Annotated in this window: 90 protein-coding genes, 2 tRNA genes and 1 pseudogene (2 of these 93 cut by a window edge); 45 read left to right on the forward strand and 48 right to left on the reverse strand. The window is 61.5% G+C overall.

The annotated features are described in order from the left end of the window. The 3 genes and pseudogenes from TU79_RS26950 to TU79_RS14020 form a co-directional block, all read left to right on the forward strand. A pseudogene (locus TU79_RS26950) lies at nt 1–961 on the forward strand (methyl-accepting chemotaxis protein) (its annotated part extends 8 nt beyond the left edge of the window); the annotation flags it as partial. A gap of 144 nt (nt 962–1,105) precedes the next feature. Next, nucleotides 1,106–1,819, forward strand: coding sequence for a methyl-accepting chemotaxis protein (locus tag TU79_RS26955; protein ID WP_428839036.1), 714 nt, complete (start codon nt 1,106–1,108; stop codon nt 1,817–1,819). A 138-nt stretch (nt 1,820–1,957) separates the two neighbouring features. Continuing rightward, a complete protein-coding gene (locus tag TU79_RS14020; RefSeq protein ID WP_057008533.1) occupies nt 1,958–3,865 on the forward strand; it encodes a methyl-accepting chemotaxis protein in 1,908 nt (635 codons plus the stop codon). 3 nt (nt 3,866–3,868) lie between these two features. Here TU79_RS14020 and TU79_RS14025 read toward each other — a convergent pair whose 3' ends face one another. From TU79_RS14025 to hutC, 19 genes are all read right to left on the reverse strand, one after another. Next, nucleotides 3,869–4,603, reverse strand: a complete 735-nt coding sequence (locus TU79_RS14025; RefSeq protein WP_057008534.1) for an amino acid ABC transporter ATP-binding protein — start codon at nt 4,601–4,603, stop codon at nt 3,869–3,871. After that, nucleotides 4,596–5,555 carry an amino acid ABC transporter permease gene (locus TU79_RS14030; protein WP_057008535.1) on the reverse strand — a complete coding sequence of 320 codons (960 nt, stop codon included), beginning with the start codon at nt 5,553–5,555 and terminating at the stop codon, nt 4,596–4,598. Before TU79_RS14030 ends, TU79_RS14025 begins: the two co-directional genes overlap by 8 nt. Before the next feature lie 64 nt (nt 5,556–5,619). Then, on the reverse strand, nt 5,620–6,417 hold the full coding sequence (locus TU79_RS14035; RefSeq protein WP_057008623.1) for a transporter substrate-binding domain-containing protein: 798 nt from the start codon (nt 6,415–6,417) through the stop codon (nt 5,620–5,622). Between the two features lie 130 nt (nt 6,418–6,547). Next, a complete protein-coding gene (locus tag TU79_RS14040; protein ID WP_057008536.1) occupies nt 6,548–7,348 on the reverse strand; it encodes a transporter substrate-binding domain-containing protein in 801 nt (266 codons plus the stop codon). Nucleotides 7,349–7,534: 186 nt separating this feature from the next. Next, nucleotides 7,535–10,105, reverse strand: a complete 2,571-nt coding sequence (gene mdoH, locus TU79_RS14045; protein ID WP_057008537.1) for a glucans biosynthesis glucosyltransferase MdoH — start codon at nt 10,103–10,105, stop codon at nt 7,535–7,537. Beyond that, nucleotides 10,098–11,843, reverse strand: a complete 1,746-nt coding sequence (locus TU79_RS14050; protein WP_057008624.1) for a glucan biosynthesis protein G — start codon at nt 11,841–11,843, stop codon at nt 10,098–10,100. The genes mdoH and TU79_RS14050 overlap by 8 nt, the downstream gene beginning before the upstream one ends. 267 nt (nt 11,844–12,110) lie before the next feature. Continuing rightward, entirely contained in the window at nt 12,111–12,548 is a 438-nt protein-coding gene (gene dtd / locus TU79_RS14055) for a D-aminoacyl-tRNA deacylase (RefSeq protein ID WP_057008538.1), read from the reverse strand. Continuing rightward, nucleotides 12,545–13,516 (reverse strand): prolyl aminopeptidase, encoded by a 972-nt coding sequence (gene pip / locus TU79_RS14060; RefSeq protein ID WP_003237417.1) that lies wholly within the window; start codon nt 13,514–13,516, stop codon nt 12,545–12,547. The genes dtd and pip overlap by 4 nt, the downstream gene beginning before the upstream one ends. A 213-nt stretch (nt 13,517–13,729) precedes the next feature. Further along, on the reverse strand, nt 13,730–14,530 hold the full coding sequence (gene hutG / locus TU79_RS14065; RefSeq protein WP_057008625.1) for an N-formylglutamate deformylase: 801 nt from the start codon (nt 14,528–14,530) through the stop codon (nt 13,730–13,732). Between the two features lie 11 nt (nt 14,531–14,541). Then, nucleotides 14,542–15,747, reverse strand: a complete 1,206-nt coding sequence (gene hutI / locus TU79_RS14070; protein WP_057008539.1) for an imidazolonepropionase — start codon at nt 15,745–15,747, stop codon at nt 14,542–14,544. Nucleotides 15,748–15,759: 12 nt separating this feature from the next. Further along, entirely contained in the window at nt 15,760–17,298 is a 1,539-nt protein-coding gene (gene hutH / locus TU79_RS14075) for a histidine ammonia-lyase (RefSeq protein WP_139136832.1), read from the reverse strand. A 25-nt stretch (nt 17,299–17,323) separates the two neighbouring features. Beyond that, nucleotides 17,324–18,832, reverse strand: coding sequence for an HAL/PAL/TAL family ammonia-lyase (locus TU79_RS14080; RefSeq protein ID WP_057008540.1), 1,509 nt, complete (start codon nt 18,830–18,832; stop codon nt 17,324–17,326). A 59-nt stretch (nt 18,833–18,891) separates the two neighbouring features. Beyond that, nucleotides 18,892–19,716 carry a quaternary amine ABC transporter ATP-binding protein gene (locus tag TU79_RS14085; protein ID WP_057008541.1) on the reverse strand — a complete coding sequence of 275 codons (825 nt, stop codon included), beginning with the start codon at nt 19,714–19,716 and terminating at the stop codon, nt 18,892–18,894. Beyond that, on the reverse strand, nt 19,713–20,564 hold the full coding sequence (locus TU79_RS14090) for an ABC transporter permease (protein WP_057008542.1): 852 nt from the start codon (nt 20,562–20,564) through the stop codon (nt 19,713–19,715). The genes TU79_RS14085 and TU79_RS14090 overlap by 4 nt, the downstream gene beginning before the upstream one ends. A gap of 72 nt (nt 20,565–20,636) precedes the next feature. Then, nucleotides 20,637–21,590, reverse strand: a complete 954-nt coding sequence (locus TU79_RS14095; RefSeq protein WP_057008543.1) for an ABC transporter substrate-binding protein — start codon at nt 21,588–21,590, stop codon at nt 20,637–20,639. A 69-nt stretch (nt 21,591–21,659) separates the two neighbouring features. Next, nucleotides 21,660–23,117, reverse strand: coding sequence for a purine-cytosine permease family protein (locus TU79_RS14100; protein WP_057008544.1), 1,458 nt, complete (start codon nt 23,115–23,117; stop codon nt 21,660–21,662). Nucleotides 23,118–23,267: 150 nt separating this feature from the next. Then, entirely contained in the window at nt 23,268–24,938 is a 1,671-nt protein-coding gene (gene hutU, locus TU79_RS14105; RefSeq protein WP_057008545.1) for a urocanate hydratase, read from the reverse strand. 381 nt (nt 24,939–25,319) lie between these two features. Beyond that, a complete protein-coding gene (locus TU79_RS14110) occupies nt 25,320–25,880 on the reverse strand; it encodes a HutD/Ves family protein (RefSeq protein ID WP_057008546.1) in 561 nt (186 codons plus the stop codon). Then, complete coding sequence (hutC, locus tag TU79_RS14115) at nt 25,877–26,587, reverse strand: histidine utilization transcriptional repressor HutC (RefSeq protein WP_169895309.1); 711 nt, start codon at nt 26,585–26,587, stop codon at nt 25,877–25,879. Before hutC ends, TU79_RS14110 begins: the two co-directional genes overlap by 4 nt. Before the next feature lie 147 nt (nt 26,588–26,734). Here hutC and TU79_RS14120 point away from each other — a divergent pair, with 147 nt between their 5' ends. Continuing rightward, nucleotides 26,735–28,099, forward strand: a complete 1,365-nt coding sequence (locus TU79_RS14120; protein ID WP_057008548.1) for a formimidoylglutamate deiminase — start codon at nt 26,735–26,737, stop codon at nt 28,097–28,099. A gap of 55 nt (nt 28,100–28,154) precedes the next feature. On the opposite strand, the gene TU79_RS14125 is transcribed toward TU79_RS14120, so the two are convergent. From TU79_RS14125 to TU79_RS14140, 4 genes are all read right to left on the reverse strand, one after another. Further along, complete coding sequence (locus tag TU79_RS14125) at nt 28,155–28,724, reverse strand: lipocalin family protein (protein WP_057008549.1); 570 nt, start codon at nt 28,722–28,724, stop codon at nt 28,155–28,157. Between the two features lie 30 nt (nt 28,725–28,754). After that, a complete protein-coding gene (locus TU79_RS14130) occupies nt 28,755–29,009 on the reverse strand; it encodes a hypothetical protein (protein ID WP_057008550.1) in 255 nt (84 codons plus the stop codon). Between the two features lie 175 nt (nt 29,010–29,184). After that, nucleotides 29,185–30,195, reverse strand: coding sequence for a class 1 fructose-bisphosphatase (locus TU79_RS14135; protein WP_057008551.1), 1,011 nt, complete (start codon nt 30,193–30,195; stop codon nt 29,185–29,187). 157 nt (nt 30,196–30,352) lie between these two features. Beyond that, the gene (locus tag TU79_RS14140; protein WP_057008552.1) at nt 30,353–32,803 is read right to left on the reverse strand and encodes a glycogen/starch/alpha-glucan phosphorylase; all 2,451 of its coding nucleotides are present in this window, start codon (nt 32,801–32,803) and stop codon (nt 30,353–30,355) included. Nucleotides 32,804–33,041: 238 nt separating this feature from the next. Here TU79_RS14140 and TU79_RS14145 point away from each other — a divergent pair, with 238 nt between their 5' ends. Then, nucleotides 33,042–33,476, forward strand: a complete 435-nt coding sequence (locus TU79_RS14145; RefSeq protein WP_057008553.1) for a YkgJ family cysteine cluster protein — start codon at nt 33,042–33,044, stop codon at nt 33,474–33,476. A 193-nt stretch (nt 33,477–33,669) separates the two neighbouring features. Here TU79_RS14145 and typA read toward each other — a convergent pair whose 3' ends face one another. Both typA and thiI read right to left on the reverse strand, forming a co-directional pair. Continuing rightward, entirely contained in the window at nt 33,670–35,490 is a 1,821-nt protein-coding gene (typA, locus tag TU79_RS14150) for a translational GTPase TypA (RefSeq protein ID WP_057008554.1), read from the reverse strand. 139 nt (nt 35,491–35,629) lie between these two features. Continuing rightward, nucleotides 35,630–37,084 (reverse strand): tRNA uracil 4-sulfurtransferase ThiI, encoded by a 1,455-nt coding sequence (gene thiI / locus TU79_RS14155; RefSeq protein ID WP_057008555.1) that lies wholly within the window; start codon nt 37,082–37,084, stop codon nt 35,630–35,632. Between the two features lie 335 nt (nt 37,085–37,419). Between thiI and glnA the strand changes: the two genes are divergently transcribed. The 4 genes from glnA (at nt 37,420) to ntrC (ending at nt 42,381) form a co-directional block, all read left to right on the forward strand. Further along, nucleotides 37,420–38,826: a type I glutamate--ammonia ligase gene (gene glnA / locus TU79_RS14160; protein ID WP_057008556.1), complete on the forward strand. Its 1,407-nt coding sequence runs from the start codon at nt 37,420–37,422 to the stop codon at nt 38,824–38,826. A gap of 178 nt (nt 38,827–39,004) precedes the next feature. Next, nucleotides 39,005–39,541, forward strand: coding sequence for a chorismate mutase (locus tag TU79_RS14165; RefSeq protein ID WP_057008557.1), 537 nt, complete (start codon nt 39,005–39,007; stop codon nt 39,539–39,541). A 321-nt stretch (nt 39,542–39,862) separates the two neighbouring features. After that, entirely contained in the window at nt 39,863–40,948 is a 1,086-nt protein-coding gene (gene glnL / locus TU79_RS14170) for a nitrogen regulation protein NR(II) (RefSeq protein WP_003237475.1), read from the forward strand. Further along, the gene (gene ntrC / locus TU79_RS14175; RefSeq protein WP_057008558.1) at nt 40,945–42,381 is read left to right on the forward strand and encodes a nitrogen regulation protein NR(I); all 1,437 of its coding nucleotides are present in this window, start codon (nt 40,945–40,947) and stop codon (nt 42,379–42,381) included. The genes glnL and ntrC overlap by 4 nt, the downstream gene beginning before the upstream one ends. 386 nt (nt 42,382–42,767) lie before the next feature. Here ntrC and TU79_RS14180 read toward each other — a convergent pair whose 3' ends face one another. Then, nucleotides 42,768–43,208: a hypothetical protein gene (locus TU79_RS14180; RefSeq protein WP_057008559.1), complete on the reverse strand. Its 441-nt coding sequence runs from the start codon at nt 43,206–43,208 to the stop codon at nt 42,768–42,770. Here TU79_RS14180 and TU79_RS14185 point away from each other — a divergent pair. Next, a complete protein-coding gene (locus TU79_RS14185; RefSeq protein ID WP_057008560.1) occupies nt 43,207–43,662 on the forward strand; it encodes a tRNA (cytidine(34)-2'-O)-methyltransferase in 456 nt (151 codons plus the stop codon). The genes TU79_RS14180 and TU79_RS14185 overlap by 2 nt on opposite strands. Before the next feature lie 118 nt (nt 43,663–43,780). Here the strand turns inward: TU79_RS14185 and secB are convergent, their stop codons facing one another. From secB to TU79_RS14200, 3 genes are read right to left on the reverse strand one after another with little or no spacing between them, the layout of a single operon-like run. Further along, nucleotides 43,781–44,260, reverse strand: a complete 480-nt coding sequence (gene secB, locus TU79_RS14190) for a protein-export chaperone SecB (RefSeq protein WP_057008561.1) — start codon at nt 44,258–44,260, stop codon at nt 43,781–43,783. A gap of 39 nt (nt 44,261–44,299) precedes the next feature. After that, nucleotides 44,300–44,551, reverse strand: a complete 252-nt coding sequence (grxC, locus tag TU79_RS14195; RefSeq protein ID WP_057008562.1) for a glutaredoxin 3 — start codon at nt 44,549–44,551, stop codon at nt 44,300–44,302. Between the two features lies 1 nt (nt 44,552). Next, entirely contained in the window at nt 44,553–44,966 is a 414-nt protein-coding gene (locus TU79_RS14200) for a rhodanese-like domain-containing protein (RefSeq protein WP_003237494.1), read from the reverse strand. A gap of 151 nt (nt 44,967–45,117) precedes the next feature. On the opposite strand from TU79_RS14200, the gene gpmI reads away from it, so the two are divergent. The 5 genes from gpmI (at nt 45,118) to TU79_RS14225 (ending at nt 51,941) form a co-directional block, all read left to right on the forward strand. Then, nucleotides 45,118–46,644 (forward strand): 2,3-bisphosphoglycerate-independent phosphoglycerate mutase, encoded by a 1,527-nt coding sequence (gene gpmI, locus TU79_RS14205; protein ID WP_057008563.1) that lies wholly within the window; start codon nt 45,118–45,120, stop codon nt 46,642–46,644. Nucleotides 46,645–46,840: 196 nt separating this feature from the next. Next, complete coding sequence (locus TU79_RS14210; protein ID WP_057008564.1) at nt 46,841–48,136, forward strand: murein hydrolase activator EnvC family protein; 1,296 nt, start codon at nt 46,841–46,843, stop codon at nt 48,134–48,136. Between the two features lie 30 nt (nt 48,137–48,166). Further along, on the forward strand, nt 48,167–49,492 hold the full coding sequence (locus TU79_RS14215; RefSeq protein ID WP_057008565.1) for a S41 family peptidase: 1,326 nt from the start codon (nt 48,167–48,169) through the stop codon (nt 49,490–49,492). Nucleotide 49,493: 1 nt separating this feature from the next. Then, nucleotides 49,494–50,279, forward strand: coding sequence for a divergent polysaccharide deacetylase family protein (locus TU79_RS14220; RefSeq protein WP_057008566.1), 786 nt, complete (start codon nt 49,494–49,496; stop codon nt 50,277–50,279). A gap of 66 nt (nt 50,280–50,345) precedes the next feature. After that, entirely contained in the window at nt 50,346–51,941 is a 1,596-nt protein-coding gene (locus TU79_RS14225) for a S1 family serine peptidase (protein ID WP_057008567.1), read from the forward strand. Nucleotides 51,942–51,944: 3 nt separating this feature from the next. On the opposite strand, the gene TU79_RS14230 is transcribed toward TU79_RS14225, so the two are convergent. The 7 genes from TU79_RS14230 to TU79_RS14260 all read right to left on the reverse strand — a co-directional run bounded on the left by TU79_RS14230 (nt 51,945) and on the right by TU79_RS14260 (nt 57,634). Continuing rightward, nucleotides 51,945–52,691, reverse strand: a complete 747-nt coding sequence (locus tag TU79_RS14230) for a substrate-binding periplasmic protein (protein WP_057008568.1) — start codon at nt 52,689–52,691, stop codon at nt 51,945–51,947. A 66-nt stretch (nt 52,692–52,757) separates the two neighbouring features. Then, nucleotides 52,758–53,528 (reverse strand): imidazole glycerol phosphate synthase subunit HisF, encoded by a 771-nt coding sequence (gene hisF / locus TU79_RS14235; RefSeq protein WP_057008569.1) that lies wholly within the window; start codon nt 53,526–53,528, stop codon nt 52,758–52,760. Nucleotides 53,529–53,537: 9 nt separating this feature from the next. Beyond that, the gene (gene hisA, locus TU79_RS14240; RefSeq protein ID WP_057008570.1) at nt 53,538–54,275 is read right to left on the reverse strand and encodes a 1-(5-phosphoribosyl)-5-[(5-phosphoribosylamino)methylideneamino]imidazole-4-carboxamide isomerase; all 738 of its coding nucleotides are present in this window, start codon (nt 54,273–54,275) and stop codon (nt 53,538–53,540) included. A gap of 39 nt (nt 54,276–54,314) precedes the next feature. After that, complete coding sequence (locus tag TU79_RS14245; protein WP_057008571.1) at nt 54,315–54,572, reverse strand: DUF2164 domain-containing protein; 258 nt, start codon at nt 54,570–54,572, stop codon at nt 54,315–54,317. Further along, nucleotides 54,572–55,210, reverse strand: coding sequence for an imidazole glycerol phosphate synthase subunit HisH (hisH, locus tag TU79_RS14250; RefSeq protein ID WP_057008572.1), 639 nt, complete (start codon nt 55,208–55,210; stop codon nt 54,572–54,574). The genes TU79_RS14245 and hisH overlap by 1 nt, the downstream gene beginning before the upstream one ends. Further along, a complete protein-coding gene (gene hisB / locus TU79_RS14255) occupies nt 55,210–55,803 on the reverse strand; it encodes an imidazoleglycerol-phosphate dehydratase HisB (RefSeq protein ID WP_003237513.1) in 594 nt (197 codons plus the stop codon). The genes hisH and hisB overlap by 1 nt, the downstream gene beginning before the upstream one ends. Nucleotides 55,804–55,999: 196 nt before the next feature. Then, complete coding sequence (locus tag TU79_RS14260; RefSeq protein ID WP_057008573.1) at nt 56,000–57,634, reverse strand: OFA family MFS transporter; 1,635 nt, start codon at nt 57,632–57,634, stop codon at nt 56,000–56,002. A gap of 325 nt (nt 57,635–57,959) precedes the next feature. Here TU79_RS14260 and TU79_RS14265 point away from each other — a divergent pair, with 325 nt between their 5' ends. The 5 genes from TU79_RS14265 to TU79_RS14285 all read left to right on the forward strand — a co-directional run bounded on the left by TU79_RS14265 (nt 57,960) and on the right by TU79_RS14285 (nt 63,137). After that, nucleotides 57,960–60,173, forward strand: a complete 2,214-nt coding sequence (locus tag TU79_RS14265) for an AsmA family protein (RefSeq protein WP_057008574.1) — start codon at nt 57,960–57,962, stop codon at nt 60,171–60,173. After that, nucleotides 60,170–61,237 carry an A/G-specific adenine glycosylase gene (gene mutY / locus TU79_RS14270; RefSeq protein WP_057008575.1) on the forward strand — a complete coding sequence of 356 codons (1,068 nt, stop codon included), beginning with the start codon at nt 60,170–60,172 and terminating at the stop codon, nt 61,235–61,237. Before TU79_RS14265 ends, mutY begins: the two co-directional genes overlap by 4 nt. Then, nucleotides 61,234–61,506 (forward strand): oxidative damage protection protein, encoded by a 273-nt coding sequence (locus tag TU79_RS14275; protein WP_057008576.1) that lies wholly within the window; start codon nt 61,234–61,236, stop codon nt 61,504–61,506. Before mutY ends, TU79_RS14275 begins: the two co-directional genes overlap by 4 nt. Nucleotides 61,507–61,609: 103 nt before the next feature. Then, nucleotides 61,610–61,685, forward strand: a tRNA-Phe gene (locus tag TU79_RS14280). Nucleotides 61,686–61,976: 291 nt separating this feature from the next. After that, the gene (locus tag TU79_RS14285) at nt 61,977–63,137 is read left to right on the forward strand and encodes a Fic family protein (RefSeq protein WP_057008577.1); all 1,161 of its coding nucleotides are present in this window, start codon (nt 61,977–61,979) and stop codon (nt 63,135–63,137) included. 24 nt (nt 63,138–63,161) lie between these two features. Here the strand turns inward: TU79_RS14285 and TU79_RS14290 are convergent, their stop codons facing one another. Next, a complete protein-coding gene (locus tag TU79_RS14290) occupies nt 63,162–64,769 on the reverse strand; it encodes an ArnT family glycosyltransferase (RefSeq protein WP_057008578.1) in 1,608 nt (535 codons plus the stop codon). An 86-nt stretch (nt 64,770–64,855) separates the two neighbouring features. Beyond that, entirely contained in the window at nt 64,856–65,821 is a 966-nt protein-coding gene (locus TU79_RS14295; RefSeq protein WP_057008579.1) for an arsenic resistance protein, read from the reverse strand. 154 nt (nt 65,822–65,975) lie between these two features. Between TU79_RS14295 and TU79_RS14300 the strand changes: the two genes are divergently transcribed. Beyond that, nucleotides 65,976–66,389 (forward strand): hypothetical protein, encoded by a 414-nt coding sequence (locus TU79_RS14300; RefSeq protein WP_057008580.1) that lies wholly within the window; start codon nt 65,976–65,978, stop codon nt 66,387–66,389. A gap of 62 nt (nt 66,390–66,451) precedes the next feature. Here TU79_RS14300 and gabP read toward each other — a convergent pair whose 3' ends face one another. Next, nucleotides 66,452–67,843 (reverse strand): GABA permease, encoded by a 1,392-nt coding sequence (gene gabP, locus TU79_RS14305; protein ID WP_057008581.1) that lies wholly within the window; start codon nt 67,841–67,843, stop codon nt 66,452–66,454. Between the two features lie 555 nt (nt 67,844–68,398). Between gabP and TU79_RS14310 the strand changes: the two genes are divergently transcribed. From TU79_RS14310 to TU79_RS14330, 5 genes are all read left to right on the forward strand, one after another. Then, entirely contained in the window at nt 68,399–69,172 is a 774-nt protein-coding gene (locus tag TU79_RS14310) for an ABC transporter ATP-binding protein (protein WP_057008582.1), read from the forward strand. Between the two features lie 13 nt (nt 69,173–69,185). Continuing rightward, nucleotides 69,186–69,938, forward strand: coding sequence for an ABC transporter substrate-binding protein (locus TU79_RS14315; RefSeq protein ID WP_057008583.1), 753 nt, complete (start codon nt 69,186–69,188; stop codon nt 69,936–69,938). A 73-nt stretch (nt 69,939–70,011) separates the two neighbouring features. Further along, on the forward strand, nt 70,012–70,707 hold the full coding sequence (locus TU79_RS14320) for an ABC transporter permease (protein WP_057008584.1): 696 nt from the start codon (nt 70,012–70,014) through the stop codon (nt 70,705–70,707). Between the two features lie 38 nt (nt 70,708–70,745). Continuing rightward, entirely contained in the window at nt 70,746–71,435 is a 690-nt protein-coding gene (locus TU79_RS14325) for an ABC transporter permease (protein WP_057008627.1), read from the forward strand. Then, nucleotides 71,416–72,603, forward strand: a complete 1,188-nt coding sequence (locus TU79_RS14330; RefSeq protein ID WP_057008585.1) for a methyltransferase — start codon at nt 71,416–71,418, stop codon at nt 72,601–72,603. Before TU79_RS14325 ends, TU79_RS14330 begins: the two co-directional genes overlap by 20 nt. A 239-nt stretch (nt 72,604–72,842) precedes the next feature. Here the strand turns inward: TU79_RS14330 and bcsQ are convergent, their stop codons facing one another. Next, nucleotides 72,843–73,787: a cellulose biosynthesis protein BcsQ gene (gene bcsQ / locus TU79_RS14335; protein ID WP_057008586.1), complete on the reverse strand. Its 945-nt coding sequence runs from the start codon at nt 73,785–73,787 to the stop codon at nt 72,843–72,845. A 291-nt stretch (nt 73,788–74,078) separates the two neighbouring features. Between bcsQ and lapG the strand changes: the two genes are divergently transcribed. Together lapG and lapD are read left to right on the forward strand one after the other, a co-directional pair. Further along, the gene (gene lapG, locus TU79_RS14340; protein WP_057008628.1) at nt 74,079–74,771 is read left to right on the forward strand and encodes a cysteine protease LapG; all 693 of its coding nucleotides are present in this window, start codon (nt 74,079–74,081) and stop codon (nt 74,769–74,771) included. Nucleotides 74,772–74,782: 11 nt separating this feature from the next. Beyond that, nucleotides 74,783–76,729 carry a cyclic di-GMP receptor LapD gene (gene lapD, locus TU79_RS14345; protein WP_057008587.1) on the forward strand — a complete coding sequence of 649 codons (1,947 nt, stop codon included), beginning with the start codon at nt 74,783–74,785 and terminating at the stop codon, nt 76,727–76,729. Between the two features lie 55 nt (nt 76,730–76,784). Here the strand turns inward: lapD and TU79_RS14350 are convergent, their stop codons facing one another. Together TU79_RS14350 and TU79_RS14355 are read right to left on the reverse strand one after the other, a co-directional pair. Then, the gene (locus TU79_RS14350) at nt 76,785–77,123 is read right to left on the reverse strand and encodes a hypothetical protein (RefSeq protein ID WP_057008588.1); all 339 of its coding nucleotides are present in this window, start codon (nt 77,121–77,123) and stop codon (nt 76,785–76,787) included. A gap of 122 nt (nt 77,124–77,245) precedes the next feature. Beyond that, nucleotides 77,246–90,538, reverse strand: coding sequence for a retention module-containing protein (locus TU79_RS14355; RefSeq protein WP_057008589.1), 13,293 nt, complete (start codon nt 90,536–90,538; stop codon nt 77,246–77,248). Between the two features lie 347 nt (nt 90,539–90,885). On the opposite strand from TU79_RS14355, the gene TU79_RS14360 reads away from it, so the two are divergent. The 7 genes from TU79_RS14360 to TU79_RS14390 all read left to right on the forward strand — a co-directional run bounded on the left by TU79_RS14360 (nt 90,886) and on the right by TU79_RS14390 (nt 99,957). Then, complete coding sequence (locus TU79_RS14360) at nt 90,886–92,238, forward strand: TolC family outer membrane protein (RefSeq protein ID WP_057008590.1); 1,353 nt, start codon at nt 90,886–90,888, stop codon at nt 92,236–92,238. Between the two features lie 45 nt (nt 92,239–92,283). Further along, nucleotides 92,284–94,437: a type I secretion system permease/ATPase gene (locus TU79_RS14365; RefSeq protein ID WP_057008591.1), complete on the forward strand. Its 2,154-nt coding sequence runs from the start codon at nt 92,284–92,286 to the stop codon at nt 94,435–94,437. Further along, nucleotides 94,427–95,803 carry an HlyD family type I secretion periplasmic adaptor subunit gene (locus tag TU79_RS14370; protein WP_057008592.1) on the forward strand — a complete coding sequence of 459 codons (1,377 nt, stop codon included), beginning with the start codon at nt 94,427–94,429 and terminating at the stop codon, nt 95,801–95,803. The genes TU79_RS14365 and TU79_RS14370 overlap by 11 nt, the downstream gene beginning before the upstream one ends. Before the next feature lie 119 nt (nt 95,804–95,922). Next, nucleotides 95,923–95,998 (forward strand) — tRNA-Thr (locus tag TU79_RS14375). 617 nt (nt 95,999–96,615) lie between these two features. Next, entirely contained in the window at nt 96,616–97,977 is a 1,362-nt protein-coding gene (locus tag TU79_RS14380; protein ID WP_057008593.1) for a CHASE2 domain-containing protein, read from the forward strand. Between the two features lie 21 nt (nt 97,978–97,998). Next, nucleotides 97,999–98,364, forward strand: coding sequence for a hypothetical protein (locus TU79_RS14385; protein WP_057008594.1), 366 nt, complete (start codon nt 97,999–98,001; stop codon nt 98,362–98,364). Between the two features lie 15 nt (nt 98,365–98,379). Next, the gene (locus tag TU79_RS14390; protein WP_057008595.1) at nt 98,380–99,957 is read left to right on the forward strand and encodes a M48 family metallopeptidase; all 1,578 of its coding nucleotides are present in this window, start codon (nt 98,380–98,382) and stop codon (nt 99,955–99,957) included. An 80-nt stretch (nt 99,958–100,037) separates the two neighbouring features. On the opposite strand, the gene TU79_RS14395 is transcribed toward TU79_RS14390, so the two are convergent. From TU79_RS14395 to aguA, 3 genes are all read right to left on the reverse strand, one after another. Then, entirely contained in the window at nt 100,038–101,339 is a 1,302-nt protein-coding gene (locus TU79_RS14395; RefSeq protein ID WP_057008596.1) for an OprD family porin, read from the reverse strand. 382 nt (nt 101,340–101,721) lie between these two features. Continuing rightward, the gene (locus TU79_RS14400; protein WP_057008597.1) at nt 101,722–101,925 is read right to left on the reverse strand and encodes a hypothetical protein; all 204 of its coding nucleotides are present in this window, start codon (nt 101,923–101,925) and stop codon (nt 101,722–101,724) included. A gap of 234 nt (nt 101,926–102,159) precedes the next feature. Continuing rightward, nucleotides 102,160–103,266 (reverse strand): agmatine deiminase, encoded by a 1,107-nt coding sequence (gene aguA / locus TU79_RS14405; protein ID WP_057008598.1) that lies wholly within the window; start codon nt 103,264–103,266, stop codon nt 102,160–102,162. 317 nt (nt 103,267–103,583) lie between these two features. Between aguA and rfbB the strand changes: the two genes are divergently transcribed. From rfbB to TU79_RS14440, 7 genes are read left to right on the forward strand one after another with little or no spacing between them, the layout of a single operon-like run. Beyond that, nucleotides 103,584–104,666, forward strand: coding sequence for a dTDP-glucose 4,6-dehydratase (rfbB, locus tag TU79_RS14410; RefSeq protein WP_057008599.1), 1,083 nt, complete (start codon nt 103,584–103,586; stop codon nt 104,664–104,666). Beyond that, nucleotides 104,663–105,538 carry a glucose-1-phosphate thymidylyltransferase RfbA gene (rfbA, locus tag TU79_RS14415; RefSeq protein WP_057008600.1) on the forward strand — a complete coding sequence of 292 codons (876 nt, stop codon included), beginning with the start codon at nt 104,663–104,665 and terminating at the stop codon, nt 105,536–105,538. The genes rfbB and rfbA overlap by 4 nt, the downstream gene beginning before the upstream one ends. Next, nucleotides 105,535–106,080, forward strand: a complete 546-nt coding sequence (gene rfbC, locus TU79_RS14420; RefSeq protein ID WP_057008601.1) for a dTDP-4-dehydrorhamnose 3,5-epimerase — start codon at nt 105,535–105,537, stop codon at nt 106,078–106,080. Before rfbA ends, rfbC begins: the two co-directional genes overlap by 4 nt. After that, nucleotides 106,077–106,958, forward strand: a complete 882-nt coding sequence (rfbD, locus tag TU79_RS14425) for a dTDP-4-dehydrorhamnose reductase (RefSeq protein WP_057008602.1) — start codon at nt 106,077–106,079, stop codon at nt 106,956–106,958. Before rfbC ends, rfbD begins: the two co-directional genes overlap by 4 nt. A 36-nt stretch (nt 106,959–106,994) precedes the next feature. Beyond that, entirely contained in the window at nt 106,995–108,803 is a 1,809-nt protein-coding gene (locus tag TU79_RS14430; protein WP_057008603.1) for a sensor histidine kinase, read from the forward strand. Continuing rightward, nucleotides 108,800–110,185 (forward strand): sigma-54-dependent transcriptional regulator, encoded by a 1,386-nt coding sequence (locus TU79_RS14435; RefSeq protein WP_057008604.1) that lies wholly within the window; start codon nt 108,800–108,802, stop codon nt 110,183–110,185. Before TU79_RS14430 ends, TU79_RS14435 begins: the two co-directional genes overlap by 4 nt. A gap of 26 nt (nt 110,186–110,211) precedes the next feature. Further along, entirely contained in the window at nt 110,212–110,667 is a 456-nt protein-coding gene (locus TU79_RS14440) for a thioesterase domain-containing protein (protein ID WP_057008605.1), read from the forward strand. A 66-nt stretch (nt 110,668–110,733) separates the two neighbouring features. Here the strand turns inward: TU79_RS14440 and cysQ are convergent, their stop codons facing one another. Next, entirely contained in the window at nt 110,734–111,570 is an 837-nt protein-coding gene (gene cysQ, locus TU79_RS14445; RefSeq protein ID WP_057008606.1) for a 3'(2'),5'-bisphosphate nucleotidase CysQ, read from the reverse strand. Continuing rightward, on the reverse strand, nt 111,567–112,133 hold the full coding sequence (gene nudE, locus TU79_RS14450) for an ADP compounds hydrolase NudE (RefSeq protein WP_057008607.1): 567 nt from the start codon (nt 112,131–112,133) through the stop codon (nt 111,567–111,569). Before nudE ends, cysQ begins: the two co-directional genes overlap by 4 nt. A gap of 87 nt (nt 112,134–112,220) precedes the next feature. Between nudE and yrfG the strand changes: the two genes are divergently transcribed. Further along, the gene (yrfG, locus tag TU79_RS14455) at nt 112,221–112,883 is read left to right on the forward strand and encodes a GMP/IMP nucleotidase (protein ID WP_057008608.1); all 663 of its coding nucleotides are present in this window, start codon (nt 112,221–112,223) and stop codon (nt 112,881–112,883) included. 108 nt (nt 112,884–112,991) lie between these two features. On the opposite strand, the gene lysM is transcribed toward yrfG, so the two are convergent. Next, nucleotides 112,992–113,432 (reverse strand): peptidoglycan-binding protein LysM, encoded by a 441-nt coding sequence (gene lysM / locus TU79_RS14460; RefSeq protein WP_057008609.1) that lies wholly within the window; start codon nt 113,430–113,432, stop codon nt 112,992–112,994. Between the two features lie 139 nt (nt 113,433–113,571). Here lysM and TU79_RS14465 point away from each other — a divergent pair, with 139 nt between their 5' ends. Together TU79_RS14465 and fdhD are read left to right on the forward strand one after the other, a co-directional pair. Continuing rightward, entirely contained in the window at nt 113,572–114,459 is an 888-nt protein-coding gene (locus tag TU79_RS14465) for a LysR family transcriptional regulator (protein ID WP_057008610.1), read from the forward strand. 97 nt (nt 114,460–114,556) lie between these two features. Beyond that, nucleotides 114,557–115,343: the 5' portion of a formate dehydrogenase accessory sulfurtransferase FdhD gene (fdhD, locus tag TU79_RS14470; RefSeq protein WP_057008611.1), read on the forward strand. It continues 53 nt past the right edge of the window; only the first 787 of its 840 coding nucleotides appear in the window; its start codon is at nt 114,557–114,559; the stop codon falls past the right edge of the window.

Raw genomic sequence — 115,343 nt, forward strand, 5'->3', positions numbered from 1 at the left:
CTTCACCGGCTGGACCAGCCTGGGCGATGTGATTGGTCGGGGTGACAAGCTGGGTTATATCTCCAGCCTCAACGGCGTGACCAAGGACCTGCGCCTGGCGCGCCTGGACTTCGACATGCGGCGCGGCGAGCAAGGCACCGGCGCGGTCGACAGCCTGATCGCGCAATTGGACGACGGCCTGAAAAAAGCCGCGCAGTTGATCGAGCAACCCGACGACAAGGCCCTGGTCGAACAGCAGCAGGAAGCCTTGGGGCAATACAAAAAAGCCTTCGCCGCGATGGTCCAGGCCGGGCTCAAGCGTGAAGGCGCGCGCAGCAAGCTGGGCGACACTGCCGACAACGCCGTGGCCAGGATCAACGAGATCGAAGCCGCGCTGCTGCAAGGCGACAGCGTTACCCAGTTCAACAGCGTGGTGAGCCTGAGCAAACTGATCCAGCAGGCACGCTTCCAGGTACGCGGCTACACCTACAGCGGCAAGGTCGAGGCCGAGCAGCCGGCGCTGGACGCCATCGACAACGCCCTCAAAAAAGCCAGCGAGCTCGAAGGCCAACTGCCGGCGCAGTACGTGACCAACCTGCAACAGGCGGGCGTGTCGCTGCAAGCCTACCGCGCCGCCGTCAGCCAGTACCGTGACTCCCAGACGGCCGCCGCTGCTGCGCTGAAGACCATCAACGCCCAGGGCGAGATCCTGATGGGGCACAGCGAAAAACTCACGGTTTCGCAGACCGCCGTGCGCGACCGCGATGCCGCGCAAGCCAAATACCTGCTGCTGCTGGCCGCCGCCCTGGCATTGATCGTCGGCCTGTTCGCCGCCTGGGCGATCACGCGCCAGATCATCATCCCGCTCAACCAGACCCTGCAGGTCGCCGAACGCGTGGCCTCTGGCGACTTGAGCCACAACCTGGAGTCCGCCCGCAAGGACGAACTGGGCCAACTGCAGCGGGCCATGCAAAGCATGACCCTGGGCCTGCGTGAGTTGATCGGTGGCATCAGCGACGGCGTCACCCAAATCGCCAGCGCCGCCGAGCAGCTGTCGGCGGTCACCGAACAGACCAGCGCCGGGGTCAACAGCCAGAAGGTCGAGACCGACCAGGTGGCCACCGCCATGAATGAAATGGCCGCCACCGTGCAGGAAGTGGCGCGCAACGCCGAAGAGGCTTCGGAAGCCGCCGTGGCTGCCGACCAGCAGGCCCGTGAAGGCGACAAGGTGGTGGCGCAAGCCATCGCCCAGATCGAACGCCTGGCCACCGAGGTGGGCAGCTCCACCGAAGCCATGGGCCATCTGCAGCGCGAAAGCGACAAGATCGGCAGCGTGCTCGATGTGATCAAATCCGTGGCCCAGCAGACCAACCTGCTCGCGCTCAACGCCGCCATCGAGGCCGCACGCGCGGGCGAGGCCGGACGGGGTTTCGCCGTGGTGGCCGACGAAGTGCGCAGCCTGGCCCAGCGTACCCAGAAGTCCACCGAGGAGATCGCCGAGCTGATCGTCGGCCTGCAGAGTGGCACCCAGCAGGTGGCAACGATCATGGACAACAGCCGGGGTCTCACCGACAGCAGCGTCGAGCTGACCCGTCGCGCCGGCACTGCCTTGTCCAGCATCACCCTGACGGTGTCGACTATCCAGGCGATGAACTCGCAGATCGCTACCGCCGCCGAGCAACAGAGCGCCGTGGCTGAGGAGATCAACCGCAGCGTGCTGAACGTGCGCGATATCTCGGAGCAGACCGCTGCGGCCAGTGAGGAAACCGCCGCCTCGAGTACCGAGCTGGCGCGCCTGGGCACCCATCTGCAAGCACTGGTCAGCCGCTTCCGGGTCTGACGCACTTGCCTGTGCGGCGACCGGTTCTCGGTCGCCGCTGGCCACCTCTGAAATTTCCTACACGTTTATCAGGCCCGACTGACCATCGATGGGGCTAGCGTTTAACCACGCCGGTTACGTTCCCGTTGGAGGTCGATCATGCTTCGTCGAATGACTCATCTGCTGGGTGACCTGAGTGTCACCCTCAAACTGATCCTGGGGTTTTCCCTGGTACTCGCCCTGAGCCTTGTGATTGCCACGACGGGCTGGCAAGCCCTGGAAGCGTCTCTCTACCGCTCGCAAACACTTACGCAACTGTCGCAACTGGCGGTGGCCGGTGAAGAGTTGCGCGCGGACCGCATTGTTTACCGAACCCTGAACAATGCCGACAGCCTCAACAAGCTGGGCACCGGCATGCAGAAAATCGATGACCTGCTGATGCAGCTTCCCAACCGACTCAAGACGCCCACAGCCGCCGAGTACCAGCAGGAGATGACCCGTCTTTCCAGCGCCTTCAAAACCCGACTCAAGGCAGTGCCGACGCTGGTTGAACAGCGCGAGGCCGCCCGCGCGAAGCTCAAGGAAAATGCCGCGCAGACCGGCGACGTGCTGACGCAACTGGCCAGCGACCTGCCCGATCAGGACGATCAAAAAGCTCTGGATGCCGTGGAAGACCTGCGTCAGGCCATCGAACAGGCCGACGACCGTGCGCAAAGCCCGGCCTGGGCCGCCAGTTCACTGGAGGCCTACGCGCAATCGGTCAGCGATGCCGAGCGCGATCTGGAACAGGCTCAGGCCGCGGTGGCGAAGTTGCCGGTCAACAGCCACCTGTTGAACACCACCGTGCTGGGCATCCGCAACCACCTCACACGACTCAAGGACACGCAACTGAGCACCGAGGCCGGGCAAAACCAGTTGGAGCAGTTGCTGGACCAATTGCTCGCGCAAAGCGACCTGTTAAGCCAGGACCAGACCCAGCGCCGCGACCGCGAGGCTGAGCAGGCACGCACCCATACCCTGCTCATCACCGCTGCTGCCGTGCTGTTCGGCGCACTGGCGGCGTGGCTGATTGCCGGGCAAATCGTCAAACCGTTGCGCAAGGCGCTTTCGGTGGCCAACCGCATTGCCCAGGGCGACCTCAGCGACGACATGCAAACCCGGCGCAAGGATGAGCTGGGCCAGTTGCAACGCAGCATGAACCAGATGACGGCGAATTTGCGCGGGCTGATCGGCAACATCAGCGACAACGCGCGACAAGTTGCCAGCGCGGCCGAGGAGCTGTCCACGGTTACCGAGCAAACGCGCGCCGGGGTGAATCATCAGCGCGCGGAAACCGAGCAGGTGGCGACCGCCATGAACCAGATGCTGGCCACCGCCCAAGAGGTCGCACGGCATGCCGAGCAGGCGTCGATTGCTGCAGGCGCAGCCAATCAACAGACCGAAATCGGCGATCAAGTGGTGACCGATGCCGTGGCGCAAATCGAACACCTGGCCCATGAAATGGCACGCTCAAGCCAGGCCATGATCGCGCTGCAACGGGAAAGCCAGAAGATCGGCAGCGTGCTGGACGTGATCAAGTCCGTCTCGCAGCAGACCAACCTGCTGGCGCTCAACGCCGCCATTGAAGCCGCGCGCGCCGGCGAAGCCGGTCAGGGGTTCGCGGTGGTCGCCGACGAAGTGCGCACACTGGCCCAGCGCACCCAGCAGTCGGCCGAGGAAATCGAAGGGCTGATCAGTGGCCTGCACAACGGCACACAGCAAGTGGCCGACATCATGGACCACAGCCGCACGCTCACCGACAGCAGCGTCGGTCTGGCGCGCAACGCCGGCGATGCGCTGATGGAGATCGCGCGCACCGTGGCGGTCATCCAGGACATGAACCCGCAGATTGCGGCGGCGGCCGAACAGCAGAGCGCGGTGGCCGAAGAGATCAATCGCAGTGTGTTGAAAGTGCGCGACGCCTCGGAGCAGGCCGCCACCGCCAGTGAGCAAACGGCAGCGGCGAGTGTTGAGTTGGCGCGGTTGGGCGTAAGCCTGCAGCAGTGCGTCGAGCGGTTCAAAGTGTGACGGCTACAGCACCTGACGCAGAAACGCCTGGGCGCGCGGGTCCCTGGGCGCTGCGAAGAACTCGGCCGGGGCGGCGTCTTCGAGCAACTTGCCGTGGTCGAAGAACAACACCCGGTCCGCCACTTCGCGGGCAAAACCCATTTCGTGGGTGACGCAGACCATGGTCATGCCTTCCAGGGCCAGGGTCTTCATCACGTCCAGCACTTCGCCGACCATTTCCGGGTCCAGCGCCGAGGTGGGCTCGTCGAACAGCATCACCTTGGGCTCCATGGCCAGGGCGCGGGCAATCGCCACCCGCTGTTGCTGCCCGCCGGAGAGGCGTGAGGGAAACTCGTTGGCTTTCTGCGCAATGCCGACCTTTTCCAGCAGCGCCAGGGCCTTGGCTTCACGCTCCTTTTTACCGCGCTTGCGCACCACTTTTTGCGCCAGGCAGAGGTTTTCCAGCACGGTCATGTGGGGGAACAGGTTGAAGTGCTGGAACACCATGCCGACCTCGCGGCGGTAGGCGTTTACATCGGTCCTGGGGTCGGCCAGTTGCAGGCCGTCGATGCTCACCGAGCCCGAGTCGAAGGCTTCCAGGCCGTTAAGGCAGCGCAGGAAGGTGGACTTGCCGGAACCGGACGGGCCGATCACCACCAGCACTTCGCCCCTGGCCACCTGGGTAGTGACGTGGTCGACCGCGCGCACCACTTGCCCACGGGTATCAAAGACTTTTACCAGGTCGTGGACTTCAATCACTTTGCGCGAGCCTCCGCTCAAGCCGGCTGGCCATTTTCGACAGCGGCAGGTTGATCAGCAGGTACAGGCCTGCGACGCAGAACAGGATTTCAAACGGCGAGAACGAGGTGGTGATCACCTCGCGGCCGCTTTTGAGCAGTTCGGTGATGGCGATGACCGAGACCAGCGACGTGTCTTTGACCAGGCTGATAAATTGCCCGGCCAGGGGCGGCAGCACGCGCTTGAAGGCCTGCGGCAGTACCACGTGACGCATCGACTGGCTGGCACTCAGGCCCAGGGAACGCGCGGCCTCGTCCTGGCCACGGGTGATGGACTGCACGCCGGCCCGCACGATTTCCGCCACATAGGCGCCGGTGAACAACGACAGCGCGGCGATCCCGGCGAACTCCCGGGACAGGTTGAGCACCGTGCCGATGAAGAAATAGAAGATGAAAATCTGCACCAGCAGCGGCGTGCCACGCACCAGCTCGACATAGAGCGTCGACAGGTCGCGCAAGGTGGGGTTGCTGGACAGTCGGCACAGCCCGGTCGCCAGGCCAATCGCCAACCCGAGGATCCCGGAAACCACCGACAGCCACAAGGTGGTCCACAGGCCCCACATCAGCGGGCCCAGTGCCCAATGACGGTTCACCCCGATCACGTCGCCTTCAGCCACATCATCGCCGCGCGCCACTTGCAGGCTGTTGTCGGCCACGCTCACGCGCTGCTCGGCGCCGGCGTCATTGCGCAGGGTCACTTCGGCGATGTCGCCCTTGCGCACGAGGTCGATGACCGTGGAGATGTCGGCGGCGCGCTGGGCGTCTTCGGCCTGATAGGCGAAGTACTGCGGCACGCGGTTCCAGCGCCACTCGTAGGCCATCAGCGAGGTGGCGTAGTACAACGCGCCGGCCAGGCCGACCAGCACGACCACGGTCAGCAGGTGCCAGGGCCATTGGGCTTTTTTCTGTTTCATTTCACTTTCCGCGGGAGGTATGTCGCCTGGCAGGCCGCCATCGCGGGCAACCCGGTCTTAAGGCTTATTCCATGTCCTTGAGCCACTCGGCGCTCTTGAACCACTTGTCATGGATGCGATCGTAGGTGCCGTCGTTGCGGATCTGGTGCAGGAAATTATTGATGTAGTTGAGACTGTCGTAGTCGCCCTTCTTCAGGCCGAACGCCAGAGGTTCGAAGGTGAAGGGTTCGTCGAGGAACACCAGCTTGCCGTTGCCGACCTTTTTCTCGGCGACCACGTTGTACGGAGCATCGTAGACAAACGCGTCGGCCTTGCCGTTGACCACGTCCAGCACACCTTCCTGTTCGTTGTCGTAGCCGTGGTACCTGGCTTTGGCGATCAGCTTTTTGGCCACCATTTCACCGGTGGTGCCGAGCTTGGAGGTCAGGCGGTACTTCTCGTCGTTGAGGTCTTTGTAGGACTTGATGGTGCCTTCCAGCTCCTTGCGGATCAGCAGGGTCTGGCCGACCACGATGAAGGGTTCGCTGAAGTTCAGGCGCAGATTGCGCTCCTGGGTCAGGGTCATGCCGCTGCCGATCATGTCGAACTTGCCGGTGAGGAAAGCCGGGATGATGCCGTCATAGCCGGTGGACACCAGCTCCAGCTTGACGCCCATGGACTTGGCCATGGCCTTGAGGATATCGACTTCGAAACCGATGATTTCACCGCGTTTGTCGGTCATTTCGAACGGCATGTAGGTCGGGTCCATGCCGACCTTGAACGTGCCGCGCTTGACCGCATCATCGATGGCGCCGGCCTGGGCCGCAGTGGCGGCAACCAGCGCGGTGACGCCGAGCATCAGCATCGACAGATACTTTTTCATCATCAAGTCCCCTGAACCATTCTTGTAAGACCGGCGCGCAAAAGGGCTGCACCATTTCGGGGTGCGATCCTAACTCACTCGCTGCCTGTCACAAAGGTTTCACGGGTAAATCTTGTCGGCGTCATGACCGTCACTCAACGTCCGCCATCCAGTCAGTGTCCTTGAACCACTTGTCGTGCAACTGATCGTAGGTGCCGTCCTGGGCCACCTGGTTGAGAAAGTGGTTGATCCAGTTGACGCTGTCGTAGTCGCCCTTTTTGAGGCCGAAGGCCAGCGGTTCAAAGGTGAAGGGCTGCTCCAGTGACAGCAACGTGGCGTTTTCCGGCCGCGCCATGGCGATCAGGTTGTAGGGCGCGTCGTGAATGAACGCATCGGCCTTGCCCTCCACCACCTGCCGCACGCCTTCTTCGGGGGTGACGAAACTGCTGAACCGGGGCGTGCGCAGAAAGCGTCGCGCGGCAGCCTCGCCGGTGGTGCCCTGATTGACCGCAATGTGATAGCCCGCCTCGTCGAGGTCTTCGATGCTGGACACCTTGCCGGCCAGGCGCGGATGCAGCAGCACGGTCTGGCCCACCACGATGAAGGAGTCGCTGAAGTTGAGCGCGAGGTTGCGCTCCTGGGTGACGGTCATGCCGCTGCCGATGAGGTCGAATTTCTTCGCCATCAGCCCCGGCACCAACTCTGTATACGGCACCACGACCAGCTCCAGCTCGACACCCAGGGCACGGCTCATGGTGCGCAGCAGGTCGACCTCGAAGCCGACAATGCGGCCCTGCTTGTCCTTCATTTCGAAAGGGGTGTAAGTGGGCGTGGTGCCCACTTTGAGCACGCCACGACGCACGGCGTCGTCCAGCGCACCGGCCGCCGACACGCCGGCGTGAATCAATGCGACTGCGCCGATCAGCAATGCCGAACAAAACCTTTTGATCATGAGTGCCCCCGTGGCCCATTGAATGTGGGGGGCGATGCTACCCCAGCCACAGGCACGGCAATACGTCTCGAACAAAGGTCTTTTGTTTCGAAATAACAAGGGGTTAGCGTTTAAAGGAAGAAGCCGGAAACGCTGTAGGACCAGCGCTGGAAACGCCCCCGGGAAGAACCCTCGGGGGCGTCTGAATCAGGCCGGTTGGGCCCGCGACGCTTGCGGCTGCAGTGGCAGCAACGGCGCGTGGGGATCAGCCTTGATCGAGGCACGCCAGGCACCAAGCCACTCGGCATGCCCTTCGCTCCACACCTGCTCGTGCAGGCGAGCCAGGGCAACCGGGTCGCTGAGCAGGGCCACACGCTCGGCGTTGGTCAGGCCGGCAGGGCCGACTTTCAACGCATGGCGAACACGTTCGAGGCGCAGGTACTCAATCGGCTCCGCTTCACGGTGCCGCGAAGTCGCCAAGGCACAGGCCAGGGCGTTCTGCTGCGGGTCGACCACCGAACGCACGAACCCGTCATTGAGGGCGTGCCAACGGTTTTCGTGGGTGTACTTCTCGGTCGACAGCAGCGCCTGCGGCGGGTTGTACTCCTCGGGGATGAGGAACAGGCTCTCGTCGCGGGACTTGAGACCCAGGTTGACCCGGCTGGAAATCACCGACACCGGAATCGACAGCATCAGCGAACCGACAATCGGCACCAGCCACCACAGGAAGCTAGGGTTCAACCACACCACCAGCAGTGCCCAGAGGAAGCCCAGCACGGTTTGCGGACCGTGGCGCTTGACCGCTTCGCTCCAGGGTGTGGAGTCGTCGTCGCGCTGCGGCGAGTTCCAGGTCGCGGCCCAGCCGAGGAACGCGGCGAGCACAAAGCGGGTGTGGAAAATCATCCGCACCGGCGCCAGCAGCATGGAGAAGAGCATCTCCAGCAGCATCGACAGGGTCACCTTGAACTTGCCACCGAACTCTTTCGCGCCCTTGGCCCAGATCAGGATGATGCTCAGCAGTTTAGGCAGGAACAGCAGCACGATGGTGGTGGAGAACAGCGCCACCGCCTTGTCCGGGTGCCATTGCGGCCACAGCGGATACAACTGGCGCGGCGCCATGAAGTATTGCGGCTCCATCAACGTGTTTACCGCCAGCAACGCGGTGGACAGCACCAGGAACAGGAACCACAGCGGCGCCGACAGGTAGGACATCACGCCGGTCAGGAACACCGCGCGGTGCACCGGGTGCATGCCCTTGACCAAAAACAGGCGGAAGTTCATCAGGTTGCCGTGGCACCAGCGACGGTCACGCTTGAGTTCGTCCAGCAGGTTCGGCGGCAGTTCTTCGTAGCTGCCCGGCAGGTCGTAGGCAATCCACACGCCCCAGCCGGCACGGCGCATCAGCGCGGCTTCAACGAAGTCGTGGGACAGAATGGAGCCGGCGAACGCGCCCTTGCCCGGCAACGGCGCCAGGGCGCAATGCTCGATGAACGGCTTCATGCGGATGATCGCGTTGTGACCCCAGTAGTGGGATTCACCCAACTGCCAGAAGTGCAGGCCAGCGGTGAACAACGGGCCGTAAACACGGGTGGCGAACTGCTGCATGCGCGCATACAGGGTGTCCATGCCCGACGCACGCGGCGCGGTCTGGATAATCCCGGCATCCGGCGTGGCTTCCATCAAGCGCACCAGGCTGGTCAGGCATTCGCCGCTCATCACGCTGTCGGCGTCGAGCACCACCATGTACTTGTATTCACCGCCCCAGCGACGGCAGAAGTCGTCGAGGTTGCCGCTCTTGCGTTTGACGCGACGGCGACGGCGGCGATAAAAGATTTTGCCGAAACCGCCGGCTTCGCGGCACACGTCGAGCCAGGCTTGCTGTTCGGCGATGCAGATGTCGGCTTCGTTACTGTCGCTGAGCACGAAGAAGTCGAAGCGGTCCAGATCACCGGTGGCGGCCACCGATTCGAACGTGGCGCGCAAACCCGCGAACACGCGCGGCACGTCTTCGTTGCAGATCGGCATGACCAGCGCGGTGCGGGCGTCTTTGGGAATCGGCTCGTCACCGGCGCTTTTACCGGAGATCCGGTATTTGTCGTGGCCGGTCAGCAACTCCAGAAAGCCCATCAGCGCGGTCCAGAAACCCGCCGACACCCAGCAGAACAGAATCCCGAACATGATCAGGATGCTGGTTTGCAGGGCGTAAGGCAGAACCTGGGTGGCGGTTTGCAGCAGGGTCTGGTTGCGGATTTCGTCGAAGTCGACCAGCGACCAGCCCTGGTACGGCATGATGCCTTTCATGTACCAGCCGGCCACGATGGTCTGGCCGAGCATCAACACCAGCAGGATATAGCGACGGATCGAACCCACGGTACGCCAGCGCGCGGCCGGCAATACGCGCTCGTCCTTGGGCGGCGCGGGCGGGTTGGAGCGCCCGGTGATACGGCGCCAGCCGCGCACCAGAATATTGGTGCGCCATGGCTCAGGCACGACCTTGGTGCGCCGGATCGGCGGCGTGGCCTTGAGGCACACGCGACCACTGGCGTCAAGCGCGAGCATTTCCGCGTCCTGCAGTTCTTCGGCACTGTTGAGCGTCAGGCGCCGGCCAACCGACGCCTGGGCGGCGTCGACCGGTGCGTCGAAGGTGGCGGACGACAAGCGCTCGTGCAGCTCGCTGAAGGATGAGCAACCGGCCAGTTCGGCGCGTTGCTCAGCGGTCATCGGCAGATGCGCCAGGTACTCGGACAACGTCTCTGGCTTGGCTTGAGAATTACTCATCGGCTGGCAACTGGTAGCTCCAGGTCTCGGTCAGGACTTGTTCGGTCTTGATCGGCTCTGGTGTGGCGGGGGCGGCGGCAGGCTGTTTGGCTTCCTTGTCTTTCGCTTCCTTGGCGTCCTTTTTAGCCTGTTTCTCGTGTTGCCTGGCCAGTACTTTGTCAGCCTTGAGCACGTGGCTGGTGTCCTGCTCGGGCGCAGGCGGGGCAACATCCTGGACCAGCGCGGCACGCATTTCGGTCGGCTTGCTGGCGTCCTTGATCTTCATGCGCAGGGTCAAACGCCAGCCCTTGGTGTGCTCGTTGTAGCGCACGCTGTTTTCAACCAGTTCGGCGTTGTCGCCAACGCTCACCTGGCTGCGTACCGGGGCATCGGCCGGCAGGTTCTTCAGGGACGGGCCCTCGAAGTCCACCAGGTAAGCCACGGTACCGTCAGGCTGACGGATCAGGTTGGATTGCTTGACGTCGCCGGTCGAACGCAGGGTCTGCTTGACCCAGGCGCTGTCGGTCGGGTGCAGGGCTTTTTCGTCCATGGTCCAGTGCAGGCGATAGGAAACGTCCAGCGGCTCGCCGACTTTCGGCAGCTCGGCCGGGCTCCAGAACGCAACGATGTTGTCGTTGGTTTCGTCAGCGGTCGGAATCTCTACCAGGTCGACGGTGCCTTTGCCCCAATCGCCTTCAGGCTCGATCCAGGCGCTTGGGCGCTTGTCGTAGTTGTCGTCGAGGTCTTCATAGTGGCTGAAGTCACGACCCCGTTGCAGCAGGCCGAAACCACGCGGGTTCTCGACGCCGAAGTTGCTGACCGACAGGTGTTTTGGGTTGTTCAGTGGGCGCCAGATCCACTCGCCGTTGCCGGCATGGATCGACAGACCGCTGGAATCGTGCAGCTCGCGACGGTAGTTGAGCACTTTGGACGGCTGATTGGCGCCGAACAGGAACATGCTGGTCAACGGCGCAACGCCGAGCTTGCTGACCTTGTCACGCAGGAACATCTGCGATTTGACGTCGACGATGGTGTCGCTGCCGGGGCGCAGGGTCAGGCGGTAGGCACCGGTGGCGCGTGGCGAATCCAGCAGGGCAAAGATCACCAGCTGTTTTTCACCCGGCTTGGGGCGTTCGATCCAGAACTCGGTGAAGCGAGGGAATTCTTCACCGGACGGCAAGGCAGTGTCGATCGCCATGCCACGCGCGGACAGACCGTAGGTCTGACCCTTGCCGACGACGCGGAAGTAGCTCGCGCCGAGCATGGTCATGATTTCGTCTTGCTTGTCGTTCTGGTTGATCGGGTACAGCACACGGAAACCGGCGTAACCCAGTTGTTCGGTGGCCTTGGGATCAAATTTGACGTCGCCGAAATCGAAGCGCGTCGGGTCGTATTTGATTTCCTGAACGCTGTCGGCGGTCACTTCGTTGATTTTCACCGGCGTATCGAAATGCATACCCTGGTGATAGAAGGACAGCTTGAACGGGGTGTTTTGATCGGCCCATTCGGCCTTTTCGTTGCGGAAACGAATTTTCTGGTAGTCCGCAAACTTCATTTCGCGGAATTCGTTCGGCAGATTGCTGCGCGGAGCTTCGTATTTCTGCCCAGCCAGCTCTTTAGCCTTGGCCGACACGTCATCCAGACTGAATGCCCACAGTTGACCCGCGCCGAACAGGCAAAACAGGGCGGAGCCCGTTACCAGTGCGTTTCGTAACCGTTTGGCAGACAATTTTGGTGCATTACAGGGACTAACAATCACGAGCAACCCTCGCCGAAAACAAATCAAAAAACCAACGGCCAGCTATCTAAATGCCAGGTTGGCGAGCATTGTTCCGACTCCCATGGGACAAAATGATTCCCCGCTGGTCGTCAGACAAGTCTCTACCTAAGTCAAAATTGGACCAAACCACGCTGATCCCCGTAGCGCGCGATTATCTAGCAGCCCGCGAGACAACGCATCAGGGACAACGAAGTATTTATAGCGAAACCCCACGTTTTTTAGGCATTGAAGTCGTTTTTAATGCATTCACGTCTGTAACAGGAAGGTCACAGGGCCATCATTGACCAGATGCACCTGCATATCGGCGCCGAAACGCCCTGAAGCCACCTTGCCATGCAATTGTTGCGCTTGTAACAACAAGTGATCAAAAAGCGCCGCGCCCAGGGCCGGCGGTGCCGCCGTGGTGAAGCTTGGGCGCAACCCGCTTTTGGTATCCGCCGCCAGGGTGAACTGCGACACCAGCAGCAAGCCACCGCCAACGTCCTTCAACGACAGGTTCATCTTGCCCTCGTCGTCGCTGAACACCCTGTAGTTAAGCAGCTTGTGCAGCAATTTGTCGGCGCTTTGCGGCGTATCTGAAGGCTCGACCGCCACCAGCACCAGCAACCCCTGATCAATGGCTCCCACAACTTCACCGGCCACTTCGACCCGGGCGCCACGCACCCGTTGCAGCAGGCCCTTCATGCTTCTTCTGGCGGCAGATCAAGCAGGCGCCGTGCCATCTCGCCGGTCGCGCGCACCAGGGCATCGGTGATGCCGGGCTCGGACGCCGCATGCCCGGCTTCGCGGATCACTTGCAGCTCGCTGTTGGGCCAGGCCTGATGCAGTTCCCAGGCGTTATCCAACGGGCAGATCATGTCGTAGCGCCCGTGGATGATGACGCCAGGCAGATGGGCGATCTTGTGCATGTCGCGAATCAGCTGGTTGGGTTCAAGGAAGGAGTTATTGGTGAAGTAGTGGCACTCGATACGCGCGATGGACAGCGCGCGCTGCGGCTCGGAAAACCGCTCTACGTGCTGCGGGCTCGGGCACAGGCCGAGCATGCGCCCTTCCCAGCCGGACCAGGCTTTGGCCGCGTGCATCTGGGCAATCTGGTCGTTGCCGGTGAGGCGCTTGTGATAGGCCGCAATCATGTCGTGGCGCTCGTCCGCCGGGATCGGCGCGAGGTAGTCCTGCCAGTAGTCGGGGAACAGGCGGCTGGCGCCTTCCTGGTAAAACCAGTGAATATCCTGCGGGCGCGCCAGGAAAATGCCGCGAACGATCAGCCCATGCACGCGCTCGGGGTGGGTCTGGGCGTAGGCCAGGGACAACGTCGAGCCCCAGGAACCGCCGAACAGCACCCATTTGTCGATGCCCAGGTGCTCGCGGATACGCTCAAGGTCGGCGACCAGGTCCCAGGTGGTGTTGTTTTCCAGACTCGCACGGGGGGTGGAGCGCCCGCAGCCGCGCTGGTCGAAGGTGACGATGCGGTACAGGTTCGGATCAAAATAGCAGCGGCTCTGCGCATCGCAACCGGAACCAGGACCACCGTGGATGAAGACGACAGGCAAGCCTTCGGGTGAGCCACTTTCATCGACATACAGGGTGTGGGTGTCATCGACAGCCAGATCGTGCCGGGCGTAGGGTTTGATCTGCGGGTACCAAGTCTGCATTGCGCGCTCCGTAGGGTGTCGGGTTCATCCCTGGGGGGACTTCTATTATTGTGCCGTCTGGCATCATAAACCCGAATTGTGCAATGAGCATGTCCTTGAGCAGGCAAGGCTGTGAATACCCTCCAATGTGGGGCACTTAGCGCTGCCACGGCGCAAACGGGAGCCCCTGTGGCGAGCGGGCTTGCTCCCTTCCACAGGCGTTCTGTGTTGTGTCTATGAATAGCGCGCCCGGCCCCAGGCCAGCATCTGCTCAAGTAACTGCCTGAGCACCACCCGCGTCGGTTCCGCCAGGTCAGGGCGATAGCGGAACGGTTCAACCTCTTCCATGTAGGCGCTCTGGCACAGCTCCAGTTGCACCGCGTGGATATCCTGTGCCGGGTTGCCGTAATGCCGGGTGATATGGCCGCCCTTGAAGCGTCCGTTGAGCACATGGGTGTACTGCGGGTGACCGGCGCAAACGGCTTCCAGCCGGCCGGCCAATGCCGGGTCGCAGGCGGCGCCGTTGAAGGTACCCAGGTTGAAGTCCGCAAGCTTGCCGTCGAACAGGTGCGGGATCACCGAGCGGATCGAATGGGCGTCGAACAGCAACGCATAGCCGAATTCGGCCTTGAGGCGGGCCAGCTCTTCCTGCAGTTGACGGTGATAAGGGCCCCAGATCTTTTGCAGGTAGGTCACGCGCTCCTCGTCGGACGGCACCTGCCCTTCCAGGAACAATGGCACGCCATCGAACAATGTCGCCGGATACAGGCCGGTGGTGGCGCCGGCGTAGAGCGGCTTGTCGTCCGACGGCCGATTAAGGTCGATGACAAACCGTGAGTATTCTGCCGACAGCGTGCTGGCGCCCAGTTCCTCGGCAAAGTCATACAGCGTCGGGATGTGCCAGTCGGTGTCCGGCAGGCTTTGCGCCTCGGGGATCAACCCGGCCTCGACCGCAGGCGTCAAGCGCAGACCCGCGTGGGGCATGCTGATCAGCAGCGGTGTGCGGCCTTGTTTGAAGTTCAGAACCTTATCCACAGCCATGCTCCTTACACAGTGACGTCGACGCCGTGGCGCACCACGCGTTTGTCCAGTTCGCCACCCAGCCAGTAGGCCAGGTCGGCGGGGCGATCAATCTGCCAGGCGACAAAATCGGCGACCTTGCCCACTTCCAGCGAACCATGGCTGTCGCCCATGCCCAGCGCGGTGGCCGCATGCCGCGTGGCGCCGGCCAGGGCTTCTTCCGGGGTCATGCGGAACAGCGTGCACGCCATATTGAGCATCAGACGTAGCGACAGTGCCGGCGAGGTGCCGGGGTTGAGGTCGCTGGCGATGGCGATTTTCACGCCGTGTTTGCGCAGGGCGTCCATCGGCGGCAGCCGGGTTTCGCGCAGGAAGTAGAACGCGCCCGGCAGCAATACCGCCACAGTGCCGGAGGCGGCCATGGCGATGGCGTCTTCTTCGGTCATGAACTCCAGATGATCGGCCGACAGCGCGTGGTAGCGCGCCGCCAGGCTGGAGCCGTGCAGCGACGACAATTGCTCGGCGTGCAGCTTCACCGGCACGCCGAGCTGCCGGGCAACCTTGAACACGCGCTCCACTTGCTCGGTGGAAAACGCCAGGTACTCGCAGAACGCGTCGACGGCATCCACCAGCCCCTCTGCCGCCAGGGCCGGCAGCATCTCGTTGCAGATATGCTCGATGTAGTCGTCGGCACGGTCCTTGTATTCCGGTGGCAGTGCGTGTGCGGCCAGGCAGGTGGCGCGCACGCTCACCGGCAGCGCATTACCGAGGCGACGGGCCACGCGCAGCATCTTGCGTTCGTTGGCAAGGTCCAGGCCATAGCCGGACTTGATCTCCACCGTGGTCACGCCGTCGTGCAACAGGCTGCGCAGGCGCTTTTCGGCGCTGGCGAACAGCTCGTCTTCGCTGGCGGCACGCGTGGCACGCACGGTGCTGGCAATGCCGCCGCCCTGGGCGGCGATCTCGGCGTAGCTCACGCCCTGAAGGCGTTGCTCGAATTCGCCGCTGCGGTTGCCGCCGAACACGGCATGGGTATGGCAGTCGATCAGCCCGGGGGTGACCCAGGCGCCCTGCAGGTCATGCACTTGAGCGTAGTCCGCCACCGGCAACTGGCTGCGCGGGCCGATCCATTCGATCAGCGAGTGGGCGGTGACCAGGGCGGCATCCTCGATGATCGAGTACTTGCCGTCAGCCATGGTTGCGACGTGACAGTGTTGCCAAAGGGTTTTCATCCAACCTCCTCGTTACAGACTCGGCAGCAACGGCGCCGGCACCAGCTCGTTCAGGCAGCGACCGGCAAGCAGTTCGCTGGCGGCGATGATGTCCGGGGCGAAGAAGCGGTCCTTGTCGTAGAACGCCACTTTATCGCGCAGCAAGCCTCGGGCCTGTTCAAGTACCGGCGAGGTCTTGAGGCCGTCGCGCAGGTCCAGGCCCTGGCAGGCTGCCAGCCATTCCACGGCGAGGATGCCTCGGGTGTTCTCGGCCATTTCCCACAGACGCTTGCCGGCGGCCGGGGCCATTGACACGTGGTCTTCCTGATTGGCAGAGGTAGGCAGGCTGTCGACGCTGTGGGGATGGGCCAGGGCCTTGTTCTCGCTGGCCAACGCGGCGGCCGTGACCTGGGCGATCATGAAACCGGAGTTGACCCCGCCATTGCCCACCAGAAACGGCGGCAATTGCGACATGTGCTTGTCCATCATCAACGAGATGCGCCGCTCGCTCAGCGCACCGATTTCAGCCAGCGCCAGCGCCATGTTGTCGGCGGCCATCGCCACCGGCTCGGCGTGGAAGTTGCCGCCGGAGATCACATCACCTTCGGCGGCGAACACCAGCGGGTTGTCCGACACCGCGTTGGCTTCGACCCCCAGCACCTCGGCCGCCTGGCGCAACTGGGTCAGGCAGGCGCCCATGACTTGCGGTTGGCAGCGCAGGGAGTAAGGGTCCTGCACCTTGTCGCAGTTCTGGTGCGACTGCGACACCTGGCTGCTGTCGCCGAGCAGCGTTCGGTAGGCCGCCGCCGCATCGATCTGCCCACGCTGGCCGCGCGCGGCGTGGATTCGCGCGTCGAACGGTGAGCGCGAGCCCAGTACCGCTTCAACCGTGAGGGCGCCGCAGACAAGCGCGCCGGCAAACAGGTCTTCGCCTTCAAACAGCCCGCGCAAGGCGTAGGCGGTGGACACCTGGGTGCCGTTGAGCAGCGCCAGGCCTTCCTTGGCGGCGAGGGTCAGCGGCGTGAGGCCGGCGATTTTCAGCGCGTCCACGGCCGTCAGCCATTCACCCTTGTAGCGCGCCTTGCCCTCGCCCAGCAGCACCAGGGACATGTGCGCCAGGGGGGCGAGGTCACCGGAGGCCCCCACCGAACCCTTGAGCGGAATGTGCGGGTAGACCTCGGCGTTGATCAGCGCGATCAGCGCGTCGATCACCTGACGACGGATCCCGGAAAACCCACGGCTCAGGCTGTTGACCTTGAGCACCATGACCAGCCGCACCAACGCGTCGCTGATGGGTTCGCCGACGCCGGCGGCGTGGGACAGCACCAGCGAGCGCTGCAGGTTTTCCAGGTCTTCGCTGGCGATGCGGGTCGAGGCCAGCAGGCCGAATCCGGTATTGATGCCGTAGGCGGTGCGGTTCTCGGCAAGAATCTGTTCCACGCAGGCCACACTGGCTTCGATCTGGCTCGATGCACTGTCATCCAGGCTGAGGGTGACCGGCTGCTGGTAGACGGTGCGCAGCTGGGCAAGGCTCAGTTGCCCTGGAATCAGGTTGAGTGCAGTCACGTTCATGCTCCTTGTGAATTATTTTTTGATTTCAATGCAAATTCGGTAAAGCAGTGTTGGTGAGCACCCTGGCGGCGGCTTCAATGTCCGGCGCCAGCCAGCGGTCCTGCTCATACGCGGGGACCACCTCGCGCAGCAGACGCCAGGCGCGGTCGGTGCCTGCGCCGAAGCGCTGGTCCTTGAGAAACTCGAAGGCCTGCGCGGCCAGCAGGTATTCGATGGCCAGAATCCGCGTCACGTTGGCCAGCAACTGGTGCAGCTTGAGCGCGGCGTTGGTGCCCATGCTCAGGTGGTCTTCCTGCAGGCCCGAGGTGACAAAGTTATCGAGCACCGCCGGTTGCGCCAGCTGGCGGTTCTGCCCGCACAGTGAGGCGGCGACGTATTGCACGATCATCATTCCCGAATTTACCCCGGGATTGCTCACCAGAAAGGCCGGCAGACCGCTGACGTGCGGGTTGATCAAGCGATCCAGCCGACGCTCGGCCACCGCGCCGATTTCGGCCATGGCGATGGCGAGCAGGTCGGCGGCCATGGCCACGGACTGACCGTGGGGGTTGGCCTGGGACACCACGCGGTAATGGTCCGGCGTGCCAAGCAGCAGCGGGTTGTCGGTGGCGCCGTTGAGCTCGGTTTCGATCTGGCGGGTCGCGTGCTCCACCTGATCGCGCGAGGCGCCGTGGATCTGCGGGATCGAGCGCAGGCTCAGGGCGTCCTGGGTGCGGATGCCCCTGCTGCCGGCGATCACTTCACTGCCGTCGAGCAGCGCGCGCAGGTTGCTGCCGACGCGCTGCATGCCGGGGTGGCGCTTGAGGGCGAGGATCTCTTCGTCAAACGCATCGAGCTGGCCGCGCTGGGCCTCGAAGCTCATGGCGCCGATTACATCGGCCCATTGCAGCAGGTGATGTGCATCGGCCAGGGCCAGGCAGCTCAGGCCGGTCATGCACGGCGTGCCGTTGACCAGGCACAAACCGTCCTTGGCGCCGAGCATCACAGGCTGCAGCCCTTCGGCCTGCAATGCGTCCTGCGCCGGGACGATCCGGCCGCGATAGCTCACGTCGCCAATTCCCAGCAAGGCCACGCCGACATGGGCCATATGGGTCAGATACCCCACCGATCCCTGGGACGGCACTTGCGGAGTTATGCCGTGGTTGAGCAACCCCAGCAGTGCCTGCACCACCTGTCGATGCAGGCCGGAGTGGCCGTGGCAGTAGTTGATGATGGCGGCGCAGATGATCGCACGGGTCTGCTCGTCACTCAGTGCCGGGCCGACGCCGCAGGCGTGGCTCAGCAAGGTATTGCGCGACAGCTGGCTGAGCTGCTCGCCCTCCAGCGACACATTGCACAGCGCCCCCAACCCGGTGTTGACGCCATAGGCACGCTCGCCGCTGGCGACAATGCGCTGCACGATGGCCTGGGCATTGTCGATGCGCGCCCAGGCCTGGCCCGACAGTTCGAGCACGGCGCCGTGGCGGGCGACGGCGACCACGTCCTGCCAGCGCAGGGGGGCGTCGGCGATGAGCATTGTTGCTGGCTGGGGCATCTTTGTACCTTCTTCAATTGCTTTGCAGCTTCACTGGCCGGCTCACCACAAAACCCTGATCAGACCACCGCCGCCCGCCGCTGAACAAACCGGTCCACATACTCATCCGCCGGCGAGTGCAGAATCTCGCGCGGCGTGCCGACCTGGATCAGCTTGCCGTCCTTGAGGATCGCAATGCGGTTGCCGATGCGCACGGCCTCGTCCAGATCGTGGGTGATGAACACGATGGTCTTGTGCAGGGTCTTTTGCAGCTCGAGCAACTGGTCCTGCATCTCGGCGCGGATCAGCGGGTCGAGGGCGCTGAAGGCTTCGTCCATCAGGATGATGTCGGTGTCGGCCGCCAGCGCGCGGGCCAGGCCGACGCGCTGACGCATGCCGCCGGAAAGCTGGTGCGGGTATTTGTTTTCGTAGCCCTTGAGGCCCACGGTGTCGATCCAGTGCGTCGCGCGTTCGCTGCACACCTGCTTGCTTTCGCCGCGCACCTTGAGGCCGTAGGCAACGTTGTCGAGCACGCTCTTGTGCGGCAGCAGGCCGAAGCTCTGGAACACCATGCTGATTTTGTGCCGACGGAAGTGGCGCAGGGCATCCATGTCCAGTTGCAGGATGTCTTCACCGTCCACCAGGATCGCGCCGCTGGTGGGGTCGATCAGGCGGTTGAAGTGGCGCACCAGGGTCGACTTGCCGGAACCCGACAGCCCCATGATCACAAAGATCTCGCCGGTGGCGATGCTCAGGGACAGGTCATTCACGCCGACCACGCAACCGGTTTCGGCCAGAACCTCATCCTTGGTCTTGCCCTGGCCGATCATGGCCAGCGCGTCTTTGGATCGATTGCCGAAAATCTTGAACACGTTCCTGACTTCAATTTTGCTGACGGTACTCATTTGCTCGCCTCATGCCGTGGACGACCATAGGCCTGGGTGATGCGGTCGATGACCACCGCGAGAATCACGATCGCAAGGCCGGCTTCAAGGCCACGGCCAACGTTGAGGGTCTGAATGCCGACCAGCACGTCTTCACCCAGGCCACGGGCGCCGATCATCGAGGCGATCACCACCATCGACAACGCCATCATGGTGGTCTGGTTGATGCCCGCCATGATGCTCGGCAGCGCCAGCGGCAATTGCACGCCGAACAGTTGCTGCCAACGGTTGGCACCAAAGGCGTTGATCGCTTCCATCACTTCGCGATCAACCTGGCGAATGCCAAGGTCTGTGAGGCGAATCAGCGGCGGCGCGGCGTAGATCACCGTGGCGAAGATCGCCGGCACCTTGCCCAGGCCGAACAGCATCAGTACCGGGATCAGGTACACGAAGCTGGGCATGGTTTGCATGATGTCGAGCAGCGGCATCAGCACCGCACGCAGGCGATTGCTGCGCGCCGACAGGATGCCCAGCGGAATGCCAATCAGCACCGAGATCACCGTGGCGACCATCATCAGCGCCAGGGTTTGCATCAGCTTGTCCCACAGGCCGACCGCGCCCACCAGAAACAGCAAACCGACGATCACGGCGGTGGTCACCACCTTGCGCGTGGCGTGCCAGGCAACGGCGCCGACAATCGCCAGCATCAGCCACCAGGGCGCGGCGCGCAGCAGACCTTCCAGGTTGACGATGGCCCATAGCAAGGTGTCGGAGATGTGCCGGAACACATCGCCATAGTTGGTGACCAATGCGTCCACCCACTCGTTGACCCAGTCGGCGATTGAAAACGTAAAACTCTCGGGAAACATAGCGTGCTCTCGATCCAATGGGGTGTGGCCGGGCGCCCGGCCAGCCCTTCAGGGTAGCCGGACGCGCTTGACCTACAAGGCCGCGTCGATTTTTTTGGCGGCCTCGTCGCTGACCCAGGCGTGCCAGACCTCAGGATGTTCCTTGAGGAATATTTTCGCCAGTTTCGGCGATTCGATACGTTCCTTGGCCATGCGACCCAGGTTCTGGTTGAGCAGGTCGATCGGCAGGTTGACCTTTTCCAGCACGGCCACCAGTTCCGGCGCCTGTTCATGGAATGCCTTGGACAGGCCGACCTTGATGCTCACGCTTTTATCCACGCCGGGTTTTTCCTGCAGCTTGACCAGGTCGACCTGACCCATCAGCGGCGTGGGCGACCAGTAGTAGAACAGGATCGGCTCGCCACGCTTGTAGCTCGACAGCACTGCCGCATCCAGCGCAGGGCCGGTGCCCGGGCGGAAGTTGGTGTAGGTGTTCTCCAGGCCGTAGCTTTTCAGCATTTCGCTGTTGTCCAGCTCACAGGTCCAGCCGGCCGGGCAGTTGTAGAAGCGGCCCTTGGACGGTTCTTCCGGGTCCTTGAATACCGCTGCGTATTTGCCCAGGTCCGCAATGCTCTTGAGGTCCGGCGCCTTGGCTTCGAGCTTGCGCTTGGCGTCGCCTTCGATCACGTAACGTGGCACATACCAGCCCTCGATCGCACCGACGATAGGTGCGCCGACGCCCACGACCTTGCCGGCCTTCTCGGCCTTGTTCCAGACTTCGCTGCGGCCCACCCACTCTTCAGCGAACACCTGAATGTCGTTACTGCCCAGGGCATTTTCCATGGTGATGGAGTTGCCCGGCAGGCTGTCGGTTTTGCAGTCGTAGCCTTTTTCCAGCACGGTTTGCAGGATGTCGGTCAGCAGCATGCCGCTTTCCCAATTGAGGCCTGCGAACTTCACCGGCTTGCCGGATTCGCACCAACCGGCCGCCTGGGCGCCGGCGCTTGCCAGAAACAGCGTGGCCAGCAGGGTCTTATGTATTTTCATTGTGGTGACGCTCCCAATCTTGAAATGGATTACGGCAGTCAGTAGGCATCCTGCCCTGTCCACGTCCCATCAGGCCTGTGCAACCGGCCTGGTTTTTATTGGCGCAGCGCCCTGCTCTGGCGGCAGGATCAGGTGGTCAGGTACAGCGCTGTGCCATTTTTTTGCGCACAGGTAATACAGGCCGGCGGGCAGCACCAGGCCGATGATCCAGGAGATATCCACGTCACCGAGGCCGGCCACCAGCGGGCCGGTGTAGAACTGGGTGGAGATGAACGGCAACTGCACCAGCACGCCAAACACATAGACGCTGATGCCCAGCAGGTTCCAGCGCCCGTAGCGTCCGTTCGGATCGGCCAGGGCCGGCACGTCATAGCGCTCGCGGGTGATGCAGTAATAGTCGACCAGGTTGATCGCGCTCCACGGCGTGAAGAACGCCAGCAGAAACAGGATGAACGACTTGAACGCACCGAGGAACGAGTGCTGGCCGAGCAGCGCGATCAGGGTTGCCGCGCCGACGATGACCAGCACGAACCCCAGCCGTTGCCAGCGCGTGACCTCCAGGCGACCGCGAAAGCCGCTGATGATGGTGGCGATGCACATGAAGCTGCCGTAGGAGTTCAGGGTGGAAATCGTGACCTTGCCGAACGCAATGCTGAAATACAGCAACGCAGCGGTGGCCCCCGTGCCGCCCAGGCCGACGATGTAGGCCACTTCGTGACCGGCGAATTGCCCGTTGGACAACGCGGCGGCGAACACACCGAGGATCATCGCCACCTGCGCGCCGATCACCGAACCGGCACCGGCGGCGAGGAAGGTTTTCAGTGAGGACGTGCGGCTTGGCAGGTAGCGTGAGTAGTCCGCCACGTACGGGCCGAATGCGATCTGCCAGGAGGCCGCGAGCGACACCGCCAGCAGGAAACTGCTCCAGCTGAAGTGACGGATTTGCAGGAGCGCGCCGATGTCGGCCTGGCTCATCAGACGGCTGAACAGATAGACAAACGCCACCACCCCAATGACGCTGGCGACGCGGCCGATGAAATGGATCACCCGATAGCCAAGCACCGTGACAAGCACGATGACACTGGCGAACATCAGGATACCGGTGTTGTCGCTGACGCCGAACAGCTGGCCCAGCGCCTGGCCCGACAGCACAGTGCCAGTGGCGGTGAAGCCCAGGTACATCAGGCACACCAGCACAATCGGGATGGCCGCGCCGTACACGCCGAACTGTACACGACTGGAGATCATCTGCGGCAGGCCGAGTTTGGGCCCTTGCGCCGCATGCAGGGCCATGACGCCACCGCCGATCAGTTGGCCGATCAACAGACCGATCAACGACCAGAACACATCACCGCCCAACACCACGGCCAGGGCCCCGGTGACGATGGCGGTGATCTGCAGGTTGGCACCGAGCCACAGGGTGAACTGGCTCAAGAGACGACCGTGTCTTTCCGCTTCCGGGATGTAATCGATCGAACGTTTTTCGATCAGCGCGGTGCTGCTTGCACGAGCGTCATTTACAGCCATTGTTGTTCAACCTCTGATGGATTGTTCTGCATGCGCATTGCTCTTCTGTGGGAGCTGGCTTGCCCGCGATGGCATCACCTCGGTCTTACTGACAAACCGAGTCGCCTGCATCGCGGGCAAGCCCGGCTCCCACAACAACCGAGCCGGTCTTTATTTGATCATCGGCAGGTTCAGGCCCTGCTCTTTGGCGCAGTCGATCGCGATCTGGTAGCCGGCGTCCGCATGCCGCATCACCCCGGTGGCCGGGTCGTTGTGCAATACCCGCGCGATGCGTTCGGCCGCTTCATCGGTGCCGTCGCAGACGATGACCATGCCCGAATGCTGGGAGAAGCCCATGCCCACGCCACCGCCGTGGTGCAGCGAGACCCAGGTCGCGCCGCTCGCGGTGTTGAGCAAGGCATTGAGCAGCGGCCAGTCGGACACGGCGTCGGAACCGTCCTGCATGGATTCGGTTTCGCGGTTGGGGCTGGCCACCGAGCCGGAGTCCAGGTGATCGCGACCGATTACCACCGGTGCCGACAGCTCGCCGCTGCGTACCATTTCGTTGAAGGCCAGGCCCAGCTTGGCGCGCTGGCCCAGGCCGACCCAGCAGATACGCGCCGGCAGGCCCTGGAAGCTGATGCGTTCACGCGCCATGTCCAGCCAGTTGTGCAGGTGGGCGTCGTCCGGAATCAACTCTTTGACTTTGGCGTCGGTCTTGTAGATGTCCTGCGGGTCGCCCGACAGCGCGGCCCAGCGGAACGGGCCGATGCCACGGCAGAACAGCGGGCGGATATAGGCCGGCACGAAGCCCGGAAAATCGAAGGCGTTTTCCACGCCGACTTCCTGGGCCATCTGGCGGATGTTATTGCCGTAGTCGAAGGTCGGGATGCCCTGCTTCTGGAATTCGAGCATGGCCCTGACGTGCACGGCCATCGACTGCTTGGCGGCCTGGATCACGACGGCCGGCTCGGTTTTGGCGCGGGCGCGGTATTCGTCCCAGGTCCAGCCGGCCGGCAGGTAGCCGTTGAGCGGGTCGTGGGCGCTGGTCTGGTCGGTGACCATGTCCGGGCGCACGCCGCGCTCGACCAGCTCCGGCAGGATTTCGGCGGCGTTACCCAGCAGGGCGATGGAAATGGCTTTGCCTTCCTGGGTGTACTTGGCGATGCGGGCCAGGGCGTCGTCGAGGTCGGTGGCCTGCTCGTCGACATAGCGGCTGGCCAGACGGAAATCGATGCTGACCTGCTGGCATTCGATGTTCAGCGAGCACGCACCGGCCAGCGTCGCCGCGAGTGGCTGCGCGCCGCCCATGCCACCGAGGCCGGCGGTGAGCACCCAGCGGCCCTTGAGGTTGCTGTCGTAATGTTGGCGACCGGCTTCGACGAAGGTTTCGTAGGTGCCCTGGACGATGCCCTGGCTGCCGATGTAGATCCAGCTGCCGGCGGTCATCTGGCCGTACATGGCCAAGCCCTTGGCATCCAGTTCGTTGAAGTGTTCCCAACTGGCCCAGTGCGGCACCAGGTTGGAGTTGGCGATGAGCACGCGCGGCGCGTTGCTGTGGGTTTTGAACACGCCGACCGGCTTGCCCGATTGCACCAGCAGGGTTTCGTCGTCGTTCAGATGGGTAAGGCTCTCGACGATCTGGTCGTAGCACTCCCAGTTGCGCGCCGCACGGCCAATGCCGCCGTACACCACCAGTTCTTTCGGGTTCTCGGCCACTTGCGGGTCGAGGTTGTTCATCAACATGCGCAGCGGCGCTTCGGTCAGCCAGCTTTTGGCGGTGAGCGTGTTACCGCGGGCGGCACGGATTTCGACATCACGGTACTGGGTAGGCTTGGTCACAACGCTGACTCCTCGGCGATCGATGCGCGAACAGGTGCGTGGAAAGAAGAGTCTTACGCACACACCTTTACTTGTATGTACAAGCATATGCAATCGAGCGGCCAACTTGTTGAATCCGTCCGAAGGTATTTTTATTCAGTGCGCGGAAGCCTTGTGAATTAAGGCTTTGGGGGCTTTCTGACATTTCTTGGGTGGGTGTTTTCAATGAGGGCGAAATGCTGGAGCTGCATCACGCTGGGGCATTCGGTAACAAATTGGTGCGCCGATTTGTAAACACCGCAGAGAAAATGTGGGAGGGGGCTTGCTCCCGATGGCGGTGTGTCAGTCAGCCCATTTGGCAATGACCCACTGCTATCGGGAGCAAGCCCCCTCCCACATTTTTTAACCGCGCGCGGTCAGTTCGATCAGGCAGCAGCGGCCGCTGACCGCGATGTCCAGCAAGCCGGTATTACCCTGCACTTGCAGGCAATCGTGATGACCCAGCTTCTGGTCCAGCACCTTCACTTCATCCGCCACGCTGAACACCAGCACCGTCTGCGCGGTGCTGAAAAAGCGCTGCACGCCGTCCACCCATTGCAAACGCGCGTGGTAACGCCGGGGCGAATAGATCAGGTTGAAATCGCGAATCGGCCCGGTGATCAGCCGGCAGGACACCTGGCTGTCGCCGCTGAAAGCGAAGGGTTGCAGCGGCAGCAGGCCGCGCTGCTCTTCGCCGTCCACGGTCAGCACCATGCCAGCGCCCTTGATCACGGTGATCACGCGCTGGTAGCCGGCGAAGGTGGAGAACCCGCCCGACTCGGCAATATCGGCAATCGACAAACGCCAGCCAAACCCCTCCAGGCCTTCGCCTGCATCGCGGGTGATTTCTTCGGTGCTGCCGCCGCCATTTTTCCAGGGCATGCGCACGTAATCGGTGGCGCGCCACACGCTGATTTCACTCATTTGCTGAAACGCCCTTCGAGGCTGTGACGGGAACCGGGGTGGATCAAGCGCGCGGCCGTTACCGGCTGGCGACCCGACCAGGTACGCCGGCGAATCAACAGGCAGGGTTCGCTCGGCTCGATCTGCAGCAGTTTGCATTCGGCGGCGTCAGCGAGAATTGCCTCTACCACGTGCTCGCCTTCGGTGAGCGGTGCTACCTGGTTGAGGTACGCATAGGGCGTTTGCTGGGTGAAGTCCTGCTGCAGGTAGTCGGGCGCGACTGCGGCGTTGACGAAGCGGTCTTCGATCTGCACGGGGATATCGTTTTCGTAGTGCACGATCAGCGAGTGGAACACCCGCCCGCCTTCACGCATTTCCAGCGCAACGGCGCGCTCGGAACCGGCAGCCTCTTCGCACAGGTGGATGACCTGGCAGGTGTGACGATGGCCGCGCGAGGCAATCTCATCGGCAATGTTGTGCACTTCGAACAGCGCCGACTGGCTCTTGGGTTCGGCGACGAATGTGCCCACGCCCTGCATGCGCACCAGCAACCCTTCGGCGGTGAGTTCGCGCAGGGCACGGTTGATGGTCATGCGGCTGAAGCCCAACTGGCTGACCAGTTCGCTTTCCGACGGCACGCGGTAATGGGGCGGCCAGTTGCCGGTGAGAATCTGCTGGCTGATCATCTGTTTGACGCGGGCATACAAGGGCGCCGGACTTTCGTCCATGTGGGCAGCCAGCGGAGACTTGGCAGGCGGAGTCGGCACGGGGAATCCTTGCAGGGAAAAAAGAAGCATAGATTGCCGGAGTTTACCGAGCAGGCAAACGTCTGTATATGTATATACAAATAAACACACGACCGGAGTCTTCTGATCATGTCCGCATTCTTTGCCGAACGCGCGCTGCTGCCTGATGGATGGGCCAATGATGTACGCCTTGAGGTGGGCGCTGACGGCCTGTTGACTCGGGTCGAGGCCAATGCCGACGCAGAGGGCGCCGAGCGACTCAGAGGCCCGCTGTTGGCCGGCATGCCGAACCTGCATTCCCATGCCTTCCAGCGCGCCATGGCCGGCCTGGCGGAAGTGGCGGGCAACCCGAACGACAGTTTCTGGACCTGGCGCGAGCTGATGTACCGCATGGTCGGCAAGATCAGCCCGGACCAGTTGCAGGTGATCGCGCGCCAGCTGTACATCGAAATGCTCAAGGCCGGCTACACCTCGGTGGCCGAGTTTCATTACGTGCATCACGAGGTCAGCGGTCAGCCTTACGCCGACCGCGCCGAGCTGTCGCGGCAGATCAGCCAGGCGGCCGCCGCCAGCGGTATCGGCCTGACGTTGTTGCCGGTGCTCTATACCCACGCAGGCTTTGGTGGCCAGGCGCCGAACGAGGGCCAGCGGCGTTTTATCAACAGCACGGACAGCTACCTGGAGTTGCAGGCCCGCTTGCGACCGATCCTGGCAACGCAACCGGCGCAGCACCTGGGGCTGTGCGTCCACTCGTTGCGTGCGGTCACCCCGCAGCAGATCCACGACGTGCTGGCAGCCAGCGACAAGGCGTGCCCCGTGCATATCCACATCGCCGAGCAGCAGAAAGAAGTCGACGATTGCCTGGCCTGGAGCGGCAAGCGCCCGCTGCAATGGCTGTATGACAACGTTGAGGTCGATGAGCGCTGGTGCCTGGTGCACGCCACCCACGCCGATGCGGACGAAGTCGCGCGCATGGCCAGAAGCCGAGCGATTGCAGGATTGTGTCTGACCACCGAGGCAAACCTGGGTGACGGGATTTTCCCGGCGGTGGATTTTCTCGCCCAAGGCGGGCGCATGGGGATCGGCTCCGACAGTCATGTGTCGCTGAGCGTGGTGGAGGAACTGCGCTGGCTGGAATATGGCCAGCGGTTGCGGGATCAGCGGCGCAATCGTCTGTATCGCTCCGCTCAGCCGATGGTCGGCCGCACGCTGTTTGATGCCGCGCTGGACGGTGGGGCCCAGGCGCTGGGTCAGCCTATTGGTCGATTGGAGGTGGGCAAGCGGGCGGACTGGATCGTGCTGGACGGTAATGATCCGTACCTGGCCACGGCGAGCGAGGATGGGATTCTCAATCGCTGGCTGTTCGCCGGGGGTGATCGGCAGGTGCGCGACGTGCTGGTGAACGGCAAGTGGGTGGTGCGGGACGGGCATCATGCCGATGAAGAGGAAAGCGCGAGGGTGTTCACGCAGGTGTTGAGGACTCTACTCGGATAAACAATGCGGGAGGGGGCTTGCTCCCTCCCACATTGGGTTCAGGGTGTTGTCGAGGTTATTGCGAAGTCTTGGCCATCTGCTTGTCCGAGGTGCGGAAGATCAGACGCGTGGTGTCATAGCCCTGCTGCCTCGCCCTGCTGAGCAGGTCTTCACGGGTGTCGGCGCTCACCGTTGGTGTACGCGACAGGATCCACATATAGCGACGGCTCGGGCTGCCGACAATGGCGGTCTTGTAGTCATCGCTGACGTACAATACCCAGTAGTCGCCCTTGGCAACGCCCGGCAGCAGCGCGGTAAACCAGTTATTGAATTCCACCCAGAGCTTGTCGGTCTTGCCCGGCACTTGCGGCGTGGCGGTGCCCTTGGCTTCTTCCCACTTCCACTCGGTGGTCAGGCAGCGGTTGAACACCGACATGTCGCCATCGGGCAGCAGGCTGTAGCGAGCTTCCGACTGCGCGCAGTTGCGCTGGAAGTACATCGGCAATCGCGCCAACTCGTACCAGGTGCCCTGGTAACGCTTGAGGTTGACGTTGCTCGCGGTCTTGGGTTGCAGATCATCGCCAGAATGGCTGGCGCAGCCCGCCAAAAACAGGCTGGCGCAAAGAAACAAAACAAAACGCATCATTCTTCTTCTCCCGCAGGCTTGCGCCCCGGTTTACTTCAGGCCTTGCCCGGAAAACAACACAACCCTGTCACCGGCATATTGAACGCTGATAAAGCTGTTTTTATCGCCCCAGGTGCAACTGGACATGCCCAGTGCGCCGGAACAGTCAGTCGGCTTCCCCAGCAGTGACTCCACCTCGGCCCTGGGCATCCCGGCCGACAACTTCGCGAAATTCTCTTGATTGACTTTGCTGCAAGCGGCCAGCAGCACGCAAAAAGTCAGCAAGGCGAGACGACGTAACGACATGGATGAACTCCTGAGGGACGAAGCAGCATGGGTATCTGCCAGAAGCTTAGAAGGGAAAAGGGGGGTCTGGTTCCCGACGCGCAAAAACAAAAAAACCCCGAAAACGCTGAAACGTTTCGGGGCTTCTTCAAGGGTGATCCGCCTCACAACCTGGCGGATTGTTCATCGCACTCGCTTACTGCTTGTGATACGCCGTCACACGCTCAACTTCTTCCTTCGAACCCAAAAACACCGCCACACGCTGGTGCAGCCCTTCAGGCTGGATGTCGAGGATGCGCTGGTGGCCGTCGGTGGACGCGCCGCCGGCCTGCTCAACCAGGAACGACATCGGGTTGGCTTCGTACATCAGGCGCAGCTTGCCCGGCTTGGACGGCTCGCGGCTGTCGCGCGGGTACATGAACAAGCCACCACGGGTGAGGATACGGTGCACGTCGGCCACCATCGCAGCCACCCAGCGCATGTTGAAGTTTTTCTTCAGCGGGCCTTCTTCGCCAGCCATCAGCTCGCCAACATAGCGGGTCACCGGCTCTTCCCAGTGACGCTGGTTGGACATGTTGATCGCAAATTCCTGGGTGGACGCAGGAATGGTGATGTCTTCGTGGGTGAGTACGAAGCTGCCCATTTCGCGGTCCAGAGTGAAGCCTTTTACGCCGTCGCCCAGGGTCAGCACCAGCATGGTCTGCGGACCGTAGATCGCATAACCGGCAGCAACCTGCTCGGTGCCTGGCTGCAGGAAGGCCTTTTCGTTCAGCGCTTCGTTCTGGCTCAGGTATTCATTCGGGCAACGCAGTACCGAAAAGATGGTGCCGACCGGGGCATTGATGTCGATGTTGGACGAGCCGTCCAACGGGTCGAATACCAACAGGTAGGCGCCCTTCGGGTATTTGCCCGGGATCTGGTAGGCATTGTCCATTTCCTCGGACGCCATGCCGGCCAGGTGACCGCCCCATTCGTTGGCTTCGAGCAGGATCTCGTTGGAGATCACGTCGAGCTTCTTCTGCACTTCGCCCTGCACGTTTTCAGTGCCCATGCTGCCCAGGACACCGCCCAACGCGCCTTTGGAAACGGCGTGGCTGATTTCCTTGCAGGCACGCGCCACCACTTCGATAAGGAAGCGCAGATCGGCAGGCGTGTTATTGCTGCGGGTCTGCTCGATCAAATAGCGACTCAAGGTAACGCGGGACATGTAAGGCTCCGGACAATGGGGGGCTGAAAACCCGCGCAGTTTAGCGCGAGTCGGGGCTTAAATCCTCTCATCAGAGGATTTAAGCGCAATAGAGTTCATGGTCTGGCAACAGATCCAATGCGTGAGGGAGCACGCCCCCTCACACACATTGCATCGTCTAGTCGAGCGCTTTCCAGATTTCGGTGGCGTACTCGCGGATCGTGCGGTCCGAGCTGAACCAGCCCATGCGCGCGGTATTGAGCACCGCCGAACGCCACCACGCCTTGGCGTCGTGCCAGTGCGCTTCGACCCGTGCCTGGGCGTCCCAGTAGGAATCGAAGTCGGCGCACACCAGGAACCGGTCGTAGTCGATCAGCCCGTCGACCAGGCCCACATAGCGGCCCGGGTCATCCGGCGAAAACACGCCGCCACGAATCGCCTGCAGCACGTCGTTGAGACGATGGGACGCAGCGATGTCCGGCCCGGCGCTGAATTCACCGGCGTGCTTGCGGGCTTCAACCTGCTGCGCGCTGAGACCGAAGATGAACATGTGCTCGGCGCCGACCTGCTCGTGCATCTCCACATTCGCGCCATCCATGGTGCCGATGGTAAGCGCGCCATTGAGGCCGAACTTCATGTTGCTGGTGCCCGAGGCCTCGAAGCCGGCGGTGGAAATCTGCTCCGACAAGTCCGCCGCCGGAATGATGCTTTCCGCCAGGCTCACGTTGTAGTTGGGCAGGAACACCACTTTGAGCAGACCACGCACGGTCGGGTCGTTGTTCACAGTGCGCGCGATGTCGTTGGTCAGCTTGATAATCAGCTTGGCCTGGTGATAACTCGCCGCCGCCTTGCCCGCGAAGATCTTCACGCGTGGCACCCAGTCGGTGCCCGGCTCGGCACGGATCGCCTGGTACAGCGCCACGGTGTGCAGCAGGTTCAGCAGTTGGCGCTTGTACTCGTGGATACGCTTGACCTGTACGTCGAACATCGCCGCCGGGTTGACCGAAATGCCCAGGCGCTCATGGATGATCTCGGCCAGCGCACGCTTGCTGTGCAGACGCTGGTCGGCGAAGGCTTTGCGGAAGGCCTGTTTCTCGGCGAAGGTTTCAAGCTCCGTCAGGCGGGTTTCCATGGTGTCGAGAATGTCCGGCCCGAGCGCGTCCACCAGCATCTGCGTGAGCTTGGGGTTGGCCTGGTAAAGCCAGCGGCGGAAGGTGATGCCGTTGGTTTTGTTGTTGATGCGCTCCGGGTAGAGCTTGTGCAGTTCAGAGAACACGGTGCTGCGCATCAACTGAGTGTGCAGGCCCGACACGCCATTGATGCTGTGGGAACCGAGGAACGCCAGGTTACCCATGCGCACGCGGCGGCCGTTGTCTTCCTCGATCAGCGAAACGGCGCGCAGCACGTCGAAATCGTGGATGCCTTTGGCGCGCAGCGAGTCGATGTGCTGGGCATTGATCAGGTAGATGATCTGCATGTGCCGGGGCAGCATGCGCTCCATCAAGCCGACCGGCCAGGTTTCCAGAGCCTCTGGCAACAGGGTGTGATTGGTGTAGGACAGCGTTTCGACGGTCACGTCCCACGCGGCTTCCCAGGGAATGTCGTGCAGGTCCACCAACTGACGCATCAGCTCGGCCACGGCAATGGACGGGTGAGTGTCGTTGAGCTGGATCGCGGCGTGTTCGCCCAGGCTCAGTACCGAGCCGTGCATGTTCTTGTGGCGGCGCAGCAGATCCTGCAGCGAGGCGGAGACGAAGAAGTATTCCTGGCGCAGGCGCAGTTCCTGCCCGGCTTCGGTGCTGTCGGCCGGGTAAAGCACGCGGGAAATACTTTCGGCACGGGCCACTTCGGCGACGGCGCCCAGGTGATCACCGGCGTTGAAGCGCTCCAGGTGCAAGTCCTCCACGGCCCGCGCGCGCCAAAGGCGCAGGGTGTTGACGCTGGCGCCGCGCCAGCCGACCACGGGCGTGTCGTAGGCCACCGCGCGCACGGTTTCGCCCGGCGACCACACCTGGATCATCTTGCCCGAGGCGTCCGCCAGGGTTTCGACGCTGCCGCCAAAGCCGATCGGGTAAATCACCTCGGCCCGTTCGAATTCCCACGGGTTGCCGAAATCCAGCCAGCGCTCGGTCTGCTCCTGTTGCCAGCCATCGACAATCGCCTGGCGGAACAAACCGTGCTCGTAACGAATGCCGTAACCGTGCCCGGCAATACCGAGGGTCGACATGCTTTCCATGAAGCAAGCCGCCAGACGCCCCAGGCCACCGTTGCCGAGCGCCGCATCGGGCTCCAGCAGACGAATGCGCTCAAGGTCGACGCCCAACTCAGCCAGCGCTTCGCGCGCGATCTCCAGCACGCCCAGGTTGCTCAGGCTGTCGAACAGCAAGCGGCCAATCAGAAATTCCAGAGAGAGGTAATACACCCGCTTCTGGCCGTTGCGGTAGATACGCCGCGTGTGGCCCATCCAGTGGTCAACCATCTGGTCGCGGGCGGCCAGGGCAATGGCTTCGAACCAGTCGTGGTCGAAGGCGTGATCCGGATCCTTGCCCACGGCGTAGGTGAGTTTGGTCAAGACGGCATCGCGAAATGCGGCTACCTCTGCTTCTCGTGCAAGTGGTTCCTGAGACATCAATTGCGACCTCGGGCGAGATAGAAGGAGTTGCTAGAGCCTAGACCGTCTGACAGACGGTAGCGGCTGCGGTTCGTCAGTTTTTTAACTCATTAACGGTTTGGTGAATTTGATGCAGGCGCCGTGCCCGCTTTTGGCTCAACCGTGCCTTTTGGCCGAAACCCGCAAAATATTGTTCAAAAAAACACCAATCCCGGTATGATCGCGCGCCCTGCTACCGCCCCACCCTGGAACCCTGATGAAGCCTCAACTGATCGCCGCCGCGGAACTCGACCGTCTGGAAACCTGGCAGAAATATTCCGCCCACATGTGCGGCGGCTGCGTGTCCAGCTGCTGCACGCTGCCGGTCGAGGTGAAGATCAAGGACCTGATCCGCATTGGCATCGTCGACGAATTCGAGCGCGGTGACCCGCCGAAGAACATCGCCAAGCGGTTGCAGAAGGAAGGCATCGTCGAGCGCTACAACAACAAATCCGAGATCTTCACCCTGCAGCGCATGAGCAACAACGATTGCCTGTACCTGGATCGTAAGACGCGCTTCTGCACTATTTATGACAAGCGCCCGGATACCTGCCGCAACCACCCGAAAATCGGCCCGCGGCCGGGGTACTGCGCGTACAAGCCGAAGGAAGTGGTGCGCGAGACCAGGCTCAAGACGCTCGATAAGTTCTGATTCGGGGTTTGCGGGGCTCTCAAGGGCCTCATCGGGGGCAAGCCCCCTCCCACACTTCGAATGCGTTCACAGAACAAAATGTGGGAGGGGGCTTGCCCCCGATGAGGCCGGTACAGTCAGCACAAAACCAACAGGCACAAAAAAACGCCCCCGGCCTTTCGACCGGGGGCGTTTTTATTCAGCCTGAGTTAACTCAGTTCTTGGATTTCTTGGCAGCGCGGGTACGCTCGCCTTCGTCCAGGATCTTTTTACGCAGGCGGATCGACTTCGGCGTAACTTCGCACAGCTCGTCGTCCTGGATGAATTCCAGGGCCTGCTCCAGGGTGAAGCGAACAGGTGGAACCAGCGCGATGGTTTCGTCTTTGCCCGAAGCACGCATGTTGTCGAGCTTCTTGCCTTTGGTTGGGTTGACGCCCATGTCGTTGTCACGGCTGTTCAGACCAACGATCTGACCGTTGTAGATCTCTTGACCGTGTTCAACGAACAGCTTGCCACGCGCCTGGAGGGTTTCCAGGGAGTAGGTCAGCGCCTTGCCGGTTTCTACCGATACCAGTACACCGTTCTGACGGCCGGACATGTCGCCGGACTTCATGGTGTCGTAGCGATCGAAGATCGAGGTCAGGATGCCAGCGCCGTTGGTCAGGGTCAGGAACTGGTTACGGAAACCGATCAGACCACGAGCAGGGATGTTGTATTCCAGACGTACACGGCCTTTGCCATCCGGCACCATGTTGGTCAGGTCGCCCTTACGCAGGCCCATCTCTTCCATGACCTTGCCCTGGGATTCTTCAGGGGTGTCGATGGTGACGTTTTCGAACGGTTCCTGCTTCACGCCGTCAACCTGACGGATGATCACTTCCGGACGACCCACACCCATTTCGAAGCCTTCGCGACGCATGGTTTCGATCAGTACCGAGAGGTGCAGCTCACCACGGCCGGAGACTTTGAACTTGTCAGCCGAGTCGCCTTCTTCAACGCGCAGAGCAACGTTGTACAGCAGCTCTTTGTCCAGACGCTCCTTGATGTTACGGGAGGTCACGAACTTGCCTTCCTTGCCGCAGAACGGCGAGTCGTTCACCTGGAAGGTCATCGAAACGGTTGGCTCGTCAACGGTCAGAGGCTTCATCGCCTCGACGGTGTCCGGCTGGCACAGGGTGTCGGAGATGAACAGCGAGTCCATGCCGCTGACGCAGACGATGTCGCCGGCAAACGCTTCTTCAACGTCGATACGGTGCAGACCGTGGTGACCCATCAACTTCAGGATACGACCGTTACGCTTCTTGCCGTCCGCGCCGATTGCCACAACCGGGGTGTTCGGCTTGACGCTGCCACGGGCAATACGGCCAACGCCGATAACACCCAGGAAGCTGTTGTAGTCCAGTGCCGAGATTTGCATCTGGAACGGGCCTTCACGGTCAACTTTCGGCGGCGGTACGTTGTCGACGATCGACTGGTATAGCGGGGTCATGTCTTCAGCCATGTCGGTGTGGTCAAGACCAGCAATACCGTTCAGGGCCGAGGCGTAGATCACCTGGAAATCGAGCTGTTCTTCGGTGGCGCCCAGGTTGTCGAACAGGTCGAAGATCTGGTCCAGAACCCAGTCCGGACGCGCGCCTGGACGGTCAACCTTGTTGATGCACACGATCGGACGCAGGCCGGCTTCGAACGCCTTCTTGGTCACGAAGCGGGTTTGCGGCATAGGGCCGTCTTGAGCGTCAACCAGCAGCAGCACGGAGTCGACCATCGACATTACGCGTTCTACTTCGCCGCCGAAGTCGGCGTGGCCCGGGGTGTCCACGATGTTGATGTGGTAGCCGTTCCAGTTGATGGCGGTGTTTTTCGCCAGGATGGTAATACCGCGCTCTTTTTCCTGGTCGTTGGAGTCCATCACGCGCTCGTCGTTGAGCTCGTTGCGCTCCAGGGTGCCGGATTGACGCAGGAGTTTGTCTACCAGGGTGGTTTTACCGTGGTCAACGTGAGCAATGATGGCGATGTTACGTAGATTTTCGATCACTTGTGTATCTCGATCAGAGGATTCGGTGTGCTGACAGGTCGTGGCAGCGATTAACAGTAGAGTCAGGCCTTGCCGTTACAGCTTGACGGCAGAGTCGGGGGGCCGGTGACGCAGGCCACAGGCAAACAGCCCCGGGCTCTTAGCTCGGTCGATAAACGCGCACATTGGCATGCCCCTCACTGAGCAAATGGTGGGCATGCAGGCGACTCATCACGCCTTTGTCGCAATACAGCAGGTACTGACGGCTGTTATCCAGTTCCTTGAAACGCGCGTTCAATGCATAGAACGGCAGCGTTTGTACGTCGATGCCGGCGATTTCCAGCGGCTCATCCTCGGCGGCATCCGGGTGACGGATATCGACGACGATCTGACCGGCCAGGGCTTCGCTGACTTCTTCGATCTGCACATCCTGGCCCAACTCGTCGATGACTCGATCGATCGGGACCAGTTTGGCGTTCTCGAGCGCACGCTCCAGAACCGCCATATCAAATTGTTGTTCTTCGTACTCCACGCGGTTGCGCTTGGCGTGGGTCTTGGGGTTCACCGAGATGACCCCGCAGTATTCCGGCATATGTTTGGCAAAATCGGCGGTGCCGATTTCTTCGGCCAGGTCGATGATGTCCTGCTTGTGGCTGGCGATCAGCGGGCGCAAGACCAGCTTCTCGGTCACGCAGTCGATCAGCGACAGGTTGGGCAGCGTCTGGCTGGCCACCTGGGAGATCGCTTCGCCGGTCACCAGCGCGTCGATCTGCAACTGATCGGCAATGCGGGACGCAGCGCGCAACATCATACGCTTCAAAACCACACCCATATGACTGTTATCGACTTTAGCGAGAATTTCGCCCAGCACTTCCTCGAACGGCACGCTCACAAACAGCACGCGCTGGGAGCTGCCGTACTTCTTCCAGATAAAGTGCGCGACTTCCATCACGCCCAATTCGTGTGCACGCCCGCCCAGGTTAAAGAAGCAGAAATGACTCATCAGGCCGCGGCGCATGATCTGGTAGGCCGCCACCGTGGAGTCGAAACCACCGGACATGAGCACCAGGGTCTGCTCCAGGGCGCCCAGCGGGTAGCCGCCGATGCTGTTGTGCTGGCTGTGGATCACAAACAACCGTTGGTCGCGAATTTCCATGCGCACTTCAATTTGCGGCGCCTTGAGGGAAATTCCGGCGGCGCCGCATTCGCGACGCAGCTTGCTGCCGACGTATTTCTCTACATCCATGGAGCTGAACGGGTGCTTGCCGGCGCGCTTGCAGCGCACCGAAAAAATCTTGCCGGTGAGCTCACCGCCAAAGTGCAGCTTGCACTTCTCGGTGATGTCATCGAAGTCGCCCAGCGGGTACTCGTCCACCTGCAGGAAATGCGCGATACCCGGCATGCAGCTCAGGCGCTCGGTCATGTCCTTCAGGGCTTTGGCGTCGGTCAGGCGGGTTTCCAGCTCGAGGTTGTCCCACACACCATTGACCACCACAGCCGGGTCCAGATCGCGGAGCACGGCACGGATGTTCTTGGCCAACTGACGGATGAAACGCATCCGTACCGGTCGGCTCTTGATGGTGATTTCGGGGAAGACTTTTACGATTAATTTCATGGAAACAGCGCGTGCCGGGCCTGCTGAAAAAGGGGGGCGCGGATTATAGCGGAAATCGCTCAAGGTTTAACCAGTTAATATGCACTGCACTCACCGCGCACCAAATACGTGCATCTCCGCCGCAAAACGCTACATTGCAGTGCGCCGCTTTTTGGCATTTGTCGCTATGCACCTTTATAGGGTCGCATTTGGAACACAAAACCCATGTTGGCGCACTGGCATGCAATTTGCTCTCTTGTGAGGCAGGTTGCCATGGCGGACTATCCGCGCCGGCATCACCCACATTCCAAGGGCTAACTCCACTACCCCAGCCCGAAGCCACCCCGGAGGACACCATGTCGAAGTCGGTTCAACTCATCAAAGATCATGACGTTAAATGGATTGATCTGCGCTTCACGGACACAAAAGGCACTCAGCACCACGTGACCATGCCGGCTCGCGATGCGCTGGATGATGCGTTCTTCGAAGAAGGCAAAATGTTCGACGGTTCCTCCATTGCCGGCTGGAAGGGCATCGAAGCTTCCGACATGATCCTGATGCCGGACGACAGCACTGCCGTCCTCGACCCGTTCACCGAAGAGCCTACCCTGATCCTGGTATGCGACGTGATCGAGCCTTCGACCATGCAAGGCTACGACCGCGACCCACGTGCGATCGCCAAGCGTGCCGAGGAATACCTGAAGTCGACCGGTATCGGTGACACCGTATTCGTGGGCCCGGAGCCAGAGTTCTTCATCTTCGATCAAGTGAAGTTCAAGTCCGACATCTCCGGCTCGATGTTCAAGATCTACTCCGAACAAGGCTCCTGGATGTCCGACCAGGACGTGGAAGGCGGCAACCACGGCCACCGTCCAGGCATCAAAGGCGGCTACTTCCCGGTGCCACCGTTCGACCACGACCACGAAATCCGTACCTCCATGTGCAACGCCATGGAAGACATGGGCCTGGTCATCGAAGTGCATCACCACGAAGTGGCCACTGCCGGCCAGAACGAAATCGGTGTGAAGTTCAACACCCTGGTAGCCAAGGCTGACGAAGTTCAGACCCTGAAGTACTGCGTACACAACACCGCCGTTGCCTACGGCCGTACCGCGACCTTCATGCCAAAGCCTCTGTATGGCGATAACGGTTCGGGCATGCACGTTCACCTGTCCATCGCCAAAGATGGCAAGAACACCTTCGCCGGCGAAGGCTATGCCGGCCTGTCCGACACCGCCCTGTACTTCATCGGCGGCATCATCAAGCACGGCAAGGCCCTGAACGGCTTCACCAACCCGTCGACCAACTCCTACAAGCGTCTGGTCCCAGGTTTCGAAGCACCGGTCATGCTGGCCTACTCGGCGCGCAACCGTTCCGCTTCGATCCGTATTCCTTACGTGTCCAGCCCGCGCGCTCGCCGTATCGAAGCCCGCTTCCCGGACCCGGCTGCCAACCCATACCTGGCCTTCGCTGCGCTGGTCATGGCTGGCCTGGACGGCATCCAGAACAAGATCCACCCTGGCGACGCCGCCGACAAGAACCTGTACGACCTGCCGCCTGAAGAAGCCAAGGAAATCCCGCAGGTGTGCGGCAGCCTGAAAGAGGCGCTGGAAGAGCTGGACAAGGGCCGTTCGTTCCTGACCAAAGGCGGCGTGTTCAGCGACGACTTCATCGATGCCTACATCGAGCTCAAGAGCGCTGAAGAAATCAAGGTGCGCACCTTCGTACACCCACTGGAATACGAGCTGTACTACAGCTGCTGATCCGGTAGCGCCGCTTAAGGTGGCGTGATGAAAAAAGACCTCCTTCGGAGGTCTTTTTTTTGCCTGAGCATGAAGAATACGGGAGGGGGATTGCCCCGATGGCAGAGCGTCAGGCAATACCTGTATAACCTGACCCACCGCCATCGGGAGCAAGCCCCCTCCCACAAGGAGATCACCTTTGAAAGTACGATTTTTGTTTGCCTTGATGTTTGCCAGCGCCACCGCCAGTGCCGCGCCGCCCACCCTTGAGCCGTTGCTCAACAGCATCGCCGAGCGCCTGGAGATTGCCGACCAGGTGGCCCTGAGCAAGTGGGACAGCCACAAGCCTGTGGAAGACAAGAAGCGCGAGCAGGAAGTGATCGCCAGCGTTGTCGCCCAGGCACCGAGCTACAAGCTCGACCCTGCCGCCGCCGAGCAGTTCTTCTCGGCACAGATCGAAGCGAACAAACTGGTGCAGTACACCCACTTGTCCGACTGGCAGTTCCAGGGCAAGGCGCCTGACGATCCGCGCCCGGACCTGGTCAAGCAAATCCGCCCGCAACTGGACGAGCTGCAAAAGAGTCTGCTCAAGCAACTGGCTGACTTCACCCCTCAGCGCACGGACCCGCAATGCCCGCAATGGCTGGCCGAAGCCGTGCACGAACCGCTCAATGATCCGCTGCGCCAACTGGCGATGATCCGCGCCACGGCCGAGTTGTGCATGTACAAAGGCTAGGCCTGTAACCCGATTAAAAATGTGGGAGGGGCTTGCTCCCTCCTACATTGGACTGTATGCATTCAGGACCCTCTCTGACACCTTCCTGAACAACCTTCACAAAATCGCACTATATTAGTGCGACAGTTTGCACCCTACCCATTCTCCGACCCCATTTTGGTTCGAAACTTCCCGCTCAAGCTGGCAGAACGCCACACTTTCGCGCCTGAACCCCCTATTTCAGGGCCTGCGCGCTTCTTTTCGGAGCCTTGGTTTGGTTTTTGCATTTTCCTTGTATCAGCGTGTGCCTCAAGCCTGCGCCTTGCTCCAAAAGAGGTCCCGATGACCATCAGCGATGCACTGCACCGTTTGTTACTCGACAACCTGACCACCGCGACCATCCTGCTCAATGCCGACCTGCGTCTTGAGTACATGAACCCCGCGGCGGAGATGCTCCTGGCCATCAGCGGCCAGCGCAGCCATGGGCAGTTCATCAGCGAATTGTTCACCGAGTCGGCCGAAGCCCTGAGCTCGTTGCGCCAGGCGGTCGAGCAGGCACACCCGTTTACCAAGCGCGAAGCGATGCTCACCGCCCTCACCGGCCAGACGCTGACCGTCGACTACGCCGTAACCCCCATCCTGAGCAACGGCGCCACCCTGCTGCTGCTGGAAGTGCACCCGCGTGATCGCTTGCTGCGTATCACCAAGGAAGAAGCCCAGCTGTCCAAGCAGGAAACCAGCAAGATGCTGGTGCGCGGCCTGGCCCATGAGATCAAGAACCCCCTCGGCGGCATTCGCGGCGCGGCGCAGCTGCTGGCACGCGAGCTGCCCGAGGAGCATCTCAAGGACTACACCAACGTCATCATTGAAGAGGCCGACCGCCTGCGCAATCTGGTGGACCGTATGCTCGGCTCCAACAAGCTGCCGTCCCTGGCGATGACCAACGTGCACGAAGTGCTCGAGCGCGTCTGCCAACTGGTCGAGGCCGAAAGCCAGGGCTGCATCACGCTGGTGCGCGACTACGACCCGAGCATTCCCGACGTATTGATCGACCGTGAACAGATGATCCAGGCGGTACTCAATATCGTGCGCAACGCCATGCAGGCCATCAGCAGCCAGAACGAGCTGCGCCTGGGCCGTATCAGCCTGCGCACCCGCGCCCTGCGTCAGTTCACCATCGGCCACATACGCCATCGCCTGGTCACCAAGGTCGAGATCATAGACAACGGCCCGGGCATTCCTGCAGACCTGCAGGACACCATTTTCTTTCCCATGGTCAGCGGCCGCCCGGACGGTACCGGGCTGGGCCTGGCCATTACCCAGAACATCATCAGCCAGCATCAGGGCCTGATCGAATGTGAGAGCCATCCCGGCCACACCACGTTCTCGATCTTTCTGCCACTGGAACAAGGAGCCCCATCGACATGAGCCGTAGTGAAACTGTCTGGATCGTCGATGACGACCGTTCTATCCGCTGGGTCCTGGAGAAAGCCTTGCAACAGGAAGGCATGACCACCCAGAGCTTCGACAGCGCCGACGGCGTCATGAGCCGCCTGGCGCGTCAGCAGCCCGACGTGATCATCTCCGACATCCGCATGCCCGGCGCCAGCGGCCTGGACCTGCTGGCGCGGATTCGCGAACAGCACCCGCGCCTGCCGGTGATCATCATGACCGCGCATTCGGACCTGGACAGCGCCGTCGCCTCCTACCAGGGCGGCGCGTTTGAATACCTGCCCAAGCCGTTCGACGTGGATGAGGCGGTGGCGCTGGTCAAGCGCGCCAACCAGCACGCCCAGGAACAGCAGAATCAGGAAGCACCACCGGCCCTGACCCGCACCCCGGAAATCATCGGCGAAGCGCCGGCGATGCAGGAAGTGTTTCGCGCCATCGGCCGCTTGAGCCACTCCAACATCACCGTGCTGATCAACGGTGAGTCGGGCACGGGCAAGGAACTGGTGGCCCACGCCCTGCACCGTCACAGCCCACGGGCAGCGTCGCCGTTCATTGCGTTGAACATGGCCGCCATCCCCAAGGACTTGATGGAATCCGAACTGTTCGGCCACGAGAAAGGCGCGTTCACCGGCGCGGCCAACTTGCGTCGCGGACGCTTCGAACAGGCTGACGGCGGTACGCTGTTCCTCGATGAGATCGGCGACATGCCGGCCGATACCCAGACCCGCCTGCTGCGCGTACTGGCGGACGGCGAGTTCTACCGGGTTGGCGGGCACACGCCGGTCAAGGTGGATGTGCGCATCATCGCTGCGACCCACCAGAACCTGGAAACCCTGGTGCATGCGGGCAAATTCCGTGAGGACTTGTTCCACCGCCTCAATGTGATCCGCATCCATATTCCGCGCATGTCGGACCGTCGCGAAGACATCCCCACCCTCGCGCGCCACTTCCTCAGCCGCGCCGCCCTTGAGCTGGCGGTTGAGCCGAAGTTGCTGAAAACCGAGACCGAGGAATACCTCAAGAACCTGCCGTGGCCGGGTAACGTGCGTCAGTTGGAGAACACCTGCCGCTGGATCACGGTAATGGCGTCCGGGCGCGAAGTGCATATCAGCGACCTGCCGCCGGAACTGCTGAGCCTGCCGCAGGATTCGGCCCCGGTGACCAACTGGGAACAGGCCCTGCGCCAATGGGCCGACCAGGCCCTGGCGCGTGGCCAGTCGAACCTGTTGGACAGTGCCGTGCCGGCGTTTGAGCGGATCATGATCGAGACCGCGCTGAAGCACACCGCCGGTCGCCGCCGCGACGCCGCCGTGTTGCTGGGTTGGGGGCGCAATACCCTGACGCGCAAGATCAAGGAGCTGGGCATGAAGGTGGACGGTGGGGACGACGACGAGGGCGATGACGCCTGATACTTGTCAGCATCCATCACCGTTCAACGGTGGGAGGGGGCTTGCTCCCTCCCACAATTGGATCTTCATGGAGTTCGGGATAGTGCACCGCTTCAATGCACCATGAACCGGCATCGGGCATGAACACTGCGCCCAAAAACCAGAGCCATTGAAAAACAGTTTAAAGCTGAAGACACCAAAGCCCCGTAATCCGGGGCTTTGCGCTTTTTGGCAAACGCTTTTAGCAAACTATGCAAACTCTGGCACGCGCCCTGCAATAACCCTTGTACAACCCAGTTTCGGGGACCTTGGTACAGGCAGGCCGAGAATCCCCTCTTTAACACCGAAGCCTATGGCTTCACCCCGTTTTGGGAGCCCTGGTACAGGCAGGCCGGGAACTCCCTCTTTTATTGCTCCTGGAGATGGACCTCCAACCGCCAGCGGTCGTCGAACGGCTCGCCCCTCCACTCCCCGCGCAACGGCCGAGCCGACACCAGGTTCAGCAGCAGGCCACCATCGGTCTTGCGCACGCGCCAGTTCACCAGACTTTCATTGACCTGCAACTGCCCTCCGGCAGACTTGCCCTGCGCGCCGAACAGCAGTGCCACAGTGCCGTCGATGTGTTCGCCATGCAGCTTGGGCTCGCGGTTGAACCACACCACGACGCCGTCAGCGACAGTCTCCACCCGCAGCAACTCCACCGGGTCCGGAATGGTCAGGCGACCAATCATCAACCCCACCATCAGGCCAACAATGGCCAAAGAGCCCATCACACGCGGCAATAGCTTCGGCCTCGGATCGTCTTCAGGGGTAGAATGCAGCGCATCTTTGCCTTCGGAGCCGTGCATGTTTCACGTCATCCTTTTTCAACCAGAAATTCCGCCGAATACCGGCAACGTTATCAGGCTGTGCGCCAACAGTGGCTGCCACCTGCATTTGATCGAGCCTCTGGGCTTCGACATGGACGACAAGCGCCTGCGCCGCGCCGGGCTGGACTACCACGAGTACGCCACGCTCAAGCGCCATGCCGACCTTGCCAGTTGCCTGGACAGCTTGGGCCATCCACGGCTGTTCGCGTTCACCACCAAGGGTTCACGCCCCTTCCATGATGCCAGCTTTGCCGACGGCGACGCGTTCCTGTTCGGCCCGGAAAGCCGTGGTCTGCCGACCGAGGTGCTCGACGCGCTGCCCGAGGGTCATCGCCTGCGCCTGCCAATGCGCGAAGGGTGCCGCAGTTTGAACCTGTCCAATACCGTAGCCGTTGCCGTGTACGAAGGCTGGCGCCAACTCGATTTCAAATAACACACATAACAAATGTGGGAGGGGGCTTGCCCCCGATAGCGGTGGATCAGCCAGCTTATCTGTAGCTGACCCACTGCAATCGGGGGCAAGCCCCCTCCCACATTTTTACAGCATCGACTTATTGAACGGTCGACGTGCCTTCCTGTTGCATGCGTTGCAGCTCTTGCGCGTACAGCGCATCGAAGTTCACCGGAGCCAGCATCAGTGCCGGGAACGAGCCACGGGTAACCAGGCTGTCCAGGGTCTCACGGGCATACGGGAACAGGATGTTCGGGCAGAACGCGCCCAGGGTGTGGCTCATGGACGCTTCGTCCAGGCCCTGGATCAGGAAGATACCGGCCTGTTGCACTTCGGCGATGAAGGCCACTTCTTCACCGTTCTTGACGGTAACCGACAGGGTCAGCACAACTTCATGGAAGTCGCCTTCCAGCGCTTTTTGACGGGTGTTCAGGTCCAGCGCAACGCTTGGGGTCCATTCCTGACGGAAGATGGCAGGGCTTTTCGGCGCTTCGAACGACAGGTCACGCACGTAGATGCGCTGCAGCGAAAATTGTGGGCCTTGGGCTTCTGCTGCTTCGGTGTTCTGTTGGTCAGTCATCGCAGGTCCTTGATCTTGGGGGCTGTTAGGGGTTGGGAGTCAGGCGAGCAGCGCATCAAGCTTGCCGCCGCGCTCAAGGGCAAACAGGTCGTCGCAACCACCGATATGTGTGTCGCCGATCCAGATCTGCGGGACCGACGTGCGGCCAGCCTTCCTGGCCATTTCGGCGCGCAGTTGAGGTTTGCCATCGACCTTGATCTCGTCGAAGGCCACCTTCTTGCTCTGAAGCAATTGCTTGGCTCGAATGCAAAAAGGGCAATAATCGCTGGAATACACGACAACCTGGCTCATATCACTTCACCAGCGGCAGGTTATCGGCCTTCCAGCTGCCGATACCGCCAGACAGCTTGGCGGCGGTGAAACCGAGCTTGAGCATTTCGCGAGCGTGGGTGCCGGCGTGCTGGCCCTGGGCATCGACCAGGATGATGGTCTTGGCCTTGTGCTTCTCAAGCTCCGGCAGGCGCGCAATCAGCTTGTCCTGGGGAATGTTCAGGGCACCGACGATGTGGCCGGCGGCGAAATCCTTGGCCGGGCGAATGTCCACCACAACGGCCTCGTCCTTGTTGACTAGCGAGGTCAGCTCCGACGTGCTCAGGCTGCGGCCACCACGGCTCATTTCGTGAGCGATCAGCAGCGCCAGCAGGATGACGAAGGCACCCACGAGCAGATAGTGGGCAGTGGCAAATGCAATCAGGTGATCAACCATCAAGGAGGTTCCAGGGCGTTAAAATGGCGGTAAGTATACACAGCCGTCAGGGGGGGCCAACCCCTGTAAAGCGGTGACTCAGTCTGAACTTCGCTTTAAACTGCCACTCACTTTTCAAACGCCTTCCTTTATTACCGCCGCGAGAGGATCTATGACTACCACGCCTAAACCTTTGGTCCTGATAATTCTCGATGGCTTCGGACACAGTGAAAGCCACCACGACAACGCGGTATACGCGGCGCGCAAGCCGGTGCTGGACCGCCTGACCGCCACCGTGCCCAACGGCCTGATCTCCGGATCGGGCATGGACGTGGGCCTGCCGGACGGCCAGATGGGCAACTCGGAAGTCGGCCACATGAACCTCGGCGCCGGACGAGTGGTATACCAGGACTTCACCCGTGTCACCAAAGCGATCCGCGACGGCGAGTTTTTCGAGAACCCGACCATCTGCGCGGCGGTCGATAAAGCAGTGGCCGCCGGCAAGGCTGTGCACTTCATGGGCCTCTTGTCCGACGGCGGTGTACACAGCCATCAGGACCACCTGGTCGCCATGGCCGAACTGGCCTTCAAACGCGGCGCCGACAAGATCTACCTGCACGCCTTCCTCGACGGCCGCGACACACCGCCAAAAAGCGCGCAGTCGTCCATCGAACTGCTGGACGCCACCTTCGCTGCCCTGGGCAAAGGCCGCATTGCCAGCCTGGTCGGACGTTACTTCGCCATGGACCGCGACAACCGCTGGGACCGCGTCGCCCAGGCCTACAACCTGATCGTCGACGGCCAGGCTGAATTCAACGCCGCCACCGCCCAGCAAGGCCTTGAAGCCGCCTATGCGCGTGGCGAGAGCGACGAGTTCGTCAAGGCCACCACCATCGGCGAACCGGTGAAGGTCGAAGACGGCGACGCCGTGGTGTTCATGAACTTCCGCGCCGACCGTGCCCGCGAGCTGAGCCGCGTGTTTGTCGAAGATGGCTTCAAGGAGTTCGAGCGCGCGCGTCAGCCGAAAGTCCAGTACGTGGGCCTGACCCAATACGCCGCCAGCATCCCGGCCCCCGCCGCCTTTGCCGCGAGCAGCCTGGACAACGTGCTGGGCGATTACCTGGCCAAAAACGGCAAGACCCAGCTGCGCATCGCCGAGACCGAGAAGTACGCCCACGTGACGTTCTTCTTCTCCGGCGGGCGCGAAGAACCGTTCCCGGGCGAAGAACGCATCCTGATCCCATCGCCAAAAGTGGCCACCTACGACTTGCAGCCGGAAATGAGCGCGCCTGAGGTGACCGACAAAATCGTCGATGCCATCGAGCACCAGCGTTATGACGTAATCGTGGTCAACTACGCCAACGGCGACATGGTCGGCCACAGCGGCAACCTGGAGGCTGCGACCAAGGCCGTGGAATGCCTGGACCTGTGCGTCGGTCGCATTGTGGATGCGCTGGAAAAAGTCGGCGGCGAAGCCCTGATCACCGCCGACCACGGCAATTGCGAGCAGATGTCCGACGAATCCACCGGTCAAGCCCACACCGCCCACACCACCGAGCCGGTGCCGTTCATCTACGTCGGCAAGCGCGATTTCAAGGTGCGTCATGGCGGCGTGCTGGCAGATGTGGCGCCGACCATGCTGATGCTGATGGGGATGGAGAAGCCCAAAGAGATGACCGGGACCTCGATCCTGGTCTAAGTCTATAAGACACCAAAGGACAGTGTGGGAGAGGGCTTGCTCCCTCCCACCTGTACTTTCAGTGTTTAGTCGATATCTTTTCGCCACACTCGCGCCACTCAGCGCCTAACTTGCTCGCGAGCCCCAATTGGGCGTTTTTTTTGCCGCGCTTGGCGGGCATACTAGGCCGTCCATTTCCCTGGTGTCGCCCGCCTCTATGCTTCGCGCCTTGATTACCCTTGCTCTTGTCTGCCTGCTCCAACCGGCGTTTGCCGATGAGCGTGCACAAACCCAACAACAGTTGGACGCTACGCGTCAGGACATTACCGAGCTGAAAAAGCTGCTCGGCAAGCTCCAGGAAGAAAAATCCGGCGTGCAGAAAGACCTGCGCGGTACGGAAACCGAGATGGGCAAGCTGGAGAAGCAGGTCCAGGAGCTGCAAAAAGAACTAAAGAAGAGCGAGTCGGAACTGGAGCGACTCGACGCTGAGAAAAAAAAACTCCAGAGCGCACGCGTTGAACAGCAACGCCTGATCGCGATCCAGGCCCGCGCCGCTTACCAGAGCGGCCGCCAGGAATACCTCAAGCTGCTGCTCAACCAGCAGAACCCCGAGAAATTCGCACGCACCCTCACCTATTACGATTACCTGAGCAAAGCGCGGCTGGAGCAATTGAAAGGGTTCAACGAAACCCTGCGCCAGTTGGCCAATGTCGAACAGGAAATCGCCGACCAGCAATCGCAGCTGCTCGACCAGAAAACCGTCCTCGATACCCAGCGCGACCAGCTCGACAAGGTACGCAAGGAGCGCCAACTGGCCCTTGCCAAGCTCAACGACGACGTCAAGGCCCGCGACGCCAAGCTGCAGGCCCGCGTGCAGGACCAGGCCGACCTGGCCAAGGTGCTCAAGACCATCGAGGAAACCCTGGCCCGCCAGGCTCGCGAGGCTGAAGAGGCGCGGCAAAAAGCGCTGATCGCCCAGCAGGAAGCCGAAAAAAAGCGCCAGCGTGAGGCCGAACAGGCGGCTACCAGCGACGCTCCGGCGCCGCGTAAACCGGCGCGTGCAGCGCCCGGCCCGATGGTTTCCAGCACCGGCGAGTCGTTCGGCGGCCCTTTTGCTTCAGCGCGCGGCAAACTTCCATGGCCGGTCGATGGTCGATTACTGGCACGCTTTGGTGAAACCCGTGGCGATGACACCCGTGCCAAGTGGGATGGCGTGATGATCAGCGCCGCCGCCGGCAGCCAGGTCCACGCCGTTCACGGTGGGCGCGTGGTGTTCGCCGATTGGCTGCGCGGCGCTGGCCTGCTGGTGATTCTTGACCACGGCAATGGCTATTTGAGCCTTTACGGCCACAATCAGACATTACTCAAGTCGGCAGGTGATGTTGTAAAAGCCGGTGAATCCATCTCCACTGTGGGTAACAGTGGTGGCCAGGACACCCCGGCGCTGTACTTCGCTATTCGTCAGCAGGGCCGCCCGAGCGACCCTGCACAATGGTGCCGTTCCCAAGGATAGGGCCGTACCTACATTAGGAGTTCGTTCGACATGCTGCATTTGTCCCGCCTCACTTCGCTGGCCCTGACGATCGCCCTGGTGACCGGCGCGCCGCTGGCTTTCGCCGATCAGGCCGCACCGACAGCGCCCGCCACCGCCGCGAGCTCTGCCGCGACCACCAAGGCGCCGTTGCCGCTGGACGAGCTGCGCACCTTTGCCGAGGTCATGGACCGCATCAAGGCAGCCTATGTCGAGCCGGTAGACGACAAGACCCTGCTGGAAAACGCCATCAAGGGCATGCTCAGCAACCTCGACCCGCACTCCGCCTACCTGGGCCCGGAAGATTTCGCCGAGCTGCAGGAAAGCACCAGCGGTGAGTTCGGTGGCCTGGGCATTGAAGTAGGTGCCGAAGACGGCCAGATCAAAGTGGTCTCGCCGATTGACGACACGCCGGCGTCCAAGGCCGGCATCCAGGCCGGCGATTTGATCGTCAAGATCAATGGCCAGCCCACCCGTGGCCAGACCATGACCGAAGCCGTCGACAAGATGCGCGGCAAGCTTGGCCAGAAAATCACCCTGACCCTGGTGCGCGACGGCGGCAACCCGTTTGACGTGACCCTGGCCCGCGCGACCATCACGGTCAAGAGCGTGAAGAGCCAGTTGCTGGAGTCGGGTTACGGCTACATCCGCATCACCCAGTTCCAGGTCAAGACCGGCGACGAAGTGGCCAAGGCCCTGGCCAAGCTGCGCAAGGACAACGGCAAGAAACTCAACGGCATCGTGCTCGACCTGCGTAACAACCCGGGCGGCGTGCTGCAATCGGCGGTGGAAGTGGTCGATCACTTCATCACCAAGGGCCTGATCGTCTACACCAAGGGCCGCATCGCCAACTCCGAGCTGCGCTTCTCGGCCACCGGTAACGACCTCAGCGAAAACGTGCCACTGGCCGTGCTGATCAACGGCGGCAGCGCCTCGGCCTCGGAAATCGTCGCCGGTGCCCTGCAGGATCAGAAGCGCGGCGTGCTGATGGGCACCACCAGCTTCGGCAAGGGCTCGGTGCAAACCGTGTTGCCGCTGAACAACGAGCGCGCGCTGAAAATCACCACCGCGCTGTATTACACGCCCAACGGTCGCTCGATCCAGGCCCAGGGCATCGTCCCGGACATCGAAGTGCGCAAGGCCAAGATCACCAACGAGATCGACAGCGAGTACTACAAGGAGGCCGATCTGCAAGGTCATCTGGGCAATGGCAACGGCGGCGCCGACCAGCCGACCGGCAGTGGCGCCAAAGCCAAACCGATGCCGCAGGACGACGACTACCAGTTGGCCCAGGCGTTGAGCCTGCTCAAGGGCCTGAGCATCACGCGCAACCGTTGATATGCGCCTTGTCCTGATCATCGCCGTGCTGTGCAGCCTGGCAGGCGTCGCCCACGCGACGCCCGTCGGCGAACCGCACAAAGCCTACCTGACCCTGATCATCGACGACCTGGGGCAAAACCTGCCCCGGGATCGGCGCGTGCTGGCCCTGCCTGGGCCGGTCACCACCGCGATCATGCCCGACACACCCCACGCCGCCGAATTCGCCCGCGAGGCCCACAAGGCCGGCAAGATCGTGATCCTGCACATGCCCATGGACCCGGCCACCGGCCCGTTCGCCTGGCACCCTGAATTGCCCATCGAAGAACTCGGCAAGCGTCTGGACGCCGCCTTCGAAGCCGTGCCCTTCACCGCCGGCATCAATAATCACATGGGCAGCCGCATGACCGCCCAGCCGCAGGCGATGGCCTGGCTGATGGGCGAGTTGCAGCGGCGGCACAAGTTCTTTGTCGACAGCCGCACCAGCGCGCAGACCGTCGCCGCCGCCGAGGCGCAGAAGATCGGCCTGGCCAGTGTCTCGCGGGATGTGTTTCTGGATGACGAACGCACCGAAGCGGCCATCACCACCCAACTGCAAACCGCGATCAAGCTGGCGCACAAGCAGGGCTCTGCGGTGATGATCGGCCACCCGTACCCACAGACCCTGGCAGTGCTCGAGCGCGAGTTGCCCAGGCTCAAGGCCCAAGGGGTCGAGTGGATCGATATCAAGTCGATGATCGGCCTGCGCAGCAATCAGGCCATGGGCGGCCATGGCCGTGACGGCACCTACCGCCCGAGCCCTAGATAACTAACGCCCGCCCCGCACGCCGGCCCTGAATAGTGAGCGCTCGACTCACTCTTTTCAGGACACTCCATGAACATCACACACGTTATTGCTTCCGGGCTGCTGCTCGTCGGCCTCTGCGGCGCACTGCACGCCGCCGACAAGGATTTCGGCGAAGGCCTGGCCAATACAGGCCCCGCGCAGGTTCTGCGTAACGCCAGGCATCAACACGATCACTGGAATGGCGTTGGCCGTATCCGTAATGAAGGTCAGACGCTGTGCACCGCCAGCCTGCTGGACACCCGTGACGAGAGCGGCAAGTCCGGTCCCGCCTATGTGGTCACCAGCAGTCATTGCCTGCATCGTCTCAACGGCGCGGTGCAAAGGGATATGCCGATCAAGGGCAGCATCAGCTTTAACTATTTCGACGACACCCTCGAAACCCTCAAGACCTACCCGCTGAAAACTCTGAGATGGGGCAGCAGCCACGGGGTCGATCTGGCGGTGATCGAATTGCAGGCGACCCTGGCGAGCCTGATCACAGCGGGCATCACGCCGTTGAAGCTGGCCGAAGAAGTACCTGCTGACGGGGTGAATATCCTCGCCCTCGCCGCCCCCGAATGGGACACGCTGCACCTGTCGGCCTGCACTCAACAGGCCTCGCGGGAACTGGTGGAACAGCCGTTCGTGTGGCGAGTCACGCTGAAGAACCAGTGCCAGGGCGTCTCCCTCGGCGGCTTTGGCGGGCCGCTGCTCGACCGCGCCAGCAACCGGCTCTTCGGCATACTCAGCACCAGCACGCGCGGGCAGCCCGCCGAACGTAAATGCCAGCGCGACGCGCCGTGCGAGGTCAACAACGGTATACCCACCTGGCAGCCCGAGACCAACTACGGCAGCCCGATAACGTTCCTCAGCCAGTGTTTTATCGGCGGCGTGCTACAGGCCGATGACGAGTACTGCGCGCTGTATCCGACCACCTCCATCACGTTCGAAAAACCGGCCCCCGTTCAGCAGTATTTCCTCAAGAAAGCCGACGGCAACGGCAAGGATATCGTGCCGCGCTGGAACCTGGCCTTCAGCATCAACACGCCGTTTTATCGCTACAAAACCACACGCCGGGCCATCGACTGCGAAAACCCGGCGCTCTACAGCGCGCCGATCAAGGCTGAGCACGCCTACGTCAATGACCCCATCGGCCCGCAAACCGGCATGCACATGCTGTGTATCGTCGGCGTGGAGTCCGCCGAGCAGCGCGTTACCTCGGGCATGATGAAAAATGCGCTGAGCCTGGCCGTCGAACTGGCCGAACCGGGCCCTGCGCGTACGCCGAACCTGAGCATCAGCCTGGATAAACAGGGCCTTGCCGCCTATACACTGATCTGGCACCTCGCACCGCCCTTCATGCAGCGCTACACCTACAAGTACGGCCCGGCCGCCACCACCGATTGCCTGCGCCCGGTGGACTACCTGCCCATACCGCCGACAGCGGTGAAAGACGTGGAAGAGGGGGAAGACGAAGATATCATTGCCCTGGTGCATCCACTCAATGATGACCCGGTCACGCCGCCGGAAAAGTACGCGCAATTGATCAGCGTTCAGGGCACGCCCTACAAGATCTGCACTTACGCCTACGACCAGGCGGATCAGCCATCCACCTTGCGTGTGGACCTGCTTAAACCACGTTGAGAACTAAAGGTAGCGGGCCATGATTGCGTCGACCACGCCTTCCTTGCGCAACTGGTCCAGAGCCGTTTGCAGCCTGGCCACCAGCTCGTCCGGCACATCCTTGTTCAGCGCCAGGAACAACTCGGCGCTGTTGAAGCGCAACACCGTTTTGAGCCCGGTCACGCCGACCTGACGTGCCAGGTAGCGCCCGGCGGGATCGCCGGTGGCCCAGAGGTCGATCTGGCCTTCCATGAGTCGTTGCGCATTATCCTGATCGCGCAACACAACCAGCGGCTTGAGGCCTTGCTTGTCCAGGGTCTGGGCAATGGCATCACCCTTGTAGGCACCGATTCTATAGCGGCGCGCCTGCTCGAGGCTGCCGAGCTGGATCTTGCTGTCGGCCTTGGCCAGCAGCACCCAATCGTCCGGGCCGATGGGGCCGACCCATTTGAACAACGCTTCACGATCAGGCAGGCGCGCCATCACAAAGACGCCGTAGCCGGGTTTTTCCAGGGTGAGTTTGTAAATACGTTCCCAGGGAAAGCGCAGGGTGAGGTTGTAGGCAATGCCGGCGCGCTTGAAGGTCTCGCGCACGATGTCGGCGGCGATACCTTCGATGTTCTCGTCCCTGGCGAAATTCTTGCCGTTTTTTGCCATGTTGTAGGGCGGAAAATTTTCCGTCAGCAACACCATCGCGGTGTCGGAGGGATCGTCGGCGTGGGCCGTCCCTGCCAACAGCAGGGACGTGGCAAGCAGGAGTTGTTTGAACATGTAGGCTACCGGAATCCATGGCAAGCGCAGAGAGTGCCGCGCGCCTGCCATGCTGTCCAGCGGCGTTTAGCGTACGACGATACCGCGCGCTGCCATGTAGGCCTTGGCCTCGGGAACGGTGTATTCACCAAAGTGGAAAATGCTCGCCGCCAGCACCGCGCTGGCGTGGCCTTCGATCACGCCGTCAGCCAGGTGCTGCAGGTTGCCGACGCCGCCGGAGGCGATCACCGGGATGCCCAGGGCATCGCTGATGGCACGGGTCACGCCCAGGTCGAAACCATTTTTCATACCGTCCTGGTCCATGCTGGTCAGCAGGATTTCGCCGGCGCCCAGGCCTTCCATCTTCATCGCCCACGCCACCGCGTCCAGGCCGGTAGGCTTGCGCCCGCCGTGGGTGAAGATCTCCCAGCGCGGGGTTTCGCCGGGGCCCGAGACTTTCTTGGCGTCGATGGCGACTACGATGCATTGCGAACCGAAGTGCTGCGCAGCCTCGCCAACGAACTCCGGATTGAACACCGCAGCGGTGTTGATCGAGACCTTGTCGGCACCGGCGTTGAGCAGGTTGCGAATATCCTGCACGGTGCGTACGCCACCGCCCACGGTCAGCGGGATGAACACCTGGCTGGCCATGCGCTCGACGGTATGCAGCGTGGTGTCGCGGCCGTCGACGCTGGCGGTGATGTCGAGAAAGGTAATTTCGTCGGCACCCTGCTCATCGTAGCGACGGGCGATTTCCACCGGATCGCCGGCATCACGGATGTTCTCGAACTTGACGCCCTTGACCACGCGACCGTTGTCGACGTCCAGGCAAGGGATGATGCGTTTGGCCAGCGCCATGGTCAGTCCTCAGCCGTTATAGGCGTCGCAGTAAGCCTGAGCTTCGGCGACGTCCAGGGTGCCTTCGTAGATCGCGCGGCCGGTGATGGCGCCGATGATGCCGGGCGCACGGGCGTCCAGCAGCGACTTGATATCGCCCAGGTTGTGAATACCGCCGGAAGCAATCACCGGAATCTTCGTCGCGGCGGCCAGTGCCGCGGTGAACGGCACGTTGCAGCCCTGCATCATGCCGTCTTTGGCGATGTCGGTATAAACGATGGCGGACACGCCGTCGGCTTCGAACTGTTTGGCGAGGTCAATCACCTGCACGGTGCTGATTTCAGCCCAGCCGTCGGTGGCGACGAAACCGTCCTTGGCATCCAGGCCCACGATCACCTTGCCGGGGAACGCGCGGCAGGCCTCGGCGACGAAGGCCGGGTCTTTCACCGCCTTGGTGCCGATGATCACGTAGCTCACGCCTGCCTTGACGTAGTGCTCGATGGTTTCCAGGGAACGGATACCGCCACCGATCTGGATCGGCAGGTTGGGGTAGCGTTTGGCGATGGCGGTGACCACCTCACCATTGACCGGCTGGCCTTCGAAGGCGCCGTTCAGGTCCACCAGATGCAGGCGACGGCAGCCCCCTTCCACCCACTTGGCGGCCATGCTCACCGGGTCATCGGAGAACACGGTGGAGTCTTCCATGCGGCCCTGGCGCAGACGTACGCAAGCGCCGTCCTTGAGATCGATAGCGGGGATAATCAGCATCTGGCAAACCTTATTCGATATTCAGCAATGCTTGGGAAATCAGGGTTTCTCAAGCGACCACAAGTCGCTTTCGAGGCTTTCGAACCTTTCTTTAAGGAGCGTCTGCGTGTCGAAAATCGCCCTGTTGTAATAGTGCGGCGCCACCTCAAGGGTGAACAGCTCAAGAATCTCGGCCACTTCGAACGAACCCAGCGTGAGCTCGAAACGGTCCTGCATGAAGCGCTTGATCTTGTCGGTGGCCTCACGCTCCTGCTCGGGCGTGAGGGTCAAGATCGGTGCTTTGGCCTTCCTGACCATTACCAGCGGCCATCCCACGCGGCGAAGTTCTGCAGCAATTGCAGGCCATGGGTATGGCTTTTTTCCGGATGGAACTGCACGGCAAAACGCGAGCCTTCGGCCAGCGCGGCGGCGAAGTCGACGCCGTAATGCCCGCCACCCGCCACTTGGCCCGCTTTACCGGCGGCGATGTAGTAGCTGTGCACGAAATAAAAGCGCGCCATGTCCGGCACCTCGTGCCACAACGGGTGATCCAGCGTCTGGCGCACTTCGTTCCAGCCCATGTGCGGGACTTTCAAGTGGGCGCCGTCTTCGTGCAGGTCTTTGCCGAAGAACTTCACATCGCCGGGGAACAGGCCAATGCAGTCGACACCATTGTTCTCTTCGCTGCGATCCAGCAGGGCTTGCATGCCCACGCAGATGCCGAGGAACGGCCGGTCCTGGCTGACTTCGCGCACCAGGCTGTCAAAGCCCAGGCGACGAATCTCGGCCATGCAGTCGCGAATCGCGCCCACACCGGGGAACACCACGCGGTCGGCTTCGCGAATCACATCGGCATCGCTGGTGATCAGCACCTTGCCGGCGCCCACGTGCTCGAGGGCCTTGGCCACCGAATGCAGGTTGCCCATGCCGTAGTCGATAACCGCGACCGTCTGCATTACAGGACGCCCTTGGTCGATGGCATTTGCCCGGCCATGCGGTCGTCCAGTTCCACGGCCATGCGCAGCGCGCGGCCGAAGGCCTTGAACACGGTTTCGATCTGGTGGTGGGTGTTGGTGCCGCGCAGGTTGTCGATGTGCAGGCTGACGAGAGCGTGGTTGACGAACCCCTGGAAGAATTCCTGGAACAGGTCGACGTCGAAGCCGCCTACGGTGGCGCGGGTGTAGGGCACGTGCATCTGCAGGCCCGGGCGACCGGAGAAGTCGATAACCACGCGCGACAGCGCTTCGTCCAGCGGGACATAGGCGTGGCCGTAGCGGCGGATGCCTTTTTTGTCGCCGATAGCCTTGGCAAAGGCCTGGCCGAGGGTGATGCCCACGTCTTCCACCGTGTGGTGGTCGTCGATGTGCAGGTCGCCCTTGCTGACGATATCCAGGTCGATCAGCCCGTGACGGGCGATCTGGTCCAGCATGTGCTCAAGGAAGGGGACACCGATATCAAATCGGGCCTTTCCGGTGCCATCCAGGTTGATCGAGGCTTTGATCTGGGTTTCCAGAGTGTCGCGCTCGACGGACGCCATACGTTCGACCATCACCAGCTCCGCAAATCATTGGGCGAAAAAGGTGGCCATTATAGGGGTGCGGGCGGCAAACAGAAACATCGAAGGGGAGAAGACTGATGGAGTGTCGGGGATAGACATGTGCATACAACTCAAACCCACTGATGAGAACCCGGCACACCTAATGTGGGAGGGGGCTAGCTCCCTCCCACAAGGTATTGCGGTGTTATCAGTGGAACAGTACCGCCGTCTTCTGCAGGGTCACCCACACACCCCACGCCAACGGAATACCCACCACCAGCCAGGCGGCAATCGCCAGCGGCTTGCTGCCTGGGGAGGCTTTCCACTCCAGCACGGTGGAGGCATCAGCGCCTTTGTCATGGCCCAGCGCCTGTTCGGCAGCCAGCTCCGCGTCGCTCATGAAGTACTTGTCGGCCACCGGACGCACCAGCAGGTTGCAGATGAAACCCAGCACCAGCAGGCCGGCGAGGATGTACAGGGTGATGTCATAGGCCGCAGCGCGTTCAACGCCGATGCTCAATTGATATTCACGCAGGTAGTTCACCAGCACCGGGCCCAGCACGCCGGCCGCAGCCCAGGCGGTCAGCAGTCGACCGTGGATCGCGCCGACCATTTGCGTACCGAACAGGTCGGCCAGGTAGGCCGGCACGGTGGCGAAACCGCCGCCGTACATCGACAGGATCACGCAGAACGCCGCCACGAACAGCGCCACGTTGCCCAGGTGCCCCAGGTTCGGAATCAGCGCGTACAGGGCAAAGCCCAGGGCGAAGAACACGAAGTAAGTGTTTTTGCGGCCCAGGTAGTCGGAGAACGATGCCCAGAAAAACCGGCCACCGATGTTGAACAGGCTCAACAGACCGGTAAAGCCCGCCGCAATCGCGGCAATCGATGCCAATTGCCCGGCATCCAACTGGCCGAACGGCACATCCACACCCAGCAGCTTGCCGCCGAACACTTCCTGCAGCAGCGGCGAAGCCATGCCCAGAATGCCGATACCGGCGGAAACGTTCAGGCACAGCACCAGCCACACCAGACGGAATTGCGGGGTTTTCCAGGCCACGTTCACGTGCACGTGACGGTGAGTGATCATCGCGTTGCTGGCTTTTTTCGCCGGTGCCGTCCAGCCCTCAGGCTTCCAGCCGGTCGGCGGTACGCGGTAGGACAGTGCGCCGCCGATCATGAACACGAAGTAGATCGCAGCCATCACCAGGAAGCTCTGCCAAACGCCCACGCTGGTGGGCGAAGCGAAGTGCCCCATCAGCGCCGCGGCCAGGGGCGCACCCACCATCGCGCCGCCGCCGAAGCCCATGATCGCCATGCCGGTGGCCATGCCGCGCTTGTCCGGGAACCACTTGATCAGGGTCGAAACGGGCGAGATATAGCCCAGGCCCAGGCCGATACCGCCAATCACGCCGGAACCGATCCACATCAGCCAGATCTGGTGGGTATAGATACCCAACGCCGAGATCAACAGGCCGCCGCACCAGCACAGGGCCGATACTACACCGGCCTTGCGCGGCCCGGCATGTTCCAGCCAGCCGCCCCAGATGGCCGCCGAGCAGCCCAGGAAGATGAAAAACAGGGTGTAGATCCAGCCCAGCATGGAGATGGGCCAGTCACACTGGGACGAAAAGACCTGTGTAATAAAGCTCATGTCCGGTGCACACGCGACTGGCGCAGTGATACCCAGCGCTTTGGACAGTGGAAGCCAGAACACCGAGAAGCCATAGGCCATGCCGATGCACAGGTGGATGGCCAGGGCGGCCGGTGGAACCAGCCAACGGTTGAACCCGGGCTTGGCGATGATGCGCTCCTTGGACAGGAACGCAGGCTTGGTGCTCATTGGTGTTTCCCCCAGTTGTTAGTGTGTGTCCGTCAGGCGCTCTCCCCCTCGGCCTTGCACGCAGAGCGTGGCCGTAGTTGTAGGGTAAAGCTCCATTTTGGCGCGACGATAAGTCGCAGAAGGCGGACGAACGCGCAAAGATTAGCACCTGTCGAGGCGAGAAAAACCAAACTGATATCACTTTTTTCAGGAAACTCGTTTTTTCTGACGTCAAATTCCTGTTCTGCCCGATCTGGATACAATGTAACGATCGCTGAACTGACGCAGGCCGTCGGGCGTTATACTCTGCGGCTAAATTTTGAAATCGACATACAAGGACTCGCCCATGAAAGCGTTCGGCAAAATCCTGGGTCTGGTACTCCTCGGGCTGTTGCTGATCATTGTGGCTCTCGGCTTTGCCCTGACCCACCTCTTCGATCCCAACGACTACAAGGAAGAGATTCGCCAGATTGCCCGCGACAAGGCCCATATCGAGCTGACGCTCAATGGCGATATCGGCTGGAGCCTGTTCCCCTGGCTCGGCCTTGAACTGCATGACGCCAGCGTGGCCACCCTGACCACCCCGACCCAACCGTTCGCTGACCTGCAGATGCTCGGCCTGTCGGTGCGCGTGCTGCCCCTGCTGCGCCGCGAAGTGCAGATGAGCGATGTGCGGGTCGAAGGCCTGAACCTGCGCCTGAACCGCGACAAGCAGGGTCATGGCAACTGGGAAGATATCGGCAAGAACGTGACGGTGGCGACCACCACCGGCACCCCTGCTCCGGCGGAACAAGCGGCCGAGGCCGAACCGGAGAAACCGGCCAAGCCGATTCGCCTGGACATCGACAGCCTGACCGTCAACAACGCCCGCGTCGAATACACCGATGAGCAGACCGGCAAGCAGTTCAGCGCCGAGAGCATCCAGCTGAGCGCCGGTGCCGTGCACGAAGGAGCAAGTATTCCGGTGAAGCTCACCGCGTTCTTCGGCAGCAACCAGCCGGTGATGCGCGTCAAGACCGAGCTCAACGGCAACCTGCGCATCCAGCGCGCCCTCAAGCGCTACCAGTTCGAAGACATGAAGATCTCCGGTGAAGCCACCGGCGAGCCGCTGCAGGGCAAGACCGTGACCTTCTCCACCCAGGGCCAGTTGCTGGTGGACCAGGCGGCGAATATCGCCGAATGGACCAACCTGAAACTGTCGGCCAACCAACTGCGCGCGCTGGGCGAGCTGAAAGTCAACGACCTGGACAAAACTCCGCAGCTCAGCGGCGCTCTGTCCATCGCCCAATTCGACCTCGCCAAATTCCTCGACAGCGTCGGCCACCCGCTGCCGCCGATGGCCGACGGCAGCCTGAGCAAGGTCGAGCTGGTCAGCCGCCTGAAGGGTACGCCCACCAGCGTGGCGCTCGAAGACCTGAACCTGAAGCTCGACGGCAGCACCTTCACCGGCCGCATCGCCGTGGAAGACTTCGCCAAACAGTCGCTGCGCGTGCAGCTCAAGGGCGACACCTTCAACGCCGACAACTATCTGCCGGCCAAGTCCGAGTCCGCCAAGGGCGCCACCGCCGCCCGTCAGGCCGAAGTGCAGAACAGCGAAGCCGGGGCCATGGCTGCCGGTGGCACCACGCCGCTGCCCGACGCGCCGACCAAAAGCGCCTGGAGCACCGACAAGCTGCTGCCGCTCACCCGTCTGCGCACCCTCGACGTGAATGCCGACCTTGCCTTTGGTCAGTTGACCTTGAGCAAACTGCCGATCCAGAACGCCGTGCTGAAAGCCTCCGGCATCGACGGCCAACTCAAGCTCGACACCCTCAGCGGCGGTCTCTACAACGGCACCTTCCAGGCCAACGGCACGCTCGACGTGCGCCAGGATATTCCGCTGCTCGCGCTGCAAAGCCATATCAGGCAAGTGCCGGTCGAACGCATCCTGCAAGCCCAAGGGCAAACCCCGCCGGTGAAGGGCCAGGTCACCCTCGACAGCAACCTCAGCGGCCGCGGCAACAGCCAGAAAGCGCTGATCGACAGCCTCAACGGCACCGCCAGCTTCGTGATCAACAACGGCGTGCTGCTCAATGCCAACATTGAACAGCAAGTGTGCACCGGCATCGCCCTGCTCAACCGCAAGACCCTGAGCAGCACGCCGCCGGGCAAGGACACGCCGTTCGAAGAACTGCGCGGCAACCTCACGTTCCGCAATGGCGTGGCCAGCAACCCCGACCTGAAAGTGCGCATCCCCGGCCTGACCGTCAACGGCAACGGTGATGTCGACCTGCGCGTGCTGGGCATGGACTACCGCGTCGGCATCATCGTCGAAGGCGACCAGCGCGAAGTGCCGGACCCGGCGTGCCAGGTCGGTGCCAACTTCCAGAACATCGAAGTGCCGTTGCGCTGCCGTGGTCCGCTGGAGCTGGGTGCCAAGGCCTGCCGCCTGGACAAGGACGGCCTCGGCCAGGTCGCCATCAAGGCCGCCGGCAATCGCCTCAACGAGAAACTGGAAGAGAAGCTCGACAAGGTCAACCCGCAGCTCAAAGATGCGTTGAAAGGCCTGTTCAAACGATGAGAAACGAGCAGTTTTCAGAGGCCGTACTCGACTGGTACGACCGCCATGGTCGCCACGACCTGCCCTGGCAACAGGGCATTACGCCTTACCGGGTGTGGGTCTCGGAGATCATGCTGCAACAGACCCAGGTGAGCACCGTGCTCAATTACTTCGACCGTTTCATGGCCTCGCTGCCGACGGTCGAAGCCCTGGCCGCCGCGCCGGAAGACGAAGTGCTGCACCTGTGGACCGGCCTGGGCTACTACACCCGTGCGCGCAACCTGCAAAAGACCGCCAGGATCGTGGTGGCCGAGTACGGTGGCGAGTTTCCCAGGGATGTCGAAAAACTCATCGAACTGCCCGGCATCGGCCTGTCCACCGCCGGCGCCATCGCGAGCCTGAGCATGGGCCTGCGTGCGCCGATCCTCGACGGCAACGTCAAACGCGTGCTGGCGCGTTTTACTGCTCAGGAGGGCTACCCGGGCGAACCCAAGGTGGCCAAACAGCTATGGGCCACCGCAGAGCGCTTCACGCCCCATGAACGCGTCAACGCCTATACCCAGGCGATGATGGACATGGGCGCGACCCTTTGCACCCGTAGCAAACCCAGCTGCCTGCTGTGCCCGCTGGAGAAAGGCTGCGAGGCCCACATGCTCGGTCTGGAGACGCGCTACCCGATCCCCAAGCCGCGCAAGACCATCCCGCAGAAACGCACGCTGATGCCGATGCTGGCCAACACCGAAGGCGCCATTCTGCTTTATCGCCGCCCTTCCACCGGGCTGTGGGGCGGGTTGTGGAGCCTGCCGGAGCTGGACGACCTTGGCGACCTCGAACACCTGGCCGAGCAACACGCGCTCGAACTGGGCAAGCATCAGGAACTGCCGGGGCTGATCCACACCTTCAGCCACTTCCAGCTGGCCATCGAACCCTGGCTGGTACAGGTCAAGGAATCGGCCCATCACGTGACCGAGGCCGACTGGCTCTGGTATAACCTCGCCACCCCGCCGCGCCTGGGCCTTGCCGCCCCGGTCAAGAAACTGCTGAAGCGCGCGGCCGACGTATTGAATGCAGGAGTGTCGTCATGACCCGCACCGTAATGTGCCGCAAGTACAAAGAAGAACTGCCAGCCCTGGACCGCCCTCCGTACCCAGGCGCCAAGGGCCAGGACATTTACGACAATGTCTCCGCCAAAGCCTGGGGCGACTGGCTCAAACACCAGACCCTGCTGATCAACGAAAAACGCCTGAACATGATGAACGCCGAAGACCGCAAATACCTGGCGGGCGAAATGGACAAGTTCTTTTCCGGCGAGGAATACGCCCAGGCCGAAGGTTACGTACCACCTGCTCAATAATTGAGCAAAACCTGGGGTCAGCACGTAAGCGACGGTAATAATTAAATATTTTTCTAAAACTTGCTTGACGACCCCCTGAAAAACCCGTTTAATGCGCCCCGTTGCCCAGATAGCTCAGTCGGTAGAGCAGGGGATTGAAAATCCCCGTGTCGGCGGTTCGATTCCGTCTCTGGGCACCACTAATCAGTTTCAGGTGGTGCACCTATCATCCGAAACACACAAAAAACCCGCCTTGTGCGGGTTTTTTGTTGCCTGCGATTTGAGCAGGCCATATCTACCGCCCCTCAGGCACAGACCCGCGGCCAACGGATCCCTGGCCAAACCCACTTGCGCTCCTCACGTTTTTTACTTATCTGAATTGTGTTTTTGAGATAACGTAGTCCCTATTGAGACCCTGAACCCCCTATTTACGGGCATCAGAGCACTCTTTTTTTGAGATAATAAAAAATCGATTAGAGATATTTTTCGACATGGCAGAGTTTTTTCACCACGATCTTGAGCTTCTGAACCCTTCATTCGACTCAGGTCTGGTTGACGTTCTGAGTGAACTGGAACATCTGCGCCGCCTGGAGCTGGGGGGCGATACGCCACCTGCCGTTTTTTTCCAGCTTAAGGACCTGTTTCACACGCTGGAGAGCCTCGGGTCTGCTCGTATTGAGGGCAACCATACGACCCTCGCGGACTACATCGAAAGTAAAGTCGATGGAAAAGCAGAAGACTCAGATCAATTGCGAGAGATCGCAAATATCGAAAAAGCCATGGACTACGTTGAAAGCATCGTGAAGCCTGGCGTAGACCTCTCCGAGTTTGCAATCCGGGAACTTCATTCGATCACGGTTCAAGGACTGACGCGCGAAGGTGATCGCACGCCAGGCGCATACCGTGAAGCTGAAGTACGTATAGCCCAATCAGACCACTTGCCTCCCGATGCCGTGCTGGTACAGGGGTATATGCAAGAACTGATTGCCTTCGTGAATAAACCGGATGCACCCAAATATGACCTGATGAAGGTCGCCCTGGCCCACCACCGATTCGGCTGGATTCATCCCTTCGGCAACGGCAATGGCCGTGTCGTACGTCTTCTCACCTACGCACTTTTAATGAAGTACGGCTTCAACGTCAGCGCGGGCGGTCGAGTCCTGAACCCTACGGCTGTGTTCTGCATTGATCGGGAAAAGTACTATTCAATGCTCTCCACTGCCGATACAGGCACCAAGGAGGGACTCGAAGCGTGGTGCATCTACGTTCTCGCGGGGATCAAAGACGAACTGGAGAAAGTAAGCAGACTGACTGACTATGGCTATCTGACCAGGCACGTCTTGGCGCCCACCATAGCCATGGCAAAAGAGCGAGAATGGATCACGCCAATTGAGGAAAAAATTCTGACCACTGCGGTTCAACTAAAGGTCGTCAAATCAAGCGACATTGCCAATGCACTGCCAAGCCTGTCTGCCGCACAAAGAACCTACCAGATAAAAAAACTGGTCGATCAGGGCATGCTTCTTCCCGTTAACCCAGGTGCACGGCATTACACCATCGGGTTCTCCAACAATTACCTGATCAGAGGCGTTATCAAGTCACTACGCGAGGGAGGATTCATCCCTGAGCAGTTGGACAGGCCTTATGCATGAAGACTTATCCAGACAAGGTCGCACTCACTTCAACAAAAACACCATCAACGGATTGTCATTCAATCGCCCGTTGAACGCCGGAGCCAGATGCTCCACCGGCGACCCTTTCAGCAAGGCCGTTTCCGTGCGTTCCACAATCACCCAGGATGGCCTTGGCAGTGCGTTCAATTTTTCCAGTTCATGGCGCCCTACGAACAACGGTCGCTCGTAGTGATCCAGGTTCATCATGTAGCGCACGCCCCAGGTGTCCTGGCCAAGATCGACGAACACCAACGGTGCAGGGGTTATAGCGCGAAGTGATTCGACCTGACCCACAAACGTGCGGGTGTCGAATTGCAGGTCCTTGGACGGCTCTACCACCGCCACCAGCAGCAACCACTGCGCCGCCAGTGCGATCAGGCTGAGCCACACCAGGCGCGCCGCCCGATGCCAGGCGACCAGCGCCGCCACCTGCAGCAACACCAGTACGCTGAACAATAGCGGCAACGATACGTCCGGCCAGTAGCCATGCTTCTGCCACGCGTGCCGGCACACCAGCACGGCAATCACGCACAGCGTTGGCAGCGCCGCGACAAGGCCTTCGTAGCATCGGCGCACGCCAGCCAGCCAGCCCTGCGCCTGCAGCAGCCCATAGGCGGCGACAGCGGCGAACATCGGCACCATCGGCAGGATGTAATAGGCGCGCTTGAAGTGCGGCACCGACAGGCCAAGCAGAATCATCAAGCCGCACGCGCCGAGCCGCACGACCATTTGCACGTCTTCATCGGCCCGTCGCAGCGCCCATCGATGGCGCAGCGCAAACAAAGTCGCCAGGGCCAGCGGCACCACGGGAAAGTAACGGTACAAACTCAACTGAAAGTAGAAATAGACCGGCTCACCGTTTTCGTCGAGGCGCCCGCCCACCTGCATCTTGAATACCTCGTCGGCAAACGCATCGCCTCCGCTGATCCGCGCCAGCTTCATCAGCAGCCACCAGCAGGCCGCCAACAACACCAGGCCGATCATGCCGTGAATCAATACTTGCCTGACCCGCTCGCCGGGACGACCCAGCGCCCAGTAAACGCACGCCACGCCGCAGACTTCGACCAGCCCCAGCGGCCCGCGAATCGCAAAGCCCAGAATGAACAACGCAAACACCGCCAGTTGCCGCCAGCGCGAACCCAGGCGTTCACCACTGTGCAGCAGATAGAAGCTGCCCACGCAGAGCAGCGCGACCATCTGATCGAGGCAGACCGAGCGCGACTTTTCCAGCAGTTGCGTGGTGAGCAAGGTCAACAGCACAGTGAGCAGCGCCCATTGCCGGCCGCGAGGGGCCAGCAGCCGATAGATCACGGCAATCACCCCGGCGGATGCCAGTGCGGTGGGCAAGATATTCGCCAGGTGATTGGGCGCACCGAATACTCGGGCAAACACAAAGCTGAAGAACGTCGCCGTGCCGGGGTAATCCGCGTAGGGCTGGCCGTAGGTAGTAGGGAAAAGACTCGCGCCATGGCGAAACATTTCCTGCAGGAACAGCGCCCAGCGACCGTCAAAGCCCTGGGGCTGCTGGTCCCAGATACCCAAGATGAACAGCAACAGGGCGATCAGAAACAGGCCCAGGGATTCCAGACGAAAACGGTTGCGGTGATCCATCGGTTGACCTGTCAGGTGTAAGGCGCCGCTCATGGTGCACAACGCCCCCCTGAATAGCGCCTGAACAGACCTGAACCTTCATGCGTTTACCGATTTTTGCGCCACACCACAGCGGGGATCAGGCGCACATAGAACAATTGGGCGACCAACTCGACCAGGGTCTGCAGGATCACCGCCGTCGCCGCCAACCCGCGCACGTCTTCCGGCAGCGCCAGTGCCAACGGCAGCACCACCAGCGAGTTACGCGTGGCGGCACTGAAGGTCACCGCACGCGCCGCTGGCGCAGGCAACGCGAACAATCGCGCGGCCAGCATCCCCAGCAAGGGCGCCAGCAACACGAAACCCAGGTAAACCGGTATCACCGGCTGCAGCAGGTTGAGATCGCGCACCACCGATGTGATCTGCGAACCGATCACCACAAACAGCACCAGCGCCATCGCCGGCACCGGCAACCAGGCCCAGGCGCTGTTCCACGCATTGATGACAGCAGAGCCTCGCGCCAGGGCCTTCGTCAGTACCGCCAGCAGCATCGGCACCACAATCAACCACACAAACGCCGCGAAAAATGGCCCGACCTCAACCACCACCTCGGACTGCGTGCCCAACATCAACCCCAGGTACACCGGCAACAGCGCCAACTGCAACAGCAACAACACCGGCGTCGCCGCCAGCATCAAACGCGAATCGCCCTTGCCGATATGGGTGAACACCACCACGTAATCGATGCACGGCGTCAGCAACACCAGCAACGCGCCCACCAGGAGTGCCGGGCGCTCCACGAGGCCACGGGTCAGTGCCCAGACCAGCAACGGCACAAGAATGAAATTGGCCAGCAGCAGCGCCGCCATAAAGCGTTTGCTGCCCACCCCCTGACGCAGGTCCAGAAACGGGATTTGCAAGAACATCGCGTACATCAGCACGGCGATAGCGGGCGTGACCAGAGCAACGAGGCCATGCCCCAGCGAAGGCGCGAACAGGCCCAGCGTGGCGGCGAGAAGGACCGCAACGAGGTAGAGGGGGATCTGGTTGTGTTCGAGGGTTTCGCGGGTCATTGAAGAAGCTCTAGGCCGATGCAAAGACGCGAGCGTAGTAGCAGCACAAACAAGGAGCAATAGCTGCACCGCGAATCGCCCCTTCCACACAACCCCTTGGGATTTGCCCCAACCTGCGCTTCAATACCCCCCCAAATCCAAGGAAGCCGACCCCATGGCCTCGCCGAACAAGCAGCAGAAACGTGCCCATCGGGCCAAGGCCAAAGCCAAGCAAAACCGCACCCAGCGCGCCGTGACGGCCAAGCCGGATGCGTTTGCCGGTGACGACGACCGTATCGACCTTGAGTCGGTGGATTTGACCGAATTGTTCCTGGAGATGCGCGTTGCCGGCGAAGTCAGCCAACAAGCAATGTGTGCAGCGTTCCTGGCGCACCCGTTGCTGGCGCTGGTGCTGGAGCAGGAAGGCGAAGAAGAAGCCACCGACTTTATCCTGGCCGCGCTGATCGAGTATCGGCAATGGACCACGGACAGTGATGACGAAGCGGCGGCGTTGGCGTGGATTGAGTCTGCAGAGTTCCAGGCCGATTACGTGGCAGCGTCACAGTCGCTGGTGAATTCCCAGGACTGACGCAAAACAAATGTGGGAGGGGGCTTGCCCCCTCCCACACCTGAACGACATCCACTCAACCATCAGTTAAGCACTGCAGCACCCGCCCGCTGAGCCTTGCGCCGTCTCGCAACGACCAGCCCCGCCGTCACCACCAGCAAGCTCAGCACTCCAGTCGCGATGATCTCGACCCGGTGCGCTTCCTGGAACAGCATGATGGTCAAGGTACCCACGATAAACACCATCACCGCATAGGTGAGGCCAGGGAACAGCCACATCTTGAATTCGAGCTTCTCACCCGCCGCCACACGCTTCTGACGCATGCGCAGTTGCGACACCGCGATCACCAGGTACACCAGCAACGCAATGGCGCCGGAGCTGGCCAGCAGGAACTCAAACACCGCCGCCGGTGCCACGTAGTTGGCGAACACCGCCAGGAACGCAGCCCCCGTCGACAGCAACACGGCCCAATAAGGCGTGCCGCTCTTGTTGGTGCGCTTGGCCACAGCCGGAGCATCACCGCGACGGCCCAGGGAGAACAGCATGCGCGACGCGGTGTACAGCGCCGAATTCAGGCAACTGGTCACCGCCACCAGCACCACCAGGTCGACGATCAGCTTGGCATTCGGGATGCCCATGCGTTCCAGCACGGTCTGGTAGGAACCTACCGCCGCCAGGGTCGGATCGTTCCACGGCACCAGGGACACCACGATGAAAATCGACAGCAGGTAGAACAAACCGATCCGCCAGATCACCGAGTTGGTGGCCTTGGTGATCTGCTGGCCGGGGTTCTTCGATTCAGCCGCCGCAATGGTGACGATCTCGGTGCCCATGAACGAGAACATGGTGGTGAGGATGGCCGCCAGCACCGCGCCCATGCCGTTGGGCATGAAACCCTGGGTGTCGAACAGGTGCGACACACCGCTGACCTGGCTGGTGGGCAACACGCCGAAAATCGCCGCCAGGCCGAGGATGACGAAGGCCACGATCGCCACAACCTTGATCAACGCAAACCAGAACTCGAACTCGCCGTAGTTCTTCACACTGAACAGGTTGGTCGCCGTCAGCAGCAAGGTAATGATCAGGGTGAAGGCCCAGATGGCCACGTCGGGGAACCACGCATGCAGGATGGTCGCCGCCGCGTTGGCCTCCAGCGGAATCACCAGCACCCAGAACCACCAGTACAACCAGCCGATGGTAAAGCCGGCCCAGTGCCCGATCGCGCGGTCGGCGTAGGTGGAGAACGAACCGGTGTCCGGCGACGCCACGGCCATTTCGGCGAGCATGCGCATCACCAATACCACCAGCGTGCCTGCGGCGGCATACGCCAGCAGTACGGCAGGGCCAGCGGCAGCAATCGCGTGGCCGGAGCCGACAAACAACCCGGCACCGATGACACCGGCAATTGACAGCATGGTGACGTGACGCGGTTTGAGCCCCTGTTCGAGGTCATTGGAGCTTTGCGTACTACTCATTGACACACCTTTGCGAGGAATTGCGAAAACGGTCCGCCCGGCCTGGATGCTTTCTCGTGAAAAGAAACCAACAGGGGCGTTCTTTATTTTTTACGCAAGATTTGCGCCAAAATGTTACGAATCCACAGCCGACGCGGCCTGTAGGACGCTTCCGCATAAATCGCAAGTCATTGAGAACAATGGCATTTCGCTATAGCGTTACCGTGCACCCCATATTCAAGACGTTTGAGCGCACCAAAAACACACACAAAAAGTGCGTGACGCCCTATTAAAGGGCTGATATGCACCGTTTGCCGGTTTTACCCTTCCAACACTTGGCCAAAGCTGGCACCATCGCGCCCTTTTTTACGCAAAGCCTGCGCATATTCCGGGGCAAACGGTTGTTCGGTTGTTGATGGCGCGACACGCCGCTGTGCCGATGCGACACCCTGCCGCAGACCACCGTTTAACCGCCCGCCGCGCTGTTGGCTGTCATCCAGACGCTATGCTAGCTTGGCGCCTCGCCAGGACGGCGGTTCGCAGCGCCGAATGCACTGAACACAATGAGGACCCCACATGGCCGAGGCCACGCCCGCGCTTGAAATCCGCAACCTGCATAAACGCTATGGCGAGCTGGAGGTGCTCAAGGGTATCTCGCTGACCGCCCGCGACGGCGACGTGATCTCGATCCTGGGTTCTTCCGGTTCCGGCAAATCCACGCTTCTGCGCTGCATCAACCTGCTGGAGAACCCGCACCAGGGTGAGATCCTGGTGGCTGGCGAAGAGCTCAAGCTCAAGGCCGCAAAAAACGGCGAACTGCAGGCCGCCGACGGCAAGCAGATCAACCGCCTGCGCAGCGAAATCGGTTTTGTGTTTCAAAACTTTAACCTGTGGCCGCACATGAGCATCCTCGACAACATCATCGAGGCACCGCGCCGCGTGCTCGGCCAAAGCAAGGCAGAGGCGATCGAAGTGGCCGAAGCCCTGTTGGCCAAGGTTGGCATCGCCGACAAGCGTCACGCCTACCCTGCGCAATTGTCCGGCGGTCAGCAGCAACGCGCGGCCATCGCGCGCACGCTGGCGATGCAGCCAAAAGTCATTCTGTTTGACGAGCCCACTTCCGCGCTTGACCCGGAAATGGTCCAGGAAGTACTTAATGTGATCCGCGCACTGGCCGAAGAAGGTCGCACCATGCTGCTGGTCACCCATGAAATGGGGTTTGCCCGTCAGGTGTCCAGCGAAGTGGTGTTTCTGCACCAGGGCCTGGTCGAAGAGCAAGGATCGCCACAGCAGGTGTTTGAAAACCCGCTTTCGGCGCGCTGCAAACAATTCATGTCCAGCAACCGCTAACGGAGCAACCTGCATGCAGAACTATAAAAAATTCCTTCTGGCCGCGGCCGTCTCGATGGCGTTCAGCGCCACGGCCATGGCGGAAACCTTGAAAATGGGGATCGAAGCGGCCTACCCGCCGTTCAACAATAAAGACGCCAGCGGCAACGTGGTGGGCTTTGACAAGGACATCGGCGACGCCCTGTGCGCCAAGATGAAAGTCGAGAAGTGCGAAGTGTACGTGTCCGACTGGGACGGCATCATCCCGGCCCTGAACGCCAAGAAATTCGACTTCCTGGTGTCTTCGCTGTCGATCACCGATGAGCGCAAGCAGGCCGTCGACTTCACCGACCCGTACTACTCCAACAAACTGCAGTTCATCGCCCCCAAAGCCACCACCGACTTCAAGCCCGATGCCGACTACCTCAAGGGCAAGATCATCGGTGCACAGCGCGCGACGCTGGCCGGCACCTACCTTGAAGACAAACTGCCAGACACCGAAGCCAAGCTGTACGACACCCAGGAAAACGCCTACCTCGACCTGACGTCCGGTCGCCTGGACGGCATTCTTGCCGACAAGTACGTGCAATACGAATGGCTCAAGAGCAAAGACGGTTCGGCCTATGAGTTCAAGGGCGATCCGGTGGTGGAAAGCGACAAGATCGGTATCGCCGTACGCAAGGGCGACCCGCTGCGCGAGCGCCTGAACAAAGCCCTGGCAGAGATCAAGGCTGACGGCACCTACAAGAAAATCAACGACAAGTACTTCCCGTTCAGCATCGAATGACCTGAACGGCCTGCCCGGCGCGCTTACGTGAGCGCGCCGGCTTTTGCCTTGCCTGCCACGATATGAAAACACCATGAATTTCGATCTCTACGGATTCGGCCCCGCGCTTGCCGCCGGTGCGCTGATGACCGTCAAACTGGCGCTCACTGCCCTGTGCCTGGGGCTGCTGCTGGGCCTTGCCGGCGCCCTGGGCAAGACATCCCCCTACAAGCTGTTGCAATGGCTGGGCGGTACTTACTCGACCCTCGTGCGCGGCATTCCCGAACTGCTGTGGGTGCTGCTGATTTATTTTGGCACCGTCAACTTGATGCGCAGCCTGGGCGAGACCTTGGGTATCCCCGACCTGTCACTCAGCGCGTTCGCCGCCGGTGTCATCGCCCTGGGCCTGTGCTTTGGCGCCTACGCCACGGAAGTGTTCCGTGGCGCGATACTCGCCATTCCCAAGGGCCACCGCGAAGCCGGTGTGGCGTTGGGGCTGTCCAGGTATCGGATTTTTACCCGATTGATCATGCCGCAGATGTGGCGCATCGCCCTGCCGGGCCTGGGCAACCTGTTCATGATCCTGATGAAGGACACCGCGCTGGTGTCGGTGATCGGCCTTGAAGAAATCATGCGCCACGCGCAGATCGGCGTGACCGTCACCAAGCAACCGTTCACTTTCTTCATGGTCGCGGCGTTCATGTACCTGGGCCTCACGGTGCTGGCCATGACCGGCATGTACTTCCTCGAGAAACGCGCCGCCCGCGGCTTTGCAAGGAGCACCCAATGAGCGGCGACTACAGCTGGCTGGCGCACTTCGACCTGGGCCTGAACTGGGCCGTCATCATCAAGTGGCTGCCCAAACTGGCACAGGGCGCCACCCTGACCCTGGAGCTGGTGGCCATTGCGGTCATCGCCGGCCTGCTGCTGGCGATCCCGCTCGGTATCGCCCGCTCATCGCGCCTGTGGTACGTGCGCGCCCTGCCCTACGGCTACATCTTTTTCTTCCGTGGCACGCCGCTGCTGGTGCAGTTGTTTCTGGTGTACTACGGCCTGGCGCAGTTCGATTCGGTGCGCCACAGTTTCATGTGGCCGTACCTGCGCGATCCGTTCTGGTGTGCCACCGCCACCATGACCCTGCACACCGCCGCGTATATCGCCGAGATCCTGCGCGGCGCGATCCAGGCGATCCCGCCCGGCGAGATCGAAGCAGCGCGTGCCCTGGGCATGTCCAGGCCGAAGACGCTGTTCTACATCATCCTGCCGCGCGCCTCGCGCATCGGCCTGCCGGCGTACAGCAACGAGGTGATCCTAATGCTCAAGGCCAGCGCCCTGGCCAGCACGGTGACCCTGCTGGAACTGACCGGCATGGCCCGTACCATCATCGCGCGCACCTATTTGCCGGTGGAGATCTTCTTCGCTGCCGGGCTGTTCTACCTGCTGATGGCCTACATCCTGGTACGCGGCTTCAAACTGCTGGAACGCTGGCTACGCGTCGATGCCTGCCAGGGACGTTGAGGCGCGCTTCCACGCGCTGGATGCGTTCCTGATCGAGCACCAGGGGCTGTGGCGACCACGGCCCTTTGTTCATCCCCATTTGCCTTGGGAAACCGAGCACCCGCAACTCGCCGCCTGGTTGCGCCAACGCACCCTGGGCGAGGCGCAAGACAGCCACAACCAACCCCACGATTTGCCCGCACCGGCGCCGTTTCCACAGCTCGCGCGACACGCATTGCAACTGAGCGCTGTGGATAAATTACCGACCCACGCCCTGGCACCTGCCCGCGCTCGTTTGAACGTCGACGTACCGGGCCGCAAATGGCAGCAGATCGAGGCCTTCGGCGCAGCCCTGCACTTTGCCGACACGCCCCGGCATTGGCTGGACTGGTGCGCGGGCAAAGGCCACCTCGGCCGCCGCCTGCTGCACACCGGGCAAACGCTGACGTGCCTCGAACACGACCCGGCCCTGGTCACCGCCGGGCAAGCCTTGAGCGATCACCACCGGCTGCCCGCCACCCATCGTCTGCAGGACGTGATGGCAGACGTGGCAATCGGCCCCGAGCACACGCCCGTCGCCCTGCACGCCTGCGGCGACCTGCATGTGCGTCTACTGCAAGTGGCCAGCGCCGCCGGCTGCAGGCAATTGGCGCTGTCGCCCTGCTGCTATAACCGCATCAATGCCGACCGCTATCAGCCACTCTCCAGCGCAGCTCGAGCCTCGGCACTGCGCCTTTCGGTGGATGACCTCAGCTTGCCCCTCACCGAGACCGTGACCGCCGGCAAGCGCGTGCGTCAACAGCTCGACCGCTCCATGGCCTGGCGCCTGGGCTTCGACCCTCTGCAACGGCAACTGCGCGGCGTCGACGATTACCTCGCCACTCCCTCGTTGCCTGCCAGTTGGCTGGACAAACCCTATGCCGACTACTGCAAGGAGCTGGCACGCCTCAAGGGATTATCCACAGGAGAACAACCGTGGGAGACGCTGGAGGCGCACGGCTGGCGTCGTCTGGCCGAGGTCAGAAATCTGGAGTTGCTGCGTGGGCTGTTCCGACGGCCACTGGAAGTATGGCTGGTGCTGGATCGCGCACTGTTTTTGCGGGAACAGGGCTACGCCGTTGAAGTGGGCACGTTCTGCGAACCCTCGTTAACCCCGCGTAACCTGATGCTGCTGGCCGAGCGCGATTAAGGGGCAGCATTTATACGCGTGCCCTGTGGATAACTCTGTTGATGAAATCTTTACAGACGCTGTAGACATCTGCGCTACAGCTCGCAAGCCACCCTGGTCATTTTTTGTTCACATAATAAAACGCACGCAAAACAGGCAGTTGCAACGTAATGCGCACGGCGCCACATCATGGCTGTTTCGTGACAGGTGGCATCCGGCGATTGTGCATAAGCATCTGGCAAAAGCATATAAACCGCGATTTACGGACGCTTTTTACGGGCAATCAACAGCCGGCAGAGGCCGTTGATATCGTCGCCGGCCAGGCTCACCCGTATGTTATCCAGCGGGTCGGAGGCGAAAGCCAAGGCTTCGCTGATGGATGGATCGTGGTGGATCACATGAACGGGTCTGTCACTCAGACGTTGCTTGAAGGCCTCGAACATCTCGAGGCTGAACGCCGACTTATCATCCATTTGATTGATCACAATGTGGCAACGCGGCGCACGCTCAAGGCACGGCGCCAGCAACGCATCCACTTGATCCAGTGTGCCGAGGCAGGCGGCATTCGGCTGCGTGACCACCAGCACGATATCGGCCACGCTCAATGCCTGCTGCAAATAGACGTTATTGCCTGCCGGGGTATCGATGATCACCAGGCCGCGCTCATCCAGTGCCAGTGCCGACAAGCGCTGCGCCAGCCACTTGGGTTCACGGGTAAGCCAGCGCTGCAGGCTTTCCTTCTGATGGCTGTCGGTATCGCCAAACGGGATGACCTGGCACCCGGCGAAACCCGATTGCACGATACTCGTCCACGCTGCATTGAGCAGGCTGGCACGGCCCAGGCCGGGTTGCTCGGCCTCTACGCCGAAGTGGTGGCGCAGCGCATTCTGCGGGTCCAGATCCAGGGCCATCACCGACTCGCCAAGTCGTTGCAGGCCGCTGCTCAACGCTGTAACCAGGGTGCTGCGCCCCACGCCGCCGTTGATCGACACCACCGCCACCACCGTCGGGCGCGCAACCGTCTGCTCCTGCGCCTGGAGCCGCTCCTCGGGATGGCTGCGGTAATGCGAGCCATCTCTCTGGTTCACCCGTGTGCCATCGTCGAAGGGCACAGTGCCGAAGAAGTGCAGCCGAGCGTTTCTTCCCTCGGGATCGCGGGAAACGCTCTTGCCGAACAAGGCAAATAGATAATCGGTGCGGCTCATGGCCGGAGCTCCTTAACAGCGCCGTGTAAAGACGTGAAAGGCCGGCAAGATACTGGCTTCACCGCAGGTCTTCGTATAGGCATTTTGATGGCTCATTCTCCGACAGCGCCGTGCGAGTGTCATTATTTTGATTAAATCGCCCAACAACCTTTCAGACGAGCGGGAAATAGCCAATTAAATGACGATCACTTTCTGTAATTCATCAAAAGTGATTCCACTGTGCCATTGTCTTTTGCAGGCTATCACCTCACCATTGCCGCACCTTCCATGCTGCATGCCTGGGTAATCGCAGTGGCGTTACGCTTCAAACTCCCTCGGATCCTCTACGGTTTTGCCATCACGCTGCTGCTGGCGGGCGGGCTGCTGGGCGATTTGCTGGCCGATTGGGATTTCAGCCAGATCAGCCGACGCGCCGAAACGCTCTACGGGCCGCTCGGCGCCGGGCGCCAGCGCATCGATGCATGGCAACAGTTGCTGTCCACCCAGAAACAGGTCAGCGAGGCCGAGCAGCTCAAAGTGGTCAACCTGTTTTTCAACCGGCAGTTGCACTACGAGGAAGATATCGACCTGTGGCACGAGGTCGATTACTGGGCCACCCCCATTCAGTCGCTGTGGAAAGGCGCCGGCGACTGCGAAGACTACGCCATCGCCAAGTACTTCAGCCTGCGCCACCTCGGCGTGCCGGCCGAGAAACTGCGCATCACCTACGTCAAGGCTTTGCGCCAGAACCGTGCGCACATGGTGCTGACGTATTATGCGAGCCCCGAGGCCATGCCCCTGGTGCTCGACAGCCTGATGGACCCGATTCTGCCTGCCAGCCAACGCCAGGATTTGCTCCCCGTGTACGCCTTCAACGGCGAAGGCCTGTGGCTGCCCGGCGCGACGGGCAACAAGAAAGTCGGTGACACTAAACGCCTGTCACGCTGGCAGGATGTGTTGAAAAAAATGACCGCTGAAGGGTTTCCGGCCAGTTCGAATAATTAACAGGAGCTACGATGTCACTGTTCAAACAATTGCTGATCGCTATCTGCGTGTTCCTGATAGTCGCGTTCAGCGGTAGCTTCATGGTCAGCCTGGAGAGCTCGCGTACCCAGTACGTCAACCAGCTGCGCTCCCACGCCCAGGACGCGGCCACCGCGCTGGCCCTGTCGCTGACCCCCAACATCGATGACCCGGCGATGACCGAGCTGATGGTCAGCTCGATCTTCGACAGCGGCTACTACGCCAGCATCCGCGTGGTGGACCTGAGCAATAACCAGGTGCTGGTGGAGCGCGCCGCCGAGCCGGACGCCAGCAATGTACCGGCCTGGTTCGTGAAGATGATCGGCCTGGAAGCGGCCGGCGGTGATGCCATCGTCAGCCGCGGCTGGCAGCAGGCGGCACGGGTCGAGGTGGTCAGCCACCCGATGTTCGCTTTGGCCAAACTCTGGCAGAGCGCCTTGGGCAGCCTCGGCTGGTTGCTGGTGTGCGGTGCGGTGAGTGCGGTACTCGGCGCCCTGCTGCTGCGCCGGCAGTTGAAGCCGCTGGACTACATGGTCGAGCAGTCCCATGCGATTGCCCGCCGCGAATTCCTCAGCCTGCCCGACCTGCCGCGCACCCCGGAACTGCGTCGCGTGGTGCAGGCGATGAACCAGATGGTAGAGAAGCTCAAGGCGCTGTTCCATGAGCAGACCGAGCGCAGCGAGAAGCTGCGTGTGGAGTCCTACCAGGACAGCCTCACCGGCCTTGCCAACCGTCGCTATTTCGAGATGCAGCTGCAATCGCGGGTCAGCAACCTGGAGGAGTCCAGCTCCGGCTACCTGCTGATGCTGCGCGTCAACGACCTGAGCGGACTCAACCAGCGCCTGGGCGGGCAACGTACCGACCAGTTGCTGCAGGCGGTCAGCCAGCAACTGGTGCGCACCTGCGCCAAGTACCCGGAAACCCACAACCTCATCACCCGCAGCCGTGGCGGCGAATTCGCGGTGCTGGCCCCAGGGCTGGTACGTGACGAAGCCCTGCAGTTGGCCCAGGCGCTGGAGGCGACCCTGCAAAGCCTGCACGACACCGGCGCCACCGACATGCCGACCGTGGCCTTCATCGGCCTGGCGCCGTACAACCCGGGTGACGCCTCCGCCGACTTGCTGATGCTGGCCGACCAGGCGCTGACCCAGGCTGAAGCCAATGGCGGCCAGAGCTGGGTGTGCCTGGAGCATCAGGTCACCGGCACCGTCAGCGATGACCCGCACAGCTGGCACACCTTGCTCGATGACGCCCTGAAACAAGGCCGTTTCCAGTTGTTTTTCCAGCCGGTGGTCAGCAGCGGCGACACCCAGCAGGTGCTGCATTACAAGGTGCTGTCACGCCTGCTCGACAATCAGGACCAGACCATCGCGGCCGGCCACTTCCTGCCCTGGCTGGAACGCTTCGGCTGGACCGCGCGGCTCGACCACCTGATGCTGGACCTGGTGATCAAGCACTTGAGCCAGCACCCCGTCTCGGCGGCCTTGAACCTGTCGGCTGCGACCCTGCAGGATCCTCAAGCCCTGGAGCGGGTATTTGAACGTCTGGCCCAGCACCCAACGCTGGGCGCGCAGCTGACGCTGGAGATCGGCGAGGAGCAAGTGCCCGAACAGACCGAGCTGGAGCGCCTGACCCGGCGCATGCGCAACCTGGGCTTCAGCCTCGGCCTGCAACGTTTCGGCGGGCGCTTCAGCATGATCGGCAACCTGGCGAACCTGGGGCTGGCCTACCTGAAAATCGACGGCAGCTACATCCGTGCCATTGACCACGAAAGCCACAAGCGCTTTTTCATCGAAGCGATCCAGCGCGCCGCCCACAGCATCGACTTGCCGTTGATTGCCGAGCGCGTGGAAACCGAAGGTGAGTTGCGGGTGATCCGCGAGATGGGCATCGAAGGGGTGCAAGGCCGACTGGTCGGTGAACCCGCGCCCTGGAAGTGAAGCGTTGACACCTCGAGCCTCCTTGCCGGTCACGCCGTAAAGGAGGTGGCCGGGGTCAGATCAAACCGGTTTCATCGTCGTTGATCAGCTCACTCAAACCGCCCAGCGCGGCCCGCGCCTGGGTACGCTCAAGAAACTTGACCTGCGCCGCCGGCGGCAGGTCGGTAATGCTCATCACGTTCTTGGTGATCAGCACCTGGATCAAGTCATCCAGCACTCGAATCATCTCAAGGTCACTTTGCTTGAGCTGCTTGAGGCTGTTGTCCACTGCATCACCGGCGAACCACGCCTGAATCTCATGGTGGTCGGCCGGCAGTGTCTCGGTGGCCTCGGTAAACGCCTGCGCCTCGACGCGAACCAGCGCGTTGTGTTGATCGCGTTGCACGTAGAACATCACGGTTCTCCCAATAAAAAATCCCTGCAGGCATCGCGCACGGCGCCCACAGAGATTACACAGATTTTCCCGAAGCTGATGCCCGGCGGCGCCAATCCTCGAAGATTGGCGCCGCCTGGCGATCAGTCGTGATGCTTGACGGTCAGGTCACCACCGGCGATCAGGCTATTGATCGCGGCGCTGCCATTGCCCCAGCTGGCGCCATCGACCTTGATCGTGACATCGGCCGTGCCGCCGCCCGAGGCGGTGAACGTGCCCGCGCTGCTGACGCTCAGCGTCGAGGTGCCGGACGCATCGGTGGTCAGCTTCAGGTAGTTGGACAGGTTGTTGTCGTTATTGCCTTGCAGCAAGTCGGACAGGTCCAGCTTGTCACCTTCGCCGTGCTTGAAGTCGGTGATGCGATCAAAGCCGCCGCTGGTGTTGGTGTCGCCTTTGAGCCACACAAAGGTATCGGCACCTGCGCCGCCGCTGAGCACGTCATCGCCCTTGCCACCCACCAGGATGTCATTGCCGGCGCCGCCGGAGAGGCTGTCGTTGCCGCCCTGGCCGAACAGAATGTCGTTGCCGGCATTGCCGATCAGGGTGTCGTTACCGTCCTTGGTGCCGTAGATGTTCGACGCGTTGGCCATGGTGCCGATGTCCTGCACGTGCTCGGTGATGTACTGGTGCAAGGTGCGGTCGTCGATGTGGTCGACGGTGGTGGCCAGTTTCTCGGCGGCGAAGGCCTTGAGCGCAGCACTGCCTTCCTGGCCTTTGTAGGTGATCAGGTCGCCGAACAGAATGTCGTTGGCCGAACCGCCAGTGAGGTTGTCGGCACCCGCATCGGCGGTATGGCCGGTAATGGCATCGGCCAGCTTCGCCGTGTCGATGTTGGCAACCACCTTGTCGGTGTCGAATTGCTTGAGCACTGCGGTATCGATGCTCGACCCCAGGCCAATGGCCTCGACCACGACCTTGCTGTCCACTGCGTTGACCAGGTTGGCATAGGCCGCCTTGGCGTTGGCCATGGCGGTGTTGTCGTCCTGATAGACCCGCGCGACGTCGAAGCCGCCATTGACGTTGGCCACCACCTTGCCTTCATAGAACGCCTGACCGCGGCTGTTGTACGAGAAGACACTGCCGTCTGTATCGACAATCAACTTCGTGCGCCCATTGATTTCAGCGTAGACGGCGTTGCCCTGGCCCAGCACGTAATTGGAGCTGTTGACGTAGCTGTCAAAATAGACGCTATAGCCGCGATGGGTGCTTCCCAGGTAAAGGTTGTCCTGCACATCGGTGAATACGTTCGGCGAACCGTCGGTAATGAAGTAAGTCAGGTTGGTCGCGCCCTTGTTGCTGGTGGCGTCGCTGCTCTTGAACCAATTGGTGGCCGCGTTGAAGGCGTCCTGATAGTTGGTCATGTCGTTGGAGTTGGAGGTCATCTGGGTCAAGACCGCCTGCAAGGCCGCCTTGGCAGCGTCCTTGTCGGCCAGATTGACCGAGACCTGAGATTCGATACGCGTGTCGAAATCGACCAGCAGTACTTTCACCACACCTGAGTCTTTATTGCCGGCGTTGGCAATCAAGGTATTGAACACGCTGGTCAGTTGGCTCTTGATCGAGTCCATGGCACTGGTGCCGATGCTGCCCGAGGTGTCGACCAGGAAGGCAATGTTGTAGTTGCTGCCCTGAGTGACGACGCCGGCCTTGTCGCCGACCACCACGTTGTTGACCGAGGAACTGCTCAGATTGACCACGTCGGCCACACCAGTGCCTTCTGTCACCAGATAGGCTTGTGGCGTCACCGTGATGGTGCTGGTGGCGATGCTGGAACTCAGGCTGTTGCCGCCTTCGTTGTCCATCACCGAGACCTCGATGATGCGGTCGCCGGTAGCCGGGTACTTGCTGGTGCTGGAGTATTGGAACGACTCCAACAGCGCCTTGTAGGTCGCCGCATCCGCTGCACCCGACAGGTTCAACAGGATCTTGCCGCTGACGTCGGTGCCGACGCTGGTCAGGGTAATGCCTTTGTAGGTGCCGCCCACTGTCACCAGGCTGGAGGTCAGTTGATCCCCGGCACTGGCGTTTTTGAGGGTGATGCTCGCGCTCTGCATCTGGCTGCTGTCGACGTCGCCGATGGCCACGCTGCCGGTGATCGCCACACCGCTGGTGCTGCGTTCGTTGTAGGTGGCGGCGAAGCCGGTGGCGACTGCGCCGTCGGCAGTGCTGAGGTCCAGGGTCGGAGCATCGTTGACGGCGGTGACCACGATACTCACTTTACCGGTGGTAACCGCTTCGATGCCGGTGCTCAGCTCTTTGGCCGTGGCTTTCACGGTAAGGTCGAAACTGGCCGTCGAGTCCTTGAACGGGGTGACCGTCAGGGTCTTCAGGTTCCAGCTACTCACATCGTAGAACGCGGTAGCGCCGGTCGAGGTGAAGCTGTGGCCCGTGACGCCATCGGTAATCACCGTGCCTGCGGGCAAGCCGCTGATTTCCACCTTGTGGGATTCCGAGCCGTCGTTGTCGACGAACGTGGTGGTGATCGGCGCGACCTTGATGGTGGTGTCTTCCAGACCACGGTTGTAGACGTAGCCGGTGTAGTAGCCTTCGCCATTGACCACATGGCTGTCGCCCAGCACCGCACCCGCGGCCTTCAAGGCGTCCACGCCGGTGTAGGTCTGCACGCCGCTGTTGCCCAGCGACATCGACGGGCCGTTGTTTATCGACACATTGACGTCGTAGTTGCCTGCGGCGGCCTGGTTGTAGTGGTAGATATCGAGGGTGTAGTAGCCCGATTCGCTCGGCGTGTATGCCGTGCCGGTAATCGTGCCCGCCTGCTTGCTCCAGGTCTCGCTGGCGACCAGCTTGCCACCCACGGTGATTGCCAGGCTGTCATCGGCAGTGCCGGTGAAGCTGTAGCTCTTGCCGGCTTCCAGGTAGATCAAGCCGGAGACCTTGGTCGCCGTGCCCTCCGCCACATTCCCGTTGCTGACGCTGCTGACCACACCCGTGGAGATTGCGGTGGCAGCGGTCTTGGCGTCGATCACGCGGATCAGGTCGCTGGACTGCGCCACGCCGTTGCCGCTGGTGCCCAAGTCCTTGGCCAGCGTGCCGCCGGTCCAGGTCTGCAGGGTCAAACCGGTCGGCACCGCGCCGTATTGGCTGACACCTACCACCGGCACGTCCGTCACCGGGTGAATATCCACGGTGATGATTTTGGTGTCGCTGTAAACGCTGCCGTCGTAGGCCTGGAACTTCAGCTGGGTATAGTCGCTTTGCTTGTTGCCCACGCCGGTGCCGCCGAAGCTGTTATCGCCCGACTCGTTGGCCGCCGGGGTGTAGCGCACGTTGTGGCTGTCGAAGTCAGCCTGGCTGAACGCCTTGCCGGCCGAGGTATCGGTTTTCAGGTCAGCGGTAGTCAGCTGCGTCCACACGCCGTTGACTTTGTACTCGATGGCGCCGGCAGGCAGGCTGGTGAACACCACTTTCGGGTTGGCGGAGTCCACGTCGTTGACGCCGAAGGTGGCCCAGGTCAGTTCGACCGGGGTGTCTTCGTTGCTGGCGATGTTGCCGTTGGTGGCCGTGGGCGCGTCGTTGACCGGCGTGATCGTGATGGTGCCGTTGACCGCTGGCGAGGTCAGTACGTTGCTGCCGTCAGCGTTGCCGCTGTCGGTGGCGGTGTAGGTGAATTTCACCGTGCCGTTGAAGTCAGTGGCCGGCTTGAAGTAGACGGTCGCCTCGCCATTGCTGGCGGTGATCGGGCCGGTCACCTTGGTGGTCATCGCTGCGTCGGTGTAGAACGTGCCGTTGCTTGGCGTGCCCACGCTGAAGGATTTTACGTTCGCCAGTCCATCCACATCGGTCGCGCTCAGCTTGACCGCGATGCCGCTGGTTGGGTCTTCGGCACCGGTTGCGGTGGTTGCGATGGCAACTGGCGCGTCGTTGACCGGGGTCACGGTGATGGTGCCGTTGACCGCTGGCGAGGTCAGTACGTTGCTGCCGTCAGCGTTGCCGCTGTCGGTGGCGGTGTAGGTGAAGTTCACCGTGCCGTTGAAGTCGGTGGCCGGTTTGAAGTACACGGTCGCCTCGCCATTGCTGGCGGTGATCGGGCCGGTCACTTTGGTGGTCATCGCTGCGTCGGTGTAGAAGGTGCCGTTGCTTGGCGTGCCCACGCTGAACGATTTAACGTTCGCCAGGCCGTCTACATCGGTCGCGCTCAGCTTGACCGCGATGCCGCTGGTTGGGTCTTCGGCACCGGTTGCGGTGGTTGCGATGGCAACCGGCGCGTCGTTGACCGGGGTCACGGTGATGGTGCCGTTGACGGCTGGCGAGGTCAGCACGTTGCTGCCGTCAGCGTTGCCGCTGTCGGTGGCGGTGTAGGTGAAGTTCACCGTGCCGTTGAAGTCGGTGGCCGGTTTGAAGTACACGGTCGCCTCGCCATTGCTGGCGGTGATCGGGCCGGTCACCTTGGTGGTCATCGCTGCGTCGGTGTAGAACGTGCCGTTGCTTGGCGTGCCCACGCTGAAGGATTTTACATTCGCCAGTCCATCCACATCGGTCGCGCTCAGCTTGACCGCGATGCCGCTGGTTGGGTCTTCGGTACCGGTTGCGGTGGTAGCAATGGCTACCGGTGCGTCGTTGACCGGGGTCACGGTGATGGCGCCGTTGACGGCTGGTGAGGTCAGCACGTTGCTGCCGTCAGCGTTACCGCTGTCGGTGGCGGTGTAGGTGAAGTTCACCGTGCCGTTGAAGTCGGTGGCCGGCTTGAAGTAGACGGTCGCCTCGCCATTGCTCGCGGTGATCGGGCCGCTCACCTTGGTGGTCATCGCTGCGTCGGTGTAGAACGTGCCGTTGCTTGGCGTGCCCACGCTGAACGATTTAACGTTCGCCAAGCCGTCTACATCGGTCGCGCTCAGCTTGACCGCGATGCCGCTGGTTGGGTCTTCGGCACCGGTTGCGGTGGTAGCAATGGCTACCGGTGCGTCGTTGACCGCCACGATATTCACGTTCAGCGTGCTGCTGGAGCCGGTGTTGGTGGTGTAGCCGATTTGTGGCACGTCACCGTTGAAGTCTTTGACCGGCGTGAAGGTGTAGGCGCCGTTGGCGCTGATAGTGATAGAGCCCACGCCAGTGATGACAGCGGTTTGGCCGGCCATGTAGCTAACGGTTCCGACGTTGAAGGTGGCTACGTTCAGGACGCTATCGACATCGCTGTCGTTACTCAGCACATTGCCGGTGGCAACGTTGTCTTCCAGGGCGCTGCCGGTGTCCGTTTTGAGGACGCTTGCGTCATCTACAGCATCGATCTTCACGTTGAGCGTGCTGCTGGAACCGGTGTTGGTCGTGTAGCCGATTTGCGGTACGTCACCGTTGAAGTCTTTGACTGGTGTGAAGGCATAGGCGCCGTCGGTACCGATGGTGATTGAGCCAACGCCAGCGATCACGGCGGTCTGGCCAGCGTTGTAGCTGGTGCCGCTGACGCTGAAAGTCGCGACGCTCAACACGTTATCCACATCGACGTCGTTGCTCAGCACGTTGCCGGTGGCGACGTTGTCTTCCAGCGCGCTGCCGGTGTCCGCTTTGAGAACGCTTGCGTCATCTACAGCATCGATCTTCACGTTGAGCGTGCTGCTGGAGCCGGTGTTGGTCGTGTAGCCGATTTGCGGCACGTCGCCGTTGAAGTCTTTGACCGGCGTGAAGGCGTAGGCGCCGTCGGTACCGATGGTGATTGAGCCAACGCCCGCGATAACAGCGGTCTGGCCGGCGTTGTAGCTAGTGCCGTTGACGCTGAAGGTCGCAACGTTCAACACGTTGTCCACATCGACGTCATTGATCAGCACGTTGCCGGTGGCAATGTGATCTTCCAGGGCGCTGCCGGTGTCCGCTTTGAGGACGCTGGCGTCATCTACAGCATCGATCTTCACGTCCAACGTGCTGCTGGAACCGGTGTTGGTGGTGTAGCCGATTTGTGGCACGTCGCCGTTGAAATCTTTGACTGGGGTGAAGCTGTACGCGCCGTCAGCACCGATGGTGATAGAGCCAACGCCCGCGATCACGGCGGTCTGGCCGGCGTTGTAGCTAGTGCCGTTGACGCTGAAGGTCGCGACGTTCAACACGTTATCAACGTCGACGTCGTTGCTCAGCACGTTGCCGGTGGCAACGTGATCTTCCAAGGCGCTGCCGGTGTCCGCTTTGAGGACGCTTGCGTCATCTACAGCATCGATCTTCACGTCCAACGTGCTGCTGGAACCGGTGTTGGTGGTGTAGCCGATTTGCGGTACGTCACCGTTGAAATCTTTGACTGGGGTGAAGGCATAGGCGCCATCAGCGCCGATAGTGATGCTGCCCACACCCGCAATCACGGCCGTCTGGCCGGCGGCGTAACTGGTGCCACCGACGTTGAACATGGCAACAGTCAGGGTGTTGTCTACGTCCACGTCGTTGCTCAACACATTGCCAGTGGCAACGTTATCTTCTAGAGCACTACCTTTGTCCGCTTTCAACACGCTCGCGTCATCGACCGCGTCGATTTTCACGTCCAGAGTGCTGCTCGAACCCGTGTTGGTGGTGTAGCTGATTTGCGGTACGTCACCGTTGAAGTCTTTAACAGGCGTGAACGCGTACGCGCCGTCTGCACCAATAGTGATAGCGCCGACACCTGCAATGGTTGCAGTTTGGCCAGCAGTATAGGTGGCGCCGCCCACATTGAAGGTGGCAACAGTCAGTGTGTTGTCTACATCGACGTCATTCGAAAGGACGTTGCCGGTGGCAACGTTATCTTCCAAGGCGCGGCCGGTGTCGGCCTTGAGGACGCTCGCGTCATCTACAGCATCGATCTTCACGTCCAGCGTGCTGCTCGAGCCGGTGTTGGTGGTGTAGCCAATTTGCGGGACGTCACCGTTAAAGTCTTTGACCGGCGTGAAGGCATAGGCGCCGTCGGCGCCGATGGTGATTGAGCCAACGCCTGCGATGGTCGCGGTCTGGCCTGCGTTATAGCTTGTGCCGTTGACGCTGAAGGTCGCGACGCTCAACATGTTGTCGACATCGACGTCGTTGCTCAACACATTGCCGGTGGCAACGTTATCTTCCAGGGCGCTACCGGTGTCTGCCTTGAGGACGCTCGCGTCATCAACAGCGTCGATCTTCACATCCAGCGTGCTGCTGGAGCCGGTGCTGGTGGTGTAACCAATTTGCGGTACGTCGCCGTTGAAGTCTTTGACTGGGGTGAAGGCGTAGGCGCCGTCAGCGCCGATAGTGATGCTGCCCACGCCCGCGATCACGGCCGTCTGGCCGGCGGCGTAACTGGTGCCACCGACATTGAACGTGGCAACAGTCAGCACATTGTCGACGTCGATGTCATTCGAAAGGACGTTGCCGGTAGCAACGTTATCTTCCAGGGCGCTACCGGTATCTGCTTTGAGGACGCTCGCGTCATCTACAGCGTCGATCTTCACGTCCAGCGTGCTGCTCGAACCCGTGTTGGTGGTGTAGCCGATTTGCGGGACGTCACCGTTGAAGTCTTTAACGGGGGTGAAGGCGTACGCGCCGTCAGCGCCGATGGTGATGCTGCCCACGCCCGCGATCACAGCCGTCTGGCCTGCGGCGTAACTGGTGCCCCCCACGTTGAACGTGGCAACAGTCAGTACGTTGTCGACGTCCACATCGTTGCTCAGCACGTTGCCGGTAGCAACGTTGTCTTCAAGCGCACTGCCGGTGTCCGCCTTGAGGACGCTCGCGTCATCAACTGCATCGATTTTCACGTCCAGCGTGCTGCTGGATCCTGTGTTGGTGGTGTAGCCAATTTGTGGCACGTCACCGTTGAAATCTTTGACCGGGGTGAAGCTGTACGCGCCGTCGGCACCGATGGTGATTGAGCCGACGCCAGCGATGGTCGCGGTTTGACCTGCGGCGTAACTGGTGCCACCCACGTTGAACGTGGCAACAGTCAGTACGTTGTCGACGTCCACGTCGTTGCTCAGCACGTTGCCGGTAGCAACGTTGTCTTCAAGCGCACTGCCGGTGTCCGCCTTGAGGACGCTCGCGTCATCAACAGCGTCGATCTTCACATCCAGCGTGCTGCTGGAGCCGGTGTTGGTGGTGTAACCAATTTGCGGCACGTCGCCGTTGAAGTCTTTGACCGGCGTAAAGGCGTAGGCACCGTCTGCACCGATGGTGATCGAGCCAACGCCTGCGATGATTGCGGTCTGGCCGGCGTTGTAGCTGGTGCCGTTGACGCTGAAGGTCGCAACGCTCAACACGTTATCCACATCGACGTCGTTGCTCAGCACATTGCCGGTGGCAACGTTATCTTCCATGGCGCTACCGGTGTCGGCTTTGAGGATGCTCGCGTCATCAACAGCATCGATCTTCACGTCCAACGTGCTGCTCGAACCGGTGTTGGTGGTGTAGCCGATTTGCGGCACGTCACCGTTGAAGTCTTTGACTGGGGTGAAGCTGTACGCGCCGTCAGCACCGATTGTGATTGAGCCGACGCCCGCGATCACAGCGGTTTGACCTGCGGTATAGGTAGTGCCGCCGACATTGAAGGTCGCAACGCTCAACACATTGTCGACGTCAACGTCGTTGCTCAACACATTGCCGGTGGCGACGTTATCTTCAAGCGCACTGCCGGTGTCCGATTTCAACACGCTCGCGTCATCAACCGCGTCGATCTTCACGTCCAGCGTGCTGCTCGAACCGGTGTTGGTGGTGTAGCCGATTTGCGGTACGTCGCCGTTGAAGTCTTTGACTGGGGTGAAGGCATAGGCGCCGTCAGCGCCGATAGTGATGCTGCCCACGCCCGCGATCACGGCCGTCTGGCCGGCGGCGTAACTGGTGCCACCGACATTGAACGTGGCAACAGTCAGCACGTTGTCGACGTCGATATCATTCGAAAGGACGTTGCCGGTGGCAACGTTGTCTTCCAGGGCGCTGCCGGTGTCCGCTTTGAGGACGCTCGCGTCATCTACAGCATCGATCTTCACGTCCAGCGTGCTGCTCGAACCGGTGTTGGTGGTGTAGCCGATTTGTGGCACATCACCGTTGAAGTCTTTGACTGGCGTGAAAGCATAGGCGCCGTCTGCACCGATGGTGATTGAGCCAACGCCTGCGATGGTTGCGGTCTGTCCAGCGTTGTAGCTGGTGCCGTTGACGCTGAAGGTCGCAACGCTCAGTACGTTGTCGACGTCAACGTCGTTGCGCAACACATTGCCGGTGGCGACGTTATCTTCAAGCGCACTGCCAGTGTCGGCTTTAAGGATACTTGCGTCATCAACCGCGTCGATCTTCACGTCCAGCGTGCTGCTGGAGCCGGTGTTGGTGGTGTAGCCGATTTGAGGAACGTCACCGTTGAAGTCTTTGACCGGGGTGAAGCTGTACGCGCCGTCTGCACCAATAGTGATAGCGCCGACACCTGCAATGATTGCAGTTTGGCCAGCGTCATAGGTGGTACCGCCCACATTGAAGGTGGCAACAGTCAGTGTGTTGTCTACATCGACGTCATTTGAAAGGACATTGCCGGTGGCAACGTTATCTTCCAGGGCGCTGCCGGTGTCCGCTTTAAGGACGCTCGCGTCATCTACAGCATCGATCTTCACGTCCAGCGTGCTGCTCGAACCCGTGTTGGTCGTATAGCCGATTTGCGGCACGTCGCCGTTGAAGTCTTTGACTGGCGTAAAGGCATAGGCGCCATCAGCACCAATAGTGATGCTGCCCACACCCGCAATCACGGCCGTTTGGCCGGCGTTGTAAGTGGTGCCACCTACGTTGAAGGTCGCAACGCTTAAGACGTTATCCACATCGACGTCATTTGAGAGCACGTTGCCGGTGGCAACGTTATCTTCCAGGGCGCTACCGGTGTCTGCCTTGAGGACGCTCGCGTCATCAACCGCGTCGATTTTCACGTCCAGGGTGCTGCTCGAACCCGTGTTGGTGGTGTAGCCAATTTGCGGCACGTCGCCGTTGAAGTCTTTGACCGGTGTGAAGGCATAGGCGCCGTCTGCACCGATGGTGATTGAGCCAACACCGGCAATGGTCGCGATCTGGCCTGCGTTGTAAGTAGTGCCATTAACGTTGAAGGTCGCAACGCTTAAGACGTTATCCACATCGACGTCGTTGCTCAACACGTTGCCAGTAGCAACATTGTCTTCCAGCGCACTGCCGGTATCGGCCTTGAGGACGCTCGCGTCATCGACCGCGTCAATTTTCACGTCCAGCGTGCTGCTCGAACCCGTGTTGGTCGTGTAGCCGATTTGCGGCACGTCACCGTTGAAGTCTTTGACCGGTGTGAAGGCGTAAGCGCCGTCGACGCCGATAGTGATGCTGCCCACGCCCGCGATCACGGCCGTCTGGCCGGCGGCGTAACTGGTGCCACCGACATTGAACGTGGCAACAGTCAGCAGGTTGTCGACGTCGATGTCATTCGAAAGGACATTGCCAGTGGCAACGTTGTCTTCCAAGGCGCTGCCGGTGTCCGCTTTGAGGACGCTGGCGTCATCAACCGCGTCAATCTTGACGTCCAGCGTGCTGCTCGAACCGGTATTGGTGGTGTAGCCGATCTGCGGCACGTCGCCGTTGAAGTCTTTGACCGGCGTGAAGGCGTAGGCGCCGTCGGCACCGATGGTGATTGAACCAACGCCAGCGATGGTCGCAGTTTGACCTGCGGTATACGTGGTGCCGCCGACGTTGAAGGTCGCAACGTTTAAGACGTTGTCGACGTCGACGTCATTCGACAGCACATTGCCGGTGGCAACGTTATCTTCCAGGGCGCTGCCGGTATCAGCTTTAAGGACGCTCGCGTCATCTACGGCGTCGATCTTCACGTCCAGGGTGCTGCTCGAACCCGTGTTGGTGGTGTAGCCAATTTGCGGCACGTCGCCGTTGAAGTCTTTGACCGGGGTGAAGGCGTAGGCGCCATCAGCGCCGATAGCGATGCTACCCACGCCTGCGATAACGGCGGTTTGGCCTGCAGTGTAAGTGGTGCCGCCCACATTGAAGGTGGCAACAGTCAGGGTGTTGTCTACGTCGACGTCGTTGCTCAGCACATTGCCGGTAGCAACGTTGTCTTCCAGGGCGCTGCCGGTGTCCGCCTTGAGGACGCTCGCGTCATCAACCGCGTCGATCTTCACGTCCAGGGTGCTGCTGGATCCTGTGTTGGTGGTGTAGCCAATTTGTGGCACGTCACCGTTGAAATCTTTGACCGGGGTGAAGGCGTAGGCGCCGTCTGCAGCGATGGTGATCGAACCAACGCCCGCGATAACAGCGGTCTGGCCGGCGTTGTAGCTTGCGCCGTTGACGCTGAAGGTCGCGACGTTCAACACGTTATCCACATCAACGTCGTTGCTCAGCACGTTTCCGGTAGCAACGTTATCTTCAAGCGCACTACCGGTATCTGCCTTGAGGACGCTCGCGTCATCTACAGCATCGATCTTCACGTCCAGGGTGCTGCTCGAACCCGTGTTGGTGGTGTAGCCGATTTGCGGCACGTCGCCGTTGAAGTCTTTGACCGGTGTGAAGGCATAGGCGCCGTCTGCACCGATGGTGATTGAGCCAACACCGGCAATGGTCGCGATCTGGCCTGCGTTGTAAGTAGTGCCATTAACGTTGAAGGTCGCAACGCTTAAGACGTTATCCACATCGACGTCGTTGCTCAACACGTTGCCAGTAGCAACATTGTCTTCCAGCGCACTGCCGGTGTCGGCCTTGAGGACGCTCGCGTCATCAACCGCGTCGATCTTCACGTCCAGCGTGCTGCTCGAACCAGTGTTGGTGGTGTAGCCAATTTGTGGCACGTCGCCGTTGAAGTCTTTAACCGGGGTGAAGGCGTATGCGCCGTCGGCACCGATAGTAATCGAGCCAACGCCAACAATAGTTGCGGTCTGGCCGGCGCTATACGTGGTGCCGTTGACGCTGAACGTCGCGACGTTCAATACGTTGTCGACGTCGACATCATTCGAAAGCACATTGCCAGTGGCAACGTTATCTTCCTGCACCGTGCTGGTGTCCGCTTTCAACACGCTCGCGTCATCAACCGCCACCACGTTTACAGTCAGCGTGCTGGTTGAACCGGTGTTGGTGGTGTAGCCGATCTGCGGCACATCACCGTTGAAGTCCTTGACCGGGGTAAAGGTGTACGCGCCATCGGCGCCGATGGTGATGCTGCCCACGCCGGCAATGGTCGCGGTCTGGCCGGCGCTGAAGGTGGTGCCGCCCACGTTGAAGGTGGCAACCGACAGCACATTGTCGATATCGCTGTCATTGCTCAGCACATTGCCGGTGGCGACGCCATCTTCGGCGAGGGTGGCAGTGTCGGCCACCAGCACGCTCGGGTTATCCACAGCGATCACCGTGGTGGTGGCCGCTTGCGGGTTGATCGCGAGGTTCTCGTAGTTGCCGCCGCTGGCGGCGGTGATGTTCGCGCTGACGGTCAGGTCCTTGCCATCGGCCAGGTTCGCCGGGGTGTCGACGCTGACGGTGCCGGTGGTTTTGCCGGCTTCAATGATGATGGTGGTGTTGTTGGACAGCGTGACGGTGACGTCGGTCTGCGCGGCGTTGGTCACCGTGGCGGTGTAGACGATCTTGCCGCCCTCATCCACCGAAGCGGCGGAGGTGAGGGTCACGGTGGTGGTGTCGATGGTGTCGTTGACTTGCGTCACCGCAGGCGTCGGGTCCGTGGTGACGACCACGTTGCCGCCGCCGGAAGTGCCGGCGATGGTGGCGGAGATCGACGAGGCATCCAGGTACGGCGTGTCATTGCCGGCGAAGGTGACGTTCAGCGCGCCGGAGGTCTGGCCGGCCGCGATTACTACGGCCAGGCCGTTGGACAAGGTAACGGTAAGGTCGCTGGTCGGCGCCTGGGTGACGAACGCGGTGTAAACCACCACGCCGCCGGCTTCGGTGATGGTCGGCGTGGCGGTCAGGGTAACGGTGACGTTTTGCGCAGTGGCGCCGTTGTTATTGTTGCCAGCGGTGAGCGGCGCAGCGCCGGCGTCCGCAGCGTTAAGGCCGTTGGTCGGATAGCCAATAGTGGGGTCGACCACGCCTGCGGTCGCGTCCAGCACCACGAAGCTGTGCCCGCCCCCGACGGCGCCGTCTGCACCGGCGGCGCTCGGGCCGGCGGCGGTGGCTTCGAGGTCCTGGGTCGGGTCGGCGCCGGCGGCAATGGCTTGCTGCAGTTCGGCAACGGACGGCGCGGCCTGCGCAGTGGCGGCGCTCAGGTCGGTGGACGAGTCAGGCGCATCGGCACTCCACTGGCTGTCGCGACCCAGGTCGATCACGCGGCCATCGGCAAGCTCCAGCGACACGGCGCCAGCGGGGCCGGTATCGACCTGCTCCCCGGCGAACAGACGATCACCTTCTACAAGCAGGCGACGAATCCCTTCCGGGGATACCGCGAACACTTGACCGACAATGCTTTTGACGACCGCAACGCTGCTCATAAAAAATCTCCGAAATACCGTTCAGGGGGGCATCCATCAAGGAGACCGGCCCTACCGCTGGTGCCGATTCAATAGCTGGAGTACTTGAATTTTTGCGTAAAAATTTTGGCGTCAATATTCTGCTGTTTTTTCGGGAAAATTACTTTTCCGTCAAGGTATTGACCTATTGGGCGCCATCCTAAACAATCCGCCCCGTAATGTCACATTGATATTTAAGCGGCCTCGCGACTTTCTGTTTGCGCCCTCCGGCGTCCAATAAAAACGGGCATTTCGAGTTGCCACTCCCATGCAATATTCCAATTTTGTTGCAGCTTTGCAGGCAACCAGATCTCCGGGGAAACATCAGAATGCGTTTGCACTTTTTCATCGCCGTGCCGTTCGCTCTCGCCGCCAGTTTCGTGCAGGCCCAAACCCTTCCTGAGGCCATGCAGAAGGCGGTGGACGTGCACCCGGAAATCCAGGCTGGCGTGAATGCGCGCATCGCTGCCGACTATCAGGTACGAGCGGCCCAGGGTGGCTACCTGCCTAAAGTGGATTTGCTGGGCGGTTATGGCCGTGAAAGCTCCGACAACATCAACACCCGCGCCGCCAGCAACAGCCATGACTGGAAAACCCTGAACCGGGGCGAGTCGAGCATTCGCCTGCAACAGAACCTGTTCCAGGGGTTCGGCACGCAAAATGAAGTCAGCCGCCAGCAAGCCACCGCCAACTCCCGAGGCTACGCGCTGCTCAACACCACCGAGCGCACCGCCCTGACGGTCGCCCAGGTCTATCTGGATGTGCTGACCCGTCGCGAGATGGTGCAACTGGCAGAAGACAACCTGAAAAGCCACGAACGCATCTTTGACCAGATCAAACTGCGCACCAGCCGTGGCGTCGGAAGAATGGCGGACATGGACCAGGCTGAAGCCCGACTGGCTCAAGCGCGTAACAACCTGCTGACCGAGCAGACCAACCTGGAAGACGCCAAGGCCAACTACATCAGCGCCGTCGGCCAGGAGCCCGATCAACTGGAGCGGCCACAGGGTTTTGTCGCCCTGATGCCGGCCAACCTTGAAGAAGCGCGCCGCCAGATGGTGGAGAGCAGCCCGGTGTTGCGCTCGGCCGAGTCGGACATCGCCGCTGCCGAAAAGCAGTACGAATCCGCCAAGTCGACCTTCTACCCGCGCTTTGACGCCGAGCTGCAGCGCTCGGCCAACAACAATGTCGGCGGCGAAGAGGGCCATGACAATGGCTACTCGGCCATGCTGCGCATGCAGTTCAACCTGTACTCCGGCGGCAGCAACAAGGCCGACCTGCAGTCCAAGGCCTCCCAGGCCTCTCAGGCGCTGGATATTCGCAACAACGCCCTGCGCGAGTTGAACCAGGAGCTGAGCCTGGCGTGGAACGCCTACAACAATGCCACGGCGCAGGTGCCGATCGCCCAGGAATACGTGGACCGCAGCACCCGCGTGCGCACTTCTTACCAGCAGCAGTTCAGCCTCGGTGAGCGTACACTGCTCGACCTGCTCGACAGCGAGAACGAACTGTTCACCGCGTCGCAGCGCCTGGCGCAGATCAAAAACCTGCAGCTGTACACGCAATACCGTATCAAGGCCGACATGGGCCAACTGCTGAGAAGCCAGGGCATCGTCGCCCCGCTGGCCTCGGTCGTGCAAAACGAAGTCAAGACGAAAGTGAACCTGCCAGGGATGAACTGATTTTTTAAGGAGTTGGAGCACTCAACGCATTAAGAGAGAGTCAGCTTGAATTCTGATATCGATGTGGCGCAGCTCAACCATGACCTGCGCAGTCAGCACGACGATCCTTTACTGGATGGGCTGCTGACCCTCTGTTCCCTGCATTACAAACCCGCCAGCCGCGCCATGCTGACCACCGGCCTGCCCCTGGCCGCGCAACGCCTGAGCGCCGAGCTGCTGCCACGCGCGGCAGCCCGCGCGGGTTTGCAGGGGCGATTGCTGCAACGCAAGCTGGAACAGATTCCGACGATTGCCCTGCCCGCCATGCTGCTGCTCAAGGAGGGGCGCAGTGCGGTGCTGTTGGGCTGGGACGGGGACACGGCGCGCCTGCTGCTGAGCGAAAGCGATGGTGGCGAGGTTCATGTCAGCCGTGAGCTGTTGAGCCAGGATTACAGCGGGCGGGTGTTCTTCGCCCAGCCGCAGCACAAGTTCGACGTCACCAACGGCACGCTGATCCCCCGTGCGCGCTCGTGGTTTCGCGACACTCTCAAACGCTCACGCTGGCTGTACGCCGACGCCATCGCCGCAAGCCTGGTGATCAACCTGATCGCCCTGGCCGCGCCGCTGTTCGTGATGAACGTGTACGACCGCGTGGTGCCGAACCAGGCCACCGCCACCCTGTGGGTGCTGGCCATCGGTATCTGTGGCGCCTACCTGTTCGACCTGTTGCTCAAGAGCCTGCGCAGCTTGTGCCTGGACCTGGCGGGCAAGAAAACCGACCTGATCATTTCCGCGACGCTGTTCGAGCGCATCGTGGGCATGGCGATGAAAGTGCGTCCGGCACGGGTGGGCAGCTACGCGCAAAATATCCATGAGTTTCAGGGGATGCGCGACTTCCTCACGTCCCTGACCCTCACCAGCCTGATCGACCTGCCGTTTACGCTGATCATCCTGTTGGTGATCGCCCTGCTCGGCGGCCACCTGGTGTGGATCCCGATCATCGCCTTCCCACTGGCGCTGGGTATCGGCCATTTGCTGCAAAAACCGCTGACGGCGACCCTGCAACGCACCATGGCCCTGGGCGCCGAGCGTCAGTCGAGCCTGATCGAAACCCTCGCCGGGCTCGATGCGGTGAAGGTCAATAACGCCGAGAGCGAGCGCCAGTACCAGTGGGAACAGACCATCGGCACCCTTAGCCGGCTCGAACTGCGGGTCAAGGTGCTGTCGGGCCTGGCCATGAACATTACTTTGCTGATCCAGCAAGTGGCGGGCGTGGCGATGATCATTTTCGGCGTGTACCAGATCATCGACGGCAACCTCAGCATGGGCGGCCTGGTGGCGTGCTACATGCTCAGCGGCCGCGCGCTGGGGCCGTTGGCCCAACTGTCCGGGCTGTTGACCCGTTACCAGCAGGCCAAGGTGACGATGGTGTCGGTGGACGAGATGATGGAGCTGCCGCAGGAGCGCAATTACGACGAGCGCCCGCTCAGCCGTAAAGCGCTGCAAGGCGCGATGGCGTTCCGTGAAGTCGACTTTACCTACCCGAACCAGCAGACCCTGGCGCTGCGCGGTATCAACCTGAACATCCGCCCCGGCGAGAAGATCGGCATCATCGGCCGCAGCGGCTCGGGCAAAAGCTCGCTGGCCAAACTGCTGGTCGGCCTGTATCAGCCGGACGCCGGCTCCTTGCTGGTGGACGGCGTGGACATCCGCCAGATCGACGTCAGCGAGCTGCGCCACAACATCGGCTACGTGGCCCAGGATATTCAACTGCTGGCCGGCACCCTGCGCGACAACCTGGTATCGGGCGCGCGCTACGTCGACGATGAAATGGTCTTGCAGGCGGCCGAGCTGGCCGGCGTGCATGAGTTTGCCAGGCTGCACCCGCAAGGCTACGAGTTGCAAGTGGGCGAGCGCGGGCAAAACCTGTCCGGCGGCCAGCGCCAGAACGTGGCCCTGGCCCGTGCGCTGCTGCTCAACCCGCCGATTTTGTTGCTGGACGAGCCGACCAGCGCCATGGACAACACCGGCGAAGAGCGCCTCAAGCAGCGCCTGCAGTCGGTGATCGAAAACAAGACGGTGATTCTCGTCACCCACCGTGCTTCGCTGCTGAGCCTGGTCGACCGCCTGCTGGTAATCGACCGCGGTCAGATCCTCGCAGACGGCCCGAAAGCGGCCGTTATGGAAGCGCTGAAAAAGGGGCAGATCAGTGTCGCTTAAATCCGGACCACGTCGCCTCAAAGACGTCATCGTCGGTTATTTCAGAGGCACCGACTCCCTCGACGACCAGCCCTTGCCCGAAGTGGAAAAAGCCCTGGTCGACGACGCACCGCGCATCGTGCGCCTGACCATCTGGGGCGTGATCGGCTTCTTCGTGTTCCTGCTGCTGTGGGCGCACTTCGCGATCATCGATGAAGTGACCAAGGGCGAAGGCAAGGCCATCCCGTCATCGCGCATCCAGAAAATCCAGAACCTGGAAGGCGGTATCGTCGCGCAGATTTACGTGCACGAAGGCCAGATCGTCGAACCCGGCGCGCCGCTGGTGCGCCTGGACGACACGCGCTTTGCCTCCAACGTCGGCGAAACCGAAGCCGACCGCGTGGCCATGGAACTGCGCGTGGAGCGCCTGAGCGCGGAAGTGGAAAACCGCCCGCTGAACATCACTGAAGATGCCCGCAAGGCCGTGCCTAACCAGGCCTCGAACGAAGAATCGCTGTACCTGAGCCGGCGCCAGCAACTGGCCGACGAGATTGGCGGGCTGCAACAGCAATTGCTGCAGCGTCAGCAGGAGCTGCGTGAATTCAGCTCCAAGCAGGAGCAGTACCGCAACAGCCTGAGCCTGCTGCGCCAGGAGATCGGCATGTCCGAACCGCTGGTGCAGCAGGGTGCTATTTCGCCAGTGGAAGTGCTGCGCTTAAAGCGTTCGGAAGTTGAAACCCGTGGCATGCTCGACGGCACCACCCTGGCCATCCCGCGTGCCCAGGCGGCCATCAACGAAGTGCAACAAAAGATCAACGAAACCCGCGGCAAATTCCGCAGCGAAGCCTTGGCCCAGCTCAACGAAGCACGCACCAACCTGAGCAAGGCCCAGGCCACCTCCAAAGGCCTGGAAGACCGCGTGAGCCGCACCATGGTCACCTCGCCGGTGCGCGGCATCGTCAAACAGATGCTGGTCAACACCGTGGGCGGCGTGATCCAGCCCGGCAGCGACATCGCCGAAGTGGTCCCGCTGGACGATACGCTGCTGGTGGAAGCACGCATCCGCCCGCAGGACATCGCCTTCCTGCACCCGGGCCAGGAAGCCATGATCAAATTCACCGCCTACGACTACACCATCTACGGCGGCCTCAAAGGCAAACTCGAACAGATCGGCGCCGACACCGTGCAGGACGAAGAGAAGAAAAACACCTTCTACGTCATCAAACTGCGCACTGAACGCAGCCATCTGGGCACCGATGAAAAACCGCTGTTGATCATCCCTGGCATGGTGGCGTCGGTGGACATCATTACCGGCAAGAAGAGCGTGCTGAGTTATCTGCTCAAGCCGATCATCAAGTCACGGGCCGAGGCGTTGCACGAACGTTGATCGCTTTGGATTTACGCGGCGTGCGTAGGGAATTGGAGAAAACTGAGGATTTCGCAAAAATAGTCAGTTTTCAGGGGTTTACAGGATCTCGCCAATCGCTATAATCGTCGCCCTAACACGCCGGTATAGCTCAGTTGGTAGAGCAACTGACTTGTAATCAGTAGGTCCCGGGTTCGACTCCTGGTGCCGGCACCATATCTCAAAGCCCCGCAATGCGGGGCTTTGTGGTTTCTGGGGTTTGAGAATTCCTCAACAGTTGATATCCCGTTTTCGTCAAAACGCCCAAAAACCGTCCACATTCAAAAATCAAGTAGCCGCCCTCGGCGCCAACAACCCTTCTCCTTTCACTCTAACCTGATCCACATCAGCGGAGATGAGCAAGGCGGTGATTGATGGTGTGATGAAGGCGTTGCAGTCGCGCTGCCATATCGAACATTAAGCAAACAGGCGCTGAGCCCCTCTTATAAAAAATAATTTTCAGATAAACACAGCTCTGTGGCGAGCGGGCTTGCCCCGCGTTGGGCTGCGCAGCGGCCCCAGAACCAGGTTCTGCGCAGGGTCAGGTACAGCGCGTGTTCCTTAATGGGGGCGCCTCGCACCCCAACGCGGGGCAAGCCCGCTCGCCACAACAAGCCCAGTCGCCACAGAGGCTCCTGTTTGCTGCGCGACAGCGCTAAGTCGAAGATTTGGCGACGACTCCGCACCTAGGTGATGCGCAGCAAAATTGTGGCACTTCGCCACTTTCCATTTGACACCCCCGCCCCACTCCGTTAAAACCCCCGCCTTGCTTTTGCTTTCCTATCGAGACATGGATGTTGTCGACTCCCCCGCTGTTCAATAAACGTCGCTATTGGCTGGCAGTCATCATCGTGGCGCTTGCGATTCTCGATCCTTTCGGCCTGGCCAGTTCCAGCGACAAGGCGTCGGCGCAGTGGCTCAACCGCATGCTCTCCAGCAGTTATCCGAGCCTTGGGCAGCAGCATGTGGCGGTGGTGTTGATCGATGATGAGTACCTGATGCGCAACGGCACGTCGTGGCCGATGCCCTATGGCGAGCAGAGCAAGCTGTTCAAGCGTTTGCTCGCCTACAAGCCCCAGGCGGTGTTTGCGGATCTGCTCTACAGCCATGATCACTCGTTGGGCGATCCTGCGCGCGGTAGTCAGTTGCTGGCGAATGTGTTTGAGCGCTATCAGCGCCAGGGCATTCCGTTGTGGCTGGCCAATACTGGGCAGACGCGTGGCGAAGAAGGCCAGGCCAATACGCTGACCCCTTTTACGCAGGTCAGTCGCCCGGCGTTGGTGAAATGGGAAGGTGTGGACGACCAATACCCGCTGGCGGTGCACACGCAAATGGGGCTGATGGAAACGCCCGCGCTGGCGCTGTACCGCGTGTTCTGCGCAACGCAGCACTGCGGCTCGCCGCCGGTGGACGCCGAAACGGCAGCGCAGCGCCAGCCGATTGCGGTGCAATGGGGGCTGAAGCTGTCGCCGGACCAGGCGCGTATCGCTGACATCGCTGACGCCAAGCCGCCGCGACATTTTCTGCTGGACGCCGTGATGCAGTTCTTCCAGGCGGTGTTCTGGAAACTGGATGACTCGGCCCAGGAACGCCACCCCTACACGCTGACATTGACGGCCAGCGACCTCGAAGTGACCAACCCCGAAGGCCAGGCCCTGATCGCCGAACTGCTGCGCGGCCGCCTGGTGCTGGTGGGTGCACATATCGAGTCCACCGGCGATCTGGTGGACTCGCCCGTGCACGGTCTGCTTGCCGGCGTGTACCTGCATGCCATGGCGCTGGATAACCTGATCAACAAGGGCATGGACTACAAACATGAACCCGCCGACTTTTCTCGCCTGCCTGTCAATGGGCTGGACCTGCTGGAGCTAAGTCTGCTGGCGCTGATTACCTTGCTCAAGGAGCTTCAGACGCGCATGCCGGCGGGCCACAGCATCTTCACCTTTTGCCGGCGACAGGAAGCATGGTTTTTCTCCTCACCCTACCCGTCCTGGCTACTGGTGATGTCATTGCTCATTGCTTCGAGCATTGTGCTGAGCTGTAACAACATCACCCCGGTCAACGTGCTGGGCATCATTTCGCTGTCATTGGTGTTATTCAGCGAGCGCCTCGAAGCCTTCTTCAATGGCGAGCGCGCTGAACCGACCGCTGCGTGATTCAACTCAAGGAACCCAAGGATGAACAGAAGCCTCATCGTATTGCTCGCCGCCCTCTTCACTCAGGCCGCCTGGGCGCAAACCCACACCATCACCGCGTTCCTCGCCGACCCGGTGACGGTGCTGGATGAACAAGGTGCCCCTCAGCGCGACCTGGCGAAAAAAGATACACCCACCCAGCCGTTGACGGTGTTGCAGTACAACCCGGCGCTGGACCTGGTGCAGGTGGAGCTGGCCGGCCAGAAAGTCTGGCTGGACACCATGGACCTGCGCATCGAGCCGCCGCTGAACGTGGTGGACCTGCCTTGCCTGGGCCTGACCAAGAGCCAGGCAAAAAGCAGCCGCAATCATTCCACCATCGGTTTCGGTGCCGGCTGCAATCAATAACAAAGGAGCGTCAGGGTGAAGGGATTTCTCGTGGCAACCAGCTTGCTGGCAAGTGCACTGCTCAGTGGTTGCGCAACCTTGAAGGGCGCCGACCAGGCGTTCCTCAACCTGGTGGGGCCGTCGACCCAATCCAGGGTCCAGGGCCACTACGTGGACAACACCGACGTGCGCCAGTACTACAAGCTCGACCCCCAGCGCCAGAGCAAGCAGCGCCTGAGCTACGACGGGCGCGCGGTGCCGGCCGCGGAAGCGCGCCAGCAGAACCTGGTGGATATCCCGATGCTGCAGGTGTATTTGCAGGGCATCGTTACGCGCCTGTCCAAGGGCTGGCCGGGCGAGCTGCCGACCTTGCAGGTGAAGATCACCGACAGCTACAGCTTCGGGCCAGCGGCCGACCCGTACGGCAACCTGTTCGTGCCGCTGGGCATGCTGGATAACGTCGCCAGCGAAGATGAAATCGCCGCGATGCTGGGCCACGAGATGAGCCACATTTTGCTGCATCACCACGACCGCATGGCCGCGTTCCAGCAGCAGAAAGAGATGTTCACCACCGTGGCGTCCACCGTTGCCCTGGCCACCATGGCCGCCGACACCCGCGTGGATCGCAGCTCCGGCACCATGAAGGTATTCAGCAAGGACCCGGCCGGCACCCAGAAGACCATCGGCAACACCGTGCTCTATACCGCGCTGGCCAATACCTTTTCCGATCATGTGTGGAGCACCGCCTGGGGCCGCAGCCAGGAAGACCAGGCCGACCTGCTCGGCACTGATCTGATGATTCGCGCAGGCTATGCGCCGCGCGCCGCCACCCACAGCCTGGAGCGCCTCAACGATTTCCAGGGCAAGCAGAAGCCGTTGCTCGCGGGCTTTCTCACCGCGCGCAAGAATGCCATGCAGGACTCGTTGCAGCAGTTCAATCTCAGCCAGTTTCAAAAGGAGCTGGACGTGCTGATCAAGGACGGTCTGGCCACCAGCATCACCGCCACCACGCAGTACTTCAACCGCTCGCACATGGCGGCGATGGACCGCGACACCGAGCTGCGCCAGTACCTGCAACGCGAATATCGCCAGGAACGCCGCGCACGCGTCAACCCCAAGAGCTGGGCGACGATGAAGAACACGCCGCAGGTGGCGAAGGCGATGCAGGGCTACAAGGACGCGTACTTTGCCAATGACGCCCTGGAAAAAAACAAGGTGCCCGATGCCGATGCGTTTATCCGCAAGGCACTGGCGTCACCGGTCAAGGATCAGCCGGGCATTCGACGCACCGCGTACACCGTGCGCCTGGCCCAGGGCAAAGGCAGCGAGGCGGTGAAAGAGTTGCAGGCAATCAAGGACTGGTCCCTGGCCGGCCCTTCCACCTACGACTTGATCATCAGCTACCACCTCAAGCGTGGCGACGGCCAGGCGGCGCTGGCAATGATCGACAAGGCCGAGCGCAACCTGGGCTCGGAGGAGCTGTTCATCACCGAGAAGCTGTTGGCCAACCAGCAACTCAAGGACACGCAGCAAGTGCAAACTGTGCTGCGCAAGTGCGAGCAATACCCGACGCGCAAGGAAAACTGCAAGAAGCTCGCCCCGCAAAAAGCCTGACGCTGAAACGATAGCCATAAAAAACCCCGAACCAGTCGGGGTTTTTTATCGCCTTGAATCAGGCGTGACGCCCAATCACTTTAGAACACGTTGATCGGGTAGTCGGCGAACAGGCGGATTTCGTTGCCGCCCACGTTGTACTGGTCGGCGTTGTTCGACACGCGCAACCAGGACGCGCGCGCGCGCAGGCTGAGGTCTTTGGCCGGGCCGCTCTGGACCACGTACTTGAACTGATTCCAGATTTCACGCTCGGTGCCATCGCCACGGCCGGTGCCGTCGTCGATGTTGGTGCCGCGCACATAGGCAACGTTATAGGTCAGGCCCGGCACGCCGAAGGTGGCGAAGTCAATACCGTAGCCGACTTGCCACGAGCGCTCGTCCTTGCCGTTGAAGTCGGACCAGTAAGAGTTGGCCAGCAGGATGGTGTTGCCGCCATCGCCGATGCCGCCAGCGTTGCGGTAACCGCCGTAGAGGTAACCGGTGTCGCCGGTGCTGCGCTGGTGAGCGACGGTGAAGCTGTGCGCGCCAACGGCCCAGGTCGCGCCCAGGCTCCAGATCTTGTTGTCGCGGGCGTCAGCGTCTTTCTGGTTTTCCAGGGCGAAGCTGCGGTCCAGTTTGGTTTTGTAGCCGTTGAAGTCAAAGGTCAGCGACTGCTTCTCTGGCAGGGCCAGCACGTAGTTGACGTTGACGTATTGCTTCTTCAGCACGTCCTGCATGTGGGACGCATACAGCGCGGCCGACAGGCTTTCGGTGAATTTGTAGCTGCCACCGATGTAGTCGATGTTCTTGAGGCGGCCGCTGTCGGTGCCTTCGGCGCTCTTGCGCGCTTCCTTGGTAAAGTGACCGGCGTCCAGTTGCAGGCCGGCGATCTCTTTGGAAACGATGGAAGTACCGGTGTAGGTTTCCGACAACAGGCGCGAATTGTCGTACTGCAATACCGGCACGGCCGGGAACTGGTCCCCGTACTTGAGCACAGTGTTGGACACGCGGAACTTCACGGCAGCGCCGCCCTTGGCCAGGTCATGGGGTGCGGAGCCAGGATTATCGGTGGTGCCGTTCCCCTGCTTGAAGAAGTCGATACCGCCGGCGCCAGCGCGGCCTTTACCACCGTCCAGGCGAATGGCGTATTGACCGATCACGTCCACACCCACACCTACGGTGCCTTGGGTGAAGCCCGATTCGAGCTTGCCGATAAAGCCCTGGCCCCATTCGGCTTTGTCCTGCTTGCCGTTTTTATAGTCACGGCTGATGTAGGCATTACGTGCAGCGATATTCAGGTGGCTGTCTTCGACAAAACCCTTGGATTGCTCCTGGTCGTTTGCCATGGCCGCCGATGCGCTCAAAATCCCCAGAGCGATCAGACTCATCCGTTGCTTCAACATTTCTTATATTCCTTATTACTGTTTGAGTACGCGCTGTGACACCAGGCCCCGTATCGCTTTTTCTGGTGTCGACTTTTTCCAAAAAAAAGAAGGCCCGCGGACGACTGAACTGCCGCGGGCCTTTTTTTATTGGATGAGTCATGGCGGTTAGCCACAGGCGTTGGGCGCAATCCTAGTCGCGCCCTGAACTTTATGTCAATTTCGTGAATGTTCTGACTTCAGACGAAAAGATTCCAAGCGGCGGACGACGCTCCTTGGTCAGCCAAAATTCGAATGTGGGAGGGGGCTTGCTCCCGATAGCGGGGCGCCAGTTAAAAACACGCCAACTGAACCACCGCAATCGGGAGCAAGCCCCCTCCTGCATTTTTGATCCTGGTGGTCTTCAGTTGCGTGCCAGCTCACACAGCGCCTTCATCTCGTCCTCGCTGAACAGCCCCACCGGGTAGCGATCATTCATCAGGCTGCGCAGGTCGGGCTGGCGCGAGTCGTTTGCCTTCAACCACTGTGCCAGCGCATGAATTGCATCGCCGTTCACCCGCGCCGGGTGGGGCGTATACGTCTTGATCGAATTGCTCTCGGCATTCATTTCTACGCTCTCCCTACTGCGTGAGCGGCTAACTTACTCAAGGTTTATGACAGAACGGCACCGTCATCCACCTTGAGCCACCGTTACGACAGCGATACAAGAGCTATGCCAATGTCCCCGGTGCACAGGCATCCCGACGCAAAAAAGCCCGCGACCTTGCCAGGTCGCGGGCTTGCTGAAGCGCTGCAAAAATATGGCTTAATGCCACCGCCCACACCACTGTTACAACTGCACTCAGTTTTTGTGCGGAGCCGGTTGCTGTTGGGTCAGACAGTGGATGTTACCGCCCCCGAGTAACAGTTCGCGCCCCGGCACCATTACCACTTCGTGCTGCGGGAACAAGCCCTGGAGGATGTCCCTGGCCTGGCTGTCCAGCGGGTCGTCGAAGCTGGGGGCAATGATGCCGCCGTTGACGATCAGAAAGTTCACGTAGGACCCGGCCAACCGCACGCTCGGGTTGCGTTCCTGGCTGCCCTCTACCGGATCCACGCCGGCGCACTCGTCTTCGGTGGCATACAACGGCCCCGGAATCGGCATTTTGTGCACGATAAACGCGCGGCCCCTGGCGTCTGTGCTGCTTTGCAGCACATCCATGGCGGCATGGCAGCGTGCGTAGTTGGGGTCTTGCGGGTCGTCGGTCCAGGCCAGCAACACTTCACCTGGGCGCACGTAGCAGCAGAAGTTATCCACATGGCCATCGGTCTCGTCGTTGAACAGGCCGTGCGGCAGCCAGATGATCTTGTCCACAGCCAGGTTATCGCGAAGCACCGCTTCAATCTCCGCGCGGTCGAGGTGCGGGTTGCGATTGCGGTTGAGCAGGCATTCTTCGGTGGTAACCAGCGTGCCTTCACCGTCGACATGGATGGAGCCGCCTTCCAGCACGAAACCTTCGGTGCGGTAACGGGGCGTGCGCTCGATCTCGAGGATCTTGCCACCCACCTGCGCGTCGCGGTTCCACGGCGCATACAGGCCGCCGTCAAACCCGCCCCAGGCATTGAAATCCCAGTTCACGCCGCGCACTTCGCCACTGTCATTAATGACAAATGTAGGGCCGGTGTCGCGGACCCAGGCGTCGTCGCTGGACATTTCCACCACCCGGATATTCGGCACATCCAGGCGGGCGCGGGCGTTTTCGTACTGGCCGGCAGACACGGCCACCGTCACCGGTTCAAACCGCGCGATAGCCTTGGCCACGGCCACATGAGCGGCCTGCGCCGGCTTGCCGCCCAGGCGCCAGTTGTCCGGGCGTTCGGGCCAGATCATCCAGGTCTGGGTCTGTGGCGCCCATTCGGCGGGCATATGGAAGCCATCGGCGCGGGGGGTGCTGTGCAGGGTGGTCATGGCGATGGCTCCGAATGGGGTGAAGGCCGACTTTATAACGGATAAAAATCGGCTTTAACAGGGATCGAAAAGAGTAGGCGACAAATATGACAGCAGATAATCGATAACAATCGATTAATTACAACTGCTCATCCGAAACCTTCGACAGCGTGCCTGTGGATCAAGATGACAAGCAGCCGCGTGATGACCTCGGCTTTTTCAGGCGTGTCTATCGCCACTGCAGGCCCCGGTGCACACATCACGCTTGCGCCGCCTGACGCCACCACTCAAGCTATGCTTCATTCGCTTGATGTCCGTCTAAGGAAAAGGCCCCCGACATGCGCATTCTCGTTACCGGCGGCGCCGGTTTTATTGGCTCTGCCCTGATTCGTCACCTGATTCAAAACACCGAGCACGAAGTGCTCAACCTGGACAAACTCACCTACGCCGGCAATCTGGAGTCGCTGACCAGCATCGCCTCCAACAGCCGCTATGAGTTCGTGCAGGCCGATATCATCGATCAGAACGCCGTCAGCGCGTTACTGACGCGTTTCGAGCCGCAGGCCATCATGCACCTGGCGGCCGAATCCCATGTCGACCGCTCCATCGACGGCCCTTCGGATTTCATCCAGACCAATATCGTCGGCACCTACAGCCTGTTGGAAGCGACCCGCGCCTACTGGCAGAAGCTGGCTGAGCCTGCCAAAAGCGCCTTCCGTTTTCATCACATCTCCACCGATGAAGTGTATGGCGACCTGCATGGCGTGGACGACCTGTTCACCGAAACCACGCCTTACGCGCCGAGCTCGCCCTATTCGGCCAGCAAGGCCGCGTCCGACCATCTGGTCCGCGCCTGGCAGCGCACTTATGGCCTGCCGGTACTGCTGACCAACTGCTCGAACAACTACGGGCCGTTCCACTTCCCCGAGAAGCTGATTCCACTGGTTATCCTCAATGCCCTCGCGGGCAAGCCACTGCCGGTGTACGGCGACGGTTTGCAGGTGCGCGACTGGTTGTTCGTCGAAGACCACGCCCGCGCATTGCTTAAAGTAGTGACCGAAGGCGTGGTAGGTGAGACCTACAACATCGGCGGGCACAACGAGCAAAAGAACATCGACGTGGTACGCGGCATCTGCGGCCTGCTTGAAGAGTTGGCGCCACAGCGCCCGGCCGGCGTGGCGCAATTCACCGACCTGATCACCTTCGTCAAGGATCGCCCCGGCCACGACCAGCGCTATGCCATCGACGCCGGCAAGATCGAACGTGAACTGGGCTGGACCCCGGAAGAAACCTTTGAAACAGGGCTGCGCAAAACCGTGCAGTGGTACCTCGATAATCTGGAATGGTGCCGCAGGGTCCAGGACGGCAGTTATCAGGGTGAACGATTGGGCAACACCGACGTGAAGGATTTGATCGCATGATGAAGGGAATCGTATTGGCCGGCGGCTCCGGCACCCGTTTGCACCCCATCACCCTGGGCGTGTCCAAGCAACTGCTGCCGGTGTATGACAAACCGATGATCTACTACCCGATCTCGGTGCTGATGCTGGCGGGGATCAAGGACATTCTGATCATCTCCACACCGGTTGATTTGCCGCAATACCGCAACCTGCTGGGCGATGGCAGCCAGTTTGGCGTGCACTTCACCTACGCCGAACAGCCCAAACCGGACGGTCTGGCCCAGGCGTTCATCATCGGTGAAGAATTCATCGGCAAAGACCCGGTTTGCCTGATCCTGGGCGACAACATCTTCCACGGCCAGCATTTCGGTGAGCAACTGCGCACGGCTGCCGAGCGCCCGTCCGGCGCTACCGTATTCGGCTATTGGGTCAAGGACCCGGAGCGTTTCGGCGTGATCGACTTCGACAAGGAAGGCCGCGCCCTGTCCATCGAAGAAAAACCGGCCAGACCCAAGTCGTCTTACGCGGTGACAGGCCTGTATTTCTATGACAACGACGTGATCGAGATCGCCAAGGCCGTCGAGCTTTCTCCGCGTGGAGAGCTGGAAATTACTGACGTCAACAATGCTTACCTCAAGCGTGGCGATCTGCATGTGGAGCGCTTTGGCCGTGGCTTTGCCTGGCTGGACACCGGCACCCACGACAGCCTGCTTGAAGCCTCGACGTACGTGCAGACCATCGAACACCGCCAGGGCCTCAAAGTGGCTTGCCTCGAGGAGATCGCCTACGAAAATGGCTGGATCACGCGTGATTATTTGCTTGAGCGCGCAAAATATTTTGGCAAAACCGGTTATGGTCAATACTTGTACAAACTCGCTGGGGACAATGAATGAATGTGACGGCCACCGAGCTGCCGGGTGTATTGATCATCGAGCCCAAGGTTTTTGGCGATGAGCGCGGTTTTTTTTACGAAAGCTTCAATGCTCGCGACTTCGCTCAAATCGCAGGACTGGAACAGCAATTTGTGCAGGACAACCACTCGCGCTCGCAAAAAGGCGTGTTGCGCGGTCTGCACTATCAGATCGAACATGCCCAAGGAAAACTGGTGCGCGTGACCGCCGGCGAAGTGCTGGACGTGGCTGTGGATATTCGTCGCAGCTCGCCCAATTTCGGCAAGTGGGTAGGTGTGAGGCTGTCTGCCGACAACCGCCGCCAACTATGGATTCCACCGGGGTTTGCCCATGGATTCGTGGTGCTCAGCGACCATGCCGAGTTCCTTTACAAGACCACTGACTACTACACGCCTGCGGCAGAACGCTGCATTCGCTGGGACGACGCCGAGCTGGGCATCGACTGGCAATTGAGCGGTGCACCGACCTTGTCCGCCAAGGACCAGAACGGTAAAAGCCTGAAAGACGCTGACGTGTTCCCATGAGTGGCGCTCTCAAGATTCTGATCACCGGCCAGCACGGTCAGGTTACCCAGGCACTGCAGCAGCAGCTCCAGAGCCTGGGCGAACTCATCGTGCTGGGCCGCGACCAACTGGACCTGGCCAACGTTGACCAGATCCGTCAGAAAGTGCGCGCCCACCGCCCCAACCTGATCATCAACGCAGCCGCACACACGGCCGTCGATCAGGCTGAAAGCGAACCAGATGCGGCCTTTGCCATCAATGCCATCGCGCCCGGTGTGCTTGCCGAGGAAGCCAAGGCGCTGGGCATCCCGCTGATTCACTACTCCACCGACTACGTGTTTGACGGCAGCAAGCCTGCGCCCTACACGGAGGCGGACGCGACCAACCCGCTGGGTGTCTATGGCCAGAGCAAATTGGCTGGTGAGCAGGCAATCGCGGCCGTGGGCGGCGAGTATCTGGTGCTGCGTACCAGCTGGGTTTATTCCGCCACCGGTAAAAACTTCCTGCTGACCATGCAGCGGCTGCTGCAAGAGAAACCGCACATGCGCATCGTCGCCGACCAGATCGGCGCGCCGACCTGGGCCGGGACCATCGCCAACAGCACCCGCGCGCTAGTCGAGCGCTGGCAGGCGGGCCAGCCGGGCGATTGGGGTGTGTATCACCTCACGGCCCAGGGCGAAACATCGTGGTTCGGCTTCGCTCAGGCTATTGGCGAGCATTTGCAGGCCGCCGGAAAAGCCTGCGCCGAACTGGAAGGGATACCGGCCAGCGCCTACCCGACACCCGCCAGGCGTCCGCTGAACTCACGCCTGGATTGCAGCCGTCTGCAGCAGCAGTGGCAGGTCAGCCAACCGCAGTGGCGGGATGCATTGCGCGAGTGTCTTGCCGGCCAGCACTAGGCATAATGCGCCTGTACCCACAGGCGCACGGTTCCCATGACTCCACCCCTTCCGCGAAGACCCCGCTGGCGCAGCCTTGCGTTGCTGGCGTTGTGCCTGGCACCACTGCTGTGGCCGCTGGAGCACTTGGCCGAGCGTTATTACCGCAACGAACTGGCCGGGCAGAACCGTCAGACCCTCGACCTCTACGTCGCCAACCTGCTCGGCACGCTGCATCGCTACGAGGTGCTGCCGCAGATTCTCGGCGATTTGCCGGCCTTGCGTACCGCGCTGGAGGCGCCAGAGGTCAGCACCAACCTGGTCGGCGCCAACCTGCTGCTCAAGGACGTCGCCGCCCAGGCCGGGGCGGAAGTGATGTACCTGATGGACACGTCCGGCAAGACCCTCGCCGCGTCCAACTGGGACAAACAGGACAGTTTCGTCGGACGTAACTTTTCGTTCCGCCCGTATTTCAGTGAAGCCATGGCCGGGCGCCTGGGACGCTTCTTTGGCCTGGGCACCACCTCAGCCAAGCGCGGCTACTTCTTCGCCGCCGCCGTGCGCGACAACGACAGAGTCATCGGCGTGCTGGTGGTCAAGGTCGACCTGGACCACACCGAAAGCCTGTGGGGCAACACCCCGGAGCAATTGCTGGTCACCGACCACAATGGCGTGGTGATCCTGACGTCGCGCCCGCAATGGCGCTTTCGCGCCACGCGGCCCTTGAGCGCCGAAGAGCGCCAGGCCATCAGTGCGATCCAGCCCTACCCCACGCGCGACCCACAACCACTGAGCCTTAGCACTACAGCGTGGCTGCGCCAGTCCACGGCCATCGCCGAGACCGGCTGGAACGTGGAAATCCTCGCACCACAATCCTTGATCGACCGCCCGGTGCGCACCGTGGTGGCAGTCGGTGGCGCCACGCTGCTGGTGCTGATGCTGCTGCTGGGGCTGCTGATGCAGCGCCGTCGCCATTACCTGGAGCGCATCGCCTTCGAAGCCAAGGCGCGCCGCGAGCTGGAGATGCGCGTGGTCGAGCGCACCAGTGACCTTGAAGGCCTCAACCGGCGCCTCAAACAGGAAGTGCTGGAACGCGAACACGCCCAGCAGGAACTGGTGCGCGCCCAGGATGACCTGGTGCAGGCCGGTAAACTCTCGGCGCTGGGCACCATGTCGGCGAGTATCAGCCATGAACTCAACCAGCCCCTGGCGGCGATTCGCAGCTACGCGGAAAACGCCGAAATCCTGCTTGATCATGAACGCACCAGCGATGCCCGTGGCAACCTCAAGCAGATCAGCGAACTGACCGGGCGCATGGCGTCGATCATCGCCCACTTGCGCGCGTTCGCCCGCCGCGACCGCCACGCGCCGGAGAGCGTGGCGCTGCAGCCGGCACTCGACGACGCGTTGGCGTTGCTGGCCAAGCGGCGTCGGTCAATGGAGGTGGAGCTGATCCGCGACCTGCCGGAAGCCACCTTGTGGGTGCAGGCCGGCGAAACCCGCTTGCGCCAGGTACTGGGCAACCTGCTGGCCAACGCCCTCGACGCCCTCACCGAAAAAGGCCCGCCGCGCAAACTGTGGCTGAGTGCCCAAACCACGGCGCAGGGCGTCAACCTGTACATCCGCGACAACGGCCCGGGCTTTTGCATGGAAGCCCTGGGGCGCGCCAGTGAGCCGTTCTACACCACCAAGACGCGCACCCAGGGCCTCGGCCTGGGCCTGGCGATCTGCGAAACCCTGATGCGTGCCTTTGGCGGCGAACTGCTGTTCGCCAACCACAGGGAAGGCGGCGCGCTGTTAACCTTGAAACTGCGCGCCGGCTCGCCGGGCGTGAGTCTGCAACCGTCCGAGGACCGCAGTGTATGAGTATCGATAACCAGATCCAGGTGGTGTTGATCGACGACGATCCACACTTGCGTCAGGCCCTGTGCCAGACCCTGGACCTGGCCGGGCTGAACGTCCTGCCCCTGGGCGAAGCCAATGGCCTCACCGCGCGCCTGTCCCGCGATTGGCCGGGCGTAGTGGTCAGCGACATCCGCATGCCCGGCATGGACGGACTGGAGCTGCTCGCCGAATTGCACGGCCAGGACCCGGACCTGCCGGTGCTGCTGATCACCGGCCACGGCGACGTGCCGCTGGCCGTGCAGGCCATGCGCGCGGGTGCTTATGACTTCCTCGAAAAACCCTTCGCCAGCGACGCCCTGCTCGACAGCGTGCGCCGCGCCCTGGCCCTGCGCCGGCTGGTGCTGGACAACCGCAGCCTGCGCCTGGCGCTCAGTGACCGTCAGCAGTTGAGCACGCGCCTGGTCGGCCATTCGCCGCAGATGCTGCGCCTGCGCGAACAGATCGGCGCCCTGGCCGCGACCCGTGCCGACGTGCTGATCCTTGGTGAAACCGGCGCCGGCAAGGAGGTCGTGGCGCGTGCGCTGCACGACCTGTCGAGCCGGCGCAGCGGGCCGTTCGTGGCGATCAACGCCGGGGCCCTGGCCGAATCGGTGGTGGAAAGCGAACTGTTCGGCCACGAACCGGGCGCGTTCACTGGCGCGCAGAAACGTCGGATCGGCAAGTTCGAATTCGCCAACGGCGGCACGCTGTTTCTGGATGAAATCGAAAGCATGAGCCTGGATGTGCAGGTCAAGCTGCTGCGCCTGTTGCAGGAGCGCGTGGTCGAGCGCCTGGGCGGCAACCAGTTGATCCCGCTGGACATCCGCATCATCGCGGCCACCAAGGAAGACCTGCGCCAGGCCGCCGACCAGGGGCGCTTTCGTGCCGACTTGTATTACCGCCTCAACGTTGCGCCGCTGCGCATTCCGCCGCTGCGCGAGCGCGGTGAGGATGCATTGATGCTGTTCCAGCACTTCGCCGACGAGGCCAGCAGCCGCCACGGCCTGCCCCTGCACGAACTGCAACCGGGCCAACGCGCGTTGCTGTTGCGCCATAGCTGGCCGGGCAACGTGCGCGAATTACAGAACGCCGCCGAGCGCTTCGCCCTGGGCCTGGAACTGGCATTGGACAGCGCGCCGGACAATCCTGGCGCCAGCGTGCTGACGTCCACGCCGGGCGGTTTGAGCGAGCAGGTCGAGCAGTTCGAAAAAAGCCTGATCGCCGCCGAACTCACGCGCCCCCACAGCTCCCTGCGCAGCCTGGCCGAAGCATTGGGCGTACCGCGCAAGACCCTGCACGACAAACTGCGCAAGCACGGCCTGACCTTCGCCGACAGCGCCAGCCACGGCACTGACGACGAATGACCCCGTCCACCCGCCAAGAGACCGCCATGAGCCGCGACAGCCGTTACCTGGAATCCATCCTTCATCACGACATCCCCCTCACTCGGGAAATGGGGCTCAAGGTGCTCGACTGGCAACACCACCAGCTGCAACTGCATCTTCCCTTGCAAGCCAATATCAACCACAAGAGCACCATGTTTGGCGGCAGCCTCTACTGCGGCGCCGTCCTGGCAGGCTGGGGTTGGTTGCACCTGAGACTGCACGAACACGGCATTGAAGACGGGCACATCGTGATTCAGGAAGGACAGATCAGTTATCCGTTGCCGGTGACGCAGGATGCCACGGTGATTTGCGCGGCGCCGGAGGAGAAGGTGTGGAAGCGTTTCGTGGCGACCTACAAACGCCATGGCCGGGCGCGGTTGGCGCTGGACACATGGATTGTGAATGAGGGCAGCGAAGACCGCGCAGTGACTTTTACCGGCCAATACGTCCTGCACCGCTAGCCGCTATTACACAAGGCAAATGAGGGAGGGGCTTGCCCCCTCCCTCATTTTTAATTTGCGCAGGTCTTAAGACCTGGCCAGGCGCAACAGGCGCTCACGCCACGCCGCCTGCGCCGGCAACGCCAGAAAGAAAGGGTTGAGCAACGATTCCCGCGCCGGATAGCTGAACCGCTCGCCGCTCAACTCCAACACCTCACCGCCCGCGCCTTCCAGCACACCCTGGGCCGCCGCCGTGTCCCACTGCGACGTGGGCGCCAGGCGTGGGTAGCAATCGGCGCTGCCTTCGGCCAGCAGGCAGAACTTCAGTGAGCTGCCGATATTGGCCAGCTTCAACTCACCCATGCCCTGGCTCAAACCATCCAGCAAACGCTCCTGCTCGGGGCTGGTGTGGCGGCGGCTGGCGACGACGGTAAACGCTTCGCCCTCGGCCGGGGTCTTGCGCACCTGGATCTGCCGGGGCGCTTCGTTTACATCCGACCGCCACGCGCCCAGTCCCGCACCACCAAAGTAGCAACGGCCGCTGGTGGGCATCGACACCACGCCAAACACCACGCGGCCCTGTTCGATCAACGCCACGTTGACGGTAAATTCTTCACTGCCGCTGATGAACTCCTTGGTGCCATCCAGCGGGTCCACCAGCCACCAGCGCTGCCAACCGGCGCGCACGCTCTGGTCGATATCGGCGTCCTCTTCGGACAACACGGGAATGCTCGGGTCCAGTGCAGTCAGGCCGGCGAGAATAAGGTGGTGGGCGGCGAGGTCTGCCGCCGTCACCGGCGAGTCATCCGCCTTGGCAGTGACCGCCACATCGGCGCGCCAATACGGCAGGATCACTTCACCGGCCTGGCGTGCCAACTCAATCACGGGGGCAATCAACGGGTGGCCTAAAAACAGTTCGCTCATGCGCTAAAGGCTCCTCGCTGGGTCAGCAGGTCTCGTACCAGGTAGAGCGCGGCCAATGCACGGCCCTCGCTGAACTGCTCGTTTTGCGCCAGTTGCGACAGCTCGCGCAGGTTGATCCTGTCTACACGCATCGGCTCGGGCTCATCGCCTTCCAGGCGTTCTTCGTAGAGGTCGGTGGCCAGTACCACCTGGATTTTCTGGCTCATGTAGCCAGGCGACAACGACAACTCGGTGATGTGTTCCAACTGATGCGCACCAAAGCCCGCCTCCTCCTTGAGTTCGCGGTTTGCCGCCGCCAGCACGTCCTCGCCAGGCTCGATTAATCCCTTTGGCAAGGACAGCTCATATTCGTCGGTCCCGCCACAGTATTCCTCGATCAGCAGCGCGTGGTCCGCATCGATCATTGCCACGATCATCACCGCGCCATAACCGGCGCCGCGTCCAACCAGACGCTCGTAGGTCCGCTCAACGCCATTGGAAAAGCGCAGTTGCACTTCCTCCACGCGGAACAAACGGCTACTGGCGACGATTTCGCGGGCGAGGACGGTGGGTTTCTGGCGCATGAGAGGCTCCTTGGCGTGATCGGGTTACTATACCGTGGCTTTTCCGATTGTCTGTGTCGGATATCTTTACTTACATGAGACCGCCCCATGCCCGCTTTGCCCTGGCACGCCATCGACACCGTCCTGCTGGACATGGACGGCACCCTGCTCGACCTGCATTACGACAACCACTTCTGGATGGAGCACCTGCCGCAACGCTATGCCGACCTGCACGGGGTAAGCCGCGCCATGGCCGAGATGGAGCTGCAGCCTCTGTTCGAGCGTAATGCCGGACAATTGCAATGGTATTGCCTGGACTTCTGGAGCACCGAACTGAAGCTCCCGGTGCGCGAACTCAAGCTGGAAACCGCCCACCTGATCGCCCTGCGCGCGGATGCCGACACGTTTCTGGCGGCGATCAAACAGGCCGGCAAGCGGGTGATCATGATCACCAACGCCCATCGTGACTCGCTATCGTTGAAGTTGGAGCGCATTGAGTTGGCGCCGTATTTCGAGCGATTGATCAGCTCCCACGATTATGGTTTCGCCAAGGAAAACCCGCAGTTCTGGGACGCCTTGCAGGCCGACATCGGCTTCGACCCCGCCCGCTGTCTGTTTATCGATGACACTTTGCCGATTCTGCGCAGTGCGCGGGATTTCGGCGTCGGACATTTGCTGGCAGTGAAAGAGCCGGACAGCCGAAAGGGGCCCAAGGACACCGCTGAATTTACCGCAGTCGACGACTACCGCGATCTCATTGCCGGACTCTAAACCACTGTGGGAGGGGGCTTGCCCCCGATAGCGGTGCATCAGAATCACCTCGGTGACTGACGCGGTGCTATCGGGAGCAAGCCCCCTCCCACATTTTTGATTTGCGTATTACTCGGGAATGCGCAAAGTCTGCCCCGGATAGATTTTGTCCGGATGCGACAACAGCGGCTTGTTGGCCTCGAAGATCTTGTTGTACTGGTTGGCGTTGCCGTACACCGTCAGGGAAATCGCGCTGAGGGTGTCGCCTTTCTTCACCACCACGAAACGGGCGGCAGCCACAGCCGGGCCGGATACGGTGATCTGATCATCCACACTCGCCACACCGGCAATGTTGCCCAATGCCAGCAGGATCTTTTCTTTCTCTTCCTGGGTCGCCACTTCACCGGTCACGGTGACCTTGTCGCCGTCTACCGTGGTTTGCACGTTTGGATTGCCCAGGCCGACTTTGGCCACATGCTCCTTCAATTGCTCACTGGCGTTGGCATTACCGGGCGTCAGCAGGTCGATCAACTTCTCGCCCGCTTCCTTGACAAAGCTTAAAAGACTCATGGTGCGCTCTCCTTGGGATTCGGGATTTGATTTCCAGATGCTCAAGACTAGACCCGCCCTGCAGACGTGGGTTCCGGCCCGAGCACAGACCCAAACGCGCTAGAATCCCCCCGCCATTGGAATAAGCCCCGGAGCGAAGATGGACATCAAACAGTTGAAATTCCTCATCGCCCTCGACGAAACCCGTCACTTCGGCCAGGCGGCGGCGCGTTGTCACATCACCCAGCCGACCCTGTCGATGCGCCTGCGCAGCCTGGAAGAAGAGCTGGACCTGCCGCTGGTCAATCGAGGCCAGCGGTTCGAAGGCTTCACCGCCCCCGGCGAACGTGTGCTGGCCTGGGCCCGCACCGTGCTGGCGGCGTATGACGGTTTGCAGGCCGAGGCGGCCGCCTGTCGCGGCAATCTGGTAGGTACGCTGCGTCTGGGCGTGGTGCCGCTGTCGAGCTTTGACCCGTTGGCGCTGATGCAACAACTGCACAAGGAGCACCCCAGCCTGCGTTTTGAACTGTCAGCCCTTAGCTCCGAACAGATTCTGGAGCAACTGGCGAGTAATCGGCTGGACCTTGGCGTGTCGTATCTGGAGCGCCTGGACACCGAACGCTTCGACTCCCTGGCCCTCGGCGAAACGCGCATGGGCCTGCTCTACGATCAACGTTTCTTCAGCTTCGGCGATACGCCGTTGAGCTGGGAAGCGCTGATTGAGCTGCCCCTGGGCATGCTCACCAGCGGCATGCACTTTCGCCAGTCCATCGATCACAACTTCCACAGCCGTGGCCTCAACCCACAACCATTGTTGCAGACCGATGCCGTTCATCAGTTGCTGCAAGCGGTGCACGGCGGGCTGTGTTGCGCGGTGATGCCGCTGGAGGGCGGTCTGGATGCGCTCACCGAGCATTTGCGCCTGCAACCCATCGAAGATGCCCACACCCTCGCGCGCCTGGGGCTGATCATGCGGCGCGGCGCACCACGCTCGGCCCTGGCAGAGGCCTGCTTCGCGCTGTTTCAGAAATCACAGAAAGCTTCTTGATCGACGGCATCTATTGGCAGATCAGTACTGGCGATTAGACGCGACGCTTTGTCGCGCCTAGTCTAAGCATTGACCAATCCGCCGATGGTACTGCCCCATGAACGCCAAGCACCCGGTTTGCGCGGCGCCCGCTCTTGACACGCCTGCGCCCGCCGCCAGCCAGAGCTACCAGTTCTGCAACCTTGAACACACGGAAGTCGCCAGCACCGCGCTGGCCGAAGAAGTGGCGTTGGCGATCGCCTACAACGACATCAGCCAGGCCGTCATGCTGGTGACGCCGACGGACCTGGAAGACTTCATCGTCGGCTTCAGCCTGGGCAGTGGCATCATTGCCGACGTCAGCGACATCTATGACCTCAAACTCAGTGGTTCGGGTTCGGCGCAGTACGCCGAGGTGCAGATCTCCAGCCGCGCGTTCTGGAACCTCAAGCAGCAGCGCCGCCAACTGGCCGGCACCAGCGGCTGTGGGTTATGCGGCGTCGAAGCGGTGGAACAAGCCTTGCCGGACCTCAACGTGCTGCCCGGCGCGCCGTTGCCGCCTGCTGACTGGCTGGACGGCCTGCGTCAACGCATCAGCGCATTTCAGCCGTTGGGCCAGCACAGCGGCGCCGTGCACGCAGCGGTGTTCATGAACGGCCAGGGCGAATTGCTGCTGGGCCGCGAAGACATCGGCCGGCATAACGCCCTCGACAAGTTGATCGGTGCATTGATCCGCCAAAAAATCCCGACTGACGGCGGCCTGGCGATTGTCACCAGCCGTTGCAGCCTCGAATTGATCCAGAAAGTCCTGCGCGCGGGCATCCAGACCCTGGTCAGCCTGTCGTCGCCCACCGGCCTGGCCCTGCAATGGGCGCGCCGGCACAACCTCAATCTCATCCACCTGC

It is taken from the genome of Pseudomonas trivialis, from assembly GCF_001439805.1.
GTDB classification, from domain to species: Bacteria; Pseudomonadota; Gammaproteobacteria; order Pseudomonadales; family Pseudomonadaceae; genus Aquipseudomonas; species Aquipseudomonas trivialis.

Excerpts from the sequence above, each read along its gene's own strand:
- pip (WP_003237417.1), bottom strand. The coding sequence starts at position 13,516 with ATGCAGACTTGGTACCCGCAGATCAAACCCTACGCCCGGCACGATCTG.
- TU79_RS14100 (WP_057008544.1), bottom strand. The coding sequence starts at position 23,117 with ATGGCTGTAAATGACGCTCGTGCAAGCAGCACCGCGCTGATCGAAAAA.
- TU79_RS14200 (WP_003237494.1), bottom strand. The coding sequence starts at position 44,966 with ATGGTTGATCACCTGATTGCATTTGCCACTGCCCACTATCTGCTCGTG.
- mutY (WP_057008575.1), top strand. The coding sequence starts at position 60,170 with ATGAGAAACGAGCAGTTTTCAGAGGCCGTACTCGACTGGTACGACCGC.
- TU79_RS14310 (WP_057008582.1), top strand. The coding sequence starts at position 68,399 with ATGGCCGAGGCCACGCCCGCGCTTGAAATCCGCAACCTGCATAAACGC.
- TU79_RS14400 (WP_057008597.1), bottom strand. The coding sequence starts at position 101,925 with ATGAATGCCGAGAGCAATTCGATCAAGACGTATACGCCCCACCCGGCG.
- TU79_RS14435 (WP_057008604.1), top strand. The coding sequence starts at position 108,800 with ATGAGTATCGATAACCAGATCCAGGTGGTGTTGATCGACGACGATCCA.
- TU79_RS14300 (WP_057008580.1), top strand. The coding sequence starts at position 65,976 with ATGGCCTCGCCGAACAAGCAGCAGAAACGTGCCCATCGGGCCAAGGCC.
- TU79_RS14245 (WP_057008571.1), bottom strand. The coding sequence starts at position 54,572 with ATGGTCAGGAAGGCCAAAGCACCGATCTTGACCCTCACGCCCGAGCAG.
- TU79_RS14210 (WP_057008564.1), top strand. The coding sequence starts at position 46,841 with ATGCTTCGCGCCTTGATTACCCTTGCTCTTGTCTGCCTGCTCCAACCG.
- TU79_RS14030 (WP_057008535.1), bottom strand. The coding sequence starts at position 5,555 with ATGAAACAGAAAAAAGCCCAATGGCCCTGGCACCTGCTGACCGTGGTC.
- TU79_RS26955 (WP_428839036.1), top strand. The coding sequence starts at position 1,106 with ATGAATGAAATGGCCGCCACCGTGCAGGAAGTGGCGCGCAACGCCGAA.
- cysQ (WP_057008606.1), bottom strand. The coding sequence starts at position 111,570 with ATGAGCGAACTGTTTTTAGGCCACCCGTTGATTGCCCCCGTGATTGAG.
- TU79_RS14185 (WP_057008560.1), top strand. The coding sequence starts at position 43,207 with ATGTTTCACGTCATCCTTTTTCAACCAGAAATTCCGCCGAATACCGGC.
- aguA (WP_057008598.1), bottom strand. The coding sequence starts at position 103,266 with ATGACCACCCTGCACAGCACCCCCCGCGCCGATGGCTTCCATATGCCC.
- TU79_RS14315 (WP_057008583.1), top strand. The coding sequence starts at position 69,186 with ATGCAGAACTATAAAAAATTCCTTCTGGCCGCGGCCGTCTCGATGGCG.
- hutH (WP_139136832.1), bottom strand. The coding sequence starts at position 17,298 with ATGAACGTGACTGCACTCAACCTGATTCCAGGGCAACTGAGCCTTGCC.
- TU79_RS14360 (WP_057008590.1), top strand. The coding sequence starts at position 90,886 with ATGCGTTTGCACTTTTTCATCGCCGTGCCGTTCGCTCTCGCCGCCAGT.
- TU79_RS14085 (WP_057008541.1), bottom strand. The coding sequence starts at position 19,716 with ATGAGTACCGTCAGCAAAATTGAAGTCAGGAACGTGTTCAAGATTTTC.
- TU79_RS14230 (WP_057008568.1), bottom strand. The coding sequence starts at position 52,691 with ATGTTCAAACAACTCCTGCTTGCCACGTCCCTGCTGTTGGCAGGGACG.
- glnA (WP_057008556.1), top strand. The coding sequence starts at position 37,420 with ATGTCGAAGTCGGTTCAACTCATCAAAGATCATGACGTTAAATGGATT.
- TU79_RS14120 (WP_057008548.1), top strand. The coding sequence starts at position 26,735 with ATGTCCGCATTCTTTGCCGAACGCGCGCTGCTGCCTGATGGATGGGCC.
- hisH (WP_057008572.1), bottom strand. The coding sequence starts at position 55,210 with ATGCAGACGGTCGCGGTTATCGACTACGGCATGGGCAACCTGCATTCG.
- TU79_RS14330 (WP_057008585.1), top strand. The coding sequence starts at position 71,416 with ATGCCTGCCAGGGACGTTGAGGCGCGCTTCCACGCGCTGGATGCGTTC.
- TU79_RS14095 (WP_057008543.1), bottom strand. The coding sequence starts at position 21,590 with ATGAAAATACATAAGACCCTGCTGGCCACGCTGTTTCTGGCAAGCGCC.
- secB (WP_057008561.1), bottom strand. The coding sequence starts at position 44,260 with ATGACTGACCAACAGAACACCGAAGCAGCAGAAGCCCAAGGCCCACAA.
- hutI (WP_057008539.1), bottom strand. The coding sequence starts at position 15,747 with ATGAAAACCCTTTGGCAACACTGTCACGTCGCAACCATGGCTGACGGC.
- nudE (WP_057008607.1), bottom strand. The coding sequence starts at position 112,133 with ATGCGCCAGAAACCCACCGTCCTCGCCCGCGAAATCGTCGCCAGTAGC.
- TU79_RS14145 (WP_057008553.1), top strand. The coding sequence starts at position 33,042 with ATGAAGCCTCAACTGATCGCCGCCGCGGAACTCGACCGTCTGGAAACC.
- lapD (WP_057008587.1), top strand. The coding sequence starts at position 74,783 with ATGTCACTGTTCAAACAATTGCTGATCGCTATCTGCGTGTTCCTGATA.
- gabP (WP_057008581.1), bottom strand. The coding sequence starts at position 67,843 with ATGAGTAGTACGCAAAGCTCCAATGACCTCGAACAGGGGCTCAAACCG.
- rfbB (WP_057008599.1), top strand. The coding sequence starts at position 103,584 with ATGCGCATTCTCGTTACCGGCGGCGCCGGTTTTATTGGCTCTGCCCTG.
- lysM (WP_057008609.1), bottom strand. The coding sequence starts at position 113,432 with ATGAGTCTTTTAAGCTTTGTCAAGGAAGCGGGCGAGAAGTTGATCGAC.
- ntrC (WP_057008558.1), top strand. The coding sequence starts at position 40,945 with ATGAGCCGTAGTGAAACTGTCTGGATCGTCGATGACGACCGTTCTATC.
- TU79_RS14285 (WP_057008577.1), top strand. The coding sequence starts at position 61,977 with ATGGCAGAGTTTTTTCACCACGATCTTGAGCTTCTGAACCCTTCATTC.
- glnL (WP_003237475.1), top strand. The coding sequence starts at position 39,863 with ATGACCATCAGCGATGCACTGCACCGTTTGTTACTCGACAACCTGACC.
- rfbC (WP_057008601.1), top strand. The coding sequence starts at position 105,535 with ATGAATGTGACGGCCACCGAGCTGCCGGGTGTATTGATCATCGAGCCC.
- rfbA (WP_057008600.1), top strand. The coding sequence starts at position 104,663 with ATGATGAAGGGAATCGTATTGGCCGGCGGCTCCGGCACCCGTTTGCAC.
- TU79_RS14130 (WP_057008550.1), bottom strand. The coding sequence starts at position 29,009 with ATGTCGTTACGTCGTCTCGCCTTGCTGACTTTTTGCGTGCTGCTGGCC.
- TU79_RS14220 (WP_057008566.1), top strand. The coding sequence starts at position 49,494 with ATGCGCCTTGTCCTGATCATCGCCGTGCTGTGCAGCCTGGCAGGCGTC.
- TU79_RS14125 (WP_057008549.1), bottom strand. The coding sequence starts at position 28,724 with ATGATGCGTTTTGTTTTGTTTCTTTGCGCCAGCCTGTTTTTGGCGGGC.
- grxC (WP_057008562.1), bottom strand. The coding sequence starts at position 44,551 with ATGAGCCAGGTTGTCGTGTATTCCAGCGATTATTGCCCTTTTTGCATT.
- TU79_RS14225 (WP_057008567.1), top strand. The coding sequence starts at position 50,346 with ATGAACATCACACACGTTATTGCTTCCGGGCTGCTGCTCGTCGGCCTC.
- TU79_RS14080 (WP_057008540.1), bottom strand. The coding sequence starts at position 18,832 with ATGCCCCAGCCAGCAACAATGCTCATCGCCGACGCCCCCCTGCGCTGG.
- hisA (WP_057008570.1), bottom strand. The coding sequence starts at position 54,275 with ATGCTGATTATCCCCGCTATCGATCTCAAGGACGGCGCTTGCGTACGT.
- TU79_RS14090 (WP_057008542.1), bottom strand. The coding sequence starts at position 20,564 with ATGTTTCCCGAGAGTTTTACGTTTTCAATCGCCGACTGGGTCAACGAG.
- TU79_RS14040 (WP_057008536.1), bottom strand. The coding sequence starts at position 7,348 with ATGATCAAAAGGTTTTGTTCGGCATTGCTGATCGGCGCAGTCGCATTG.
- TU79_RS14110 (WP_057008546.1), bottom strand. The coding sequence starts at position 25,880 with ATGAGTGAAATCAGCGTGTGGCGCGCCACCGATTACGTGCGCATGCCC.
- TU79_RS14385 (WP_057008594.1), top strand. The coding sequence starts at position 97,999 with ATGAACAGAAGCCTCATCGTATTGCTCGCCGCCCTCTTCACTCAGGCC.
- TU79_RS14320 (WP_057008584.1), top strand. The coding sequence starts at position 70,012 with ATGAATTTCGATCTCTACGGATTCGGCCCCGCGCTTGCCGCCGGTGCG.
- TU79_RS14020 (WP_057008533.1), top strand. The coding sequence starts at position 1,958 with ATGCTTCGTCGAATGACTCATCTGCTGGGTGACCTGAGTGTCACCCTC.
- TU79_RS14440 (WP_057008605.1), top strand. The coding sequence starts at position 110,212 with ATGAGCCGCGACAGCCGTTACCTGGAATCCATCCTTCATCACGACATC.
- TU79_RS14275 (WP_057008576.1), top strand. The coding sequence starts at position 61,234 with ATGACCCGCACCGTAATGTGCCGCAAGTACAAAGAAGAACTGCCAGCC.
- TU79_RS14350 (WP_057008588.1), bottom strand. The coding sequence starts at position 77,123 with ATGTTCTACGTGCAACGCGATCAACACAACGCGCTGGTTCGCGTCGAG.
- TU79_RS14135 (WP_057008551.1), bottom strand. The coding sequence starts at position 30,195 with ATGTCCCGCGTTACCTTGAGTCGCTATTTGATCGAGCAGACCCGCAGC.
- hisB (WP_003237513.1), bottom strand. The coding sequence starts at position 55,803 with ATGGTCGAACGTATGGCGTCCGTCGAGCGCGACACTCTGGAAACCCAG.
- TU79_RS14265 (WP_057008574.1), top strand. The coding sequence starts at position 57,960 with ATGAAAGCGTTCGGCAAAATCCTGGGTCTGGTACTCCTCGGGCTGTTG.
- TU79_RS14140 (WP_057008552.1), bottom strand. The coding sequence starts at position 32,803 with ATGTCTCAGGAACCACTTGCACGAGAAGCAGAGGTAGCCGCATTTCGC.
- gpmI (WP_057008563.1), top strand. The coding sequence starts at position 45,118 with ATGACTACCACGCCTAAACCTTTGGTCCTGATAATTCTCGATGGCTTC.
- TU79_RS14355 (WP_057008589.1), bottom strand. The coding sequence starts at position 90,538 with ATGAGCAGCGTTGCGGTCGTCAAAAGCATTGTCGGTCAAGTGTTCGCG.
- rfbD (WP_057008602.1), top strand. The coding sequence starts at position 106,077 with ATGAGTGGCGCTCTCAAGATTCTGATCACCGGCCAGCACGGTCAGGTT.
- TU79_RS14035 (WP_057008623.1), bottom strand. The coding sequence starts at position 6,417 with ATGAAAAAGTATCTGTCGATGCTGATGCTCGGCGTCACCGCGCTGGTT.
- TU79_RS14395 (WP_057008596.1), bottom strand. The coding sequence starts at position 101,339 with ATGTTGAAGCAACGGATGAGTCTGATCGCTCTGGGGATTTTGAGCGCA.
- yrfG (WP_057008608.1), top strand. The coding sequence starts at position 112,221 with ATGCCCGCTTTGCCCTGGCACGCCATCGACACCGTCCTGCTGGACATG.
- TU79_RS14295 (WP_057008579.1), bottom strand. The coding sequence starts at position 65,821 with ATGACCCGCGAAACCCTCGAACACAACCAGATCCCCCTCTACCTCGTT.
- hisF (WP_057008569.1), bottom strand. The coding sequence starts at position 53,528 with ATGGCGCTGGCCAAACGCATCATCCCTTGCCTGGACGTCGACAACGGT.
- mdoH (WP_057008537.1), bottom strand. The coding sequence starts at position 10,105 with ATGAGTAATTCTCAAGCCAAGCCAGAGACGTTGTCCGAGTACCTGGCG.
- TU79_RS14465 (WP_057008610.1), top strand. The coding sequence starts at position 113,572 with ATGGACATCAAACAGTTGAAATTCCTCATCGCCCTCGACGAAACCCGT.
- dtd (WP_057008538.1), bottom strand. The coding sequence starts at position 12,548 with ATGAAGGGCCTGCTGCAACGGGTGCGTGGCGCCCGGGTCGAAGTGGCC.
- TU79_RS14180 (WP_057008559.1), bottom strand. The coding sequence starts at position 43,208 with ATGCACGGCTCCGAAGGCAAAGATGCGCTGCATTCTACCCCTGAAGAC.
- bcsQ (WP_057008586.1), bottom strand. The coding sequence starts at position 73,787 with ATGAGCCGCACCGATTATCTATTTGCCTTGTTCGGCAAGAGCGTTTCC.
- hutC (WP_169895309.1), bottom strand. The coding sequence starts at position 26,587 with ATGGACGAAAGTCCGGCGCCCTTGTATGCCCGCGTCAAACAGATGATC.
- TU79_RS14290 (WP_057008578.1), bottom strand. The coding sequence starts at position 64,769 with ATGGATCACCGCAACCGTTTTCGTCTGGAATCCCTGGGCCTGTTTCTG.
- thiI (WP_057008555.1), bottom strand. The coding sequence starts at position 37,084 with ATGAAATTAATCGTAAAAGTCTTCCCCGAAATCACCATCAAGAGCCGA.
- TU79_RS14260 (WP_057008573.1), bottom strand. The coding sequence starts at position 57,634 with ATGAGCACCAAGCCTGCGTTCCTGTCCAAGGAGCGCATCATCGCCAAG.
- TU79_RS14430 (WP_057008603.1), top strand. The coding sequence starts at position 106,995 with ATGACTCCACCCCTTCCGCGAAGACCCCGCTGGCGCAGCCTTGCGTTG.
- TU79_RS14215 (WP_057008565.1), top strand. The coding sequence starts at position 48,167 with ATGCTGCATTTGTCCCGCCTCACTTCGCTGGCCCTGACGATCGCCCTG.
- TU79_RS14380 (WP_057008593.1), top strand. The coding sequence starts at position 96,616 with ATGTTGTCGACTCCCCCGCTGTTCAATAAACGTCGCTATTGGCTGGCA.